Here is a 115,343-nt window from a genome sequence, read left to right as displayed (position 1 = left end):
CTGCGCGAGAGCCGAACAAAACGTCCGGAACAGATAGCGGTAACCACGGCCGGATTTGTGGAGATGTGCCTGAGCTGTCACAAAGATGAAAAGCTGGATCCTGCCCATGATGGCATGGTGGTTGGTTGCTCTCCCTGCCACCTGGGAGACCCCTTGGCCATTGACAAGGAAAAGGCCCACCAGGGGATGGCGCTCAACCCTGGAGACCTGAGGGTTGCAGAAAAAACCTGCGGTACCGAAGGGTGTCATCCGGCAGACATCCAAAAGGTAAAAAATTCGCTCATGGCCACCAACCGTGGCATCCTGGCCACCCTTCTCTACTACTGGGGCGAGGCCGAGACCCAGGATGGTGACTTTTCAGTGGAGAAACTTCTTGAGAGCGGGGAAACGTCACTGGCACTTGATTATTTTCGTAAGCTCTGCGCCACGTGCCATCTCTGGAAACAGAAGAACGACCTGCCCGGGGCGCCGCAGTTTTTCAACGACAAGGGTGGGGGATGCTCGGCCTGCCACTATATTTCACCTGAAGGGGTCAGGCGATTGACAGTGACAGATTTCGAACCTGAAGAAAATGAGGACTTGAGCGGCGAAGACGGGGAAAAGAAAAAGAAGCCCCATCCCTTTATCGTCAAGCAGGTCCCCGAGGAAAACTGTATCCGCTGCCATAACCGGTCGGGTCGCATTGGCCTGTCCTATACCGGTATATTTGAGGCAGAAGGGTATGGTACGCCCTATGAAAAGGGGCACCTGTCGTCCAGGCGGCTTCCCGGTGACCGGTTCTATCTGGAGATTGCCGAGGATATCCACCACAAAAAGGGCATGGCCTGTATAGACTGCCACACCCGTGACGAGATCATGGGCGATGGCACCAGTTACGCCCATTATGAAGATCAGCTCGAGATCAGCTGCGAGGGGTGTCATTCCCGGCAACCGGGTAAGACCCGGAAAGGCAAGGACATAACCAATATCAGGCAGGAGGGGGACCACTTTGTCCTTATCGGCAAGAATGACGGAGTAAAACGACCGCTTGATCCGCCGAAAAATGAGGCCTGCGGGTACCCTCCCCACAAGCGTTTGACCTGCGAGGCCTGTCACTCCACCTGGGTGCCGCAATGTTACGGTTGTCATGCCAAGCGCGATGCACGGGAAACCCATCTCGACAAGTTGACCCTTAAGGAAACCCCGGGCTGGTGGGAAGAGGGGCGTTCCTATATCCGTTATGAACAACCCATGCTCGGGGTTTGGGGGGATGAAATTGTCATTGTCACCCCCGGCTGCCAGGATGTGGTGACACTGGTCGATGATAAAGGAGAGATCGAAGGCGGTTTCAACCGGTTCACCATGGCGGCCATCAACCCCCATACTACCCAGCGTGAGGGCAGGACATGCAGAGACTGTCATGCCACTCCCAAGACGGTCGGCCTCGGAACCGGCACGGTTTGGAAGGAAGACGGCCAGTGGCGTTTCAGCCCCGTGGACCAGGGGGTGGAAACCCTGGTCGGCCGTACAGTGGGATTCGACGCCTTTGTCACCATCGACGGCGAGCCCCTGCAGCACGGATCACGCTCGAACCTTAGACCATTCAACGGCGAGGAACTCCGGCGTATTCTGCGGGTAGGACTCTGTCTGGAGTGCCATACCAGCTACGATGATCCGGTGTTCAAGTCCTATGATCCGGAAAAGAAGTGTTCTGTTTATAAGGAGCCATGAAGATGGTGTCTTGAAAGTACGGCACTGGCAGATGCTGTTCCCGACGATGTTCTATTTTTTCTTCTCGTCCAGAGCCTCCCGTACCAGACGAACCAGTGTGTTGCCAACCACCGGCTTGATGATATAGCGACTGATGCCGATGGCCAGGGCCTGCTCTCTTGACACGGTCGAACTGTGACCGGTACAGAGGAGGACCGGCATGTTTGGGTTTATCCGGAGGACGGCCCGGGCCAGTTCGGCGCCGGTCAGCCCGGGCATGGTCTGATCTGTAACAAGACAGTCGAAACGTTTGGGGCTTTCACTGATCCAGACAAGAGCTTCCCGGCTGTCCGTGGTGGTGGCAACTCTGTAGCCGTATGGGGCGAGAGTCTTTTCTGCAACCCTGGTAAGCTGGGGTTCGTCATCCACGATCAGAATATTTTCGTTCCCGTAGAGATTACGGACAGGGGCGATATCCGGAGGACTGTTTTCAGGGATCGTCTCCTGTGCCCTGTCCAGGGCCGGAAGATAAACGTTGAATGTGGTTCCTTGCCCCAATGTGGATTGCACCCTGATAAAACCGTTGTAGGACTGAACAATACCATGGACAACCGCCAGGCCAAGCCCTGTTCCCTTGTCCGGAGTCCGGGTTGTGAAGTAGGGCTCGAAGATCTGGTTTATGGTCTCTGGTTTCATGCCACAGCCGGTATCGCTGACCGAGAGAACAATATACTGTCCCCTGGTGGGCTGGCTGTGCATATCGAGTTCATGGGGAGAGATGGTTTCGCGCTGCAGGCTGATCCGGACGGTGCCCTTTTCGTTTTCCATTGCCTGGAGGGCGTTGGTGCAGAGATTTATGATGATCTGGTGGATGTGTGTCGGGTCTGCCTTGATCATGCCGCAGTCTGGATCGATTTTTTCTTCGATGACAATGGATGCGGGCAGGGAGGATCGTACCAGGACCAGGGCTTCCTGGATGACAATGGCAGGTCGGAGAGGCTCTGGTTCAGATCTGGTTGTACGGCTGAATGTCAGGATTTGCCGTACAAGATCTGAAGCCCTCTGGCCGGCGGCGATGATGTTGTCCAGGTCTGCTGTTATTGCCGAGCCTGGATCGGCTTTTTGTCGGGCCAGGGTTGCAAATCCAAGGATGGCCGAGAGGATGTTGTTGAAGTCATGAGCAATCCCGCCAGCCAGGGTGCCAATGGCTTTCATCTTCTGGGCCTGTGCAAGTTTTTCTTTGAGTTGCCTGAGCTCTGTAATGTCTTTTGCAACATGGGCGACGAATTCCAGGCGTCCCTGGTCGTCGAAGACCGTCCCGGTCGAGATCATGAAGGTCCGCTGCAGGGATTCAATATACATTTCCTTGGTGCAGGGCTGCAGGTCCTCTATTGTCTGCTGGACCGGACAGGACGGGCAGGGCGTGCTTCTGCCGTGCAGCAGGTTGTAGCAGTGGTGGCCGATAATATCTTCGTCCTTCCGGCTGCCAAGCATGACGCGGGCAGCCCTGTTGGCCTTGCGGATACGCAGTTCGAGATCGGTCAGGATGACCATATCCGTAAAGGAGTTGAAGGTGCGGTCCCATTCGTCTTTGCTTTTGCGTAAAGCGGCTTCAGCTTTTTTCCGTTCGGTAATATCATGGATTATTGAATAGAGAAGTTGTTTTTTGTCTATCGTGATCGGGCCGCTGTAGACTTCAACATCTCTTGTTTCGCCGCTGGCAAGTCGGTGACGGAAAAGAAAGTGATTTCTCTTTTCCGACTTCGCCTTGGACATTTCTTCAAAGACCTCCTCTTCTGCAAGCGTGTTTATGTCCGATATCGACATGCTTGTGAGTTCTTTGTGGCTGTAACCGTAGTAGCGGCAGGCGGCAGGATTTGCGTCGATGATACGACCGGAGCCGGGATCTATGATCAGCATTATGGAATGGTTGTTGGCAAACAGGTTGAAGTAACGCTGTTCACTTTCGCGGAGCTGTTGTTCCTGAATTTTCCTGGTTTGTATCTCCGTAAGGAGATTCTGCCTGGTTTTTTCGAGCTCCTGGTTTTGTCGTTGCAGCTCTCTGGTTTGCCTGCGAAAGATCCGGTAGAGGATGAGGGCCAGGGCAAGGGTGAAAAGTCCTGGAAGCAAGAGCTGCAAAAGAGGGTGGGGCAGAGGTTGTGCGGCCGGAAGCCATGATCCGGTTGTGCCGACAGAGGCCGCACATTCTTTGGTTAAGGCGAGAAATGCAGCGGCGGCCATGCTCCATGCCGCAGTGCGCGGTCTGTCTGCTGACCGCCGGCGGGTATTGCTGGATTTGATGCAGTTCCGGGCCAGGGGTCGATCATCCACTGCACCGGGAAAACGGCATCCGGGCCAGCCTGGATACAGGCGAACGGCCCGGATACGGAATTGGTGACAGCGGACAATCGGATGCTGCATCATGCCTTGAAGCGGGACATCATGTCCTGCAGCTGACGCGCAAGCCCGGTCAGCTTGACGGCAGCCTCCTTCATGCGGGCAGAGCCTTCCGAGGTAGCGACCGAAGCCTGGCTCACCTCGTTGATATCCTGGGCTACTTCGCCGGAGACCGCGGAAACCTGGGCGACGTTTTCCGTCACTTCCTGGATCCCTATGGACGCCTGGCTGATATTTTCGGCTATTTCGTTGGTGGTGGCGGACTGCTCTTCCACTGCGGTGACAATGGTGGCGACAATCTCGTCCACCTCGTTGATAACAGCAGTGATCTGCTGGATTTGCCGGACAGTGGCGTCGGTCGAGTTCTGGATGGAGTCGATCCGGTTTTTGATCTCGCCGGTAGCCTCTGCTGTCTGCTTGGCCAGCTCTTTGATTTCGTTGGCCACCACTGCAAAGCCTTTTCCGGCTTCTCCGGCCCGGGCTGCCTCGATAGTGGCGTTGAGGGCCAGGAGATTGGTCTGCTCCGAAATCTCAGTGATGGTTTCGGTAACCTTGCCGATTTCCATGGCCGCCCGACCCAGTTCGTCTACTTTTTCGGAGGCGGAGCCAGCTTCTTCCACCGCGCTCTTGGTGATGGCCTGGGCTTTTTCCGTCGATGTGACGATTCCGTTGATATTTGAGGACATCTCGTCGGTGGCTGTGGCAACCAGGGTGATGTTGGTCGATGCTTCTTCGGTGGCCGCCGCGACCGTGGCCATGTTGGCGCTCATTTCTTCTGCCGCATCTGCCACAGCCCTGGTTCTTTCGGCGGTTTTCTCCGCACCTGAGACAAAGTCATCGGCCAGCGAACCAAGATCACCGGACGATTCGAGGAGGGTCGCGCCGGTGGAAGATATCTCCCGGATAACCTGGCGCAGATGTGTAACCATTTTGTTCAGGTTCTGCACCATTGAGCCAATTTCGTCATTGCTTTTTGCGGTGATGGACGAGGTCATGTCGCCGGCAGCGACTTTGTCGACAAATTCCGTTGCCTCGGAAAGAGGTTTGATGATGGACGTACGGAGCACCAGCCAGACAACCGCCGTGATCGCGGACAGAATTGTTATGGTGCTCAGGAACACCGCCCATTTTGCCTTGGTAACTGCCTTGTTGGCATCCTCAAGGGAGCTGATGATCTCGAAAGCGCCGTGGATGTCTCCCACTCTCCAGCCTTCCTTCGCCCTGCCGGTCGCGTCAAGTTCACCTTTCGGGTCACCGTGGCAGAAGAGGCATTCCTGGGTCAGGCGGATCGGTTTGAAATAACGGACCTGGTTGTCTTCGACTATGATTTTGTGATCCAGGTTTTTGTTTTTGATCTCTTCAAGCACCTTGCGTTCGAATTCCGTCGGACTGTTATCCGGGTTGCGCGGCTCCATGGTCGGCACCCGGAAGATGTATCCTGCTTCTGCCGCCTTGTCCCCGGCAACCTGGAGAGCCGTTATGATCGGCACCGCTTCCACCACCAGCGAGGGATCAAGCTGGTCGAGCGGGGTGATGACGCCAAGCTGAAGTTTGTTGGCCATCCGGTCCCTGGTGGCCTCGGCCATCAGTACGATTCCAGCACTTTTGGAAATAATGGCGTCCACTGCTCCCTGGCGGATGTCGGAAATTCGCTGCCAGGCCAGCACCAGGGAGATGATGATGGGGCCAAACAGAGCTATCGTCAGGATTTTCCACTGGATACTCAGATTGCGGAACATGGTTTTTTCTCCTGCAGACAAGTAGGTAAGGGTTTATAACGTGTTATGGATTGAGCTGTTTCAATGGTTCCCGTGATGCCGCCAGGGGCGGTCCTCTGCCCCTGGTAGAGCGCTTTTTTATACCTCTCCGTACACGGCAAGTGTACCACCGGCGAATGAACTTGTACAGGCGGGGACTGATTTTTTCTACTGCTGCAGGGGCGCCGCATTGATCACAGTGTTTCATGCCCATGAGCCATGCGGCTTTCGTACAGATGTTTCGAAGATGTGATCTGCTGTCTGCAGCCGGTGTTTGAGGGGTGGTTGTACGTATGATGGAATGTTTTGTGGGGTCCTGTTTTGGTTTTTGCTTGAATAAACGTCCTGAAAGCGCTACAGCATCTGCACTGCGGTATTGTGATCCAAACTATATTTTTCTGGAGGGAAGAAGATAATGGCACAGGATGTTGTTGCTCTTGCAGACAGGGTTTTGCAGATACCTCCATCGCCGACCCTGGCGGTGAACGCCAAGGCCAAGGCCTTGAAAGAGGCTGGGGCCGATATTCTTAATTTCAGCGTGGGAGAGCCGGATTTCGATACTCCGGCTCATGTCTGCGAGGCTGGTAAAAAAGCCATTGACGAGGGGCACACCCGTTATACGGCGGTGCCCGGCATTCCCGAACTGCGAGAGGCCATCTGCAACAGGTTCAGGGAAGATCATGGCTGGGACTACACCATTGACGAAATACAGGTTTCCTGCGGCGGGAAACACGGTCTGTACAATATTTTTCAGGCCGTGCTCAATCCCGGCGACGAGGTTCTGGTTCCGACTCCATACTGGGTGTCCTATCCACCCATGGTTCAGTTGGCGGGCGGAGTCCCGGTGACTGTGGATCTGGATGAGAAGGCGGACTTTGATCTCAATCCCGATGTGGTGGCGGCAAAGGCTACCGACAGGACCAGGGCCATTTTTCTGAACAGCCCTTCCAATCCCACTGGTTCGGTATTCTCCAGAGAGGCCCTTGAGGCCGTTGGTAAAATGGCCCTGGAGCGGGGCTGGCTTATTGTCAGTGATGACATTTACGAGACCATGACCTATATGGATGAGCCGCTGCCCCACATTCTCGATGTTCTCCCCGAGCTCAAGGAGCAGGCCATCATATTGAACGGTGTCTCCAAGTCTTTTGCCATGACCGGCTGGCGTATCGGCTATTCGGCCGGTCCTGCCCATGTGATCAAGGCCATGAACAAGATCCAGAGCCAGTCTACCTCCAATCCGTGTGCACCGGCCCAGTATGCCGCCCTGGCCGCTCTGACCGGGCCTCAGGATTTTCCCAGGACCATGACCGAGGCCTTTCTGCCCCGGCGCGATTTCTTTGTCACCGACCTTGAATCGATCCCTGGAGTGAGTTGCGTCAACCCGAAGGGGGCCTTCTATGTTTTCCCGAATTTTTCAGCTTATTACGGCAAATCCTTCAAGGGAAAGAAAATAGAGGATTCCGTGGCGTTGGCCGATTATTTCCTCGACGAGGCCCAGGTCGCCTCTGTCCCGGGTGCCGCCTTTGGCGCCGATGCCTTTGTCCGCTTTTCCTTTGCTACCTCCATGGATGTCATCAAAGAAGGAATGGAGCGTATAAAAAAGGCTCTGGCCGCACTTGACTGATCTTTCGTGCTGACAGAACCCGTTCTCCTTCCTTTTGCAGAGGCGGTATCCTCGCGGAAGCCGCCTCTTTTTGTTGTTCCGATACGTTTCTTTACCGTTCAGCTTTATTTTTATTCTGCTCCTTTTCCATCGAGTACTCGGTGAGCAGGGCTTGCAGTTTCCAGGGAGAAGACAGGCAGGCCCGGCCGAGACCACATTCGCTCATCACTTCACAGAAGCTCAGGAATTCATCCATCAGCCGGGTTGTGACCTTCTCCCGGTGGTGGATGATCAGCAGCTGACGCTGCATGTCGATTCCCTCTACCGGCAGGCTTTTGAGCCAGCCATGCTCAATTTCACGACACACTGTCAGCGAAGACAGGCAGCCGGCTCCGGCGCCGGATTCCACCGCCTTCTTGATGGCTTCGGTATGACCAAGCTTGGTTTTGACTTTGAGATGAGAAGCGTAGCGGCCGAGCTTTTTCTTGAATATCTCTGCGGTGCCAGACCCCTCTTCCCGCATGACCCAGGTTGTCCGTTCCATGTCGTCTGGAACCTTGAAGGTCTTTTCGCTGGCCAGGGGATGGGTGGAACTGACGATGACTACCAGTTCGTCCTCAAACCAGGGAACGGCCCGAACCATTGCATCACTGACGTGTCCCTCCACAAATCCCAGGTCCATCTCGCCACTGGCGATCCGTTTTTCGGCATTCAGGGTGTTGAGCACCATCATGTTGATGTGCACCGCAGGGTGCATGCGCATGAACGTGCCGATCAGGTATGGCAGGACATAGTTGCCGATGGTCGAACTGGCGACAATCTCCAGGGATCCGGCCACAGTGTCTCTTTTTTCGGTGAGCATGGCCTCGATGTTGCCAACCTGATAGAGAATTTCCTTGGAAAGCGGAAGTAGATAACGACCGCGATCGTTGAGGAGCAGGCTGCGGCCGTGACGGTCAAACAACGGTCCTCCCAGGTTGTTTTCCAGCTCTCCCAGAGCCATGCTGACCGCAGACTGGGTAAGGTATAATTTTTTTGCCGCCCTGGTTACCTGCTGTGTATCCGCAACGGCAATAAAGATTTCAAGCTGGCGCAGTGTGACAGGCATCGTTCCCTCTTGCTTATCAAAATAACTGAACAGGAACTTGACGAATTGCAAATTGTCTTTGATAAAGATAGCAGGAAATGGGCCTGAGTCAAGCTGGAATGCTTACCTGGCCGAAGTTCGAGGCAGTGAAACTGGTAATGAATGAAGGTTCATTTTTTTGCTTGACAGGCTGCTTCAGCCTTACTTATATGTGCCCTATTGAGTTTGCTGCCCGGTGTCGGGCGATGTTGTCATTCACAATTTCTCAGAGGAGCAACATGGATCAACATACCCTGACCAACATCATCTACGTTGCAATCTTCTTCCTCGGGGCACTTGCTTTCGGTATCGGCCCTATCATCATTGTCAAGCTCCTCAGTCCCTCCTCATCTACCCGCAACATAACCAACAAGACCGGTCAGCTCATTGAGTGCGGTATGGTGCCCATTGGAACCGCCTGGGTCAGGTTCGGTATTGTCTATTATCAGTACGCACTTATTTTTCTGGCCTTTGATGTTGATGTCCTGTTTCTTTTTCCGGTGGCTGTGGCCTACAACAGCCCCCAGTTTGTCATCCGTGATTTTGTCGAGGTGCTGATCTTTGTCGGCATCCTCTCGCTTGCTGTGGTTTATGCCTGGGTGAAAGGAGTGTTTACGTGGGAACAGAGAAAATACCGTCATCAGTAGTTCAGTTTGCGGCTCTGGATAAGCTGCTGGCCCTGGGGCGGGCCAACTCGCTCTGGCCGATGACCTTCGGTCTGGCCTGCTGTGCCATCGAGATGATGTGTACCGGTGGCTCGCGCTTCGATATCTCGCGCTTTGGTGCCGAGGTTTTCAGGCCGTCGCCCCGGCAGTCCGATGTCATGATTGTGGCCGGCACTATCACCAAAAAGATGCTTCCCGGCGTCCTTACCCTGTACGATCAGATGCCTGAGCCAAAGTGGGTTATCGCCATGGGAAACTGCGCTATTTCCGGCGGTCCGTTCAAGTTCAAGGGAAATTATAACGTGGTTGAAGGGGCGGATACCTTTTTGCCGGTAGATGTCTACATTCCCGGCTGTCCGCCCAGGCCCGAGGCCCTTCTTGAGGGTATCATGACTCTCGAGGAGAAGATAACCGGCAAGCGTCGCTGGCCGCGTATCCCACCTGATGGGGTAATGTCATGAGTATAATACAAGAGACACGCGTTGCTCTGCTGGAGCTGTTTCCGGAGCTGGCTGCGGCAGAAGCCGCCGCCCTGGCGGAGAAAACAGTTGAGCCTGATGTCGAAACGGAATCCGTGGAACAGGTCGCTTCTCCGGAGGGATCCGGGGAAGGAGAGGTCCCTGCGGAAGAAATTTCGTCTGTAGAGTCCGGGTCAAAGGAGAAGGCCGAGGGAAAAAAGGACGACAAGCAGAAAAAAAAGGAGGAGGGTCCGCGCCAGGTTGGCATCCTGGAACTATCGCACAGTGATCAGGGAGTGCATCTCGATGTACTCCTTGATCCGGACCTGGTGGTCAGGGCCGCCGAAATTCTCGATGGACTCGGTTTTTCCCTTGAGGCTGTTACCGGTGTTGACTGGATAAAGGACAACCGGATGGAGGTCATATACGACTACAACCACACCGGCGGTGAACTGTGCCGGGTGGTGATCCGGACCTTTATCTCCCGGGAGAATCCTGAGGTCGCCACGATTTCGGAAGTCTTTCCTGGGGCCAACTGGCATGAGCGCGAGACCCACGATTTCTTCGGGATAGTCTTTACCGCTCATCCCTGTCTTGAGCCGCTTCTGTTGCCTGAAGATGCTGATTTTCATCCACTCTTAAAGGACTTCAAGCCATGACTGTCCCGATCCAGATCGCACCAGACGAGGTCTTTGTCCTCAATCTCGGGCCCCAGCATCCGGCCACTCACGGTGTCTTGAGGGTCAAGCTGACCATGGATGGTGAGTATATTGTCAAAGCCGAACCGGTGCTTGGCTATATCCACCGCATGCACGAGAAAATGGCCGAGGCCGGCAGCTTTGCCCAGTTCATGCCCAATACCGCCAGGATGGATTACCTGCACGCCCTGGCCTACAATCATGGTTATGTACTGGCTGTGGAACGGGCTGCAGGGATTGAGGTCCCTGAACGGGCCGAGTATATCCGCGTCATCACAGTTGAGCTCAACCGCATATCGAGCCACTTACTCTGGTGGGCCGCCTTTATCCTTGATCTCGGCGGTTTTACACCGCTGCTCTACGCCTTCGATGATCGTGAAAAGATCCTTGATCTGCTCGAACGGATCACCGGCTCGCGCCTGACCTACTGCTACTTCCGGTTCGGCGGTGTATATAACGACATTGACGAGGAGTTCATCGAGGGTACCTATGAGTTCATCAAGCGGCTGCGCTCGCGGATGCAGCGTATGTACCACGATCTGGTCACCGGCAACATCATTTTTCGAAAACGTCTTGAGGGTATCGGTATCATCTCCGCTGAACAGTGCCGCAAATACGGGGCCACCGGCCCGGTCCTGCGCGGTTCCGGGATCAAGTACGATGTGCGTAAAAACGAACCCTATTCAGTGTATCCGGAATTTGATTTCGATATTCCCGTTTATCATGAGTGCGATTCCATGGCCCGCTACCTGGTCCGCATGGACGAGATCGAGCAGTCCATGCGCATCATCGAGCAGGCCCTGGACAAGCTCCCCGAAGGGCCGGTGAAGGCCAAAGTGCCCAAAATTCTCAAGCCACCGGCAGGTGATTACTACGCCTGCGTGGAAGCTGCCCGGGGCAGTTTTGGCTGCCGTCTGATCTGTGACGGAGGCAAGTCGGCATATCGACTCAAGTTGCGTTCTCCGACGTTTTCCAATCTGAGCCTGTTCGGTGAAGTCGCCGAAGGCATGCTGCTGGCTGATGCCCTGGCGTTCATGGGCAGCCTGGACCTGGTCATTCCCGAGATCGACCGTTAAGGGGAAGAGGTAAGAGCAATATGGAAACAAGCATCTGGCGCCCGATTATCTATCTCATAGGATTCATGGCCTTTGCCGGTCTCAATGCCGCCTACCTGGGCTGGTGCGAGCGTAAGGGCGCGGCCCATATCCAGCGTCGTATCGGTCCCAAGGAAGTGGGTCCCTTCGGACTCCTGCAGCCTTTGGCCGATGGTCTCAAGCTGATGAGCAAACAACTGCTGGTTCCTCAGGGCGTGGACGGTATTCTCTTCAGGGTGGCGCCGATCCTGGCCATGATCCCGGCCATTACCTCCATGGTGACCATTCCTTTTTCCGAAAACATCCAGGCCCGCTCTATCGACCTGTCTGTTCTGCTGCTCTTTGCCCTGGCCTCCATAGGAATGTTTGCGATACTGCTTGGAGGCTGGGCCTCGGCCAACAAGTATGCTGTTATTTCCGCCGCCCGGGCCGTGTCACAGAACGTGGCCTACGAGATTCCCATGCTGGTGACCGTGATCACCATCGTGATGATCACCGGTTCCATGAGCCTGCATGAGATCGCAATGGATCAGCAGGGGGGATTCTGGCACTGGAATGTGTTCAGGTTTGATAAGTCGATCCTCATGCCGGTATCCTTCATCATCTTTTTCATCTGCTCCATCGCCGAGACCAACCGGGCCCCGTTCGACATGGGTGAAGCTGAGTCCGAGTTGATCGCCGGCTTTATGACCGAGTATGGGTCAATGGGTTTTGGTCTCTTCATGATGGGTGAGTATCTCAACATCGTTGTCGGCGCCTGTCTGACCACGATTCTCTTCCTTGGCGGCTGGGATTGTCCCTTTGGCCTGTTTCCCGGCGTATGGTGGTTCCTGGTCAAGATATATGTTCTGATTTTTTCCTTTATCTGGATTCGCTGGACCTATCCGCGAACCCAGATTTACAAGCTGCTCAATCTGTCCTGGAAGATAATGATCCCGTTTTCCCTCGTAAACCTGCTTGTAACGGCAGCATTTATCAAGGTGTTCTAACCATGAGCGCATACTGGAATGATATCTTTGGCGGAGCCAGGAGTCTGGTGGTAGGCCTCTCCATCACGGCCCGGGAGTTTTTCAAGCCGGTGGTCACCGAGCAGTACCCGTGGGAGGTACCGGTCATGACCGAGCGGTTCCGCGGTCATATCGAGCTGGTGGCAAATGAGGAAGGCAAGCCCCGTTGCATTGTCTGCGGTATGTGCATGCGTGCCTGCCCGTCCGGATGCATTACCTTGACCGGCAAAAAGGAGGAGGGGGCCAAGAAGAAGTCTCTGACCAAGTATCAACTGGACTTTACCAAGTGCAGCCTCTGCGGTTCATGTATCGAGAGCTGCAACTTCAATGCTATCCGCTTTTCCAGGGAGTACAACCTGGCAGGAACCAGAAAGGAAGATTACATATTCGATCTTCTGAAACGACTGGAGGAAAAGAGCTGATGCAACCTGTTATCTGTCAGCCGGCTGCCAACCCGTCGCTTTTCACCGCAGAAGGGATAGTCGGCCTGATTTTTCTGTTCCTGGTCGCCACGGTTTTCGGCGGCGCGTTCATCGCCATCATGGCCCGGCGGCTTATTCGCGCGGTGGCAGGTCTTGCGGTCTGCTTCACCGGGGTGGCTGGTATCTACTACTTTCTGCTCAGCCCGTTTGTTGCCATGATGCAGATGCTCATTTACGTGGGGGCGGTCTCCATCCTCATCGCTTTTGCCATCATGCTGGCCGAACCGGAGGACAAGGACCCGATTGGCCGCAAGAACCCGCCCCTGGCCGGGCCACTTGGCTTCTCGGTCGGGGCGCTTTTTTTTGCTGCCTTCACCTTGCTTGGACTCAACACCAGCTGGCAGGTTTTCCCCAGGGAGGGAACCGGTGACATGCATCACATGGGTATTACGCTGCTGACCACCCATACCATGGTTTTTGAGCTGATCTCCATTGTACTTCTTGTTGCCATAATCGGCGCCCTGGTCGTGGCGCGCAGAGGAAGGGATTGATCATGCTGAATCTGTATAACTGTCTCAACACCTATCTGATCATTGGTGCCATGCTGTTTGGCTTTGGGATCTACGGTTTTATTGCCCGGAGGACCATTATCGGCATGCTGATCTCCGCGGAGATGATACTGGCCGCCGCCTCTATGAACTTCATGGCCTTTAACCGGTTCCTGGCCCCGGATCCGTCCATAGGAAAGATCTTCACGCTGTTCATCATGGCCATAGCCGCCGCCGAGGCAGCCATCGCCATCGCCATCGTGATTGCCGTGTACCGGAACTACAAGAGCATCGATACTGAAGATCTGGTCGATCTCCACGGGTAAGCCTAAGAGGAATATATCGTTATGGACGCTGTCTCCACAACCGCAAACATTGTCGTAAACTCCAATCTGCTGCTGGCTGTGATGATTCCGCTGTTTGGCAGCCTGGTTGTGATGATGCTCAGAAATCATCCCAATCTCCGTGAGTTCACCTCGTTCTCCTCGGCCGTACTGCTGTTTGTCATCGTATTGTCGTTCATTCCGTCGATCAGGGCGGGCAAAACCCTGGTATACCCGATTTTCCACCTGCTGCCCGGCTTGTCGATCACCCTCAGGGCCGATGCCTTTTCGATGATTTTCGCCATGGTGGCCTCGTCACTGTGGATTATTGCCGTGTTTTACTCCATGGGGTACATGCGCGGGCTCAAGGAACATGCCCAGACCCGCTTTAACGCCTGCTTTGCCCTGGCCATCTTCGGCGCCATCGGTGTGGCTCTGTCGGACAACCTGTTTACCCTTTATCTGTTTTACGAGATTGTTTCGGTCTGCACCTATCCGCTGGTCGCCCATCATCAGGATGAGGAAGGATATGCCGGGGCGCGGAAATATATCGTTTACCTGACCACCACGGCCAAACTCTTCCTTTTGCCAGCCATGATTCTGATCTATGTGCTGACAGGGACCCTGGACTTTCCGCATAATATCTTTACCGGTATCATTCCGGTGGATACCAAGGGCTGGGTTGTGGTCATGCTCTACATCTTCTGCCTGCTCGGGTTTGCCAAAAACGGTATCATGCCGCTGCACCACTGGCTGCCCGGCGCCATGGTTGCCCCGACCCCGGTTTCGGCTCTGCTCCATGCGGTGGCCGTGGTCAAGGTCGGCGTGTTCTGCACCACCCGGACCATGCTCTATGTTTTCGGTGTCGATACCATGAGCGCGCTGAACCTGGGCATACCCACGGCCTATTTTGTCGGCTTCACCATCATCATGGCTTCGGTTATCGCCCTGACCAAGGATAATTTGAAGTCGCGGCTGGCCTACTCCACGGTCAGCCAGCTCTCCTACATCATCCTCGGGGTGGCCATGCTCACCCCGCATGCGGTGAGCGGCGGGCTTATCCACATCGTCAATCACGCCTTTTCCAAGATAACCCTCTTCTTTGTCGCCGGTGCCATCTATGTGGTCACCCACAAGAAGAACATCTCCGAGATGAGTGGCTTGGGGCGCAGCATGCCCTTCACCTTCGGCGCCTTTGCCGTGGCCTCGCTGTCCATGATCGGCGCTCCGCCGGTGGCCGGATTCGTGACCAAGTGGTACCTGCTGGTCGGTTCCATGGAGGCCCACCAGGTCGGTATTCTCCTGATCCTGATCGCTTCCACGGTGCTCAATGTCGGCTATTTCGCCCCGGTGACCTACAAGGCCTTTTTCGGTAAGCGGCCTGCCGGTGAGGAGGCTGTGGGTATCAGAGAGGCTCCGCTCTCCATGTTGATACCGATCCTGATTGCGGCCACCGTGTCCGTGATCATCGGAATCTATCCCAACTTCATGATGCAATTTGTCAAGGCGGTGACAGGATGATTAGACTGATAGACTACCTGCGGGCTCGGCCCCAGGCCATGAAACTGGGCTGCTATATCGTGCTGGGGCTGGTTCTTTGTTACTCCCTCTACGTAGACAAAAGCCATGCCCACACCTGGGTGGAAAAGCATGTGCCCTTTTTGTGGTCCCTGTTCGGTTTCTGCGCCGCCGGGGCAATTATAGGTATCGCGCACTGGTACGGCCGGTCGGGGATCATGACCAGGACAGACTATTACGATCCCGACGACGACTAAAGAGTCTCCGGTCTGGAGCAAGGACCGGCGGATGTTCCCTCTTTCCGCGACCGTGAAAAAACATATCCTGACCTTGAAAGTTTCCTGCGTCACCCCCGGGTGGAGCGGACTTTTACACTACCAAGAATCTGCGAGGATTAACCGACAATGAGTTTTACCCATCCCGCATTCATCCTGATCATCGGAGCATTGATTCTGCCCTTTGTCCGTGGGCCGTTGCGCAAGCCGTACCTGGTGCTGATCCCGTTGCTCAGTTTCAGTGCCGTGGTATCCAACTCGGCCCTTTCCGGTCAGTTCATGACCTTCCAGTTCATGGATTGGCAGCTGGTATTTGGCCGGGTGGACAAGTTGTCCACGGTCTTTGCCTACATCATGGCGCTCATGTGCATTATCGGCACCCTGTACGGACTGCACGTGGAAAAGGCCGAGGAGCACATGGCGGCCTGGTTCTATGTGGCAGGCTCTCTGGGGACGATTTACTGCGGTGATTATCTGACCCTGTTCTTCTTCTGGGAAATGATGGCCTTTGCCTCGGTCTTCCTGGTATGGTTCCGGCGCGGGCCCAACTCGTTGCGTACCGGCTACCGTTACCTGCTCATTCACACCATCGGCGGGGTGATACTGCTCTTTGGTATCATGCTGCGCTACCAGGCCACCGGCGATCTGGCCTTTACCCTGATGGATGTGAAGCACCCTGAGCTCTACACCTGGCTGATCATGATCGGTCTGGGTTTGAACGCGGCCATAGTTCCGCTGCACTCCTGGCTGCCCGACGCCTACTCCGAGGCATCGTTTAACGGTGCGGTTTTCATGTGCGCCTTCACCACCAAGACCGCTGTGTACACATTGGCCAGGGCCTGCGCCGGCATGGATATCCTGGTCCTGCTCGGAGTAGTTATGGCCCTCTACGGCGTGATTTACGCGGTGATGGAGAATGACATCCGCAAGCTGCTCGCCTGGTCCATTGTCTCCCAGGTAGGTTATATGGTGGCTGCGGTAGGCATAGGTACCGAGATGGCTATCAACGGTGCCTCAGCCCATGCCGTGGCCCATATCCTCTACAAAGGGCTGCTCTTCATGGGCACCGGTTCGGTTCTGTACATGACCGGCAAAACCAAATTTACCGAACTGGGCGGGCTTTACCGCAAGATGCCGGCCACCATGATTTTCACCGTTATCGGGTGTCTGTCTATTTCCGCAGCTCCTTTCTTTGCTGCCTACGCCTCCAAGGGCATGATTGTAGGCGCGGCCTTTGAGCAACACCTGTACTGGGTCGGCTGGCTTCTCATGTTCGGTGCCACCGGCACCTTCATGTACAACGGTCTCAAACTGCCGTATTTTCTCTTCTTCGGCAAAGAAAACGGCAGCCCGGAAACCTACGAAAAGGCGGCTGATCCGCCATGGAACATGCAGATGGCCATGACCTTTGGCGCATTCTTCTGCATCCTGGTTGGCTCCTTTCCGGGTATTCTCTATGGCCTGTTGCCCTATCCTGTTGAATACACGCCGTTTACCGCATACCACTTCGCCGAGACCGTTCAGCTGCTCGGCTTTGCAACCCTGGCCTTCTATGCTTTCAAGAAATATCTGGTGCCCGAAGACAAACTCTGCCTGGACGTGGACTGGTTCTATCGCAAGGGCGGCGGCCTCTTTCTCTGGGTTGCCAGAAATCCGATCCAGTGGTTTGACACCGCCTGGGGTGAAGCCTACCGCGCTGTCGGCCTGGTCAGTCTCATGACCACGGCCCGCTTCTGGAGCTGGTTCGACTGGCACGCCATCGACGGGGTGGTGGATGGCATTGCCCGTTGCGTTCGCAGTATCGGCGGAAGGGTGCGGGTTCTCCAGTCCGGACAGATTCAGTATACGATCTTTTATGCCGCAACTTTTGCCGCGATCGTACTGATCACGTACACACTTTTTCAACTCTACTAAATAGGACCTAAGGGAATGGACGTACTGATCATAAAAGAGGGATTTCCCCTGCTCAGTTTCCTGATTTTCTTCCCGCTCGCCGGAGCTGTGGTTATGCTGTTTTTTTCCAGCGAGTCCTTTGCGCGGTTCTGGACCCTGGCCATTACCTCGCTGACCGCCATCTTTTCCATTCCGCTGGTCACCGGGTTTGACACCTCAACAGCCAAATATCAGTTTGCCGAGGCCCATGCCTGGATTCCGCAGCTGGGCATCAATTACATCCTCGGGGTCGATGGCATATCCATCCTGCTTGTCATGCTGACCACCATCATCATGCCTTTTTGCGTGCTGGCTTCGTGGAAGTACATCAAGACTCGGGTGACGCCGTTCATGATCTGCCTTCTGATCATGGAGACCTCCATGCTTGGTGTGTTCATGGCGCTTGATTTCGTGCTCTTCTATATCCTGTGGGAGTTCATGCTCATCCCCATGTACCTGCTGATAGCCATTTGGGGTGGACCGCGCAAGGTGTATGCCTCCATCAAGTTCTTTCTCTACACCCTGGCCGGCTCCATCCTGATGCTGGTGGCCATCATCGCCCTGTACCAGGAAAACGGCAGTTTCTTCATACCGGACATGATGTGGCAGAGTTACTCCATGAACTTTCAGGTCCTGGTGTTCCTGGCCTTTTTTCTTGCCTTTGCCATCAAGGTACCCATGTTCCCGTTCCACACCTGGTTGCCGGCCGCCCATGTGGAGGCGCCTACCGCCGGTTCGGTCATTCTGGCCTCTGTGCTCCTGAAAATGGGCACCTATGGCTTTCTTCGTTTCTGCCTCCCCATAACCCCGGATGCCACCTTTCTGCTGGCACCCTATATCCTTTATCTTTCCATCGCCGGTATCATCTATGGCGGATTCACGGCCCTGGCCCAGCATGACATGAAGAAACTGATCGCCTACTCGTCGGTCGGCCATATGGGATTTGTCACCCTTGGAATCTTTGTCCTCAACACCAAGGGGCTGGAAGGTGCGATTCTGCAGATGATCAATCACGGTGTCACCACCGGTGCTCTGTTCCTCTGCGTGGGAATGATCTACGAGCGTACCCACAGTCGCGAGTTGCGTCTGGCCGCCGGGGTGGGCAAGTACATGCCCTGGTTTGTGACTTTCCTGGCCTTTTTTTCCCTGTCCTCCTTCGGCTTCCCGGGCACAAATTCCTTTATCGGCGAGTTTCTGGTCCTGGCCGGAGCCTTTGAGTTCAACAAGTGGCTGGCCCTGGCCGCCATACCCGGCGCCGTGCTGGCCGCTGCCTACATGTTGCGCATGCTGCAGAAGATCATCTGGGGCGGTACCGACAATCCAGACCAGTCCTATCTCAAGGACCTGGGCATCCGGGAGATTATCACCCTGACTCCGTTCCTGATCTTTGTATTCTGGATCGGACTTGGACCGCAACCCTTCATAGATATGATGCACACATCGGTGGTCAATCTCCTCGACGGACTGCACAACTGGCGGCAGGCTCAGTCGGTGGCTGATATTATCTTGCGGTAGATCGTAGTAAATTTTTACCCAGGTGCAGGAAAAATAATCAACCTGCACAGATGTTAACCGAGGACATACCCAAATGGCAATCCTACCAGAACTTACGCTCCTTGCGGCAGCACTGGCCTTCTTTGCGCTCAGTCTGACGAAGCAGCTCAACGCTGGTCAGATCAAGAACACCGCCGTGTTCTTTGGATTTCTCACTTTTCTGGCCTCCATAGTCTGTTTCGGAACCAGGGCATCTCTTTTTTTCGATTCCTACCAGGTTGATCAGTTCTCGCAGCTCTTCAAGCTGGTCATGGGATTCGCGCTGCTGGTGGTGACGGTCTTCAACCAGACTGACAAGGATATCGACACCGAGGTACGGCCGGAATACTATATGTTTCTTTTCCTCTCGGTACTGGGCTTGATGGCCCTGGTCAGCTCGGTCGAGCTGATCTCCATTTTTGTCTCTCTGGAGCTGTCCTCTTTTGCCCTCTACCTGCTCGTGCCCATGCGTGATGATCAGAAAGGGCTCCGGATCCAGATGGAGGCCGGGATCAAATATATCCTCTTTGGGGTCATGGCCACCGGCTTCATGCTTTATGGCATGAGCTATCTTTTCGGGCTCACAGGATCCACCTACCTGGCCGAGATCGTTCCCGGCCTGCAGAAGGTTGCTTCCCAGCCGGCAGCTGTTTTTGCCGTCCTCATGGTGCTGGGTGGGTTCTTCTACAAGCTGGCCGTATTTCCCATGCATTTCTGGGTTCCTGATATCTACCAGGGGGCGTCCAACGAGACCACCGGATTTATCGCCACCATCCCCAAACTGGGCGCGGTGGCCCTGCTGATCCGCTTTGTCACCATGGCCCAGGGCAACGTGCAGATCATTGTCTATCTGCTCATGACCCTGGCACTGTGCTCCATGTTCTACGGTAACCTTTCCGCCCTGGTTCAGTCCGATGTCAAGCGGATGCTTGGCTTTTCCGGTATCTCTCATGCCGGATTTGTTCTTCTTGGTATCCTGACCATGCAGGTGAGCGGTTACGCCACCTCCATCTATTACATCATCGGCTATGTTCTGATGAACCTGGCTTGCTTTCTGGTGCTGGCCAATGTATCGAGTAAGGGTGAGAATCTTGCCATAGAGGATCTCAACGGATTGCACAAGCGTGAACCGATCCTGGCCTTTGTCCTGGCGGTCGGCCTTTTTGCCCTGGCCGGGATCCCGCCTTTTGTCGGTTTCATGGGTAAGTTCATGCTCTTGACCGGTGCCTTCAAACAGGGATATCTCTGGCTGGTCATCCTCGCGGCTGTCAATACGGCTATTGCCATCTACTACTATTTGTCGGTGGTCAAAGCCGCTTATACCGAAGATCCCGAAGAGCGGCCCGATGTCACGGTGGACTGCTTCACCAAGACCATCGGCGTAGTTCTGGTCCTCCTGATAATCATCATGGGTGTTTTCCCGGCCAAGATCGTTTCCTTTGCCGGAACGGTGGTGCAATCCATTATGTAACCGCTTTTTGCCAAGAGATCACAGGGAAGGCAACAGGCTGTAATTTTAAGGAAAGATTGCTTGCAGCAGGCCCGGCCGGACAGTTTCTTCCGGCCGGGCTTTTTTGTCTGTTTTGTTTACCTGGCGGGAAAGCCGGGCTTTTCTTTCTCATACGATGATTTGTGGTATACTGGTAACATCCACTGGTCTGTTTACCGGTTCGTTTTTCAACGTCCAGGAAAACACGATCCGCTGTCCCTCTATCCAGTCAGGTCGTTGTCATGGATGTGTATATCGCCCGGCAGCCAATTTTCAATGTCCATTTGAAGACCTACGGTTATGAGCTGCTCTTTCGGGAATCCATGGGCGATACCCTGGACAAGGTCAGCGGCAGCCGGGCAACCTGCAGTGTACTGTCCAGTACCTTCCTGACCGAGGGAATCGAGGAGATCGCCGGCAATAAGCTCTCGTTCATTAACTTTACCGAGGAACTTCTCGATAAGAATATCGTCCCCTTTTTCCCCAGGAACAAGATCGTGGTGGAGATACTCGAGGATGTGCCTCCTTCGCCCAGGATCCTGACTGTGTGCAGAAACCTGGTCAAGCTTGGCTACACCCTGGCCCTGGACGATTTTGTTTTTGATAAGCGTCTTGTCCCCCTCATCGAACTGGCCCATATCATAAAGATAGATTTTCGTCAGCTCTCCATGCCCGAGATCGAACGGACCCTGTACCGTCTCTCACGGTTCAACGTCAAGTTGCTGGCCGAGAAGATCGAAACCCACGAAGAGTTCGAGAAAGCGACCAGGCTCGGGTTCAGCTATTTTCAGGGCTATTTTTTCAGCAGGCCCGAGCGGCTGAGGATCAAGGAAGTGCCTTCGGCCAAGATAAGCCTGCTGCGGCTGCTGGTTGAGGTCAACAAGCCGTCGACCACTGTGGACCGCCTGGAGGAGATCGTCAGCTCGGACGTGGCCCTTACCTACAAGCTGCTGCGCTATATCAATTCGGCCTATTACTACCTGCTCAAAGAGGTGGAGTCCATCCGTCACGCCCTTGTCTACCTGGGAGAGAAAGGGGTGCGGAGTTTCGTCTGTCTGGCCATCGTTTCGGAAATGGCTTCGAACAAACCGGCGGAACTGGTACGGCTGGCCCTGATTCGGGCCAGGTTCTGTGAACAGCTGGCCATCGGTAGCAGTCATCACCAGGTGACTTCAAACCAGCTTTTCCTCCTCGGAATATTCTCGCTGATCGACGCCATCCTCGACACGCCGATGAAGAATATCGTCCGCAGGGTTCCCCTGGGAGAGGATATTGTCCTGGCTCTGACAGAGAAAAAAGGGCCATATGCTCCTTATCTTGCGGTTGTTACCAGTTATGAAAAAAAAGATGCCAAAAAATGTCTGGCCGCTCTGAAGAGTATCGGCGTCGAACCCCACCTTGTAGCACCCATGTATGTTCATGCAGTGAAGTTTGTGACCCGGGTCCTGTCGTGACGATCTTGGTCACCGATAGAGGGCAATCGGGCGTGAGACGGATTACCATGGTACTACGATGCAGGATCGTCACATTTGTCCTGAAATGTCGTAAACATCTTTTTGTTCAATGAGTTGCGTCTCGGAAGGAAAGGGAAAAAAGGCCTTGTTTCCTCTTGTTTTGTTTTGACTTCAAATATTGTTTTTCATAAAATTTTATAGATACGAGAAAAAACAAAAGGGGGCACTTCCTGAAAAGTGATCAGGAGATTTGCTGCAACGGTATCCGAAAACAGTGCATATCCCCAGGACAGGGATTGCCCGTTTTAACGGAGTATTCTTTTCAACCAGCAGGCACAAACATGGTTACCATGATCACCGTTTTCCTCTCAACCATGGGGCTTTTTCTCGCCCGGGCAATCCCTGCTTTCGCTGTTCAGACCCATGCTGACTCGGAAGGGCTTTTTTCCCACCAGCTTGGCCATATTCTTTTTCTCGCCGGTATGGCATACATGCTTTTCCGTGTCCATCGCTTCTCCCTTCAGGCTCCTGGCTGGCGCCAGTTTCGAATCTTTCTCTGGCTGATTATCCTCTGGAATATCCAGACGTTTGCAGGGCACTGGCTGCATAGCAGTATCTCCCCGGATCATTTTACAGGGAACGGTGGACACACAGTCACCTTCAGGGCAGACTGTCTTTTGGACTGGTATTTTTATTTCAGTCGTTTTGACCATCTGCTGCTGGTTCCGGCCTTTTTCTTTCTCTTTAGAGCCCTGAAAAGGTGGAGTGTTCAGGTATGATGCTTTCCTGGTGGCCGGTTGTTATCAGTGATATCGTCGGCTCGCTGGCGACTCTTGGTCTGGCGCTCGCCAGCTTCAAGGCCGCCAGGCAATGGGTTGGCCGTCGGGCTGAAGATATATTCAGGCAGTATATCTATCTCCTGACCGTCGCCATAGTTTTTTTCGCTGTTTCCCGCTCTTTTGGTCACCTGGTCAAACAGTTCCTGCTGCTGGGTAACATGCCCGGTGTCTGGCGGTCCATTGCCCCGGTGAGCGGTTCTGTCAACAGCGCTGTTTTTGTGGTGATATTTGCCTTTGGTATCTATTTTCACCGGTTCCGCACGGTGCACGAGGAGCTGGAGCACCACAAGCATCATCTGGAGCAACTGGTGGAGGAGCGCACGCAGGACCTTGAGCAGATCAACTTCAAGCTGGAAGAAGAGATTGCCGAGCGGCGCCATATTGAAATTCAGCTTCTTGAATCCAGGGCTACCCTGGAAAACATCTTCAACTCCTCTGTCCCAACCTGCATCACCGGTCTTGATTACACAATAAAGCATGCTAATGAGGCCTACCGTGAGGTGTGGCCGTTCATGGACGGGGCGGATCAAGTCAAGTGCCATGAGAATCGTCCTGGTTCGACTTGTCATACCAAAAGATGTACCCTGCGTCTGGTGGTGGATGGTCACCAGGAAAGGGTGACCTGCGAGCTTGAGAAAGAATGCCGGGGCAAGGGGGTGCGCTATTACCTTGTCACCGCCAGGCCGTTTTATGATGCCGGGGGTGAGCTTATCGGTATCATCCAGAACTTTCAGGACATAACTGCCCGCAAGATGGCGGAACGGGCCTTGTCCGCAGAGCGGGAACGTCTCGCCATCACCCTGAAGAGCATTGGCGACGGCGTTATCTGTACCGGTACCGACGGGCGGGTGACTCTTCTCAACGCCATGGCGGAAAACTTGACCGGCTGGAGTAGTTCGGAGGCGATTGGTCAGCCCCTGAAAGAAATTTTTCAGCTGGTCAACGACCGCACCGGCATGCCCTGCGAGAACCCTGTGGAAAAGGTGCTGGCCACCGGAAATATCGTCGGGCTTGGTAACCACGGCCTGCTGGTTGGCCGTGATGGAAAGAAACGCCATATCGCCGACAGCGGGGCACCGATCCGGGACCATGACGGAGCGATCATCGGCGTGGTGCTTGTCTTTCGTGATGTCACGAGACAGCTGCAAATGGAAAAAGAACTCCAGAAAGTACAAAAGCTTGAGTCAATAGGAGTGCTTGCCGGTGGTATCGCTCATGATTTCAATAACCTTCTTGCAGCCATCATCGGCAGTCTCAGCCTCTGTGAAAGACTGGCCGCTGCAGATTCGAAGATCATGGAGCTGGTCTGCAATGCCAAGACTGCCTCGCTGCGCGCCAAGGAACTTACCGGCCAGCTGCTGACCTTTGCCAAGGGCGGCGTGCCGGTGAAAAAGACCAGTTCTCTTGGCGGGGTTATCAGGGAATCGGTGGATTTTGTGCTCCATGGAGAAAAGGTGAGCTGTCTATTCCAGATTCCTGATGACCTCTGGCTCGTGGATATTGATCCGGGACAGATCAGTCAGGTTCTGCAGAACCTGGTCCTCAACGCCAGGGATGCCATGCCCGATGGCGGGACGGTCACCATCAGCTGTGCCAATCTGCAGAGCATTACCGGGGAAAACATCCCCGGCCTTGACAACGGGCCATATGTCAGAATCACGGTCAGTGATACTGGTTGCGGTATCGATCAGGACCGGCTGGAGCGCATTTTCGAGCCCTATTACACCACCAGGGAAACAGGGAGCGGGTTGGGACTGGCAATCTGCCACTCGATCATAAAACGACATAATGGCCATATCGCGGTGGAGTCCTGCAAGGGCGCCGGGAGTTCGTTCAAGATATATCTGCCGGCGGATCCGGACGCCCGGATGGCGACAACCGAGTCTGGTGACGAGGGCCGTATGGTTTCTGGTGGTGGAAGAGTCCTGGTCATGGACGATGAAGAACTGGTCCGTGCTGTGACAAAGTCCATGCTGGAAGGCCTGGGGTACTCCACGGTAACAGTGAACGATGGCCGGGAGGCCGTCCAGGCTTTTCGCCGGTACCAGGAGGATGGTACTCCCTTTGATATGGTGATTATGGATCTCACCGTTCCTGGTGGAATGGGAGGGCGGGAAGCCGCTGAGGAAATCCTGGCCCTTGATCCACGGGCCACGCTCATTGTCTCCAGCGGCTATTCCAACGATCCAGTGATGGCCGATTGCCACAGGTATGGTTTCGCCGCCGCCCTGGTCAAGCCGTTTTTGTTAAAGGACCTTGAACAGGTACTGGCTGAACTGTCCTGAGGGCTCTGTCTGACTTGCCAGGGGGGACTCGGGTTTTTCAAGTCGAGTTCTTTTCCGGGCCAGGTTCCGGGAATCCATAGCCACCTCCTCCTGGAGTCTCGATGCGGATGCGGTCGCCGGGGGCGGCCTGGATTTCGTTCTTGCCGCCCAGGTTGACGGTGGTACCGTCGGCGCGGATGAAGAGGTTGCGGCCGCTTTTGCCCGGTTTCCCTCCCTGGAGGCCGTAGGGGGCAAAGACCCTGCGTTCGGAAAGGATGCTCACCTGCAGGGGCTCCAGGAATTCGATCTCCCGCACCAGTCCATCACCTCCACGGAATCTGCCCTGTCCACCCGAGCCGTGGCGGATAGTGAATTCGCGCAGCAGGACCGGAAAGCACCGCTCAAGGATTTCCGGGTCTGTAATCCTGGTATTGGTCATGTGGGTGTGGACTCCGGACTGGCCGTGCCAGCCAGGTCCGGCTCCGGCCCCGCCACCGATGGTTTCATAATAGCCGAACTCGGAGTTGCCAAAGGTGAGGTTGTTCATGCAGCCCTGGGAGGCGGCAGCCATCTCAAAGGCTCTTAAAATAACGTCGACAATCCGCTGGGAGGTCTGGACGTTGCCGCCCACCACTGCCGCATCCGGCGAGGGATCGAGCAGACAGCCTTTGGGGATGCGGATATCCACCGGTGCCAGACAGCCGTCGTTCAGGGGCAGATCTTTTTTTATCAGGCAGCGCAGGCTGTAGAGGATGGCTGATTTGGTCACCGCCCGGGGTGCGTTGCAGTTGCCCCAGATCTGCGGATCCGTACCGCCAAAGTCGAGTACCGCGCTGCCCTGGTTCCGGTCGATGGTCAGGTGCAGACAGATTCTGCTGCCATCATCGAGAAAATCCTCTGCCTCCACTGTACCCCTGTCGGCAAGGCCGTGATGGCGGGAGAATTCCTGCAGACTCTCTCGTACCGCCTCTTCAGCAGCTTCCTGCACATACCCCATGTAGGCCCGGACCACATCCAGGCCAAAATGATCCACCATTTCGAGGATCAGGTCGATCCCTTTCTGGTTGGCGGCGACCTGGGCCTTGAGGTCCGAGAGGTTGTCGGACAGACGCCGGGTGGGATGGGGCCTGGCCAGCAGCAATCTCCTGATGCCCTCTTCCTGGAAGACAGAGTCCTGCACCAGCTTGAAGGAGAGGATGGCAGCCCCTTCTTCGCTGAGCCGGCGGGAATTGGGGGGCATGGAACCCGGTGAGATGCCGCCGATATCGGCATGATGGCCCCGGCTGGCCACCCAGAAGATAATTTCCAGGTGACTGGCGTCCTCCCGGCGATGGAAGACCGGAGTCATGACCGTGATGTCTGGCAGGTGGCTGCCGCCGGCGGTCGGGTGGTTGGAGACCAGCACGTCACCGGGAAAGATGTCGCACTGCCGGCGGCGGATCTGTTCTCTGACCGCCTCGCTCATGGCGCCGAGGTGGACAGGGACGTGCGGCGCATTGGCTACCAGCTCGCCCCGGGCATTAAACAGGGCGCAGGAAAAGTCCTGCCGTTCCCTGATGTTGGTGGAGATTGCCGTCTTCTGCAGCATGCGGCCCATCTGCTCGGCAATGGACATGAACAGGTTGCTGAAGATGGCCAGGTTGACCGGGTCGATCCGGGTATCCACCCGGCGGGAGTTCATCTCCTGCCCCACTTCGATCTCCACGTCGCCATACGGCGTGATCCTCGCATGGCAGCCCGGTTCGATCAGGATGGTGGTGGTGTCGTGGATCAGGATGGCCGGCCCCTGGATTTCTGTTCCCGGTCCCAGCGATTCCAGGGCAAAGATGTCGGTGTCGTGCCAGGAACCGGCAAAGTAGCACGGGTGGGTGCCCAGCCGGGTAAGGGGACAAACCTTTTTTTCCAGTTTTCTGCGGTGCAGTTGTTTTGACTTGCCCAGGGCCCGGACCCGCACGTCATCGACCAGGATATCCCGGTCGCCAAGTGTGAAACCGAATTCGCGCTGGTATTCCCTGATAAAGGCGGCCCTGAAATCACCGTTTTCGGGTTCCTGGATCATCAGCGGAGTGTCCGTGCCCTGGTAGCGCAGGTGCAGGTAGCGCTGCACCTCGATGGTGTCCCGGGTGAATTTCTGGTCAAGCAGCTCCTTTACAGCCTGCTCACACAGTTCGTCGAGTTCCTGCTTGAGTTTTTGCTGGGTTTCCCGGTTCCAGGTCAGGGCAGATGGTCGCTGCCGCTGACTGACCACGTCAGCCATGCCGATGCCAAATGCAGAGAGGATGCCGGAAAACCGGTGGATGAATATTTTTTTTATGCCCAGCTTGCGGGCAATGGCGCAGCCATGTTGAGGTCCGGCCCCGCCAAAGGTGGCCAGGATGTGTTCCTTGATGTCAAAACCGCGCAGAACGGATATCTCCCGTATCGGCCGGACCATGACCTCGTTGGCCACGTCGAGGAAACCCAGGGCCACCTCTTCCACGCCAAGCGGCTCCAGTCCTTTTTTTCGGTAGGTGCGGTTGATTTCTTCGGTCAGTTCGGCCATAGCCCGGTAGGCGCCGTCTCTGTCCAGGGGCTGGTTTTCTTCCGGCCCGAAGATATGGGGGAAGTACTGAGGCTGAATCCTCCCCAGGACCAGGTTGGCGTCGGTGATGGAAAGAAAGCCGTTTTTCCGGTAGCAGACCGGGCCGGGATGGGCGCCTGAGGATTCCGGCCCCACCTTGAACATGTTGTTTTCAAAAAAGAGCCTGCTGCCGCCCCCGGCTGCCACGGTTTTGATGTGCAGCTGCGGGGCCTGGATGCGGACTCCGGCGGTCCGTGCTTCAAAGGTCAGCTCGTACTCGCCGCCGTAGCGGGAAACATCGGTGGAGGTTCCGCCCATGTCAAAACCGATCACCGGCTTTCCTGTTTCACGGTGAAAGGTCGTCATGGCATAGCCCACAACGCCTCCGGCCGGGCCGGAGAGAATGGCCCGCGAGCCGCTGAACTTTTGCGCGTCAACCAGGCCGCCGTCTGACTGCATGAACAGAACATTGACATCCTTGAGCCGGTTATCGAAGCCGCGGCGGAAACTGGCCAGGTAGCTGCGGATGTGCGGGTTGAGATAGGCATCCACCATGGTGGTATCGCCCCGGGCCACCAGCTTGACCCTGGGCATGACCTCGCCAGAGAGCGAGATCTGGGTAAAGCCAAGCTCTCTGGCTACCCGGGCTGCGGCCCGCTCGTGTCCGGCCCAGGCATAGCCGTGCATGAAGACAATGGCTACCGAGGTGATGCCACGGGCCCTGATCTGCGCCAGCTCCTTTTTAAGGGGTTCCAGCAAAATGGGCTGGAGGATGATGAACCGTTCCCCGGTCACAGCCTCCACCACTTCGTGTTTGCCGGGATCGGTGTCCGGCCGCAGGATCTGCAGCCGTTCATCCACCTCCACCACTTCTTCGTAGAGGAGCTCGGGTTTGCGGATTTCCAGGTCGAAGAGATCAGGCCGGTCCTGGTAGCCGATCTGGAGGATGTCGCGAAAGCCTCTGGTCACCAGCAGGGCACAGCGGGCACCTTTTCGCTCCAGCAGGGCATTGGTGGCCACCGTGGTGCCCATTCTTATCCAGTCGATCCGGTCGGTAGGGATATTGTCGGGATCAATGGGGTATTCCAGCACTTCCTGCAGGATGCGGCGGATCCCTTCCCGCGGGGCATCATCGTAGTTGGCCGGGTCCTCGGAAAGCAGCTTGACCACCCTGTAACCAGGAACACCCGGCACCTCTGCGTAAACATCGGTGAAGGTGCCTCCGCGATCGATGGAAAAACGAAACTTGCGATCTGGAGCTTCAGGATTGCTGTCTGTGCTCATGGAACCGTAGAAGGTGTCAGCGGGGAAGGGTGATGCGCTGTTTTTCCGGCAGGTCGTCGTTTGGCTGATAGAGAAGGATGGTCTTGCCGATGAGCTGGACCAGGACCGCACCGGTGCGGGCGGCGACCTCTCCTGAGGCTTTCTTTTTGTCAACCGGGCAGTTCTGGCCCAGTTTGACCTTGAGCAGTTCGCGGGTCTTCAGGGCATCGCGTACCGACTGGATGACGCTGTCGCTGATGCCTTCCCGGCCGATCAGGACCACCGGATCCAGGTGGTGGCCGAGGCTGCGCAGGTAACGGATCTGTCTGGAGTTGAGGGCCGGTATTCTTTTTTCCTTGTTTTTCTTTTTGTCAGCCATGGTCAAGTTGCTATCTGGATTGATTATTTGAGCACTGTGGTGAAGGATGGTGTCCGCTGCCGGGATTTTTTGCCGATGTCGGTCGGTTTCGGGCTCAGGTGAACAGATTGGTGAAGATCCGGTAGCCACCGACCCAGGTGCCGATGGAGGAGCCAAAACCGGTCATGAAAAAGACCAGGAAGACCCGCAGCAGCCTGTTGCGCCACCATCCCCTGACTGAGCCGATATCCTGGCCCACAGCCTCAAACTCCCGTACTACCGGCGGGTTGGTCATTACCTGGACAAAGGCGCACACATAGCCGGCGCCGATGATCGGGGTGAGGCTGGTGATGGGAGCGGCGGCAAAAGCGGAGAAGATGGTGGCCGGATGGGCCCAGGCGATCATGGCGCCAATGGCCGAGGGGATACCGTTGGCCAGGATCCAGTACAGGGCATTGGCCCCGGCCTCGCTTACTCCCTGGCGCAGGCCGATGGCGCCGATGGAGAGAATGATGGCCACAGGAATGGACCAGCCCAGGATTTTCCAGGTTTTCGAGACCGGAGGGATGGTATCGATCTCGGCCATCCGGTGGCTGTTATCTTCATGGATGGCTCGCTCGATGCCGGCCATGTGCCCGGCTCCTACCACGGCGACGATCCGTTTGCCCCTGGCATTCTTGATTTTTTCCGCCATGTAGATGTCCCTTTCGTCGATGAGCGCCTCCTTGGCCTGGGGCATGACCTCGCCGATCTCTTTCATCAGCTCGGAGAGTACGTCTTTTTTGCGCAGCTCGGCCAGCTTTTCTTCGTCCAGCTCGGTCTTGTCAAAGAGCGAACCGATGAGAGTGGCCAGCAGGTAGCCTTTTTTGAGAAAGGGGGTGGCCTTCCAGGCCCGGCGCAGGGTCACCCGCACGTCCCGGTCGCAGAGCTCCACCGGGATGCCGAGCTCAGAGGCCACATTGGCGGCCGTGAGCAGTTCGGTGCCCGGCACGATGCCCAGCTGGCCGCCTAGTTTTTTCTGGTACGAGGCCAGGATCAGGTTGACCATCAGGGTGGCCAGCTGCTTGTTGCGGATTACCTGCTTCAGGTCCAGGTTTTCCCACCGTTCCCGCCTGGACAGGGCCTGGAATCGTTTCTCGTCCAGTTCGATGCACACAGTGTCGGGCTGCTCCTCCTTGATGATCTGTTCGACAATCTCGGCTGAATGTCTGGAAATATGGGCCGTGCCCACCAGAAGGATGGTTTTGTCGCCACTCCTGATGACCGTGGCGTCCTGTGGATATTCACGGGCAGGGAAGAGAGGGTCTGAAGGTGTTTTGTCTGTTGTCTGGTCAGTCATGTATCTGCTCGATATGTATTCGCATCCGGCCCGGGCCGGAAATTTTTTTCTTTTTTATGTCTGTTCGGCGCTCGGTCGCTGCCATGAGCATATCCCATTCCACCGGGACGATGATGATGGTCAGGAAGGTTGCGGTGCACAGACCGGTGACAAAGGTCATGGCCATGGTGCCCCAGACCAGGGAGTATTCCGGTATGCCAAGCGCCATGGGCAGAAGCCCGAGCGTTGTGGTCAGGGTGGTCAGGATGATCGGCCGTAATCGGATGTTGGTGCCGACGACAATGGCCTGGTGTCTGGTCAACCCCTTTTGGTAGGCCTTGTTGATGAAATCGACCAGGACCAGGGAATCGTTGACCACAACCCCTGTTACTCCGACAATAGCGATGAATGAGTTAATAGTAAAGAGGGAACGGGAAAGAAAGGTGCCGTAGATCACTCCGATCAGGGCGAAAATCACCGCCGAAATGATGATCAGTGGTTGGGTATAGGAGCTGAACTGGGCCGCCAGGATAAGGTATATCAGCGTCAGGGCTATGAAAAAGGCATAGGTCAGCGAGGTGTACGAGCGCCGGGTGGATTCATATTCTCCGGCAAAGTTGAGGCTGACGCCGGGATACTGGTCCTGGACCGATTTGAACCAGGCCTTGACCTTCTCGACCACGGACTGGGAGGACACGGCACTCTCCGGACGCAGGTCCGCTATAAGGGTCACGGCGGACAGTCCCTGGAATCGGTTGAGAAAACCGGGCTCGATGGAAAATTGCGGCTCGACCAGGTCACCCAGGAGTATCGGCCCGTCTGGATGGGCGATGGCCACGGCCGCAAGGGCTTCTTTCAGGCCATGTTCCGGAGTAGTGGCCAGCTTGAGCTTGATGTCGATTTCTTCGTCCTCGAGCCGGTATTTACCCACGATCCGGCCATTGAGAAGCGAGGCGGCCAGCAGGGCTACCTGGTCCGGAGTGAGATTGTATTCCATGGTTCGTTCCGGCCGGATTGCAAAGCGCAGGACCCGGCCCGGCTGACCCTGGTCGTCCTGGAGATCGATGAGCCAGGGGGAGATGTCGGGATCATGGCGCAGGAAATCCATGGTCCGGGCTGCCACCTCCTGGACCTGATCCCGTTGCCGGCCCAGGATACGGATGTTGATATCCTTGCCTGTCGGCGGCCCGTCTTTTTCCGGACGGATGTGGAGCCTGAAGCCGGTCTCCCGGCTGAAGTGGGCCAGTTTGCGGCGCATGGAGTCGAGGTGGAGGAGGATATCGCCGGAACCGTCCTCGAACCTCCGGTCGCGGCTGGCCGGCAGGGTGACCACAACATGGCCCACCTGGCTGCCCCAGACCGGATAGTAGTCCTCGTTGAGGTAGAACCCGGCAATACCGGCCGCAGAGGTCGCCATGCCCGGGCCGTCGGCCATGATCTCGGCGGCGATTCTTTTTATCAGTTCATGGGTGGTGTTGATGGATGTTCCGGCCGGCCCGGTGACTTCCACATAGTAGAGGGAGTAGTCGTCCGGGAAGAACGAGACCCTGATGAGGTTCATCCGCCCGGTGAGAGAGACCAGGGCGATGAACAGGGCAAGTGAGAAGAAGAGTAGCAGGAGCAAAAGCGACCTTTTGCGATAGATCAGCACCCGCTCGAGCAGGTAGTTGAACAGGGCTCGGTTGAATGCCATGAACCGGGTATCCTCGATCTCCAGACTGTGGCCGTCGCCGCTGATGCGAAAGCGGCGCTCCCGGTTTTTTGTCGAGACTGCCCGCTGGCCGAAGTCCAGGTAATGGACCGGGAGAATGAAAAGACATTCCAGCAGCGAGGCGATAAGGGCGTAGGTGACCGCCTTGGGGATGACGGCAAAGAATTCGCCGGTGGAACCGGTCATGATCAGCATGGGCAGAAAGGCTGCGACCGTGGTCAGGGTCGCCGAGACCACCGGTAAAAAAACCTCGGCTGTGCCGTCTTTCACCGCGTCGTGCAGTTTCTTGCCCTGCTGGACATGGCGGTAAATATTCTCCACCACCACGATGGCGTCGTCGACAATGATTCCTGAGACCAGGACAAAGGCGAACAGGGAGATTTCGTTGATCGAGTTGCCGGTCAGGTACATGATGGCCATGGTGACCATGAAGGAAAAAGGAATACCCACCGTGGTCAGGGCCGCGTTGCGCAGTCCCATTACAGACCAGATGAGGATGCAGACCAGGGTGATGCCGAGAAGCAGGTTGGTACCCAGTACCCGCATGGAATCCTTGATCCTGACCGTGGAATCCTGGGTGACGATCAGTTCGACCCCCTCTTCCCGGTACCGGTTACGGTTTTCTTCCACCACCTTCCTGGTCTCGGCAGCGATATGAATGGCATTGCCCTTGCGGGTTTTGATGAGCTGGAGCGAAACACAGTCCTGGCCGTTGATCGAGGACATGACAAAGGGCTGGCGGTAAGAGAGGGTCTCGGGCAGGGGGGCTTCGGGATGGGCGACAATGTCGCGGATGCGGACAAAGGAACCGTCCCCGTCTTTCCGGATAATGGTGTCCATGACCTGGGTCCGGCTGTGGAACCGTTCGTCCACCCGGAGCATGAATTCCCCGCCCGGGGTGTCGTATGTGCCGGCCGGGACGGTGATGTTGGCTTGGGAGAGGGCCCGTGCCGCCTGGTCAAAGGTGACACCAAGGCTTTGCATGCGCTCCTGGTCGAGCAGGACGTGGAATTCGCGGACGAATTCGCCGATCATCTTGATTTCCTTCAGGTCCGGGACGCGGGCCAGGAGCCTGGTTTTCAGGTCGCTGGCCATCAGGTTCAGAGCCCGGTTGGAGCGTGCCCCGACAATGTTGACCGAAATGGCGGGAAACCAGTCGTTGACATCGAGTTCGTTGAACCTGGGTGGCTCCACAGTGTCCGGCAGGTCGGAAAGAATGGTCTGGACCCGAAACCGGACTTCGTCGTAGCCGCGCTGGTAGTCAGTGTCATCGATGAACTTGATGAGGATGGATGAACGCTCCCGGTAGGAGTGGGAGAGGATATACTCGACGTTATCCATGTTTTCCAGCGCGTCTTCGATCACTCTGGTGACCAGGGCCTCCACGTCTCCGGGAGATGCGCCGGGGAAATAGGTGTCGATCATCACCTTGCCGAAATGGATATTTGGATAGCGCTCAACAGATGAGCGCAACATGGCATAGGCTCCGATCACCATCAGGAGCATAAAGAGGAGGTTGCAGAAGACTTTCTGCTTGAGGGTGAAATGAACAAGTCCGGTCATGAAAAAATTGTCAGTTGGTTCCCTGTATCTCCCGGAAAAACAAAATTTCGGGACCGGGCTGGAGCCAGATTTCCGGCCCTTCAGGCAGAGTTTGGGAATTACCGGTCACGGGGCTTTTGTTCTGCAGGTTCGGGACAGATAATCCAGTCACCGGCCTGGAGTCCGGACGAGGAAATTCGCAGCATGGGTACACCGCTGTGGTCATCCGGGGCCGGGCCAAGGACGATGACCCGGATTCTGGAGTGATCGGAACGGGTGATCCAGTATTCCTCGTACCGTTCTTCCACGGCCGGGGCTGGAACCAGAAGACCGCCCAGGGGATCGGGGAGGCGCAGTGTGAGTTCGACCCGCAAGCCCCCGCGGTGCACCGGCAGCCGGGCCATGGTCTCCCTGTCCAGGGCCAGCTCAATTCTGGTTTTGCGCGTGACTGGGTCAAAACCAGGGGAGATGCGATATAAAGAGGCGGTCCCGGAAATGTTCAGTTCCGGCAGAGAGACCGGGATCTTTTTCATCTGTTCCAGGGCCTTAAGCTCGATATAGGTTACTGCCAGGGGCACGGTCAGGGTGCGAAAATCTCCGGCCCGGGCCAGGGACTGGCCGGATGTGACCCACTGGCCCGGTTCCACGTGCCGGGCCATGACCAGAAAGCCGGGAGGACCTGGGACCCGGTGGCGGGCAAGCAGCTCTTCCAGCCGCTGTTTTTCGGTTTCCAGGCCTTTCAGGACGAGCCGGACCTTGTCGCGCCGCAACACGGCTGCGTCCAGCAGGGAACGGGCCGAGACCTGGCTGGCTACCAGGGATGTATAGCGGTCCACTTCCTGTTGTTCGTAGAGCAGTTGGCGTTGGTTCTGCTGTATCTTGTTGAGGGTGGCGCTGAGTTCCAGCCGGGTGAACAGGGAATCAATGGTGGCAAAAATACCATTGTCGGGCAGGGGTTGCCCGATATCCGCCTCCACACTCAGGCAACGGCCGGATACTTCGCTGATGATGTCAAGTTCAGATCGGGGGCGGGTGAAACCGCTGAAGCTGGTTTCCACGAAGGAGGGCTGGACAGTACAGGTGGTGACAACACCATTCACGGAGGCCGGAAAGATCCAGCCGGGCATCAGAAAAAAAAAGAGGATTCGTGACAGCATGCGTGGGCCGAGGTCGGGCTGCGCTTTACCCTTTCTTGATGACCAGCCGCTTGCCCGGGTGGATCATGCTGGAGCGCAGATTGTTCCAGCGCTTGATATCCCCGGCCGATACCCTGAACCGGCGGGCGATGGTCCACAGCGAGTCACCGCTGCGCACCCGGTAATAGGTAACGACTGTGTCACTTCCGACCCGGATGGCCGGTTTCCGTTTCTTGGTCTCGGCAAGCACCGGGTAGTCGCTGGCCGGGGACCTGGTGGTCGTGGCCGTCGCATGCACAGTTCCGTAGCTCCCCCCACGGTCCAGGTAGAGGGCCAGGTGCTCTCCGGCCCGGATCTTGCGCGCGTCGGTGATGTCGTTCCACTGCATGATGATGTTCACCGGCACGTTGTAGAGCCGGGAAATCCTGCCCAGGGTATCGCCACGGCGGATCTTGTGGAGGACCAGTTCGCCATCCCGGCCGGCGGCGGCAAAGCGGCTTTTCGGGGTTTCGCCTTCCTTGAGCAGGATATACTTGGTGGTCCGGTAGGGGATTCGCAGTCGCTGTCCGGGTCGCAGGGTGGCGCTGTGCAGGTTGTTGGCCTTGAGGAGCGTGGTCTTGTTGAGCCCGTATTTGCGGCAGATCCGGGTCAGGGTGTCGCCCTTGCGAACCTTGTGGGTCTTGAAGCCGGTGGTGATCACCGGGTGGAGACGTTTGAGGTTTACGGCCACCATCTCGCCACTCCCCTCGGGTAACCGCAGGGTATAGGAGGTGAGGTCCGGGGGCGTCTGGTTGCGCAGAAGCTCGGTGTTGAGGTCTTTGAGGGCCTTGACGCTGATGTTGCCGGCCGTGGCCACTGCGGCCAGGTCGGTGCGCGGCGGGACTTTGACCAGATCATAGCGTTCCGGCTCTTGGTACTTGATATCGGTGAATCCGTATTTTTCCGGCTCACGGGCTATAAGGATGGCGGCGATCAGTTTGGGTACATATCTTTTGGTTTCCAGCCGCAGGTAGCGATACCTGGCCAGCTGCCAGAAGTCGCGGGTCTTGTAGCGACGGATGGCCCGGCCGATTTTGCCTTCTCCTGCATTGTACGCCGCCACGGCCAGGTACCAGTCACCAAATTCATCATACAGGGCTGAGAGATAGGCAATTGCCGCTTTGGTGGCTTTTTCCGGGTTGCGCCGTTCATCCACCCAGCGGTCGATACGCAGGCCATAGTTCCTCCCGGTGCTGCGGATGAACTGCCACATTCCCGAGGCATGGGCCCGGGAGTAGGCCCGGGGGTTGAAACCTGACTCTATCATGGCCAGGTAGACAAGATCCCGGGGCAGGCCTGCTTTTTCCAGTTCTTTCTCGATGGCGGGCAGGTACTTGGTGGAGCGGGCCAGCCACCGCTTGAAGTAGTGGCGCTGCCGGTTCTGGAACAGGTCGAGATAGAATTCCACCTGTTTGTTGATGGTGATGGGAAAGTCAAAGGAAACCTGTGCTTCTTCGGGCGGGATTTCTCTGGCCGGTTGTTCCCATGGACCAAGCTGGTTGAGAGCGGAAAGTTCTTCTTCAAGCAGCTGCTGAGGTTCGGCCACCTCGTACTGGGCAACAGTGTCCGGAGGGGTGTCGATGGTGTCAGGATCTGCCTGGCTGTCGACCAGGTATGTGATGGGGGTACAGGCTGAAATCGCTGCCAGGAGAGCAAAGAGCAGGCAGCAGGGAGTAAATGAGTGTGTCTTCATGCACCACTTCCAGGGGGTGGACCGTACGAAGATCCTGAAATCATGTTGCGATAGCGGGACCTTTTTTAGGTCGGATGATTGTTATCACGGTTTTTTACCATTATAATCATGTGGTTTTCAACAAAAAAAACAGACCCTGGCAATTGCTGGACTCGAACAGGAGATGGTTGACAGTCTCAGAGAAGATGGTGTCGTCGCAAAAAGTCCCCTCTGCCGCGTTGTCGCAGGTACGGCCAATACTCGACGTGTCATGTATACGCATCTGCCTGGCCGACATTGCTGCGCCTCGGAGTCTTGCCCCGTTCGCGAGTTCGTCAGAAGCTGAAATATGAAAAAAAGTTTTGTAAATGACCTTGATGATGAATAGTGTTGAGAGTACGTTTCTGATCGTCCGGCCGGACGATCAGAAACGTAGGTGTAGCGTTTAGACTCTCCTCTCCAGGACAATAAAAAATCTGACCCGACGTGATACGACGTTTTTTCAAATATCTCTTTGTTACGCTTATGGTGCTGGGGCTGCTGGCCATGGCTGCTGCCGGCGGTGGACTCTATTATCTCATTGTCATCGATCCCGGGCCCAAGATCGAACAATCCTATATTCAGTCTGTGCTCGGGCGGGAAAGCCCGGTTTACTATCGGGACGGTGAGGAAAAGATCGGTGTCCTTTTCCAGGGGACCCATCGGCAGTATCTCACTTACGAGCAGATCCCGAAAAATTTTATCAACGCCCTGGTGGCGGCCGAGGATGACCAGTTTTTCCACCACTTCGGGGTGGATATTCCCGGCATTGTCCGGGCCATGATTGTCAACATCAAGGCAGGTCGGGTTGTGCAGGGGGGAAGTACTCTCACCCAGCAGACCGCCAAGAACCTGTTCAAGCGCGAATCCCGCTCCTTCAAGGCTAAGTTGCGTGAACTCCTCTACGCCTTTCGCCTGGAATACCATTATCCCAAGGAAAAGATCCTCGAGTTCTATATCAACCAGTTCTTTGTCTCGGGCAACGGACACGGCTTGGGGGTGGCGGCCAGGTATTATTTCGACAAGCAACCCGATGAACTCACTTTGCTGGAGTGCGCCTTCATCGCCGGCAGTGTCAAGCGTCCCAACTATTATAACCCCTTCACAAAGAAGACCGAAGCTGCTGCGGAACGGGCAAGGAAGCGTGCCGAGGCCCGGGCCGCCTATGTGCTTGGCAAGATGCGTAAGCTGGGGATGATTTCCGAGCTCCAGTATGGCCAGGCCATGGCCGCGGATATCGTCTTCAACCGGGGCAAGCTGTCCTACGCCCTCAACACGGTTATGGACCTGGTCAAGGACGGGCTCGCCGACCCGGCCATCACTGCGGCTCTGGAGGAAAACGGCATCTCCAATGTCTCAACTTCCGGTATCCGCATCATCACCTCCGTGGAACGGGACCTGCAGGAAAAGACACTCTATGCCTTGCGCCGCCATCTCTCGGTGCTGGATGTGCAGTTGCGTGGCTACGAGCGGGAACAGGTACAGAAAGAGTATGCCCGGATCGATTTTGCCGGGGAACTGGAGCCCCGGGCCGGGTCTTTTCTCTTTGGCACCATCGTTTCGGTGCAGACCGGTGACGGGGACGGGGTGCGTATCCAGGTGGATCTCGGGTCCAAGAAACCCCGGGGTACCATCGATCGCAAGGGTCTTTCCCGGGTGTTGACCGCATATGTCCGGTACAACGGCCAGCGCTGGTCCGAGGTTCAGGATGGTGATCTGGCCCTGCTCCTTGATCAGCTCCACGAGGGAGACAGGGTGTTTGTTTCGGTCAGGAACATCGACGAAGGCGAGGGGACACTGGCTCTGGATCTGGAAAAATATCCCAGGCTGCAGGGGGCAGCGCTGGTTCTTCAGGATGGGGCTATCCGCGCCATGGCCGGGGGCATGGAAAACCGCTATTTCAACCGGGCGGTCAAGGCTCGACGGCTCATGGGATCGACATTCAAACCGTTCCTCTTTTCGGCAGCCCTGCAACTGGGCTGGAATGCAACCGACCTCCTGGATAACCGGCGCAGCGTCTTTGTTTTCATGGATCGGCCTTACTTCCCCCGTCCGGACCACCACAGTCCCTACGACTTTGTTTCCATGAGCTGGGCCGGGGTAACTTCCGAGAACGTGGCCGCGGTCTGGCTCCTGTATCATCTTCTGGATCACCTCACCGAGCCGCAGATACGGGAGGTGGCGGCAAAGCTGGATATGGCCCCCCGTATCGGCAGCAGTGGCAAAGAGAGCTACAGCAGGTTCAAACAGCGTATCCGGGATCAGTTCGGGATCCGGATCAATCGCGATGTTCTGGCCCAGGCTGCTTACGAACTGACGGTACGGTCGCTGGAAGCTGATTTTCTGTTTGAAAACCGTGAGGAAGAATACCGGAAGTTGCTGGATCTTCCCTATGGCCTGAACTATGACCGGTACAGCGAAGAGATAGAGCGGCAGCTCGAGAATCCCGAGCTCAGGAACCGGGAACGGGCCGAGTTGAAACTGCGGCGGAAAATTCTGGCTCACAGCTTTGTCTCCCTCAGCGCGGTTCTGCCGGCCTTTGACCGCTATAAAAGTTATATCAGTGATCAGCTCCGGCGCCAGGACGATTTCGACCTTTTCTCCATCTTCAGCGGGCCTGAGCCGCTGATCCCGCCTGAAGGCCGGATATACAGTGATGGACAGGGTCGGTTTATTTTCAGTCTCACCGACGAGTCTAAACCCCGGTGGCAGCTTGTGGAGGCCCGGGAGCTGGTGCAGCGGCTCGGAAGTATGGATGCGGAAGAGCGGGCCAGATTCTGGGAAGAAATTCAGCTCGAAGGCAGGGTAACAGCCCGGGCCCTGCGTCAGGTTGCCGTTCAGGCGGAAAGAGAGTTGGCCTTTCTTGTTACCCGCAAGCCCTATTCCATGGACGTCCTGGCCAAAATCCGGGACTACCGGGTCATGCTCGGGCTCCAGTATCTGCGCAGTCTTGGCCGGGCCGTCGGCCTTACCTCAAGGCTGGAGCCGGTACTCTCCTTTCCCCTGGGTTCCAACGTGATCACTCTGCTGGAAGCTGTGCGGATGTACGAGACCATGGTCCAGGGCGACTTGTTTGAGCCGGTACGGCCGTTGGTGGAGGAATCTGAAGAGGATGCCGATGAAATTTCCTTAGAGGGGCTGGCAATTATCGAGCGGATCGAAACCGCGGACGGCAGGGTGATTTACCGCCAGGAGATGACCCGGGGCCGGGTTTATGACAACCGGGTCAGCGCAGCGGTGGACCACATCATGCAGAATACCGTGACCTACGGTACCGGCCGTCAGGCCAGGAACACGGTACGGCTGCACAGCCGGGATCCGCAACAGGAAGAGGAACTCAAGGCGTTGGATATACCGGTACCCATGCTTGGCAAGACCGGAACCTCCAATCAGTTCCGCAACGCAGCCTTTCTCGGCTTTGTGCCGGTTCTGGCCGAAGATGGACAGTCGGTGATGCAGTTCGATGGTGGCTATACCGTCGGAGTATATGTGGGCTATGATGAAAACATGCCCATGGTCCGCGGCACGACCCATGTCACGGGATCGTTCGGAGCCCTGCCCATCTGGAGCCGAATGGCTTCGTCGATCCTCGACCTGGAACGGGTCGGTGACCTGGTCGATCCGGTGGATCTCACCTTCAACGGCCTGGGGCTCCGCTATCCGGCCACAGGGCAGCTGTTTGTCCCGGTGGATCCAGACAAGGGGGGGGCAGTGATTCCCGGCCGCGGGGCCCGGGACGGGCTGATACCGCCCTCGTCCCCGGTCATCCTTACCTATGGCCGGATCATGGGCCGCGGTCATTTTGAGCCGGACCGGTTTTTCAGACCGTTTTGGAAAAACGGAGTCCAGAGCCGTTAGCTTACTTGAAGCCAGGGAATATTTCAGTTCCCGTAGAAACCGATTGTCCGAGGGCGTGTTTTCTGCTATTTATTTTTCTGTTCCCTGGACTTAAGTGTTCCGTTCATTTGTAACACTTTAGAAATACATAAATTGTACTTATCTATCTTGTTGCAGGGATAACCGATGCAGCGCCCGTTCAAGCAGTGGAGTGCGTAGAGGCTGTCCGGCATCCTGCCGTACTTTTCGCAGGATTTTCAGCAGGTCACGGTCGCCTTTGTTCGCACGGAAGGGGTGCCGGACTCTCCAGCCTCTTGTCTGAAGCCGGGCGGGTATCCATACTTTCGGGCTCCCGGGGGAACGGAACAGTCTCCATCTCCGGCCGGTAAGATTCCGGCGGGAAAACAGCTGTAACCTGGAAAAAAACATGGTCAAATCGTGTGTCTCCCATCGTCATCTTGGCATGTTGCTCTGGTGTCTGATTCCCGCGGTGCTGGTTGGCGGCTGTGTGACCGGCCAGCAGGTTATCGATCCCTACCAGGCCCGAACTGAGCGGGAAGCGGCCATGGAGGCGGCACGACAGCAGGAAGTGCGGGAGCCAATGCCCCTGTCTCCCTCCACAACCACCCGGTTTCCTGCATCAACCCGGACCGATACCGCCACTCCGGCAGCCGGGGATGACCTCCTTATGCCTGTGCTGGCGCTTATCAACGATCGCATATACGCCTATGAACAGAAACTGGAGAAATGGAAGGAGTTCAGCGCCCAGGTCGAGAAACTCGGTCTTGATTCCGAGCGGGAAAAAATCACCTCCTGTCAGGAGCAACTGCAGGGTATCTATGTGGGTTATAACGGCCTCCATGAAGTCCTGCTCCAGGAGGACAGGGTCGATGCCGCCCGGCTGCTGGCGGCCAGGTCCCTGGTGGAGCTGGAAAAAAAGGATATCGAGTTCCTGGAAGGGGATTGCCCCGCTCTGATCAGCGGTTCCGGCCGTGCGACTTTGAAAGCCACCACCCTCTCCCGCACCTTGAAGGAAGTAAGGGATGCCATTGACCAGGCCATGAGCGGGGATGAGTATGACGAGGTGATCAGGCTTTACCGGGAATTCACTGCCGGCTCCGAACAGCAGCCGCCCTATGATATGACCTACCGCTATGGCATGGCTCTGCTGAAGTCGCGGGAAGATGAAGCGGCCAGGGATGTCTTTCTGGGGCTGCTTGAAGAGTTGAAGCGTCAGGACGTGGTCGGCAGGCAGTTCGAGCTGATGCAGCTTGTCGGAGACCTGCAGTTCGGGATGGAAGAGTACGGTCCGGCGAAAAGACAGTACAACGATATCATTGACACCTATGGCAGGCTGGAGGAAAAGAATGAGTGGGCCCTCCAGCAGCTGGCTTCCCTGGACGTGGCCGACCAGCAGGCCGACGAGGTTCGTGCCTATGCTGATCTTTTGCGGGCCTACCTGGAATACACCCCGGAGCGCGATGGGTACCTGGTGGTGGAAAAGGCTCGTTCCTTCATCGATTCCTATCCTTATTCACCGGTGACCTCGGCAGTGGATCGTCTGCTCAAAACGGTGATGGATCAGGCGGATACCTGGTTCAATTCCAGTATCATGGCCAGGATCGAAACCCTGGCCGGAGAAAAGAAATACCAGGATGCACTGGAGCTGCTCCAGGACGTGGATCGCGGGATTCTGCCGCCGGAAAAACAGCAGCTGCTCAAGGAAAAAGTAAGGGAATTGACCACTCTCCAGGCCATCGAGGCGGAAACACAGCGTCTGAAGCGGGAGCAGGAGCTCCAGGAGCAGTGGAATATGGCCATGGCGCATCTCGAGGCCAAGGAGTATGACCAGGCCATCGAGATCTTTTCCAGCTTTCTGGACAATCCATCCTATGCCGGCAAGGCCCGGCAGCGGATAGACGAAGCGGCCCGTCTTGCCGCCCAGGAAGACAGGCGCCGGGCCGCTGAACTTTTTGTGCGTGCCAACCGGACCCATGATCTGGAGAGTCGCAAGAAACTGCTGTTTGCTTCCCGGCGCCTGCTGCAGGATATTCTGGTAAAATATCCGCAGACAGGCCTGACCGACAAGGTGAAGCGGAACCTGCAGCGGATCGAGGAAGAGATCGCGGCCATTGACCCGGCTCTGCTCGACAATCCGACCACGGTGGATGGCACACCGGTGGAACCGGGGCCTCAGCCTTCCATCACCGTACCCATTCCCGGCGATAAGGCGACAGGACAAGAGCAATAAAACTGACTGAAGAGGAGTATGTGGCGATGAACAGAAACCTGATCATAGGTGCGTTGGCTGTCCTGATGGTCCTTGGCTCGATCTGGGGCCAGATCAACAACAGGAGCAGGATCTATCTGAAAGAGGAGCTGAAAAAGGTCGAGGCCCAGCTTGAGGAGGAGCGGAACCGGAGTTCCGAGGAGCAGAGCCAGGTTCTGAGCAAGACCGCCGAACTGCAGAAAGAAGTCCAGGAACTTCAGGCCCAGCTGAGCAGGGCCCGGGAGGAACTGGTAGCCCTGCGCAAGGCCAACAAGGGGCTTGAGGCCCAACTCTCTGAGCGGGATGCGGTCAACCAGAAGCTTGCCAGGGAGAAGGATGACCTGACGGCTCGCCTGGCCTCTCTCCAGGAGGCGATCGCGGCTCAGGAGGCGGCCGGCCAGCAGCTCAAGGCCCTGCAGAAGCAGGTGGCCGAGTGCAACGGTGCCCTGCAGCGGACCCGGGAGCAGGCGGCTTTGCTTCAGAAGGAGCTGGGGTCCAAAGACGCTGCCCTCAAGGACCTGGAGCAGCAATTGGCCCGGGTGAGCGCTCAAGAGCAGGTTGACGAGCAGACCAGGGACGAGGTGGCCGAGGTTACGAGAGATCTGCAGCGGCAGCTGCAGGAGGCCCGTCAGACCATTGAGGAGCTGCGGGATCAGCTGGTTGCCGCTGAGCATGACAGCAAGGTAGCCATGGCCAGGATCGAGCGGGAGCTTGAAGCGGCCCGGGCCCAGATTCTCGGTATGGAGAAGATTATTGACGAGAAGAACGCGGCTCTGGATGAGACCAGCCAGGAACTCGACAGGTTGAAGATCAACATGGATGTCCTTCTGGCCAAGGTTGCCGAACAGCGTGATGCCCTCCAGGAACTGCAGCAGGAGAATCAGGACCTGGCCAAGGAGCTGGCAATCAGAGACGAGGAGATCGATTCCCTGCGGGACAGGCTCATGCAGAGCCCGGTGCAGGAGTAGCTGTTTTTCCTGCCCTGCATCCATCGGTGATGGGGTCATGAAGGCGCAGATCCTTGACAAAACGGTTGAAGACATCCGGAAATCTCCCGATCCCCTGGAGCTCGTCCAGCGGGAGGTCCCGGATCCGCAGCCCGGACAGATCCTGGTCCGGGTTGCGGCCTGTGGTGTCTGTCACACCGAGCTTGACGAGATCGAAGGTCGTACACCGCCCCCTCAGCTGCCTGTTGTTCCCGGTCACCAGGTGGTGGGTACCGTGGTGGCGCTGGGTGAGGGTGTCAGCCGGTTCCCGGTCGGTGAGCGGGTTGGGATAGCCTGGATCTATTCCACCTGCGGCCGATGTGAATACTGTAGGGATGGGCGGGAAAATCTCTGCCCGGAGTTCCGGGCCACCGGCCGGGATGTTGACGGAGGGTATGCCGAATTCATGGTCGTGGGCGAGGATTTTGCCACCGGGATCCCTGATTCCCTCTCAGACATTCAGGCCGCACCGTTGCTCTGCGCCGGGGCCATAGGTTATCGTTCCCTCAAGCTGACCGGCCTTGAAAACGGCCAGCGGCTCGGTCTTACCGGCTTTGGCGGCTCGGGGCACCTGGTCCTCAAGATGGTGCGGTTTCTCTATCCTGAGACCGAAGTGTTTGTCTTTGCCCGCAATCCTTTGGAACGTGAGTTCAGCCTGGAGCTTGGTGCAGTATGGGCCGGGGATACCGGCGACACCCCGCCGGCACTGATGCACGCCATTATCGACACCACCCCGGCCTGGACGCCGGTGGTGTCCGCCCTGGCCAGCCTGGTCCCGGGCGGCCGGCTTGTGATCAACGCCATCCGCAAGGAAGACCGGGACAGGGACGCCCTGCAGGCCCTGGACTACGCGCGTCATCTGTGGCTGGAAAAGGAGATCAAGAGTGTGGCCAATGTCTGCCGTAATGATATATCGGGATTTCTGGACCTGGCCGATCGGCTGTCCATTGTACCACAGGTTCAGGTTTATCCTCTGGAAGAGGCCAACCGCGCCCTTTATGACCTGAAGACCGGCGCTGTTCGTGGTGCGAGGGTACTGAGCATTGGTTGATTCCATTCTTGCCTTTTTTCATTCTACCTTGGGCAATTCCCATCTCTGGGGATTTCTCGCTGCCACTCCCTTTATCGTTGCCGGGTTTGTCGGTGTGCTGTTGCCGGTCCTGCCAGGCACGGTGATGATTTTCTGTGGCTTTCTCCTCTACGGGTTTATCACCGGGTTTGATGGGTTGCAGTTGAGTTTTTTTATCGGCCAGCTGGCCCTGGTGGGGCTTTCCTACCTGGTTGATTTTCTGGCCACGGCTCTGGGAGTACGGATGTACGGAGGCTCGAAGGCCGCGGCCTGGGGAGCGGTTCTTGGCTCGCTTTTGGTCTTTGTCATTGGTCCGCTCGGCATCCTGGTTGGCCCCCTGCTGGGTGCTGTTGCCGGTGAGCTGCTCATGGGGGAGGAAATCCGCCAGGCCCTGCAGTCCGGCCTTGGCTCTTTTCTCGGTTTTGTCGGCGGTACCTTGGCCAAGCTGCTTCTCTGCACCATCATGGTGGCCTGGTTTGTTGTCAGTATCGCCTGAGACTTTTCCTGAGGGCCGGAGTCCCCTGCCAGCGTCCGTACTCCTCTGCCTGCGAAAAATTCCCTCTCCATTCACCACAGGTTCGTCACCCTGTAGAGTCCCGGGCCGGTGGGGCCTTATTGCTAATGGCAGTTGACAAAGGGGTGTATCTCGCTTACTTCTTGTTGCCATCATCTTCCTGCAACAAAAGAATAATACCATAGTACTTTGAGGAAAAATGACTGATATTGCAACAAAAGAGATGACTGTTTCCGGGTGTGAGCTCCATGCTCTTGAAGCTGGCAGCGGTCAGGATGTCCTGCTGCTGCACGGGATGAAGTTTCAGGCCGCCACCTGGAAAGAACTGGGAACCCTGGAAAAACTGGCCAAAGCTGGATATCACGCCGTGGCTCTTGATATGCCCGGCTTCGGCGGCTCTTTGACCTGTGATCAGGACCAGGACACGGTCCTGGCCGAATTTATCAGGTGCACTGGCCTGAACAGGCCGGTCCTGGTGGGGCCCTCCATGGGGGGACGGATCGCCCTGGAGTTTGCCATCAATCATCCGGACATGGTGAGCAGCCTGGTGCTGATTGGCCCGGTCGGGGTCGAAGAAAACCAGGAGCACCTCGCCCGGATCAGGATTCCGACTCTGGTTATCCGCGGCTCTGAGGATCAGATTTCGCCGGCCTCCAGTGCCCAGATGCTGGTCTCGACCGTCCCTGGCTGTCGGCTGGTGGTTTTTGACGGCGCACCGCATCCCTGCTACCTGGATCAGCCCGAACAGTGGCACTCCACCCTGCTTGATTTTCTCGGTGAACCGGCGTCCTAACCCTGACCTCCACGCAAATTCATGGGAAAAACACTTATAATTGCCGAGAAACCAAGCGTTGCCGGCGATATTGTCAAGGCGCTGCCCGGACGGTTTAAGAAAACCAAGACCCACTGGGAAAGTGAAAACTATATTGTCTCCTATGCTATTGGCCACCTGGTATCCATAGCCTATCCTGAAGAGGTCGATCCCAAGTACCAGAAATGGAGCCTGGAGAACCTGCCTATCCTTCCGGAAGAGTTCCCTCTCACAGTGTTGCCCGGCACCAGGTCCCAGTACAATGCCCTGGCCAAGCTGATCCGGCGCCGGGATGTGGAGGTGATCGTCAATGGCTGTGATGCCGGGCGCGAGGGTGAGCTGATCTTCAAATACATCATGAAGATGGCGGCCACCAGGTCCACGGCCGGTAAAAAGATCCGCCGGCTCTGGCTCCAGTCCATGACGCAAAGCGCCATCCGTGAAGGACTGGCCAGCCTGCGGGACAACGAGGAGATGCTGCCCCTGGAGGATACGGCCCTGTGTCGTTCCGAGGCCGACTGGTTGATCGGCATCAATGCCACCCGGGCTCTTACCTGTTACAATTCCCGCCATGGCGGTTTTCGTAAAACCCCTTGCGGTCGGGTGCAGACGCCGACTCTTTCCATGCTGGTCAAGCGCGAGGCCGAGCGGCGCAGTTTCAGGCCCACCCCATATTGGGAGCTGCACGGCTGTTTCGTTGCCGATAAGGTAACGTACAACGGGGTGTGGATCGAGCCGGAGTTCCGCAAGGATCCGGGCAATCCCCATGCCCGGCAGAACCGGATCTGGGACCGGGAAAAGGCCGCGGCCATCCGGGAAAAATGTGAAGGAAAAGAGGCCCTGGTTTCCGAGACCTCGAAGAAAACAACCCAGCGTTCGCCCGGGCTTTATGATCTGACGTCGCTGCAGAGGGAGGCCAACTCCAGGTTCGGTTTTTCGGCCAAGAATACCCTGGCTATAGCCCAGGCCCTCTATGAACGCCATAAGGTGATCACCTACCCCCGGACCGACAGTCGCCATCTGCCCGAGGATTACCTGCCCACGGTGCGCAAGGTGGTGACCTGTCAGAAGGGATGGCAGTTCGGCCGCTTCGCCGAGGAGGCTCTGGCCAGGAAATATCTGAAAAAGGACAAGCGGATCTTCGATAACAAGAAGGTCAGTGACCATTTTGCCATCATTCCCACCGAGGTTCTGCCCGGGTCCCTGTCCGAGCCGGAACAAAAGATTTACCAGATGATCGTCCAGCGGTTTCTGGCCGTGTTTTTCCCGCCTGCAGTGTTTCGCAACACCAGGAGGTTGTCTGTGGTCGAGGGCGAGACCTTTCTCACCGAGGGCAAGATCCTGGTGGAGCCAGGCTGGAAAGCCATCTACGGCAATCTGGAGAGTGGCAGCGATCTCCAGCCCCTGCCTCCTGATACGCCGGTTGTCTGCAAGGAGATCGAGCAGGAGGAGCACGAGACCAAGCCGCCGCCAAGGTTTTCCGAGGCCACGTTGCTGTCGGCCATGGAAAACTCGGGCAAGCTGGTGGATGACGAGGAGCTGGCCGAGGCCATGAAGGAACGCGGGCTGGGCACCCCGGCAACCAGGGCCGCCATCATCGAGAAGCTGCTCAATGAGAAATATATTGTCCGCGAGGGGAGGGAACTTGTGCCCACGGGCAAGGCCTTTGAATTGCTTTCTCTTCTGGAGGTCCGCGATATCGATGTTCTTGCTTCGCCCGAGCTGACCGGAGAGTGGGAGTACAAGCTCAACCAGATTCTCCGGGGCGAAATGACCAGGCCCCAGTTCATGGCCGAAATCCGCGACATGACCCGGACCATTGTCGAAAAGGTCAAGGCCGGTGGCGGTCCGGAACGGAAAGAGGCCTCCTTTTCCCCGGTGAACGGGGTCCGGTTTTACGAGACCGCCACGGCCTGGGAGTCGGAAGACAAGAAACTGGTGATCCGCAAGGTCCTTGGCGGCCGGGTTATGGACGAGAAAGAGGTGGTGGCCCTTATCAGGGGTGAAACTATCGGGCCCTACGGTGATTTTCGCTCCAAGAAGGGCCGGACCTTTTCCGCCTCCATTCATATCAACAACTCCAAGGTGGAGTTTCTCTTTGCCGACTCCACCAGTGAGCTGGATATGGAAGGGATCAAGAAAGGAGAGGTGCTCGGGCTCTCGCCCATTGACCAGACACCGGTTTACGAGACGCCGTCGGCCTTCATGTCGGAATCGGCCCTGGAGAATGATCGGGACAGGGGATTGCGGATCTCCAAGATTATTCTCGGGAGGCGGATCGATCCCGATCATATCCGCCAGTTGCTGGATAAGGGCAAGACAGAGTTGATCACCGGCTTTATGTCCAAGAAGAGAAGGCCCTTTGACGCCTACCTGACCCTGGACTCCAGAGGGAAGCTCGGGTTTGAGTTTCCACCGCGCAACTCTGCGGCCAGAAAGGGAAAAAATGTCAAGTGAGACAGGGACCTGCCGCGGGTTCAGGCGATAATGAAAAAAGTCTGTACCGGAAAGAAGGAAAGAATAAACCGACCCTTGAGAGGTGTCACTTCTTCCGCAAGCAAGATCCGGTTGAACCGGACAGGAAAGAATTCATATTATGCAGAAACTAAAGAAACAGTACAGTGAGCTTGGCGGCCGGGAATTGGCCGCGATTTCATGCCGGATCGCCTCGGATACCAAGGCCGAGGATCTGGTGGTGCTGGACCTGCGCGGTCTGACCACTTTCACCGATTATTTCGTGATCATGAGCGGTCGTTCCACCCGGCATGTTCAGGGTCTTGCCGAGGCTATCGAAGGGGAACTGAGTGCCAAGCGGATCACCACCAAGAACTGCGAGGGCTTGAGCGAGGGGCTCTGGGTCCTGCTTGATTTTGACGACCTGGTGATCCATATATTTTATCACGATACCCGCAAGTTTTATGATCTGGAAGGACTCTGGCATGATGCGCCCCGGATCGATCCCGAAGCCCTGGTGGCCGAGATCATGGAGGATGAGGCCCGACCATGACAGACGCACCCCTGATACTGGCAATCCTTGATGGCTGGGGCATTGGTGAGCCGGTGTCCACCAATGCGGTTTACGCGGCCGAGACCCCGAACATGGATCAGTGGACCAGGGAGTTTCCCTCGACCACTCTCGTGGCCCATAACGGCATGGTGGGGTTGCCTGAGGGCCAGATGGGCAATTCCGAGGTCGGCCATCTCAATATCGGGGCCGGCCGGATCGTCTACCAGGATTACACCCGGATAAACCTGGCCATTGAACAGGGCGAGTTCTTTGACAATCCGGCCCTGGGCGAAGTCATGGACCGGGTGAAGGAGCGGGACAGGGCCCTGCATCTCTTTGGTCTGCTCTCCGATGGCGGGGTCCACTCCCATATTCGCCATCTCTTTGCCCTGCTGGAAATGGCGCGGCGCCGGGGGCTTGAACGTGTCTATATTCATGCCTTCATGGACGGCAGGGATACCCCACCTTCTTCAGGCATCGATTATATGCGCCAGCTGGCCCTGGAACTGGATCGGCTTGGCTGTGGTCAGGTGGCGACCATCAGCGGGCGCTACTATGCCATGGACCGGGATACCCGCTGGGATCGGGTGGAGAAGGCCTGGCAGGCCCTGGTGGAAGGACAGGGTGTCCGGGCTATCGATCCGGTACAGGCCATCCATGATGCCTATGAACGGGGGGAGACCGATGAGTTCATCCTGCCCACGGTACTGGTCGATGACCAGGGAGCACCTGTGGGTTTGGTGCGGGACGGTGATGGTATCATTTTTTACAATTTTCGGGCCGATCGGGCTCGCGAGCTGTGCCGGGCTTTTATCTGGCCCGATTTCCAGGGCTTTCCTGTGGATCACCGGCCCCGGGTGGATCTGGTTACCATGACCGAGTATGACGGCGAGTTCGATTTGCCGGTGGCTTTCCCGCCCCTCACCCTGACCCATATCCTTGGCGAGGAGGTGAGCCTCCACAACATGCGCCAGCTCCGGATCGCTGAAACCGAGAAGTATGCCCATGTGACCTATTTCTTTAATGGCGGCCGGGAGGAGCCCTTTGCCGGCGAGGACCGGGTTTTGGTGGATTCACCCCGGGAGGTGGCCACATATGATCAGAAACCCGAAATGAGCGCGGCCGAGGTGACCGATCGGCTGCTCAGCGCCCTGGACGAGAGCGAGGCGGCCGGAAAGCCGTATGATCTTGTGGTCCTCAACTTTGCCAATGGAGACATGGTCGGTCATACCGGGGTTCTCCCGGCGGCGATCAAGGCCTGCGAAACCGTGGACCGCTGCCTGGGGCGCATCCGGAAGTGGATGAAGGCTCGGGGCGGGGTCATGCTGGTCACTGCCGATCATGGCAATGCCGAGGTCATGGCGGACCCGGAAACCGGGGAAGCCTACACCGCCCATACTCTTAATCCGGTACCGCTTGTTCTGGTCAGTGACGCCCACCGGGGACGAAGTCTTGGCGATGGCGGAGCACTCAAGGATATCGCTCCCACTATCCTGGAGCTTCTTGACCTGCCCAGGCCGGACGAGATGCAAGGGGAGAGTCTCCTTTGCGACTGATCGACTTTCTCTCCAGTCCACGGAGAAGATGATAACATTCAATTTTTTTTACAACCGAGCTGGATAAAAAATATGCGCTACATAAGCACCCGCGGCGGAATCGATCCCATACCGTTCAAACAGGCAGTGATGATGGGCCTTGCCCGGGACGGCGGTCTGCTGCTTCCGGAGAGGCTTCCCTCCATTGACCGGACCAGGCTGGAATCGTGGCGTAATCTACCCTATCAGTATCTGGCCCGCGAGGTTCTGGAACTCTTTATAGACGATATCGACCGGCTGGACCTCGAGGTGCTGGTGGAAAATTCCTATGCCTCCTTCCGGCATCCCCAGGTGACTCCCATACGAAAAGTCGGAGACCTTTTTATCCTGGAACTCTTCCACGGCCCAACCCTGGCTTTCAAGGATGTTGCTCTGCAGCTGCTCGGCAACCTCTTTGAGTATCAGCTCAGGGAGTCGGGCAGTTTCATGAACATCATCGGTGCCACCTCCGGCGATACCGGCAGCGCTGCCATTTACGGCGTCCGGGGTAAAAAGGGGATCAATATTTTTATTCTCCATCCCCATGGCCGCACGAGCCGGATTCAGGCCCTGCAGATGACCACGGTTCTGGACGAGAATGTGTTCAATATCGCCATTCGCGGCACCTTTGACGATGGCCAGGCCATTGTCAAGGAGCTCTTCGGTGACCTGGAATTCAAGGATCAGTACCATCTCGGGGCCATCAACTCCATCAACTGGGCTCGTGTGCTGGCCCAGGTGGTCTACTATGTCTATGCCTGTATCAAGCTGTGGCGAAACGGCATGGACAGTGTGGATTTCTCGGTGCCCACCGGCAATTTCGGTGATATCTTTGCCGGGTACGTGGCAAAGCACCTCCTGCCCGAAGGGTGTATCAACCGTTTGATTCTGGCCACCAATGAAAACGATATTCTCAGTCGGTTCGTTAGTCAGGGTGACTACTCCAAGAGTACGGTCCGGCCGACCAGCAGTCCATCCATGGATATCCAGGTCGCCTCCAATTTCGAACGCTATCTCTACTATCTGCGTGGAGAGGATTCCGCACAGGTGCGCCGGGATATGGAAACCTTTGCCCGGGAGGGCCGGCTGGATTTTTCAGACCTGCGCGACCAGGTGGCCCGGGATTTCGTTTCCCGCCGTGTCAGCGAAGAGGAGACCATCGAGACCATTGCCGATGTCCACAGGGAACAGGGCTATCTCCTGGATCCGCACACGGCTGTGGGGGTTCGGGCGGCCCGTGAACTTGGTGGAGAACGGCCGGTGGTCTGCCTGGCCACGGCCCATCCTGCCAAATTTGGTGATGCGGTGAAAAAGGCCATCGGCACCGAGCCGGAGCTGCCACCGGCTTTGGCCGACCTGGAGAGCCGGGAGAGCCGCTGCGAAATTCTGGACGCTGACACCGAAAAGGTCCGAAACTTTATCAGGGAGCATGCTCTTAAGGGGTAACCAGGGGCGGGAAGACTGGTCATGACCATTTTTGCCATGCAGGAGTATATCGAGCAGGTCGAGGAAACAGTGGCCTGGCTCGGGACTATGCTGGAGGAAACACCCGAGTACCTGATCCAGCTCGGTACTGGTCTGGGCGAGCTGGTCCGGGCCATGGAGGTGGATGTCCGGATCGGTTACGAAGATATTCCCCATTTCCCCTTTTCCACGGTGGAATCCCATCCCGGATACCTGGTCTGTGGTCGGTTGGCCGGCAAACCGGTCGCCATTCTTCAGGGACGGGTCCATTACTACGAGGGATATTCGGCCCGGCGGGTCTCCTTCCCCATCCGGATCCTGTCTCTGCTTGGAGTCCACACCGCGATCATCACCAACGCCAGTGGCGGCCTCGATTCAGCCATGAAACCCGGCACCATCATGATCTTTGCCGATCATCTCAATTTTCTTGGCGACAACCCCTTGCGGGGACCCAATATCGACGCCTGGGGTCCGCGTTTCCCCGACCTTTCCAGGCCCTATGACCCGGAACTGCAGGATCTGGCCCGGCGGGCCGCAGAGGAGCTTGGCATCGACAGGATCTGCGACGGCACCTATGTCTGTATCCCTGGACCGAGCCTGGAAACTCCGGCCGAGACCCGTTATCTGCGCAGTTGCGGGGCCGATGCTGTTGGCATGTCCTCGATTCCCGAGGTTCTGGTCGCAATCCATGGCGGGCTGCGGGTGCTCGGTTTATCTGTGGTGGCCAATGTCAATGATCCTGACAATATGGCACCGATCCTGCTTGATGACATCGTCCGCTCTGCCCGGGAGGCGGAGCCGGATCTGCAGCGGCTCGTCGAAAAAATCCTTCACCTGGACCGTCCGGCTTGAGATCGGAGGATCGGTCGTGAGCTCCATGTTCGATGTGATTATATGCAGGCTGACAAGAGAAGAGGAGTAGACAGGAGCAAGCAGAAACCAACCCTTGTCCGCTCCCTGAAGAAAAGCGCTCTCACGTTTGGCGCCATGGCACCGCTGTTTCTGGGTATCATGGGTCTGGTCGGTCTGTTTCAGGTCCTGGTCTCCCCGGGTGATCTGGCCGCCCTGTTTCGGGGAAATCCCCTGCTTGACACCCTCACCGGTACAATGGCCGGAGCGGTTGCTTCGGGTAATCCGGTCGTCAGCTATCTGCTTGGCGGTGAACTGCAGCAGCAGGGGGTTGCCCTCTATGCGGTGACCGCCTTTATCCTCTCCTGGGTGACCCTTGGTTTTGTCCACCTTCCGATGGAGGCTGCCGTGCTGGGTCGCAGGTTCACCGTGTACCGCAATGTCCTGGCTTTTGTCTTCACCATGCTCATTGCCGTCGCCACCACCCTGACCATGCGGCTTGTGTCATGACCAGGGAAAAGGACGGCTCAGGGACCCGGTTGCGGGGTATTCCTTTTTTTCTTCTGGTGGCGGCCGCCTATGCAATACTCTTTTTTCATGATCGGAATCAGGCCCTGCTGGCACTGTACAGGAGCGGGACGGTCCTGGTTCGGATCCTGCCGGTCCTTGTGGTGGTGATCCTCTTCACCGGGCTGGTCAACTACCTGCTCCGGCCTGGACAGATAGTCAAACACCTTGGGGCGGAAAGTGGGCTGCGGGGCTGGTTCATCGCCCTCATGGCCGGAGTGATCAGCCATGGGCCCATGTATGTCTGGTATCCCATGATCCAGGATCTGCGCAATCAGGGAACCCGGGACGGCCTGTTGGTCGCCTTTTTTTATGCCAGAGCGATCAAGGTTCCCTTTCTGCCGTTGATGATCGATTATTTCGGTCTTGGCTTTACCCTGGTGCTTTCCTGTTACATACTGATTGGGTCCATTGTCCAGGGCTGGATCATGGAGCTGTTGGCGGGGGCCGGGCGGCGGGCAGGATGAAACACGTTTACTGAGAATTTTTTGTTGTTCAGGTCCCCTTTGGAACCAGGGTAGCCCTGACGGTGGCCTGGACAAAGACATCCGGGAGGGATAGAAGATCATGGCGGACCTTCTTGTCACAGGACAATACCTTGTCTGCGTCGACGACGATCACACTGTAATCGACAATGGTGGTTTGGCGATCAGCGGAGATACCATTACGGCCGTCGGTCCGGCCGATGAGCTGCGCAATCGCTATCCCTCGGCCAAGGAATTGCACGAACCCCATGGTCTGATTATGCCGGGGCTGGTCAATGTGCACACCCATGCGGCCATGGCCTGCTTCCGTGGTCTGGCCGATGACCTGGAACTCATGCAGTGGCTGCAGGAGTACATCTTTCCGGCTGAATCCAATTTGACCGGCGAGGTGGTCTACTGGTCCAGCATGCTGTCCATATGCGAGATGATCCGCTCCGGGACCACAAGTTTCTGCGACATGTATCTCTTTGCCGCCGAGGTGGCCCGGGCCGCGGACGATGCAGGTATGCGGGCCTGGATCGGCGAAGTGCTCTATGATTTCCCCTCACCCAGCTACGGGGAGTTGGAAAACGGGTTTGCCTGCTGTGAAAAACTGTTTGCGACCTATGCAACCCATCCGCTCATCACCATCACCGTGGACCCCCATGCAGTCTATACCTGTTCACCGGAACTGCTGGTCCGGCTCGGGGAGATGGCCCGGGAAAAAGAGGCTCTCTATGTGATTCATCTTGCCGAAACAGAGGATGAAGTGGCAACCTGCCTGGAACGCTACGGGGTGAGACCGGTCCAGCATCTGGAACAGCTGGGGGTGCTTGGGGCGGGTGTTGTGGCCGATCACTGCGTCCATTTGACCGGAGAGGAGATTGAACTCATGGCCGAACGGGGGGTTGGGGTGGCTCATTGTCCCGAGTCCAATATGAAACTGGCCTCCGGTATTGCGCCGGTACCGGATATGCTGGCCGCGGGCCTGGCCGTGGGACTGGGCACCGACGGGGCGGCCTCCAACAATGATGTGGATATGTTTGGCGAGATGTCGTCCGCTGCGCTTATCCACAAGGGATCACGGCTTGATCCCACGGTGATGGACGCGCGCACCACCCTGCACATGGCCACCCGTGGCGGGGCCCGGGTTCTCCAGGCCGGGGAGCGGATCGGCAGTCTTGAGCCGGGTAAAAAAGCGGACTGTATAGTCCTTGATCTGCACCAGCCCCATCTCACCCCGCTTTACAATCCCCTTTCCCATCTGGTGTACGCGGCCAGGGGTGGAGATGTGGTCCACTCGATCATAAATGGTCGAATCGTCATGCGGGACCGCCAGCTTACCACGGTGAATGAGGCCGGGGTTTTTGAAGCCATGGACCGGATCAGTCGGGAGACAGGTAAAATCAAAGGTAATCGGAGTTGACAGCGCCGGTGGCAAGGTGATATGGTTTGCACTACAGCGTGATGTGTCCGGACAGAGGATTCCGGGTCTCAGGACTTCCGTCAGATACGTGGTATCAACTGATATTGCCATGGCAGACATATAACAGACAAATAATTTTCGTTACGAGTGCAGGGTGTAACATCGACATGTCTCCTGTTTTCGGACGAAACATAGAGAGGTGACATAATGTTCGGACTTGGAATGCCTGAACTGATCATCATCCTGGTGATTATCGTGATCATATTCGGGGCCGGTAAGTTACCTGAAATCGGGGCTGGTATCGGCAAGGGTATCAAGAATTTCAAGGAAGCCACCAAGGATGAGTCCAAACAGAAGACCATTGAGGACGACAAGGCGGACAAGGAGAGCTGAAACTGTTTTTTTCCGCAGTGCACCGTTGTCAGCCAATGTAACATGAACTGAATCCTGGGATGTGAGACTATGTTTGGACTTGGCACACCGGAACTTATCGTTATCCTGGCCATTGCCTTTCTCTTCTTTGGTGGGAAAAAACTGCCGGAGATCGGCTCAGGGCTCGGAAAAGCCATCGGCAGTTTCAAGAAAGGGCTTGATGACGCGGAGGAGGCGGGCGTTGATCTTAAAAGGAGTCTGCCCGGCGTCAAGGAAGTGACTGCGGTCAAAGAGAAGATGGAAAAAGCCCGTGATATAACCCAGGTCTTGAACAAATAGACGGTTCGCCAACTTCCTGGTCTGACAGCGTGGTAAGGTGTCGCGTCTTTTTGATTGTTTTTCAGTCCGTTTTTCCCCGCTCTTTTTCTTCTTCTGTCTTGACAGAGAGCAACTTTCCTTGTAATCGTCTTTCCTTGCCATCTGCCCAGTGTCCGGGTTGACGGACATGCTGCGGGGCAAGAGACTCTGTTTGCAGGTTTTCGCCTGTCTTTTCTGTTCTGTTTTTCTGATTGCTGCCACCTGAAAGGACAGTGTTCCCCCTGCAGGTAAGCGACCGAAGGGAGACTCCGGGTAAACGACCGAAGGGAGATCCCGGGTCGTGTCCGGAGGCAGGCCCTGCATGGTCGGGTGATGGCCTTGCATATGACCGATGAACTTGATTGATACGATGTCAGGCCAAGGGGTCAGGGTCTGGTGATCAGCATAGAAACGTTTCCAGGGGGAGTGTATGTGTCGTTTAGCTCTGAAAAGTGCTGATGATCCCTTTTCGCCCTATGAAGTGCTTACGGCCATGGAGGCCATGCGCGAGGGCTATGATGGAAGCGGTCTGGGACTGCTTCTGCGGGGGATCAGCTTTGAGGATTTCAATTATAAGCCCAACCGTCCTGTTCTTTCCGGCATAGTTCAGTCGGAAGCAGCTCTGCACCGCTTGAACAAGTTCATGGAAGATCGTGGATTTGAGCTGCGCTACGACCATGAGTTTGACATTGATCGCCGGGTGCTCCAGGTGGGGGATCAGTACAAGTACGTGATTCGCGTCTACCGGTTGCCCGATGACTGGAGTACCAGGAGCGAGGAGGAGGTGGAGAACCTGCTCATGCACACCCGGCTCGATCTTAGGCAGGATGGAGAAGAGCACGGGGGTGACCTGACGGTTTTTTCCTTCTGGCCGGACGTGATGATGATCAAGGAGGTTGGGTGGCCGCTGCAGGTGGGGGACGGATTCTCTCTGCACGATGGCCGGATCAAGGCCCGGGTCGTCATGGCCCAGGGACGGCAGAACACCAACTACGGCATCAATCTCTATGCCTGCCATCCCTTCTTCATTCAGGGTATCTCCACCATGACCAATGGTGAGAACACCGCTTTTGTCCCAATTCGCGACTGGCTGCTCGGGCTGCACAAGCCAGGCTATCAGGGGTATCAGTCCGACTCCGAGGTCTTTACCCATATCCTCCATTACACCTTGAAAGAGCTGAAACTGCCTCTTCAGGCCTACAAACACATCATCACTCCGCTCAAGACCGAAGAGCTGGAGAGACACCCCAGTGGTGATTTTCTCCGCGGCCTGCGCGACAGCTGTCGCCGACTCATCATCGATGGTCCCAACTGTGTGATCGGGACCCTGCCCGACGAAACCTGCCTGATGGTGATGGATCACAAGAAAATGCGTCCCGGTACCGTGGGGGGGCGTCCCGGATGCTGGGCCATGGCATCCGAGATGTGCGGAGTGGAATCCCTGGTACCGGACCGGGACCGCAGTCTTGACTTTCAACCCATGCGCGAACATACAGTCATCATTCCGCCAGATAGAAAGGAGCTTGTCATATGGAGTCAATTCGATCCATATCCGTTGGCCCAGGCAGCCTGACCCATACGGATTTTCCCTGGATCATCGAGCACAACGAGGACCGCTGTGTCCTGTGCGGCAAGTGCGCCGCTGTGTGCCCGATGGAGTCGCTTAAGTTGTCGTATTCGCGCAGCAGGGTTCCGAAACTCGATGTTCTCAGAAAAAAACGCCAGTCTGAGTACAAGGTGGTTGTCGGCATCCGCCAGAAGACCGATACCTCCCACCGTTGCGTGGGCTGCGGAATGTGCTCCATGGTCTGTCCCAATGCGGCCATCGGCCCGCGGTACAACGACAACGAGCACCGCACGGTGTTTTTTGCCGATAAGAAGGGCGATCCCTACAAGCGCGGTGGCCGGAAGAATCAGCCCGGTCCGACCCTGCTTGACCGGATAATCTTTGACCGTATTTCCATGTTGACCGATCCGGCCCTGGATGCCGGCCGGCATGAGTTCTACATGAACACGGTGCTTGGCCGGGTGCTGCCGCCGGAAGAGTTTCTCCGCCGCAAGCTAAACGATGAATGGATTCCGCCCACCCGGGAGATATTTCCTTTTATTATAGGCGGCATGTCCTTTGGCGCCCTGTCGCCCAACATGTGGCTCGGTTTGCTCCAGGGCGTGGCTTACTGCAATGAGGTTCTGGGAATTCCGGTGGTCATGTCCACCGGTGAGGGAGGCTGTCCACCGTGGGTTCTGCGCAGCCCCTATCTCAAGTACCTGATCCTGCAGATCGCTTCAGGCTATTTCGGCTGGGACGAAATTATCCGCGCCATTCCGGAAATGGCCTGCGACCCATGCGCCATCGAGATCAAGTACGGCCAGGGGGCCAAGCCCGGTGACGGCGGGTTGCTCATGGGATTCAAGGTCAGTAAACTGATCGCCCGGCTCCGGGGAGTGCCCCAGGGGGTTGACCTGCCGTCTCCGCCCGTGCATCAGACCCTGTATTCCATCGAGGAGTCGGTGGGTAAGATGATCCAGTCTCTTTCCACCCTCTTTGGTTTCCGGGTTCCGGTCTATCCGAAGATCTCGGCCACGACTTCTGCCAAGGCAGTTCTGAACAACCTGGTCCGCAACCCCTTTGCCAGTGCGCTGTGCATTGACGGTCTGGATGCAGGTACCGGGGCCGCCTACAATGTTTCCATGGATGCCATGGGCCATCCCATTGCCTCGAATATCCGTGAATGCTATCTCGAGCTCTGCAAGCAGGGCCGCCAGAACGAGATCCCGCTCTTTGCCGCCGGTGGTGTGGGCAAGAACGGTAATATCACCCAGAACGGCATGGCCCTGATTATGCTTGGAGCCTCGGGGATCCATGTGGGCCGCTACATCATGCAGGCTGCGGCCGGCTGTCTTGGCAACGAGAAGAATCGCTGCAATATCTGCAATATCGGTCTCTGTCCCAAGGGTATCACCAGTCAGAATCCCAAGCTTTATCGGCGGCTGGATCCGGATCAGGTGGCCGAGCGGGTGGTGGAGGTCTTTCTCTCCATACGGACCGAGATGAAGAAGATCATGGCTCCTCTGGGCCGGTCCCAGAGTCTGCCGGTCGGCATGTCGGACGCCCTTGGTATCGCTGATGCAGAGGTGGCAAAGAGGCTGCAGATCAAATACGTTTGTTAAGAGGTTTCAGGCCCTGTCCGGGATCACGGGATCGGTGTCCCGGCCCGAAACTGGGCTTGCGTAGAAGATAACAGGAGTGACGAACCAGTGAGTACACCACAGGTCATCAAGGGCTTTGACGCTCAGGGACGACGGATTCCGTCCAAGGATCTGGACGAGTTGATCCGTGCTGCGCTCAAGTCCGGCAATTATATCAGGATAGAGTCCTATGGACAGCATAACATAGGTTGTCGGCTCCACGGTGACGAACCGATCACCATCGAGGTGACCGGGCCGGTGGGTCAGCGTCTGGGTGCCATGGGGATGCCGGGTACCACAATTATAAGCGAGGGCCCGGCCTCCGATGATGTCGGCTGGCTCAATATCGGCGCCGATATCATTGTCAAGGGAGATGCCACCAACGGAGTCTGTAACGCCATGGCCGCCGGCCGGGTGATGATCGGCGGCTCCATCGGTTCCCGCGGCCTGACCATGACCAAGTGGAATCCTGAATACGATCGGCCGGAACTGTGGGTGCTTGGTTCTGTGGGTGATACCTTTGCCGAGTTCAACTGTGGCGGGGTGGCCGTGGTTTGTGGGGTTGAACCAAAGCGGCCCGGAACGGTGCTGGGCTACCGTCCCTGTGTGGGCATGGTGGGTGGCTGGATCTATTATCGGGGCGAAACAGATGGCACCTATGCCCGCAACTCGGCCCGGGAGCAGGAACCCGATGATGTCCAGTGGAAGTGGCTTGAGGACCGGATGCCCGAGTTCCTCGACAGGATTGGTCGGCCCGAACTGCTCGAGACCCTGTCCAGGCGCGAGGAGTGGAAGGTTCTCATGGCCATGACCCCCCAGGAGAAGGCGAAACTGCTCAAGGGGCCGATGTCCATGGCCGAGTTCCGCCGGGAACACTGGGACAAGACCTTTAAAAACGGTGATCCTCTGGCGGATCTGGCGCCGGAACTGGACCGCAGTCCCATCCCGGTGATCGTCACCGGTGAGCTGCGTCGCAAGAAACCGGTCTGGACCAGTCCCGGCACTTCGGGCAAACCGTGCCGAGACTGTCATCTTTGTGAAACAGTCTGTCCGACTGCGGCGATCAGTCGGCAGGAGACGGATGACCGGTTTGACTATGTGTCTGATGATGGCAAATGCATAGCGTGTGGCTTTTGCCGCGATGTCTGTCCGGTTTCCATCTGGCGGATGGAGCCCCTGCCATAGGCGGGATCCTTCCTGCAGAGTGATACAGGCAGGGGCGAGGTGATCTGCCTTGCCCCTGCTATTTTTTTATGAACCTCAGGCGGACCTTGTATTTCCTCCGGTCCAGGTCTTTGGGCAGTTTCGTGCCATTGGGCACAAGCAGCGTCAGTACCCGGCCGCTTGCCGGATCCTGGCGAAATTCCTTTCTTCGTTCTTCTTCCTGGGGGCCGCGGATTGATTTTCTTGGCTCCCGCACATCCAGGATCTCCGCTTCCACTGTGGTTGTGCCAGTGGAACCCGGCTTGCCCGATGGTGGACCGGTTGGCTGGATCGCTCCGACAATGATGTCGACCATGATCATTCCTCCCTGAATGAATTCTTCTGTGTGTTTTTATCGGTAAAACAACAGGTTTTCAATAGCTTTTTTTCAGCTCGTCAGGTGAGGAACAGTCGGCCGCGCCGGTATTCGGTCCTCCACCCCTCGAGCTCCAGCAAATATTTTTTCACCGCTATCCCGGCGGCAAAACCGGTCAGGTTCCGATCGGCACCGATGACCCGGTGGCAGGGAATGACCAGAGGAAGCGGGTTTGCACCAGCAGCCCGCCCTACGGCTCTGGCCAGGTTTTTTTTGCCCAGGGCCCGGGCAACCTGTCCGTAAGTCCACACATCTCCCCATGGGATGGCCAGCAGTACATCCCAGGTTTTTTTTTCAAACGCTGTTCCGCTGATGGAAAGAGGGAGGGAGAAGTTTCGGCGGATTCCATTGAAATATTCTGTTATCTGCTGCCGGGCCAGGCCAAGTACATGGTCTGTGGGAGGAGTGGGCTCCGGGGTCAGGTTGGGGGGAGATGCTCCGGACAGCTGAATCCGGCACAACCCCTGCTGGTCGGCAGTTATCCGGATTGGGCCGGTCGGAATGAGGAAGGTGTGGTGGACGGACACGGCAGATTGTGCTCCCGAATGTGCGGATTTTTCTCTGGTGCAGAATGATTTTTGGGCAACTGGTTGTCGGGCAGGATCCAACAAAAAAGAATGGGTCCTTGACTTAGCTTAGCGCTTTTGAGAGAATTTATCCATGCAGTAAGATGCTTTTCAAGACATCATAAAGACGAATCATGGAGGTGAGAGTATGCCAAAAACACGGATATTTTTTACAGTGATAATGTGTTTGTTTTTCGCAACGGTCTGTCAGGCGGGCGAAGTGGTGAAGATCGGGGTGTTGGCAAAAAACGGATCAGCAAAGGCCTTGAAGAAGTGGGCGGCGACAGGGGAGTATCTTACCGCCAAGATCAGCGGCAAGACCTTTGAAATCGTACCTCTTGACTTTGATCAGGTGTTTCCTGCCATTTCTGGTGCTGAGGTGGATTTTTTTCTTGTCAATTCTTCCATGTTTGTCACAGCCAAGGTCAAATATGGCGCCGAGGCGATTCTCACCATGATCAATTCCCGCCAGGGCAAGGCGCTTACCTCCTTTGGCGGGGTTATCTTTACAAATGCCTATAACGACGCGGTCAATACTCTGGCCGATATCAAGGGCAAGAAGTTCATGGCGGTTAAAAAGTCTTCATTCGGTGGCTGGCAGATGGCCTACAAGGAACTGCTTGACGCCGGGATTGATCCTTTGCAGGATTTTGCCTCGGTGGAGTTCGGCAACAAGCATGACAACGTGGTCTTTGCCGTTCAGAACGAGGTCGTGGATGTGGGCACCGTCCGTACCGATACCCTGGAGCGCCTTGCCGCTTCCGGGGCGATCGTCATGGAGGATTTCAAGATCATAGCCCCGAAAAAGTATGCTGATTTTCCCTTTGTTTGTTCAACCAGGCTTTATCCTGAGTGGCCTCTTGCCAAGACAGCGGGTACCGATGCTGCTCTTGTCGCGCAGGTCACGGCTGCGCTCAAGGAAATGAAGCCGGATGACAAGGCGGCAAAGGCCGCGAAAATTGTCGGCTGGACAGATCCGCTGGACTACTCGGGAGTCGAGGAGCTGCAGAAAACCCTGGGCGTTGGTGCCTATGGAAAGTAACAGCTGAGAGGCCTGTCCCGGTCAGGTCCACAGATGCAGTACGGTTTTCTCAGGCCGGTCGGGATATTCCCGACCGGCCTGTTTTTGTTCAGGCGCCCTTCAGTTGGGGCCCATGGTGGCAAGCAGCCGTATCAGTTCACCTTCCAGTTCTGTCTGGCGGGTGAGCAGGCTTCCAGCCCGTCGCTCCAGTTCGGTCATGTCTGCCGTGGAATTGTTTTTTCGGATATGGCTGCAGTTGTAGTTGAGGCAGAACATGGGCTTGATCGGCAGGATGCAGCCTTCCGGGCCGAGAAAACAGCAGTTTGATGCATCCGCCGGCAAGGTGTTGATTTCGATGCCGGCCAGAAGGTTGATCAGCAGAAGGATAGTGTCGGTGTTTTTCGCCATGCAGGCGCTGCAGCAACCGCCATCCGGCCGGGCGCCACAATGGGCGCACTGGCGACCCATGTTCATGGCTGCCATCTGGGAGCGCAGATTGTCAAGGAACCGTTCCAGGTCTACCAGCCCCTCCCGGACAACCGGGACGGCCAGCAGGGAGGAACCATGGGACCTGTACAATGTCTGGGCGCGCTGAAGTTTGTCGGCCACCGAACCGGAGAAGAATAGATCCAGGGGCTGGAAGTGGGGCTTGGGCATCAGGGGTTCCTCTTCTGTTGCATGAATTCTTTCCATACGGGAGCTGCCGCCCGGCCTCCGGTTTCGCTTCGGCCAAGGGAACGCGATCGGTCATGGCCAAGCCAGACCCCGGTGGTGATGTCTTTGGTGTAACCGATGAACCAGGCATCCATATTGCGGTCCGAGGTGCCCGTCTTGCCGGCTGCTCCGGGGATACCCCGGGCCAGGCGTCCGGTTCCCCGGTTGATGACCTCCTGGAGGATGGAGGTCATGGTTCGGGCCGTATCCGGCCTGAGAACTGTGCGTGGGTTCCCCTTTTTCCACGGCACGGTGCGACCGAAGCGATCCTGTATTCTGGTGATGGCAAAGGGCTCACGATAGATTCCCTGGCTGGCGAATACCGTGTAGGCTCCGGTCATTTCCAGCAGCGAGACCGGAGAGGCACCAAGGGCCAGGGGCAGTTCCGGCCGCAGTTCGCTGCTGATACCTGCCTTTTTTGCCAGGGCAATGACCGGTTTCACCCCGACTTTACGCAGTAGCTTGATGGTGACGATGTTGCGTGACTGGATGAGGGCCTCGCGCAGGGTGGTGGGGCCATGCCAGGTGTTGCTGTAGTTTTTCGGTGCCCAGACCGAGCCGTCCCGGTTGCGGATGACAAGGGGGGCGTCATTGAGTTGCAGGTCCGGGGAAATTCCACGCTCAAAGGCCGCGGCATAGACCAGGGGTTTGAAGATCGAGCCTGGCTGGCGGTTGGCGAGCACGGCTCGGTTGTAGGGGCTTTTTTCGTAGTCGGTCCCGCCAACCAGGGCCAGGATGCGGCCGGTCCGGTTATCCAGGGCTACCAGGGCGCCCTGCGGTGGTTGCGGGGTATCTTCCCTTTTCCAGATCGCATCGCAACCGGCGCGGATGGCAAGGATGGCCCGTTCCTGCAGTTCAATATCCAGGGTGGTCCAGACAGTCAGGCCGGCCCGGTAGAGTTGTTCGCGGCCATAAAGTTGCTCCAGTTGGGATCGGACATAGTCGGTGAAATAGCCGTTCGTGGCCCGCTGCAACTTGCCAGAAGGCTGGAAGGTTATTTTCTCGTTAAAGGCCTGGCGTGCCTCCCTGGCACTGATCAGTCCATCCTCGGCCATTCTGTTGAGGACGTAACGCTGTCTGGCCCTGGCCCTGGAAAAATGTTTCAGCGGTGAGTAGCGGCTCGGGGCCTGGGGAAGTCCGGCCAGCAGGGCCATCTCGCCAAGGCGTAAACTGCTGGCTGGTTTTCCGAAATAGGTGCGGCTGGCCGCCTCCACCCCATAGGCCCCTTCACCAAGATAGATTTCGTTGAGGTACAGGGTCAGTATTTCCTGCTTGGAGAGCATCCGGTCCAGCCGATAGGCAAGGATTGCCTCGGTAACCTTGCGGAAATAACTTTTTTCCCGCGAGAGCATGAGCGAGCGGGTTACCTGCTGGGTAATTGTGGAGCCGCCTTGGCTCCGACGACCGGACCTGAGGTTATTGATAAAGGCGCGGGCAATGGACCAGACGTCAAGACCGCCATGCTGCCAGTAGCGGCTGTCTTCGGCCGCGACAAAGGCCTGGGGCAGCAGTGGCGGCATCTGGTCCCAGGTCAGTACTATGCGGTTTTCCCGGTAGATGGTGTCCACCGGCCTGCCGTGGCGGTCGAGCAGGGTGGTGGTGACCAGGGGACGGTAATCATCCACCGTACGGATATCCGGGATGTCCAGGGAAAGAAACCAGGCCAGGCCAAAGCCCACAAGCAGGGTAACCAGACCGCAGGTGCCCATGAGAAAATAGGTGATATGGGTATGGTCTAAGACCGGTCGCCGCGCAGGACGTTTGCTTGTTTTTTTTTGTCTTTTCACCGGGTGTTGCAAGAATTATGGTTGTCAGAGGGAAGATGAAGTCTCATATTGTATATTGGTAAATAACGCAAGCAGTGAATGGAGGAAGAGTTCTTGTCACCGTACCCGGCATCCTGTCCGATGTCCGGGTCAGCAGGCTGGCAGGCCGTTTTATCGACAGGAAATCGCCTTTCTGTTACAGTCCTCTCAAGCCAGGCATCGGGTGCAAGGCGCCCGGCATGACAATATCAACCTGAATCATCAGGAAATCTCTTGTCCCGCATACGTATTCTTTCCGAACAGTTAGCAAATCAGATCGCCGCCGGAGAGGTGGTGGAACGTCCGGCCTCGGTGGTCAAGGAGCTGGTCGAAAACAGTCTGGATGCCGGTGGTTCCAGGATCCAGGTTCAGGTGGAGGGCAGCGGCACCCGCTTGATCCGGGTGGTGGATGACGGAATCGGCATGGACAGTGACGATGTGTTGCTCAGCCTGGAGCGGCATGCCACCTCCAAGCTTTTCAGCGAAGACCAGCTGGCTGCCATCTCCACCCTTGGGTTTCGGGGTGAGGCCCTGCCCAGTATAGGTTCGGTGTCCAGGATGACGATTCTTTCCCGGCCGCGAACGGCAGACATGGGGACCCGGGCAGAGATGCGCTATGGAACCCTGCATGCCATCCATGAGGATGGCTGCCGCCAGGGAACCGTCATCGAGGTTCGCGGTCTGTTTGGCAATGTGCCGGCCCGGCGGAAATTTCTCAAATCGGCTCGGACCGAACTGTATCACATCGAAGAGGTCCTGCGCGACCAGGCCCTGGCCCATCCAGGGGTGGGATTTGTTCTTCAGGTCGAAGGCCGGACGGTCCTTGACCTGCAGCCGGGAGAAGACCTGGAGGCCCGGGTACGACAGATTTACCAGGTGCGGGATCAACTGGTGCCGGTATCCTTCCTGGAAAAGACAGATCCCGGCCTTGAGCTTGAAGGGTATCTGCTGGAGTCGGGTATCAGCCAGTCCCGGGTCCGCAGACTGCGCATCCTGGTGAATAATCGACCGGTGCAGGACCGGATGCTCCATCACGCCGTGCGCGAGGGCATGCGGGAATTCCTCTTGACCGGTCAGCAACCGGCCGGGGTCCTGCTGCTGCACCTGCCTCCGGATCAGGTGGACGTGAATGTCCATCCGGCCAAGCGGGAGATTCGCTTCCGTCGCAGCCAGGAGGTGCACCGGCTGCTGGTCAGGGGTATCAGGGAGTCTGTGGCCCGCTTTCAGGATGAGTTCCGATCCCGTCTCTTTGCTGTTCCTGGGTTCCGGGCACCCGCCGAAAGAGTTCCTGCCACCGATGACCAGCCTGTCCAGCGATCCCTTGATGGAGTAAGACCGCCATCCTCCGCTCCGGCCCTGAACCCGGCGGTCAGCGGGGAGATACCTGTTGAATCGACTCCCGTTGCGTATTCGTCCCCTGGTCCTTCCCTGGTTTCGGTGCACCTGGCCGAGCCGGACCCGGACGCATCGAGGGATGAAGGCGGGCAGACTCTGGAAGGATTGCAGGTCATCGGCCAGCTTTTTGACCTGTACCTGCTCTGCGAGCTGGGGGATGAACTGGTCCTGATCGACCAGCATGCGGCCCATGAGCGGATTATCTATCAGCAGCTACGCCGCGGATTTACAAACCGCTCCATTCCCGCTCAGAGTCTCATGTTTCCGGTTCCGGTGGAACTGCGACCCGAACAGATCGAAACCATGGAGCGGACCGGTGACGCTCTCCAGGCCCTGGGTTTTGTGGTGGAACCCTTCGGCGATGCCACCTGGCTGATCCAGGCTTTGCCAGCCCAGCTCAGCCATCTCGATCCTGCGAAGATGCTCCATGAGGTCCTGGACGAATTGCGTCTTGCCGGGGAGGATACTCCAGGGGTTGTGCTGTCACCGCAGATGGAAAAACTCCTGGCCTCCATGGCCTGCAAGGCCGCGGTCAAGGCGGGTAACCGGCTCCAGGACCGGGAGATGGAAGAGCTGCTTGGCCAGATGCAGAGCGCGGATTTTTTTTCCCACTGTCCGCACGGTCGACCGGTGATCAAGCAGATACCCCGGCGCGAGATAGAAAAATGGTTTCGGCGACTCTGAGATAACAGCCAGACCGGGTGGCCGTGGATCGGTGCCGGTCTGTTTATACTTTTCAGCGTAAGGAGAAGAGGCATGAGCAGCTACATCATCCATCCCATCGTCATGGGAACCAAGATCTTTGACAAGGGCATGATGACCTACCAGCATGACTACGGAACCCCGTATACCATCCCCATCTACTGCTGGTACCTTGAAGGAACGGATCGCACAATCCTCATCGATACCGGAGAGATGCATCCGGTCCAGTCTGAGGACCGGGAAAAGGCCATCGGCGGCAAAATCCATACATTCGAGGAGGGGTTGGCCCGTCACGGTCTCACTCCGGGGGATATCGACATGGTCATCCATACCCATCTCCATTCCGACCACTGTGAAAATGATTATAAATGTGAAAACGCCCGGTTTTTTATCCACGAAAAAGAGCTGGAAACCATAGAAAATCCCCACCCTCTGGATTACCGTTATGTGGAGGATTTTATTTTCGAGATCCGTGACCGGGACCAGATAGAAGTGGTCCGTGCCGACGGGGAACTGGTTCCCGGAATCTCGGTCCTGCACACACCGGCCCATACTCCCGGCGGCATGACGGTTTTTGTGGACACGCCCCGTGGCCGGGTGGCAATCACCGGATTCTGTGTTATCCGGGAAAACTTTGAACCGCCGGTCCAGGTCCGGGCCATGGAAATGGAGGTGATCCCGCCGGGCACCAGCGTCAATACCTATGAGGCCTACGATATCCTGATCAAGGTTCGGGATATGGCCGACTATGTTGTTCCTTTGCATGAACCTGAATTTGCCTCCGGCAAGGCGATTTCCTGACCTGAATCCGTGAGCGTTCGAGATCGGGTCGGATGTGAGAAGGCAATGATGTTGATAATATTGACGACATATCAGCGGGTTGCCGTCGAAGTCGACGGCCCGCTCGAGCGTCCTGCAGGGCGGTGGGGTGAATTTTATGCAGGCGTTTTTATAAAAAACAACGGAAAAAACGAAGCTGTTATACATAAAGCAGCACAAGGCCGTCACGGATTCAGGTTGAAGTGACAGGCAAAGAGGAGAGGGGGAGAAAAGGGAATGATCAGCAGGGATGAGCTGTACGATCTCGTTATCAGCGGACTGCCGGTCGCCCTGTTTGTGGTCGATGGTGATTTTGCAATTATCGAGTTCAACGTGGCGGCGGAAAAACTGACCGGCTGGAACCGTGAGGAAGTTCTGGGACGGCCCTGTTTCGAAATCCTGGGCTCGAATCTCTGTCGGTCCAGCTGTCCCTTGCGGGAAAGCGAGAAAACCGGGAAACCCTGTCTGGGCCGGGAAGCGGTGCTCCATACCCGAAACAGCAAGAAAATGCCGATTTTTTTTTCCAGTTCGGCCATGCTTGATGATCAGGGGCGGATGAAGGCGGGTATCGAGGTGTTCCGGGACGCGACCGAGATAAAAAAGCTCGAAGCGCAGAAAAAGAATCTCATTTCACTCTTTACCCATGACCTCAAGGCACCGGTGGCCATTGTCGGCGGTTTTGTCGATCGTCTTCTGCAGGAAAAGGCCGGGCCGCTGACCGACAAGCAGGAGGAGTATCTGCGGGCCATTCGTAAAGAGATCTCCCGGCTGGAAGAATATATTCATTCGTTTCTGGACATCAGCCGCATTGAGGCCGGCCAGGTTGAACTGCAGCTTTCCGAGCAGTCCATTGGGCCGTTGCTTACGGAGATCGTTGAGGGATTCCGGGTGCCGGCTGCTGATAAAAAGATTCTTATTTCTCTGGAAATACAGGATAACCTTCCACCAGTAGAGGTGGATTCCCTCCAGTTTTCACGGGTCATTTCCAACCTGCTCGATAACGCCATCAAGTACTCGGCCCCGGGTAAGGAGGTCCGGGTCAGCGCCAGGGAAGAGGGCGAAGACCTGGTCGTCGAAATCCAGGACCAGGGCCCGGGTATCGCCCCGGACCAGCAGGAGCATATCTTTGACGCCTTCTACCGTATCCCGGGAACTCGAAAAAAGACCGGCGGCAGTGGCCTTGGACTGGCCGCGGTCCGAGCCATTATGGAGGCCCATGGCGGCCGGGCCTGGGTGGAGAGCAGGGAGGGTGAGGGAAGCCGTTTCAAGGTTTCGGTGCCCAGGCAGCCTCCGCCCTGTGCTCAGTCTTCCAGGTAATAGCCTCGGGCAAGGTCGGTAAACGTTTCCACCTGCTCTTTTTGCCAGTTTGTATCCCGTTCCAGTTCCGCGGCCAGGATGCGGGCCACCTCCGGCGCCATGTCGATGGCGGCCCTGGCATCAAGGAACAGGGCCCTTTGCCGCCTTGCCAGGATGTCTTCTACTGTTCTGGCCATTTCATAGCGGGCCGACCAGGTGACCTCGATGGCGGTGTAGGGTAGCCGGGCATGGAGCTGACGGCCCAGTTCCGGATGTTTTGAGACAATGTCACGCATGTAGTCGGAGTCCGAGCCGTAATAGTAGAGAGGGTCGTCGTAATCCACGTTGGACAGCCAGCCGTGGATGGGCATATTCTCGGTCCGGCATTTCCTGTTTTCCAGGCCGCCGACCAGGGCGGCCTTGTCCACAGTGTCCTGGGCCATCTTGCGATAGGTGGTCCACTTGCCGCCGGTGATGGTCACCAGGCCGGAGGTGGAGACCCGCAGATGGTGATTGCGGGAGATTTCCTTGGTGGCCGTGGTGTCATTGCCGTCCCTGGGGGCGGCCAGTGGACGCAGCCCGGCAAAGACGGAGAGGATATCGTGCCGCTGCGGCTCCCGGGTCAGATATTTCTTGGCCGTGGACAGGATAAAATCCACCTCTTCTTCCAGGGCCCGCGGCTCCAGGGAGCACTCTTCCAGGGGTGTGTCCGTGGTCCCGACCACGACTCTACCGTGCCACGGGACGGCAAAGAGAACCCGGCCGTCTGATGTTTTCGGGATCATGATCGCAGAATCCCCCCTGAGAAATTCCTTGTTCAGGATGATATGGACTCCCTGGCTGGGCCTGACAAGGCGTGGCGCCGCAGGATCGTCCATGTGCATGATTTCATCGACAAACACCCCGGTGGCATTGACCACGCTGCGGCCGTTAAGCCGGTAGGTGTCAGCGTTCTCCTGGTCCACGGCCTCCACTCCGCAGACAAGACCCTCACCGTTTTTCATCAGCCCGGTAACGCGCATGTAGTTGACCACCACTCCACCATGTTCGGCACAAGTCTGGGCAATATTGATGGCCAGCCGCGAGTCGTCGAACTGGCCGTCGTAATAGATAACCCCACCGCGCAGCCCCTCGGTCTTCAGGTTGGGGATGGCACCCAGGACCTCCTCGCGCGACAGGGACTGGGAGGGGCCCAGACCCAGCTTGCCGGCCATCATGTCATAGACCTTCATGCCCACGGTGTAGAAGGGACCGTCCCACCAGTCATAGTTGGGGATGATGAACGACTGGTTCTTGACCAGGTGGGGGGCGTTCTGGCGCATGAGTCCCCGTTCGTGCAGGGCCTCGAGTACCAGGGAGATGTCGCCCTGGGCCAGGTAGCGGACCCCGCCGTGAACCAGCTTGGTGGACCGGCTCGAGGTTCCCTTGGTGAAGTCGGATTGCTCCAGAAGCAGGGTGCGGTACCCCCTCGAAGCGGCGTCGAGGGCCGTGCCGAGACCGGTGGCCCCGCCGCCGATGACGATGATGTCCCAGGGGGTGTCGCCCTGTTCGCGGATGGTTTTCAGCATACGTTCGCGTTTCATGGATATCTCCTGCACACGGTCGTGCCTGTAAGGTGTTGCGGCCAGTCGGTGATGACTCCGACTCCGGCCTGGAGTAATTCTCCGGCCCGGGTCATGTCGTTTACGGTCCAGCTGTTGACCCGCACTCCGACCCGGCGCAGTTCCTGGACCAGCTCCAGGTCCAGGAGTTGTACCGATGGATGATAGGCGGCGGCTGAGAGATCCTTGAGATAGTGGATCAGGTCCGGAGGGTGTTTCTTCTCAACCAGTACTCCAAGGGCCAGGGAGGGGCACAGTCTCTGGGCCCGCCGGAGGTATTCGTGCCGGAAGGAAGACAGCAGTACCAGGTCCATGGTTCCGGTCTCTTCGAGCATGGCCAGGACCCGGTCCACAACTTTGGTATCTCCCGGCGGGGTGCCGAGGTCCTTGAGTTCCAGGTTGACCGGAAAGCGGTGTCTGGCCGTGAGGGACAGTATTTCGCCAAGCAGGGGAATTTTCTGGTTCCTGATCCTGTCTTTTTCTTCTGCTTTCACCTCACCGGATGCCACGGTACCGAATGGGTCGGCCTCCAGGAACCAGGACCCGGCGTCCAGCTCCCGGAGTTCGGCAACAGTGAACCGCTCCGTAGGCCAGGGGTGGTTATCCCTGAAGTGGGAATGCCCGGCCACATCGGTGGTCCGCTCCAGGGTGTCATCGTGAAAGATGATCGGTTCACCTTCCCTGCTGACCCGCACATCGGTCTCCCAGGCGTGGGCACCGAAGTCCCTGGCTTTCTCCAGGGCCAGCAGGGTGTTTTCCGGGGCAATGGACCGGGCTCCACGGTGGCCACAGATAAATCCGGTTGCGGGCAGGTGGTCAAAAAACAAGTCAGACCTCTTTTTTGCTGAAATAGAGGTTGAAAAGAGCCAGGCAGGATGTACCGGTGATAAGCAGCAGCGAGATGGCGTTGATCACCGGGGTGGACCCGTCCCGCACCTGGAGGTACAGGTTGATGGGCAGGGTCGGTTCCGAGCCGATCAGGAAGAGCGTGGTGTTGAAGTTCTCAAAACTCATCAGGAAGGCCACTGCCGCCGCGCCGATGATGGCCGGCCGCAGGTAGCGCAGGGTGATGAGACGGATGGCTCCCAGCCTGGTGGCGCCAAGGATCATGGCCGCCTCTTCCAGGGAGCGGTCGAATTTGCGCAGCCGGGCCGAGACCACCAGGGCCACAAAGGTGGTGATGAACGAGAACTGCCCGAGTACCACCAGCCAGAAACTGGGACGGAACAGGCCTATATCAAGGCCAAGGGTGTTCTCGAAAAAGGTTCCGGCAGTGTTGGCGGCCAGGAGGAGTGAAATGCCCAGGATAACCCCGGGAATGACCAGCGGAGCCAGCATTAGAAAGTACAGCCCGTTTTTGAAGGGGAACTCCTCCTGTTCAAAGAGAAAGGCGGTGCAGGTGCCCACCGTGGTGCTGAACAGGGAGACCCAGAAGGCGGTCTTGAAACTGACCCATATGGAGCGCAGGTTCTGTTCATCATGGAAGATGCCGATCCGTTCCGGCCCGGGCGAGGTGAACCAGTCCAGGGTGAAGCCGTACCAGGGCAGGGACGGAAAATCCGAGTCATTGAAGGCCAGGACGCAGGTTACGGCCAGCGGTGCGAAGAGAAAGATGAAATAGCAGATGACAAAGAGATGAAACGACCAGGTATAGGCCCTGGAATTGGGCAGTGAACGTATCATGTGGTCACCTCCCCGAGTTTTTGCCTGGTCAGCTTGAGGCCGGTCCAGATGATGGCGGAGCTGAGGATCAGAAGCAGGAAACCAAAGGCTGCGCCCTGGTTCCAGTTGAAGCTGGCAATGAACTGGTTGTAGATCTGCTCGGTGAACCAGAGCGAGTTCTTGCCGCCCATCAGGTTGGGTGTCAGGTAGTTGCCGAGTGCCAGCATGAACACCACGATGGCGCCCGAGGTGATGCCTGGTTTGCAGTGGGGAATGATGATGGTGCGGAGTATGGCGAACTTGGATGCCTCCAGGTCATAGGCGGCCTCGATCAGGGAATCGTCCAGGCTCTCCATAACCGAGATGAGTGGCACCACCATGAAGAGCATGGAGGTGTAGACCAGGCCCATGATCATGGTCACGTCGTTGTAGAGCATTTCCACCGGCTGGTCGATGAGTCCCATTTTCACGAGAAAATAGTTGAACACCCCGGATTCCCGCAGCAGGATCATCCAGCCGTACACCCGGACCAGTTCGCTGACCCAGAAGGGCAGGAGCAGGAGCACGGTGAGAAACCCCCGGGTCCGGGGTCGGGCCAGCTTGGCGATGTAGAAGGAGACCGGCAGGGCCAGGACAAAGGTACAGAGCGTGGTGATAATGGCGTAGAGCGCGGTACGGACAAAGGTGCGCCAGTAGATGGGTTCGGTGAAGAAATTGTTGTAGTTCTGCAGGGTCCAGACCGGGTCGCCCAGGTCGCTTTCACCCCTGAAGCTCATCAGGAGAAGATCGATGTGCGGCAAAACGATCAGGAGAAAAAGCCACATGAGGACCGGGGCCAGAAAGAGCCAGAAAGTCAGACGGTATCCGTTACGCATGGCTATGCCTCAAAGCAGAGTCCCGAGTCCGGATGCCAGCCGAGCGTGATGGTGTCGCCGGGCTGAATATAGTCGAACTGCCTGTTTTGCGGCAGGCTGACCAGCAGCTCGTGGCCTCCCGGGGTCACGGTCAGCAGCCTGCTGTTGGCTCCGTCAAAGAGAATGGTCTTGACGGTGACCTGGAAGGTGTTGAGCTCCCCGGTCTGCTCGGGTTCGATGCGCAGGGCCTCGGGCCGGAGAAAGAGATTGACCCGGGTCGAGGCGGGATAGTTCTCGTGGCTCCTGGTCCGGAAGAGAAATCCCTCCTCGGTACGGATGGAGACGTGGTTATTCACCTCGATCACCTCGCCGGACCAGCGGTTGTTGTCGCCGACAAACTGGGCCACAAAAGGGGTGCGCGGATCGCCGTACAGCTCTCGCGGCGGCCCCACCTGTTCAAATTTTCCCTTGTTCATCACCGCGATGGTATCCGACATGACCAGGGCCTCGGACTGGTCGTGGGTGATATAGATAAAGGTCGTTCCCACCTTGGCCTGTAGTTTCTTGAGTTCCACTTTCATTTGTTCCCGGAGCTTGAGGTCCAGGGCGCCCAGGGGCTCGTCCAGCAGCAGAACCGAAGGTTCCATGACCAGGCAGCGGGCAATGGCCACCCGCTGTTTCTGCCCTCCTGAGAGCTGGTTGATCCGCTTGGTTCCAAAACCGGGCAGGCCGACGCTCTCGAGAATGGCCTCGGTCCGCCGGGAGATATCTGCTGTGTTCATGCCGCGGCGCTTGAGGCCAAAACCGATGTTTTCAGCCACGCTCATCATGGGAAAGAGCGCCAGGTGCTGGAAGACCAGGTTGACCGGTCGTTTGTTGGGCGGCACCCCGCGCATGTCATTGCCCCGGATGGCGATGGTCCCCGAGGTGGGCTCGTCAAAGCCGGCCACCATCCGCAGCAGTGTGGTCTTGCCGCAGCCGGACGGCCCGAGGATGGAGAAGAACGAGCCCGGCTCCACGTCAAAGGTGACATCGTCCACCGCGACAAAGTAGCCGAATTTTTTTACAAGGTTACGGACAGAGAGATCGTTGGCCATGGTCTGGAAACCGCTGTCGTCATTATGGGGCGACGGATTTCCCCGGCCCGCATTGGACCGGGGAAATCCGCAGGTCTGGAATGGGGACTATTTGGCTGCCTTGATCTTGTCAAGAATCTTGCCTTCCATGACTTCGAGCTTGGCCGGAACCGGCGGATACCACTTGATGTTGTCGATGGCCTCCTTGGGGAAGCAGCGCTCGAAATTGGCGGCCACATCGGCGGCCACGTAGGAGTTGGCTCCCTGGGAAGCGGTGGCCACCTTCTCCTGGCTGGTGAAGTAGCCGGCGTTTTCAGGCCGCATCATGAAGTTGATCCACTTGTAGGCCGCGTCCACGTTCTTGGCCTTGGCCGGGATGGCAAAGGTGTCGATCCAGCCCAGCGCGCCGCTTTTGGGGGCCCGGAAGTCGATGGCCGGATTTTCGGCGTGCAGTTTCCAGCCACCGTTGTCCCACGCCATGGCCACATAGACCTCGCCCGAGCGCATGGACTCCAGCAGGGCGTCGCCGTTGGCCCAGTAGTTCTTGACCAGCGGCTTGGCCTTGATCAGGGTCTCGGCCACCGTGTCGAGCATGGCCTTGTAGGCCGCTGGATCGGAGTAGAGATCAAAGGGATTGTATCCCAGGGCAAAGCCCATGGCGATCAGGGTCGGCCTTTTGAGCCGGTAGCTGATGCGGCCCTTGTACTTGGGATCGATGAGGGCATTCCAGTCGTCGGCGTCCGGGGCCTTGTCAGAGTTGACGATCAATCCCGAGGTGCCCCAGCAGAAGGGAACCGCGTAGGAGTCGTTCTTGACCCGGGTGTTTTGTTTCACCGCCTCGAGCATGGAGGGGATGAACAGTTCGCTCTTGATTCTGGTATAGTCCAGGGGCTGGTAGATCCTGTACTTGGCCTGGACCGAGGAGATACGGTCCTGGCTCGGCTGGGCCAGGTCAAAGCCGGCGCCCCGGGTGGCCCGGAGCTTGGCGATCATCTCCTCGTTGTTGGAATAGGTTGCCTCGACCTTGATGCCTGTTTCCTTTTCAAATTTTTCCACCAGGGCCTTGGGAGCATACCCTTTCCAGGTGAGAATCTTGAGGGTTTCCGCCTGGACCGCGGTGGCCAGAAAGAAACAGCAAAGGGCCGTGAGCAGGGTGAGTTTTTTCATCGTTCTTCCTCCTGATTGGCAGTTTTTTTATCTGCATCTGAATTCAACCTGAGTCAGGTTATACTTTCACGGTTCGGGTATGTCCGCGTCCCGATCCATACGTAAAGCTCTACACTATTCCCTCTGTGTTAGAAAGAAATTAAGATATCAGCTCATCCTGAAAAAATGGTTTTCTTTGTTTCACTGGTTTTCTGTCCGGGATGTCTGCTGTTTCTCTGGCAGCATTCCCCTTCTTGAAATCATTGGCCGCTCAAGAGGCCAGGGTTCATGTAGGGTGGAGGTCTGATGGGATGGGACCACGGGATACGCGGTTGAACGGAAGCAAAAAGGTGGCAGGCAGCACAATCCAGGACCGGGAAGAACCAGGCCTGTCCTGTGCAATAACGCTGGAGGGAGAAAAAAGCGAAACAGCCGGGCATGCAGGGCTGGAAGGTGAGTGGAAACCTTCTGTGGTTGCTGTGCCGGATTGTGGATCATGCCGCCTGCCAGAGGAAACTGATCATTTGTGTTCAAGGGATTCCCGGAGGATGCGACCGGTATGGCCGGCGCCCGGGGGCGAAGACCGTTCAACGGTCGACCTCTTTCACTTTTGATCTTGTTGCACGGTATACGAAAACAGTTTTGCTTTCAAGTGAAAACTGCAGGGGCTGTTTCAGGAGGTTATTTCTACGTGCACCTCATTTTCCAGACATATCTTTTGTAGAGGTTCAGGAAGGTTACTGTCTGTGACCAGGGTGTTGATCTGGGAGATGTGGGCGATGCGCACCGGGGCGGAACGGGTCATCTTCATGGAGTCGGCCACCAGGATGACGTGGCGGGCATTTCTGATAATGGCCTGGGCTACCTTGACCTCCCGGAAATCGTAATCGAGCAGGGAGCCGTCTTCATCGATGGCTGAGACCCCGATAACAGCGTAATCAACCTTGAATTGATTGATGAAGTCCACCGCCGCGACCCCGACAATACCGCCGTCTGAACGACGCACCAGACCACTGGCCACGATCAGTTCAATACCCAGGGACTGGCGCAGGGTGTTGACCACGTTGATATTGTTGGTGATCACCAGCAGACCGTGATGGTCAAGGAGCGACTTGGCCACCTCTTCAGTGGTGGTGCCCAGGTTAATGAACAGGGAACAGTTGTCGGGAATGAGAGAGGCAGCCCAGCGGCCGATGGCCTTTTTTTGCTCTCTGGCCAGGAGTCGTCGTTCTTCATAGCCCAGGTTTTCGATACCGGAGGAGATTACAGCCCCGCCATGGGTTCGGACCAGGAGCTGGCGGTCGCAGAGGAAGTTCAGATCCTTGCGGATGGTCTGGGGAGAGACTTTGAAGTGGGTGGCCAGTTCGTCGACCAGGACCTCGCCGCGTTCCCGTGCGATGGCAAGAATTTCGTTCTGTCGTGTTTTGAGTAGGCTCATGGAAAATCGACGGGTTGTTTTTTTATCCTTGGGTGGCCGGGTCCGGTTCAGCTTCCGGAAATACGTTTCCCCACCCCTGCCGGAGTCAACCTGAAGGAATCAGCGATTTCGCTCCAGCTCATCTTTTTTTCCCTGTACATGGCGGCCAGGCTGTCCGCCGGGACGCGGGTCAGGTGGTTCAGTACAAGGAGCAGGACGATTTCCCGGTCGGAAAACCCCTGGTCTCGCAGCCGGGTGGTCTCTGCCAGGCTTCGACCCAGGGTGCGGATCAGCATGAAATCGGTGATACGGTGGACCGTGTCCGCGTCAGCGCCTTTTGCCCGGATGGTGTCGAGAATCGGGTCCGTCACCGTGGCCAGATCGGGCGAGGAGACAATTTCTTTCCAGCTGGCGCCGTTTTTCCTGATCCCGAGCAGGAGGTCAAGGTCGGCCGGGGTTGCATGGGCTACATAGAGGCCTATGAGCATATCTTCAGGATTGATCCCGCCGCGCATCTTCATCATCACTATCTGGCGTTTTTCAATCCCGAAGGTGGCGGCGACCAGGGAGTTGAAGGTGGTGGTGACAAGGTAGTCGTCGGCGGCGAACTTTTTCGCCGGATCAAAACTGCGGTTTTTGAAGCAGTGACAGTTCGCTGTGCTGTTGGTCGCCAGAGAGATGGACGGAAGCAGCAAAAGAAGAGAGCATAGAGATAAAATTGAACAACGCATGGACAAATTTCCGTCTTGATGGTAACGAAACTATGCAGTGTCCGCTTAAGGGACACCGCTGACAGGGTGCAATCTACTCTATTCGGGAAAGCTCTGCAAATATACGCTTACAATGTGGTAGATGTTTGCGGTTGACACGCCTGGCGGCCACATGCTACGCCTTCCCGCTTCTACAGAACAAAAAACAATTTGCTTATCTTTGCGAGGGAAAATGACTGTTTTGATTGTTGAGGCCTCGGCTGAGGCAGGTCGTGAACTGATGGTGAAGCTGCGAAACCGTTTTGTCCTGGCCGACTCCGTCTGCCGGGGCACGGTCCGCGATATCCTCGAGCAGGTGCGGCGGGAAGGGGACCGGGCCGTGGTGGCCCTGATCCGGAAATTCGATGCCCCAAACCTGACCCGTGAACAGCTCCGGGTCACCGATAAAGAGTATGAAGAGGCCGAGCGGCTGGTGGATCCGGAGTTCCGGGAAACCCTTTCATTTGCCGCAGCTCGTATCCGGACCTTCCACGAGCGGGAAATGGAAGATTCCTGGCTCCTGACCCGGGATGACGGCACCATCACCGGTCGACTGGTGCGGCCGGTGGATTCCGCCGGTCTGTACGTGCCGGGGGGGCAGGGTGGTTCCACACCCCTGGTCTCATCGGTGCTCATGAACGGTATTCCAGCCGATATCGCTGGAGTGAAGAAGAAAATCATGGTTACTCCGCCGGACAGGGAGGGCCGGATCAACCCGGCCCTGCTGGTCGCGGCCCGGGAGGTGGGTATCACCGAGGTGTACAAGGCTGGTTCGGCCTGGGGCATCGGTGCCCTGGCCTTTGGTACCGAGTCCATTCCGGCGGTGGATGTCATTGTCGGGCCCGGTAATCAGTTTGTCACCGAGGCCAAGCGCCAGGTCATGGGGAGGGTGCGCATCGACATGATCGCCGGACCCAGCGAGGTGCTCATTGTGGCCGATGATTCAGCCAGACCCGAATTCGTTGCCGCCGACATGCTGGCCCAGGCCGAGCACGATCCCCTGGCCCTGGCCCTGGTCCTGACCACCAGCGGTGAGCTGGCCCGGGAGATCGATGCGGCCCTGGAGAAACAGCTTGCCAGACTCAGCCGCCAGGATATCGCCCGCCAGTCCCTGGAAACCCGCGGCGCCATCCTGGTGACCGCTGACCTGGAGGAGGCGGTGGACCTGGCCAACGAGATCGGCATAGAGCACCTGGAACTTCAGGTGCGCGATCCCTGGCACTGGCTGCCGAAAATCCGTCATGCCGGGGCCATCTTTCTTGGCAGCTGGACGCCCGAGGCCGCCGGAGATTACGTGGCCGGACCCAACCATGTGCTGCCCACCATGGGCACGGCCCGGATTTCCTCGGCCCTGGGGGTGGAGACATTTCTCAAGAAGAGTTCCATCATCTCCTATACCCGGGAGGGGCTGCTGGCCGACAGCGAACATATCCAGCGACTGGCAGGCCTGGAAGGGCTCACGGCCCACCGCAATTCAGTGGCCGTCCGGGTGGATGACCACAGGTCTTGAGCCGTGGAAGAGCTTTTCAGGCTCGGCCTGGAAAAACTTGGTCTGGATCTGCCCGGGGAGCGGCTGGCGGATCTGGTGCGTTATGCCACAGCGCTTGAGAAATGGAGCCGCAAGATGAACCTGGTGGCCAGAAACACCAGTCGTCAGGACCTGGTGGAGAAACATTTTCTCGATTCTCTGACCCTGCTGCCCCTGGTTGGCTCCGGTGACATCCCGGTGCATCTGCTGGATGTTGGGACCGGAGCCGGCTTTCCCGGCCTGGTCTTGGCTGCGGCTGACCCTGATCTCCGCATTACCCTGGTGGAACCGCGCCAGAAACGAGTCAGCTTTCTTGGCCACGTTATTCGGGAGCTTGGCTGCGGTAATGTCCGGGTATTGAATCGGCGGCTGGAGGAGTGCGGCTTTGAACAGGGCCGGTTTACCCATGTCACCGGCCGGGCCCTGGCCGCGCCGGAGGCCTTTCTCGATATGGTCGCACCTTTGCTTGGTGCCGAGACCAGGGTGATCCTCATGCAGGGCGGCTCTGGTCTGGCGCACTGGCGGGATCAGGGCCTGGAAACGCGCTTTCGTCTGCTCGGTGTCCATGACCTGTGCCTGCCCTTTTCCGGGGATAAACGGCAATTGTTGGTGGTGGAGAAAAGAAGACCGCAGGAGCGTGGTCAGGTGGATTGAAGAGGACGGACCCGGGAGCTGCATCTCCGATATGGAAAAAAAAGAGGGGTTCTGCTATGGTTGCGGCCGGATGCAGGAAACTCCCAGGTGGTATGTCCCGTTCAGGACGATCGTGTCATCACAGCCCGGGCAGGGAGTTTCCTCAAAAACGTGAACAGTGAAAAGGTAGGATAATGACAAAAAAAATAGCAGTTCTCCCTGGTGACGGGATCGGGCCCGAGGTCATGGCCGAGGCCATCAAGGTCTTGGACGCGGCCCGGAAAAAATTTGGTTTTTTTCTGGAATATGAGTGGGCGGATGTGGGTGGCATCGCCATTGACAACCATGGTCATGCCCTGCCGGAGTCCACCCTCGCGCTCTGCGAGGCCAGTGACGCCATTCTTTTTGGTTCGGTGGGTGGCCCCAGGTGGGAGAGCCTGCCGCCGGAGCAGCAGCCCGAACGAGCTGCGCTCCTGCCGCTGCGTAAACATTTTGATCTGTTCTGTAATCTCCGTCCGGCCAGGGTATTCCCTTCTCTGGCCGCAGCCTGTCCACTGCGCCCCGATATCGTCGGCGATGGCTTTGACATCCTTGTGGTCCGTGAGCTGACCTCGGGGATATATTTCGGCCAGCCCAAGGGCCGGGAGGGAAGCGGCCCTGATGAGAAGGCCTTTGATACCATGGTCTACAAACGGTCCGAGATCGAACGTATTGCCAGGATGGCCTTTGAAGCGGCCCGGGTTCGCGGTAAAAAGGTTACCTCGGTGGACAAGGCCAATGTCCTGACCACCATGGTCCTCTGGCGCGAGGTGGTCACAGAGGTGGCGGCCGAATACCCGGACGTGGAATTGGGGCATATCTACGTGGACAATGCCACCATGCAGCTGGTGCGCTGGCCCCGGCAGTTCGACGTCCTGCTGTGCGGCAACATGTTTGGTGATATCATCTCGGATGAGGCTGCCATGCTCACCGGTTCCATGGGGATGCTTGCTTCGGCCAGTCTCAATGCGGACAAATTCGGCCTGTTCGAACCGGCTGGTGGTTCGGCGCCGGATATCGCCGGGCAGGGGGTGGCCAACCCCATTGCCCAGATCCTCTCGGCGGCCATGATGTTGCGTTACGGCCTGGGCCTGGAGGCGGCGGCAGAGGCCATCGAGTTGGCGGTCTCCGCAACCCTGGAGAAAAATATCATGACCGCCGATATCGCCCCGGACCGGAACAAGAGCGTAGGGACCGCGGCCATGGGTGATGCCATTGTCGCTGCCCTGGAAGAGGCGTAGGCCATGACCTACCGGGACAACACAGTACTGCTTGCCAATCAGGACTCCATTCCGCTGGCCCGCAAGGTGGCGGTGGAGCTGCAGATGGCCCTGACCGAGATGGAACGCAGGGTGTTTGCCGACGGCGAGATCTACCACGCCTTTCCCTGTGATATCTCTGGCAGGGATGTGATCATCATCGCCGTGACCCATACCGACACTGCCCACCAGGAGCTCCTGGACCTGATCGCAGGCTGTCGGTTCTGGAATGCCGGCACGGTGAACGTGGTCATACCCTATCTTGGATACTCGACCATGGAGCGGGCCAAGCCGGAATCGGGAGAGATCCCCAAGGGCATCACCCGGACCCGGCAGATTTTTCGGGTTCGGCCCAATTACGTGGCCTTTGTCGATCTTCATTCCGAGGCCGTTCTCCATGCCCATGCCGGTGATATCCGGACCCGTCATATCTGGACCGAGAGCCTGGCCCTGGAGAAGATACGCAGGCTTGGAGTGGAGGATTATGTCCTGGTCTCACCCGATTACGGGTTCAGTAAACGGGTCGCCCGACTGGCCGGAAAACTGGGCTGTCCCCATACGGCCGCCAACAAGGACCGATATGACACAGACAAGACCATTGTCAGTCAGCTCTCCAGCACGGTGAAGGGACGGACGGCCATCATCTGCGACGATATGATACGGACCGGCGGGTCCATGCTCCAGACCGTAGATCGGTGCTACGAGGCCGGGGCGGTGGATGTGATGGTCATGGCTACCCATCTGGTTATGGCGGGGGATGCGCGGGAAAAATTCAAATCCCGGGCAATCCGGGTGATCGGTTCGGATACCTATCCCGGCCGGACCAGCGACGATCTCCTGGATGTCTTTTCCGTGGCGCCCTTGATTGCCCAGGAACTGACCCATTACCTGCGGATCGAGTCGTGGTAGAGGGGGTGGCGAAATAGTAACGATGCCCGGCGGTTCCTGCTGGTGGCAGGGCCCGCAAGGCTTTATTTTTCAGGCAGGTTCCCGCTGTCTGTATTTTTTTTTGTTTCTGAGGAAAGCGATGTTGAAGATAGGAATTGTAGGCTGGCGCGGCATGGTGGGCTCGGTGCTTATGGGCCGCATGGCCGAGGAAAACGATTTTGACGGGGCCGAGTTTGTCTTTTTTTCCACCTCCCAGGCCGGCCAGGCCGGGCCGGAGATAAACGGAACCACCTATGAACTCCAGGATGCCCATGATACCGGACTGCTCCGGGAACTCGATATCATCTTGTCCTGTCAGGGCGGTGGGTATACTTCCAGGGTCTATCCCGAGCTGCGTCAGGCGGGCTGGGATGGCTACTGGATTGATGCCGCCTCCACCCTGCGGATGGAAAAGGATGCCATCATTGTCCTGGATCCGGTTAACCGGGAGGTGATCGATCGGGGCCTGGCGGGTGGCATCAAAAACTATATCGGCGGTAACTGCACGGTGTCCCTGATGCTCATGGGGCTGGGCGGACTGTTTGCCCGGGGCTGGGTGGAATGGATTACCTCCATGACGTACCAGGCCGCGTCAGGGGCCGGGGCCAGGAACATGCGTGAACTGGTGAGCCAGATGCGGGTCATTGGCGAAAACAGTGCCGGCCTGCTCGATGATCCGGCCACCGCCATTCTGGATATTGATCGCAATGTGATCGCTACCCTGCGCAGCGATCTCTTTCCCACCGAGAATTTCGGCGCTCCCCTGGCCGCAAGTCTCATACCCTGGATCGACCGGGCCATGGAAAACGGCCAGACCCGCGAGGAGTGGAAAGGGGTCAGCGAGACCAACAAGATACTTGGCCGGGAGGACAACCCCATCCCCATCGATGGCTGCTGTGTGCGGATCGGGGCCATGCGCTGTCACAGCCAGGCCTTTACCATCAAGCTGAACCGGGACGTGTCCCTGGCTGACATCGAAGAGGCCATCGAGAATCATAACGACTGGGTGTCCCTGGTTGAAAATACCAAGGAGGCCACGCTCAGGGAACTGACCCCGGCCCGGGTCACCGGGACGCTGGATATTCCGGTGGGCCGTGTACGCAAGATGAACCTGGGGCCGCAGTATCTGACCGCATTCAGCGTGGGCGACCAGCTGCTCTGGGGCGCCGCTGAACCGGTTCGCAGGATACTTGGCATCATCCGGGAGCACCTGGAATAGCAGGTTGACCCGGAGCGGATATTCGTAGCGAGTTGGTCCGCGTGCATATCAGGGATGGAGCCCTGGTCGGGGATTAGTTTGTTGTCGAGGTGAAGGGCAGGTCAGGCTGGGTTATCAGTTCTCCGGGCGTGATTACACAGTATTTGTTTTTTCCCTTTTTCTTGGCCGTGTACATGGCCTGGTCGGCCAATCGGATCAGCCTGTCCGGAATCGTGCCGTGGTCAGGGTAGAGAGAGATACCGATGCTGGCACTTATGTTGGTGTCGTCGTAAAGCTTGTTCAAATGATAGCAGGTGGTCCGGCAGATTTTATCCGCCACCAGTCGTGCGTCATCCATGGACTCCAGTTCCGGCAGGGCAATGATGAATTCGTCACCGCCCCAGCGGCATATCATGTCTGAATCCCTCAGGCAACCGCGCAGGATTTTTGCCAGTTCCACCAGCAGGTTGTCGCCGGCCTTGTGACCAAGCCGGTCATTGATCAGCTTGAAGTTGTCCAGGTCAAGGAAGAGAATGCCCATTCTGGTTTTGTTGCGCTGTTCACGCCGCAGGCATTGCTCGAGCAGATCCTGGAACAGGTGCCGGTTGGGAAGTCCCGTGAGCGGGTCGTGGTAAGCCATGTGGCGTAACTGTTCCTGGATCCGGTTGATGTCGGTGATGTCATGAAGCGAGATCACCGATCCGAGCAGGGATCCTTTGTCATCGTGCATGGCCTGGCCACTGATGCGTACATCCCGTCGCTGGCCGTTACCGGCAACAATGACCACCTCTTTGTTGTGGAGAATTTCTCCCTGCATGGTTCTCAGCAGGGGGGTTTTGTCCATGGGGATGGGGGTGCTTCCGTCGGCTTCGAAGAGACGATAGTGTCTGGTCCATTCCGAGGGATGGAGCATGTAGTTGTCTTCCAGTTTCAGAAGGCGGCCCGATGCCTTGTTAAACAGGGAGAGACGTCCTTTGGCATCGCAGGCGATGACGCCGTCGTGGATATGTTCCAGCACGGTCTCCAGGAACTTCTGCTGGTGCATGATCTTGCGCTCCGCCTGTTTCAGCGCAGTTGTGTCATGAAAATACCAGACCCGGCCAAGGTTCTTGCCGCTGCTGGAGACCGGAAAGGTGAGGCAATAGTATATCCTGCTGCTTCTGAGTTCGAGCTCTTCGGCGCTCTCTTCTTCCCACTGCCTGGAAAGATGCTTGACCGTTTCCAGAAACCTGGCCGGTTCCTTGAGTTGTTTCAGTACGTGCTTAAGGCATGCTTTTCCATTCCTGGAATGCTGGATTTGTTCTGGAACGTTCCACATGGAGAGAAAGGCCCGGTTGAACGAGATCATATCCATGTGCTCGTTGACCAGCAGGATGCCTGCCGGGTTGTTTTCATACTGAGCTTCCAGTATCCGGTGTTTCCGGCTGGGTGTCGTATGGTTTTGCCGGTGGAGAGGTACGGGATCAAACAGGGTCAGCAGCCTGTTGTCCGCCATCCGGGAAGCCTTGATGTTGTACAGGGTGATTGTTCGGCCGGTGTCGATGTGACCCTGCCACGAGGCTTGTGTTTCTTCGCGGACCGTTTCCAGGAATTCAAGAAAATCGTTTTTGTCTTCGGCCTGGAAATAATCCTGCAGCCGACAGCCATGCAGTTCAGACTCCTGCCGGCCAAGAAGGGTTTGGGCCTGCTTGTTGGCCTTGAGTATGCTGCTGTCGGTTTCAAGGAGAAAGCCGGCGCTGGGCAGATGGTAGAAAAGGTCCACGTCTCGGATTTTCCGGTGAATATGAACTTGGGAAGAGTTGGGAAAATCAGTCAGTTGAGTTAAGGATATCAGGGGAATGGAGCGGTGTCAAACGATGAAAAAGACATTTGTTTTCATTCTCTGGAAAGCGTTGTTCTGCAACAATTTATTTTTTCAGGCCAGGAGAATCCTGGCCTGCGGTGTATGGACACTTGCTTGATCAGGTCGAGAGAATTCCGTCCTGGAGGGTGAGGGTGCGGTCCATGGCAGCGGCAAGTTTCATGTTATGCGTCACCATGAGAACGGCCAGGCCCATGCTCCGGGAAAGATGGTCAAGGAGTTCGAAGACCCGGTTGCCACTTCGCGAATCCAGGTTGCCGGTGGGTTCGTCGGCCAGCAGGATGTCCGGTTCCATGACCAGGGCTCTGGCCAGGGCGACCCGCTGTTGCTCGCCGCCGGAAAGTTCGCCGCTGCGATGATAAAGACGCTGGCCAAGTCCCACCTGTTCGAGGAGACCGGTAGCCCTGGCCCGGAGCCCTTTCTTTTCCTGTCTGGCGATCAGTCCGGGCATCATGACATTTTCCAGGGCAGAGAACTCCGGCAGCAGGTGATGGAACTGGAAGATAAAACCGATGTGGCGGTTGCGGTGACGGCTGAGATCGGTTTTTTCACCACTGAGGATATCACTGCCCATGAAGAGAAGTTGGCCTGAGTCAGGGATGTCGAGGGTGCCGAGAATCTGCAGCAGCGTGGTTTTACCGGAGCCCGAAGCCCCGACAATGGCCGTCATCTCTCCCCGCTTCACACTGATATCCACCCCCTTGAGCACTTCGATCCGCGTCGGACCGCTACCGTGGGACTTATGGAGCTTTCTGCCCTCCAGGAGGAGGGGGTCGTTTCTTTCCACCATGGTGCTACTCATAGGTCAGGGCCTCGGCCGGTCGCACTCTGGATGCCTTCCAGGATGGATAGATAGTGGCGAGCAGGGTGATCACCACAGCCGACAGGGCAATAATCGAGACATCGGTGGCCACCACCTTGATGGGCAGGGTGGTCATGGGATAGACATTGGAGGGCAGTTCGATGAACTTGTATCGTTTGAGGATGGCGCACAAGCCCAGTCCTCCACCGACTCCAAGGGTGGTGCCGATCACCCCGATGACCGATCCCTGATAGAAAAAAATCCGCATAATGGCACCGGTAGTGGCGCCCATGGACATAAGAATGGCGATGTCGCGGGTTTTTTCCATGACCAGCATGACAAGGGTGGAGATGATGTTCAGCGCCGCCACCAGGATTATCAGGTCCAGGGCGATGAAAATCCCCAGTTTTTCCAGCTTGAGGGCGGCAAAGAGGTTCTGGTTGAGGCGCATCCAGTCCCGCACCGACCAGCCCTGTCCCAGACGGCTGGCTATAGCGGCCGCCACCCGGTCGGCCCGGTCCACATCCGTAATCTTGACCTCGATGCCATGCACGCCTCGTTCCATGCCTGTCAGGGTGCGTGCGGTATCGAGGTTGATAAAGCCCATGGTGGCGTCGTATTCATACATGCCGGTCTGGAAAACGCCTGTTACCTGGCAGGTTCGCACCTTGGGCAGGATGCCCATGGGAGTGAGCGGACCGTTGGGCGAGATCAGCCGGATCTTGTCGCCCCGGACCACCCCGAGCTGGTTGGCAAGTTCCTGGCCAAGAATGATGGCCGGCAGGCCTTTGTTTGCCCGCAGGCCCTCCAGGGAGCCGTTCTTTATCTTCCTATCCAGTGAGATGACCCGGGAGGCAGATTCCGGATCGATGCCTCGCAAGACAATTCCGGTGGACTGCCGGCCCGAGGTGACCAGGGCCTGCCCATGGATGTAGGGGGTGGCTGCCATCACTTCGGGAACCGATTCAATTTCGCGGATTACCCGCTTGGGATATTGGATGTTCCCTCCGTACTTCTGGACTATGATATGGGCATTGATACCGATGATCTGGTCCCGCAATCCCTCGGTGAAACCGGTGTAGACCGACAGAACAACAATGAGAGCCATGACCCCCACTGCCACCCCGAGGACCGAGATCACGGAGATCAGCGAGATGAACTTCTGCTTACGTTTGGCCCGCAGGTACCGGAGGCTGACAAACCACTCAAAGGACATGAGGTCTGTTATTCACCAGATTCCGGTTTCAGGTGCGGAAACAGGATAACGTCGCGAATGGAAGGTGAATCGGTGAGCAGCATGACCAGCCGGTCAACACCGATCCCTTCGCCGGCTGCCGGCGGCATGCCGTATTCCAGGGCCCGGACATAGTCACTGTCCAGGACCGGATGGATCTCCTCGTCCTCTCCCCTTTCGTCGATCTGTTTCTTGAAACGGTTGTATTGGTCCACCGGGTCGTTGAGCTCGCTGAAGGCGTTGGCGATTTCCCGGCCGGTGACAAAGAGTTCGAACCGGTCCGTGACGCTGGGATCTTCCTCGTTGCGGCGGGCCAGAGGTGATACCTCGGTGGGATAGGAGGTGACAAAGGTGGGATTGATCAATTTTTCTTCCACCAGCAGTTCAAACAGTTCGGTCTTGGCCTTTCCAGGACCGGCCTCGGGCTGCAGTTCTATACCTTTCTCTCTGGCCAACCGCATGATGGCTGTGTCGTCCTTGAGGGTTTCCGGATCGATGCCTCCAATTTCGATCAGGGCTTCGTCCATGGTATAGCGTTGCCACGGCGGGGTCAGGTCCACATCCATGCCCTGGTAGGTGATCTGCATGGAGCCGGTCACTTCGGCGGCCAGCCAGGAGATCATCTCTTCGGTGAGGTCCATCAGGTCATGGTAGCTCGCATAGGCCTGATAGAATTCCAGCATGGTGAATTCAGGGTTGTGTCGGGTGGAGAGCCCTTCGTTGCGGAAGTTGCGGTTGATCTCAAACACTTTTTCAAATCCGCCCACCAGGAGCCGCTTCAGGTAGAGTTCAGGTGCGATTCGCAGGTAGAGGTCAATGCCAAGGGCGTTGTGGTGGGTCTTGAACGGCTTGGCCGTGGCTCCACCGGGCACTGGCTGCATCATCGGGGTTTCCACCTCCATGAAGCCGCGGTTGCTCAGGAACTCGCGGATCAGGCGGATAATTTCCACCCGTTTGCGGAAGGTCTCCCGTACTTCGGGGTTGACAATGAGATCAACGTAGCGCTGACGGTAACGGGTTTCCACGTCGGTGAGGCCGTGAAACTTTTCCGGCAGAGGGCGCAGGGACTTGGTGAGCATGTGCAACTTTCTGGCCTCGATGGAAAGCTCTCCGGTTTTGGTCTTGAAGAGCTTGCCTTCGACCCCGACAATATCGCCTATGTCCCACTTTTTGAACAGTTTGAAGTTTTCGTCCCCGAGAAGGTCGCGACGGGCATAGATCTGGATCCGTCCACTCTCGTCCTGGATGTGGAAAAAGGCAGCCCGGCCGAACTTGCGCAGCGACATGATCCTGCCGGCCACCCGGTAGGTAATGCCCGAACCTTCGTGGGATTCGGCTGTCAACTGTTCTCCTCTGGGTAGAATGTCGGCGACAGGCTGTGGTTTTTTGAAATGGTTGGAGTAAAGTTTCAAGCCGCTTTCGGCCAGCTGGGCGGCCTTGTCACGGCGCTGCTTGAGCAGGTTGCTTTGTTGTTTGTCCATGTCGGAAAATGAAGTAAGTAAAAGTTTGTCCGAAAATAGAATTCGGAACACAGGTACAGTTTCCGCCTTTGGCGATTTTAACTGCTGCTGATGCGGCGTCCGCCGACGACCACTCTCTCACGCCAGGAATTTATCGCGCAGGGTCATGGAAACCGAGCGGGTCAGATCCAGAACCCGCCGGGCGAGCTTGGGACTAAGCGATCCCGTGCCGCAACTGGGGGTGATCAGAGTCTGGCGCAGCAGGTCCTTTTTGTCGCGTCCGGGTGCAACCAGGGATTTTGCCTGGTTTTGCCAGAGTGTAACAAGGGACTGCGTGGACTCCGATGTAATGTCTTCCTCGCGTGATGTGGGGATCCCGCCCCAGGCCAGGATTCCGCCCCGGTTCAGGTAATCGTTGATCTCTTTTTTAAGCGGTGCGATGCGGTCAAAGAAACCGTAGGCGTCAAAGCTGAGCACATCGATCCTTGAGCCAAGAAGTATTTCCCAGTCCGTGTTGGCACAGACATGGATTCCGACCAGGCCGCCCTGGTGGTGGACAGCGTCGGCCACCTCGTTGACCATCTCCTGAATCTCTGCTGCACTGACGCTGATAAAGGCCGATGATCCCAGGCCGGCCAGGGCCGGCTCGTCGATGAACATCAGGACCGGCATTCCGCTTTTTCGAGCCAGAAACCGGGTTTGCCAGGCAGCCTTCATGGCGCAGCCCTTGGCCACCATGTCGCGGATGGTGTTGTCAAAATATCCGGCCCTGCCGTCGCGGTCCTTGATGCCGGTGAGCATGGTGAAAGGTCCTGTGACCTGGCCCTTGACTGCGGTGAGATTATTTTTTTTGCCGGCCAGTGACCGGGCAAACAGGTAAAGCCCGCGGGCCCGCTCCTCGCTTGTGGCAAAGCGGGAGTTGTCCAGGGCTGAACCGTCTTCCATGACCGCAAGATAGTCTTCGTAGAAGGCCAGCATTTCTTCCTCAAATCCGGGATGCAGGATATCGTAAAACATCCTGTCACCAGGTTCATCCGCAGGCTCTTCAACGATACATGGCAGTCCTTCGGCGAACTGGGGAAGCATGCGCTCCATGGGGTTGGAGGGCAGCTGGGGCCAGAGCGGCACCTCCGGCGTGGCGCTGAATATCCACTCCAGGGCCTGTTCATGGTTGTCAAGCGGTACGGAACCGATCAGGACGGGAAGGCCGTCGGCTGTGAAGCGACCAGCGGTTTCAGCGGTCATGGTGTTTGTCCTCGGAAAATGTCGGCATCACGGATGACGTGCTTGGAAGCAGTTTCAGGGGCTATGCTCAAGGCAGATGGTCCATGATCAGTATACGGTTCTGTTTTCAGGCCACCTGTGAACAGGAACAGGGCCCCGGTCAGTATCTGTAACCTGGATTCCGGCCGTGGTCCGGTCCAGGTAAGTACTTTAGCGCAAACAATCATAATTAGTGCGAACCGCAATCGATGTCAATTTTTTTCCAGAACCGCCACGGACTCGATATGATGGGTCTGGGGAAACATATCCACCGGCAGGACCCGGGTCAGCTTGAAACGGCCATCTCCGGTCAGGAATCGCAGGTCGCGGGCCAGGGTGGCGGGGTCGCAGGAGACGTAGATGATTTTCTCAGGCTCAAGTTCGGGTAATAGATTGATATCCTTTCCGATCCCCTGTCTTGGCGGATCAAGAACGATGCAGTTGAAGCGCTCTTTGTTCCTGATCAGATCGCGCAGACCGCAAGTGGTGTCCACTGCCAGGAACCGGACCTGGTCAAGGCCTGCCGCGTCCCTGTTTTTTTTCGCCCAGGCAATGCTTGAGAGGTTGTGTTCGATACCGGTGACCCGCGTCCCCTGCATTCCCAGGGGGATGGAGAAGTTGCCGATACCGCAGTAAAGATCGAGAAGCGAGCCGGACCGGGCTTCGCCTGCCAGTCGGCAGACCTCCCTGACCAGCTGCTGGTTCTGTTTCGGGTTGACCTGGGAAAAACATTCCACTGACCAGGAAAGGGTGCAGGGTGCTCCGCTGTCCAGGTGCAGGCGCTGTTGCAGGACGGACGAATCCATATTCGCGGAGATGGGCTGAATCTTTTTTTTCCGGTATAGAAAAACCTGCCCCGGGATCAGCGGCGAGATGGTCTTCCGGATGCTGGCCGGGGAGATGTCGGCCTTCCCGTGCAGAGACAAAACACAGAAAAGGTTGCCATCCAGAGGAGACTCGAGCAGTTCGATTTCCCTGCATGCGGCGGAGATGCAAGCCAGATCTCCATGGTGGAGACCGGCAAGTGCCCGGTTCATGGCCGGGGAGACGAGCAGGCACTGTTTCACCGGGACCAGGCGGTGGCTGCGCGGCTGGAAGAATCCGGGCCTGCCGTCCCGGCCGAGCTGGAGGCGGATTCTGCTGCGGTAGCCTGTCTCTCTGGGTGACGCCATGGGGTGTGCAAGCGGTTCACCGGTGCCCCGGCCGAGGATACGTTCCAGGCAGTCGTGGACAATCTGTTTTTTTATTTCGAGCTGGAGCTCGTAGGCTGCGTGCTGCAGGTCACAGCCACCGCAGAGTCCATGCAGTTGGCAGGGCGGAGTGACCCGGCCGGGAGAGGGCGAGACGATTTGCTCTGCCCGACCTTCACGGTATCCCTTGTGGTGCCCTGTGATCCGGACCTTGACCGTCTCGCCTGGCAGGACATGATCAACCATGACCACCATACCGTCCGGCAGGCGGCCGAGCCCCCGGCCGCCGCTGATCATTTTTTCGATAACTATCTGGTAGAGCATTGGGTATGTTCCCGGCAAGTAAGAAGGGTTATGTTGCGCAGTGTAGCAGTTTGATGATACTATATGCAACAACTGCGCGGTCAGACATTGTTATGGACGGAAAAAAGAAAAAGATCAGGATACTTGTGGTTGACGATGAGCAGGTGCATCGGTATATGCTGACCTCTCTGCTCGGTGAGTGGGGTTGGCAGACGGAGGAGGCCGATGATGGTGCCACTGCAGTGACTGCCGTGGAGGAAGGCCCCTTTGACGCCATTCTCATGGACGTAAGGATGACCACAATGGACGGCATGGAGGCTCTGCAGCAGATACATGCCATCAATCCAGCTATTCCCGTGGTGATCATGACGGCTTATTCCTCGGTGGACTCAGCGGTCGAGGCTATCAAGATGGGGGCCCATGACTATCTGACCAAGCCTCTGGACTTCGATCGGCTGCGCCAGTCCCTGGAAGCGGCCATGCAGCACCGCAAGCCCGGTTTCAGCCCGGATGTTTCCGGCGAGACACCTTTTGGTGATGATTCGGAAATCATTGGCCGCTCCGCGCCCATGCGGGAGCTGTGGGACATGATCCTTCAGGTGGCGCCCACCGAGGCCAATGTCCTGATCACCGGCGAGTCCGGCACCGGTAAGGAGCTGGTTGCCTCTGCTCTGCATTATCGATCCGGTCGGGCTGGAGGAGCCTTTGTCAAGGTCAACTGTGCGGCCCTGGCGGAAAATCTGCTGGAGTCGGAGCTCTTTGGCCATGAGCGCGGTGCTTTCACCGGCGCTGACCGGCGCCGGGAGGGGCGGTTTGTCCAGGCCCAGGGCGGCACCCTTTTTCTCGATGAGATTGGAGAGACGACCCCTGCCATGCAGGCCAAGCTTCTTCGGGTGTTGCAGGAGCATGAGCTGCAGCGGGTGGGCGGTCAGGAAACCATCACCGTGGATGTACGGATAATCGCAGCCACCAATCGGGACCTTGAAGAGGAGGTTCACCGGGGGCGTTTCCGCGAGGACCTGTATTACCGGCTCAACGTGGTGGTGCTTGACGTGCCGCCCCTGCGTGAGCGTGCCGGGGATATTCCGCTGCTGGCAAAATATTTTCTCGACAGGTTTTCCCGCAAGAACAACCGTCATGTGGTGGGTATTACTCCGGAGTGCATGGACGTGCTCAACCGGTATCCCTGGCCTGGCAACGTGCGGGAACTGGAGAATTCCATCGAGCGGGGGGTGATTCTCATGCGCGGTGAATATCTTGATGTCCAGGGGCTGCCTTTGGCCATACAGCGCTGGGCTGGCCAGAATGAGCCGGAAGATCAGCCAGATCGCCCGGCGACCCTCAAGGATGCCGAACGGCTCCTTATAAAAGAGACCCTGAAAGAGACCGGCGGCAACCGCAGCGAAGCCGCGCGGCGTTTACAGATCACCAGGAAAACGCTTTTGAACAAGATCAAAAGTTACAACATCGACACCTGAGCCCAATGTCAAAAGTTACCGCGCAACAGCGCCAGAAGCAGGTTCTCTACGCGGTCATGTCCGTGTATCGTTTTCTGATTGCCGAGAGGGATCTTCCTTCTCTCCTCCAGGGAATCTGTGACCGGCTGGTGGGGACGGGGCTCAATCTGTCGGCCTGGCTGGTCCTTCTCGACGATGACCAGGGTGGAATCATTACCGCCGAGACCGGGCTTGGCGAGAGCTTCTCACCGGTCATGGAGAATCTGCGCCAGGGTGTTCTGCCGGCCTGCGGCCTTCGGGCCCTTGAGCAGCAGGGCGGGGCGGCCAGATTTTGCCCCGGCACTTCCTGTGAGAACTGTTCCCTGCCCCGTTGCCAGGGCGAGGGGCGTGCCATTGCCGTGCCCATTCGCTGCCGCCGTAACCTGTTCGGGTTCCTGGTGATACAGACGCCGGATGGGGTCCAGGTGATCGACAGGGAACTCGATCTCGTTACGGACCTGGCCGAAAGCATTGGCCAGGCCCTGCATAATTTGCTCCGCATGGAGGAATCACGGCTCAGGGAAAAGGAACTGCGGCGTGTCGAGGAACGATTTGAGCTAGCCCTGCACGCCTCGGACGCTGGATTGTGGGACTGGAATATAAAAACCGGAGAGATATTTACCAGCCCCTGCCGCAAAGGGGTTCTTGATTACCGGGAAAATGGCGGCGCACCGGGAACAGCCGACTGGGAAGGGTTGATTCACCCCGATGACAAGTCAAGGGTTCTTCAGGTTCTCAACGATCACCTGGCTGGAAAGACCGATGAGTACCGGATTGAATACCGGATCAAAAAAGAGGATGGTTCCTGGCGCTGGTTCCTGGACAGCGGCCGGGTGGTGGAAAGGGACGAGCAGGGGATGCCGGTACGGATGACCGGTACGCATCAGGATATTACCGTGCAGAAGGAGCAGGCCGAGATTCTGGTCCGGGTCCAGCGGCAGCTCCACGATGCGGTGGAAAGGGAACGGACTTTTCTGCAGACTGTCATTGACGGAGCCGCAGATTCGGTGATGGTTATAGACATGGAATATACCGTGTTGTTGATAAACGCCACCGCGGCCCGGATTATGAACGTTGGATCCAGCGAGGCCCGGGGCGGGAAATGCCATAAATTGTTTCATGGCAGCGAAACTCCCTGCACTGACAGGCGCTATCCCTGCCCCATTCAGGCGGTGCAGAAATCCGGCAAGCGGGTGACCCTGATTCATAATCCGCTCCATGGTAACAACATCAACAATACCTTTGAGATCGAGGTTACCCCGCTCAAAGATGCCAGTGGCAGAATCCGCGGGATTATTGAGGTCGCCCGCGATATCACCGACCGGCTGCGGATAGAAAAGGAGCTGCGGGAGAGCCAGTCCAGGCTCTACCACCTGGCCCACCATGATATCCTCACCGGGCTGCCCAACCGGCTGCTGTTTCGGGACCGGATGAAACAGGCGGTGGGCAAGGCCCAGCGTCATAACAGCCGGGTGGCCATATTGTTTCTTGATCTGGATAAATTCAAGGATATCAATGATACCCTGGGCCATGACGTGGGAGATCAGTTGCTGGTCGAGGTCGCCGGGCGTCTGCAGCGCCAGTGCCGCAAGACCGATACCGTGGCCCGATTCGGTGGTGATGAGTTTGTGTTCATTCTCGACGAGATCAAGGATAGTAACGGGGCTGCGGTGGTGGCCGAAAAGATTCTCAAGGCCATGAGTGAACCGGTAAGGGTAGGCTGTCACACCCTGCATATCACAACCAGTATCGGTATTGCCCTTTATCCGGACCATTCCGAGGATATGGATCAGGTCATGAAATACGCCGACATGGCATTGTACCAGGCCAAGTCCGAAGGGCGAAACAACTACCGGTTCTATGATCCGACCATGAGAGCGCCAGGCTGTTCTGAGCGTCCGGACGCGGACTGAGCAGGTATTGCCTCCCCGCCATCCTGTCACGTCCCGCTCCGGAGACCTTGCCAGGTGGGCAATGTTCCGGTCCAGGTGCATTGACGTCGACGCGAGGCTGTGGTAAGAGCCAGTATTTTAACCGCTCCAGGATGTCTTCTGTCGTATCCCCCTTGTCCAACGCGAGAAATCAGACGAGAGTCCAGCTGGCCGGATCGACAGTGGGAGATCCGGAGTTTTTTTTAGTAATACAAATCTTACACTCCGGCACAAGCCGGTTAAGGAGAATGAGGAATGCGTACGGATATCCTCCATATCGGCGCAGGTGAACTGACTTACGAAATCCGCAATATTGTCAATGTCGGGAACAAACTTCAGTCTCTTGGCGTCCATGTCAACTGGGAGAATATTGGCGATCCAGTGGCCAAGGGTGAGGAAATTCCCGAGTGGATGAAAGATATCGTGGCGGCGGCGGTACAGGAGGATGCCAGCTACGGTTACTGTCCCACCAAGGGTATTCTGGCCACGAGGGAGTATATTGCCGCTGAAACCAATGCCAAGGGAGGAGCTCAGATCGACCCGGAGGATATTATCTTCTTCAATGGGCTGGGCGATGCTATTTCCAAGGTTTTTGGTTTTCTCAAACGCACTGCCCGGGTGATCGTGCCCACGCCCAGCTATACTACACATTCGTCGGCCGAGGCCGCCCATGCCGGTGACCGTCCGGTGACCTATATCCTGGATCCCAATCACCTCTGGTATCCGGACCTGGAGGATATTGAGAATCACGTCAAGTACAATCCTGCGGTGGCTGGCATTCTGGTGATCAACCCCGACAATCCCACCGGGGCGGTGTATCCGGCCGATGTACTGCGGGCTATTGTCGACATCTGCGAGACCAATGATCTCTTTATCATCTGTGATGAAGTATACCAGAACATGACCTACAACGGCACCGAGGCGGTTCCCCTGTGCACGGTGATCGGGGACCGGGTCCCTGCTATCTGCATGCGCGGGATCTCAAAGGAGATGCCCTGGCCCGGTGGCCGGTGCGGCTGGATCGAAGTGTACAACGGGCATCGGGATCCCATGTTCGAGAAGTATATCAACTCCATCCTCAATGCCAAAATGGTGGAAGTCTGCTCGACCACTCTGCCGCAGATGGTTCTGCCACGGATCAAACAGCATCCGCTCTACCAGGAGTATTTGAATGAACGGATCCGCCGCTACGAAAAGTACTCCAATATCGCCTATGATATACTGAAAGGTGTTAAGGGCGTTCTTGTCAACCGCACCAACGGTGCCTTCTACATGAGCGTGGTCTTCGAAGACGGGCAGCTCAACCATGAACAGACCCTGCCCATTGAAAACGACGAGGTTCGCCACACAGTGGAGCAGATGGTCAATGGGCCTGATGTGTCGCCGGACAAGCGTTTCGTCTATTACCTGCTGGGTTCCACCGGAGTGTGCGTCGTGCCGCTGTCTTCGTTTGCCACCGACCTGCAGGGCTTTCGGGTGACCTTGCTGGAACGTGATGAGCAGGAGTTCATAAAGGTCTTCACCACCATTGCCGATGGTATCAAGTCGTACCTGGCTTCCGCCTGAGATGACTTGACGCCATCACTGACCCTCCCCGGGTCTGGAACGTTTTTGAATCCTTGTTCGGAAGCGGAGTTTGCCGATATTACAATATGGAGCCGCTGCCCTTGCCGGCAGCGGCTTTTTCTTTGTTTTTTCCATACTTCTCGGTCTTGACACCGGTTTGGCCTATACTTATTGTTGCGTCAGGTTTGGATCCCCTGCCTGTGCGACCAGCGGGAACCCAACCCTTTCCGGATCTGTTACCAACCTTTGCGGATGTTTTTCCGGAGTGCACAGGGATATCCTAATCAGCGGCTTGCTCTGCTGGTCTCCTGGATGGTGACAGATGGTTGCCCAATTGCCGCTGATTGAGGAAAAGACCTTGTTCGGAAAAGATAACCACTGAGGGAGATACGATAACGTGAGTGAGCATAATAAGAAATACCAGGATCAGGAAACTCAACAGGAAGACAGAGAAATGCCCGAAGGTCACTCCTCTGGCGAGGAAGCCGCAGACCGGTTAGAGGAAGCGACGGCCTCTGAAGCCGAAGCCTTGCGCCAGGAACTGGAGGAAACCAAGGATCGAATGCTCCGTATCGCTGCCGACGCTGACAACTTCAAGAAGCGGATGGAGCGGGAAAAGGAAAACCTGGTCAAGTACGCCGGAGAAAATATCCTTCGCGAGTTGCTCAGCACCGTGGACAACCTGGAGCGGGCCCTTGAGCAGGCTGCCGTCGAGACCGTGGATGTCGAGAAGAAGCTTGAGGCCCTGATCGAGGGTCTGGAGTTGACCCACAAGGGGTTGGTATCCACTTTGGAGAAGTTTGATGTCGAGCCTATTGAGTCGGTGGGCAAGGAGTTTAATCCCAACGAGCACGAGGCACTGACCATGGAGCAAAGTGATGATGTGCCCCAGGGCCACGTGGCCCGTGAATTTGTCAAAGGGTATCGATTCAAGGACCGGCTGCTGAGAGATGCCAAGGTGGCAGTATCCAGTGGCCCTGCTGTCAAAGAGGAAAATTAACTGGAATTCCGACCACCATCTTGACAAGGCGTAATTGATGCGCATTGTAAAGATGGCAGCTGGTAAGCAAGCAAAGATTCCGGGTAAGATGTACTCCAGGTAGGTGAAGATTCCGAATGGCAGAGGATCTGATGGAGTAAAGATTTCGGGCTTTGAGGTTACAGGCTGACTACTGAATATAAGGAGACAAGGAGACTTATCATGGGAAAAATAATAGGAATTGACCTGGGGACAACCAACTCGTGTGTCGCCGTCATGGAGGGCGGAGAGCCCAAGGTTATAGAGAACACTGAAGGAAATCGCACAACACCGTCGGTGGTTGCCTTTGCAGATAACGGTGAACGGCTGGTGGGGCAGGTGGCCAAACGCCAGGCTGTTACCAATCCAAACCGGACCCTGTTTGCCATCAAGCGGCTCATCGGCCGGAAGTACAGTGATCCTGAGGTGCAGAAATCCATCGAGATCAGTCCGTTCAAGATCGTGGAAGCTTCCAACGGCGACGCCGCGGTCGAGGTGGACGGAAAGGTGTACAGCCCGGCCGAGATTTCAGCCATGATTCTTGGCAAGTTGAAAAAGGATGCCGAGGAGTATTTCGGTGAACCGGTAACCGATGCGGTTATCACGGTTCCTGCCTACTTCAATGACTCCCAGCGTCAGGCCACCAAGGATGCGGGCAAGATTGCAGGCCTTGACGTAAAAAGGATCATCAACGAGCCCACTGCCGCATCCCTAGCGTACGGTCTTGACAAGAAAGGTGAAGAAAAGATTGCGGTCTTCGATCTGGGTGGTGGAACGTTCGACGTGTCCATCCTCGAGATCGGTGATGGCGTGTTCGAGGTAAAATCCACCAACGGCGACACTTTTCTTGGCGGTGAAGACTTTGACATGCGTATTGTCAACTGGCTGGCTGACGAATTCAAACGGGATCAGGGAGTTGATCTGCGCAACGACAACATGGCCCTGCAGCGACTCAAGGAAGAGGCGGAAAAGGCCAAGAAAGAGTTGTCCACCGCCATGGAGACTGACATCAATCTGCCCTTTATCACCGCGGACGCCACCGGGCCAAAACATCTGAACATGAAGCTGACCCGGGCCAAGCTGGAGAGTCTGGTCGAGGATTTGATTGAGCGGACCGAAGGCCCTTGCCGGACAGCGTTGCAGGATGCCGGGCTGAGCGCATCCGACATTGATGAGGTTATCCTGGTCGGTGGTATGACCCGGATGCCGAAAGTGCAGGAAAAGGTCAAGGAAATTTTTGGCAAGGAGCCGCATAAGGGTGTTAACCCGGATGAAGTGGTTGCCATTGGCGCAGCCATCCAGGCGGGTGTACTCAAGGGCGATGTCAAGGACGTCCTTCTGCTCGACGTGACCCCGCTGTCGCTGGGTATTGAGACCATGGGTGGTGTTATGACCAAGCTCATCGAGAAGAACACCACCGTACCGACCAAGAAGAGTCAGATCTTCTCCACCGCGGCCGACAACCAGCCGGCCGTATCTATCCATGTGCTCCAGGGTGAGCGCGAGATGGCGGCAGACAATAAGACCATCGGCCGCTTCGAGCTGACCGATATCCCTCCGGCACCGCGTGGCGTACCGCAGATCGAGGTCACCTTTGACCTGGATGCCAACGGTATCCTCCACGTGTCGGCCAAGGATCTTGGTACAGGCAAGGAACAGTCGATCCGGATTACGGCCTCTTCCGGTCTGACCGAGGAGGAAATCGAGCGGATGAAAAAGGACGCCGAACTCCATGCCGAAGAGGACAAGAAGCGCCGGGCCCTGGTCGAGGCCAAGAACAATGGCGACTCTCTGATCCACATGACTCAGAAGAGCCTGGGTGAGCTTGGTGACAAGGTGGATGCGGAGACCAAGGCCAATGTTGAGCGTGAGATTGAGAACCTGAAGAAAGCTCTTGAGGGTGATGACATCGATGCCATCAAGAAGGGCACCGATGCCCTGACCCAGGCCTCCCACAAACTGGCCGAGCTGATGTACGCTCAGGCCTCCCAGAATCAGGGAGCAGCCGGTGGCGGTGCAGCCGGTGCGGCAGGTGCGGGCGCAGCTGGAGGGGCCACGGGTACCGCCGGCAAGAAATCCGGAGGCAGCAGCGATGACGATGATGTTGTGGACGCTGACTTCGAAGAAGTGAAGTAAGTCATATTACTGTTTGTTCCAACAGGGAGTGCGGAGAAAATCTGCACTCCCTTTTTTTTTTATTTTAGGGTATAGGAGCAGGGCAGGTGGCGCACTGGTTACGGGCATCTTCTACCTGTACCGGCTGTGCGCGGTTTCTGCTTTCTCCGTGCACAGTGTCAGCCAACACTTCGTGGTGATACATGTCGCACCATGGTGCTGGTTTTTATCCCGTGGGTATATCTCTTTGCTCTTGAGGAGTGGACGTCATGTCCCATGCGCACCTGTGTTTTCCGGGAACAAGTATTTGTTGTCTGTGGTAACTAAATGAATTTATAGATATACATTGACAAGTAATCGGTATGGTGAGAGCAATGAAACGAATTCTTTCAGGTATTCAGCCTTCGGGCCAGCTGCACATCGGTAACTATTTCGGCATGATGAAGACCATGATCTCCAATATGGAGAACGCGGATCTCTATGTCTTTATCGTCGATCTCCACGCCCTTACCTCGGTGCATGACCGGGAGCGGTTGCGCCAGGGCACTCTGGAGGCGGCGGCGGATTTTCTGGCCCTGGGCCTGGATCCGGACCGGTGTACTTTCTGGGTTCAGTCAGATGTGCCTGAGGTTTGCGAACTGATGTGGGTGCTCTCCACCATGACCCCCATGGGGCTGCTGGAGCGGTGTCATTCCTACAAGGACAAGGTGGCCAAGGGCATTTCTCCCAGCCACGGCTTGTTCAGCTATCCGGTGCTGATGGCGGCCGACATCCTGCTCTACCAGGCGGAAATTGTGCCCGTTGGCAAGGATCAGAAGCAGCACCTGGAGGTGACCCGCGATATTGCCATCAAGTTCAACAACACCTATGGCGAAACCTTTGTCCTGCCCGAACCTGCCATCTCCGAATCCACCGCCATAGTTCCTGGTATTGACGGCCAGAAAATGTCCAAGTCCTATGGGAACACGATCCCGATCTTTCTGGATGACAAGGCGCTCAGAAAACGGGTCATGGCCATCCAGACCGATTCCACCCCGGTGGAGGATCCCAAGGATCCGGAGACGTGCAACCTGTTTGCCCTGTTCAAGCTTTTTGCCCCGGAAGACCGGTTGAAAGAGGTTTATGATCTTTATGTGAATGGCGGCGCCGCTTATGGCTATATCAAGCAGGAGTTGTTTGAGTTAATCCGCGATTATTTCGGCGATGCCCGGGCAAAAAAGAAAGAACTGCTTGAAAATCAGGATTACCTTCGCGAGGTGCTTGCTAAAGGAGCGGAAAAGGCCAGGGCCCATGCAGAACAAACATTGGCCCTGGTGCGCGACAGAGTCGGGCTCACCTATTGATTATAAGCGGGCTGTTCATGTACCAGGCTGCGGCCTTATCCAGGCCGGTACGAACTGAATATTCCGGTTCGTAGCCGATATTTTTTCTCGCCTTGCTGATATCGGCAAGAGAGTGGCGTACGTCGCCTGGACGGAAATCCCGGTATACTGGCTCTGCCTGTGCGGCATGGGGGAACTTCTCAGCGATCCTGTCTCGGATCATGTAAAAGAGTTCGTTTAAGCTGGTGCGCTCGCCAAAAGCGACGTTGTAGACCTGATCAGCTGCCTCGTCCCCGGCGGTGGCTGCCATCAGGTTGGCCTGCACACAGTTGTCGATGAAGCAGAAGTCCCTGCTGGTCTCTCCGTCCCCGTTGATGTACACGGGCTCATTCTTCATCAATCCGGCAAACCATTTGGGGATGACCGCGGCGTAGGAACCGGCCGGGTCCTGGCGCTGGCCGAAAATGTTGAAATAACGGAGCCCGATGGTCCTGAAACCATAGGTCCGGGCGAAAACCGAACTGTACAGTTCGTTGACCAGCTTGGTTACCGCGTATGGTGAAAGGGGATTGCCGATTTTGTTCTCCACCTTGGGCAGGTCAGGATGATCGCCATAGGTGGAGCTCGAGGCGGCGTAGACAAACCGCTTTACCTGGTTGTCCCGTGCTGCCACCAGCATGTTGAGGAAGCCGGAGATGTTGTTCTCGTTGGTGGTTACCGGATCTTCGATGGAGCGTGGTACCGAGCCCAGCGCGGCCTGGTGCAGGACATAATCCACTCCCCGGCAGGCCTGCTGGCAGGTGCCCAAGTCGCGGATGTCTCCTTCGATAAACCGGAACCGGTTCCACTGCTTTGCGGTGACCAGGCCCTGGACTTCGTCGAGATTATGCTGGAAACCGGTGGCAAAGTTGTCCAGCCCGACAACCTCCTGGTCCAGGCGGAGAAGGGTTTCGAGCAGGTTGGAGCCGATAAAGCCGGCCACGCCGGTGATCAGCCAGGTACAGGGCTTCTTTTTCAGGGTAGTTAGCCGCTGACTGTAAAGTGACATGTCCTTCCTTTGTGGTTGCGGAACTGGCGAATTCTGTATGTCAGAGTAGTCCTGGTCGGGATGTAATGTGGCATGGGCACGTGCTGTCTTTTACAGACCATGTCTCTCGATGTTTTTCCCTCTTATTTTTGTTTGTGCTGTTTTCCGGATGTTTTCCACTTGTTGTCGTCCAGAAGCAAAAAAATGGTCGGGACTATGTTTGGAACATCAATGGTGCTGCTGCCTGTGGGCATGTCGAGAAACGGGGTGTTTTCCGCAAAATATTCATGGCTGTCTGCATTGTTTATGGCCAGGTTAGGCAGGTTGTCCGCCAGGCGGCGGCAACCGTTCTGCCCATATATAAAATCGTTGGTTCCTGCCACAACCGTGAAGTGCGAGGTTTCGTGGACAATGGTTCCTGCCTGGGAATCCGTGCCGGTTACCTCGACCTCCCAGAAAACGTTACAGGGATGGATTTCGTATGGGATACTGGGATACACATATGCAAAATAGTTTTCGGTACAGTCACAGACAAAGGTGATCTGCTGGTTGCTCAGTGCGTCATCTATCTTGTTGAAATGTTCTTGAACGGTATCGTAACGGGAGGGCTCATACTCGCCAAACCATTCGAGATAGCGTTCTGCCAGGGCGCGCTTGTCGACCGGAGTGTCGGCAAGGTCCTGCCTGGCGATTCGGGCTATCTCCTGGCTTGCTGCCAGGGCGCTTTCAAGTATATATTGTTCGGTGACTGTACATCCGGAGTAGGCAGGGAGCTTGCTTTTTCTGGAGACAGGGCGGGGCGCAGTTACGAGATCTTCGAGGATATTGGACAGTATAAAGGATTTCAATGGCCCGTCTGTTTCAGGTATGGCTGTGGGATTCAGCCTGAATCGGATGGTATACCTTCCTGTTTTTCCGAAATCATAAAGTTTGGCAAGGTCAATGTCAGCTTCTATGCTTTTGCCCGGGCCCAGAATAAGGTAATCCTCCGCTTTCGGTGTTGTTCTCTTTATGAGTTTTCCAAAATATTGGACTTCCCGCCCGTCTCTCTGTACCGAAAACATATTGGTGCCGATTTCTTTTGCGAGAGGTGTGTGCCATTTCAGTATCCGAATTGTTCTGTCGGAAATGTTTTGTATGGAGACGTGAATCCGGTAACCCTTCCCTCGGTCGGTCTTGGATTTGCTTATCGTTATTTTCAGTCTTTCCTGCAAGGGAGATGCCCCCATGCTGCTGGCATGGGAGAAGGTTGCAAACAGAAACGGGATAATGGCGCAGATGATAAGCAGTGCTGTCTTCTGGATGAAATACATGGTGTTTCCTGATGTTGATTCTCGGGACCCGGTATGGATCGAAAGAGCGTAATTCGTTACCTGTCGGCCTTCCTTCCGGCCTGCAGTATTGTAAATGATCTGCGATCGGTTTCCTTTTGGTTTGAGGAGGCGGTGCGTTGTGTGAGATATGACTCTAAACTCTTTTGGTTCATGACGTAATAAATATTATCACTGATTAGTGGGTCAGTGCAAGAAAGGGTTCAGGTTTTTGGGATCGTTCCTGTCTTTTTGTGCAATTTTTTTGATAGAGGAAGGGGTGGGCGCAGGTTCACACCGGCTGCCTATTGGTCAGGTAGAGTCCGCAGAAGACCAGCAGGCCGCCGATATAAAGTGAGCTGTCCGGCCGTTCCCCAAGCAGAAGGATGCCCAGGCTGACCCCGGCCACCGGGACCAGGTTTACAAACAATGAGGCCCGTCCGGCGCCAAGTTCCTGCACTCCCTGGTAAAACCAGATAAAACCTATGGTGGTGCCGAAAATCGCCATATAGACCAGGCTGGCCAGAGCCCGGGGGCTGGCACCGGTGACCACGGGCGGGTGACCGGCCAGGAGCGCGGCAATAGTGAGAAATATTGCTCCGGCCACGCAGGAATAGGTCACTGCCACCAGCGGCGATATACGGAGGAGTTGTTTTTTGCCGATGATCGAATAGGCGGCCCAGCTTAATACGCAGCCCATCAGGGAAAGTTCTCCCGGACCGACATTTCCCTGAAGGATCTTCATGGGATGGCCGTGGGAGATGACGGTGACGGCCCCGGCCAGCGCCAGTGTTGCACCGATGCTGCGCTGGGTGCTGAACCGTTCGCCGAGAAGCGGGATAGCCAGCAGGGCCGTGACCACAGGGTTGGCGGCGATGATCATGGCGCCGCGACCGGCTTCCACGGTCTGCAGGCCGGTGAAAAAGAGGATGTTGTAGGCAAAGATTCCGGTCAGGCCAAGCAGAGCCATGGCCACCATCTGGCGCATGTCCAGGCGTGGCAGTTTCTTTTCCCTCAGCCAGGTGACCAGGAGGAGCATGGTGGAGGCAAGCAGGAAGCGTCCGGAAGCGGCTGCCAGGGGATGCATCTCCTCCGAGACCCAGCGGCCGGCAACAAAGGTGCCGCCCCAGAAGATCATGGTCAGGATCAGGCGGATGTACGTGGTGTTGATTGGCAACATCTGGGCTCCTGTTGTCCGGTGATTGAGTGCTTTCCGGTTGGTGGCAGGGGAGACGGCAGAAAGTGGAATAAAACAGAATAAAAAACGGCGGACCGTCAGGCCCGCCGTCAGTGTTCATGGCTGGTGAGCCGGTCCCGGGTTAGAAATCAACCAGTTCAACGTCAAAGACCAGCCAGGCACCGGGCGGGATCACGCCACCGGCGCCGCGGTCGCCGTAGGCCAGGTCCGGCGGAATGATCAGGATTCGCTTCTCGCCCCGTTTCATCTGGCTCAGAGCCTCGTCCCAGCCGCGGATCACCCGGCCGACACCCACTGGGAAGCTGATGGGTTCGCCGCGGTCATAGGAGGAGTCGAACGTGCGTCCGTTGGCCAGGAGCCGGCCGGTGTAATGGGCCTTCACTGTTGCGCCGGGTCTGGGAGTGTCCCCTTCGCCTTCCTTGACAACAACATAATAGAGGCCGGAGGCGGTTTTCCTGGCCTCGGGCCATTTCTCCTTGATCATCTCCCGGACCGCATCGGCTTCCTTCTGCCGGGCCTCTTCTTCTTTCTGTTTCAGGGCGGCAAGTGTTGCTTCAAAGGCCTTGTGATCGGTCTGGAACTCTTTGGCCTCTTTGCCAACCCGGATTATCTCGACCTTTTCTATTTTGTCGCCCTGTTTAATATTGTTTACTACGTTCTGGCCTTCCACAACCTCGCCGAAAATGGTGTGCTTGCCATTCAGGTGCGGTGTGGGGACATGGGTGATGAAAAACTGGCTGCCATTGGTGCCCGGGCCGGCATTGGCCATGGCCAGCAGTCCTGGCCGATTGAATTTGAGCTCTGGAACGATTTCATCAGGGAAGGTGTAATCCGGCCCTCCGGTTCCAGTACCCAGCGGGCAGCCGCCCTGGATCATGAAATCTTTGATCACACGGTGAAAGGTGAGGCCGTCATAGAAGTGAACGCCGGTGGGTTTCGCAGCCCCACCCAGGATCTGCGTGCCTTCGGCGAGGCCGACAAAGTTGATGACTGTGAGCGGGGTCTTGTCGTAATAGAGTTTGAGGAGAATGTCGCCTTTGGTGGTTATGAGTTTTGCATAGAGTCCGTCTTTCATGGTTTGTTCCTTTGCCTGTATGGCCTGGCCGGACAGGCAGAGCAGTCCTGTCAGGAGAAGTAAGAAAATGTTTCTGCGCATAATATGCTTGTGTCGCCGGTTCGGATTTTCCTGGTGAAAAACTATTGATTTCTTGCTGCCGGAGGATCCTGCTGCAACAGGTCTGCTTAACTATCCAGCTGATTCTTGTCAAGTAAAACTCTCTCCTGTTGCCCAGGTTGCATTGCCGGCAGACGGTGATTTGGCCTGGAAAAATTTGTCCGGGCCTGCTTTTCACGGTCAGGGGTTCGTTCCCTATTGACTCGGCATGGCAATCCTGTTTAAATAGGCTGATTTGTGTGCTGAGTTGCGAAATATGTGGTGGCAGGGCAGGAGGCGGATTGCTGTACAAGGTATACCGCATGGCGGGCAGGGTTGTCTGGTTGGCTCTCCTGCTGTCCTCTCCCCTGGTTAAAAAAATTGCTTCCAATGGCCTTGGATTCGGCCTGGCACAGCGCCTGGGCCGGTATCCTGAATTTGCTGACAAGCGACCCGGGGTGCCCAGGATATGGATTCATGCGGCTTCGGTCGGTGAGGTGAAGGCCGCCAGGGCTCTCATTGGCGGGTTGCGGGCCTGGTCTCGGGAACTGGAGATTGTTCTGACGACCATGACCCGGCAGGGGCAGCGGGTTGCCGCCAGGCAGCTGGCCGGTCAGGCCACCTGCCTGGTGGCGCCACTGGATGCGGCTCCTGCTGTACGCCTGGCGCAGTCGCACATACGACCTGACTGTTACATCTGTCTTGAAACCGAACTCTGGCCCGTGATGCTCTCGGACCTGTCCCATGCCGGAATTCCCATGCTGCTCCTCAATGGCAGAATGTCGGAGCGATCCAGCAGGCGGTACCGGCATCTTGGCTCACTTGTTCCACACGTTCTGGCCGGTTTTGTGCGTATCGGCGTGATAAGCGAAGCCGACCGGGCTCGTTTTCAGGCTCTGGGTGTGCCAGACGAAAAAATCGAGGTCACCGGTAACGTCAAGTACGACCCTGGAGACAAGGCAGACCCTGCAGATCGGGAGCGCTTCCGGAGGTTGCTGGGCGTGCGGGACGAGATCGTGTTTGTTTGCGGATCTACGCGCAGCGGTGAAGAATTATTGCTGGCTGATGTGGTACAGAACCTGCGCCAGACAAGCGGTCGGGGCATTGTCTGGGTCGTGGCGCCCCGGCATCTGGAACGGCTTGAGACAGTACGGCGGGAACTCTCGCTGCGGAGCCTGGAAAGTGATTTTTTTTCTGCCCTCCGGGGCGGCGCGGCCAGGCGTCACGGGGTGGTTCTGGTGGACACCCTGGGAGACCTGGCCGATCTGTATGCGGCCGGAGATTATCTGTTCTGCGGAGGCAGCCTGGTGGACAAGGGCGGCCACAACATCATGGAGGCGGTCCGCTGGGGCCGGCCGGTCTACTTCGGCCCGAGCATGAAGGATTTCCGGGATGCCGTGGAACTGGTAGTTCAGGGTGGCTGTGGATTCCAGGTAAGAGACACCCGGGAGTTGACCAGAACTCTGCGTGCCCACATGGCTGACCGGAAAAAATACAGTGCCATCTGTGCGGCCGCCCGCAGGGTATCAAGTGCCCAGAAAGGAGCTGCTCGACGCCAGGCGGCCATGGTAATGGATGTAATACAGCGTGCCGAATAAGTTGTTTTGCCAAGGTAAACCCGAAAGTCGCGCTTTCCTGGTTGAAGCGGGGCAGGACTTTCAACCCTAACGTAACAAAATATATGAAAGCAATGATTGCGCTTGAGGACGGAACAGTCCTCACCGGCAGGTCGTTCACCGGCCCTGGAGAAGCAGTGGGCGAGATCGTCTTCAACACCTCCATGAGCGGCTACCAGGAAATACTGACCGATCCATCGTATACCGGTCAGCTGGTGACTATGACCTATCCCCTGATCGGCAATTATGGTGTCAACGATGAGGATATGGAGTCGGCCGGAGTCCATCCCCGCGCCTTTTTGATGAAAGAATATCAGCGATTTCCGTCGAACTATCGGGCTACGGCCACCCTGGCGGAATTTCTTGAGAAGTACGGTATTCTCGGTATAGAAGGGGTGGATACCAGGATGTTGACCCGATTGATCCGTAACACCGGAGCCATGAAGGCCGTTATTTCCACCGAGGATCTTGACAGGGATTCGCTGGTCCGGAGGGCCAGGGAGTGGCCGGGCCTGGTGGGCAGGGACATGGTCGCCCGGGTGACCTGCGCCAGGCCATATGGCTGGACAGAGGCCGGACCGGTGGAAGGGGCCGGGTATCCGGAGGCGGACCAGAAGAGGTTCAAGGTTGTAGCCTATGATTTTGGCATCAAGTTCAATCAGTTGCGTATCCTGACCGAGCTTGGTTGTGCGGTCCAGGTTGTCCCGGCGACAACCTCGGCCGACGAGGTTTTGGCCCTGGAGCCCGACGGAATTTTCCTTTCCAACGGGCCCGGCGATCCGGCCGGGGTGGAGGGCGTGGTCGATAATGTCCGGCAGCTACTTGGCAAAAAGCCCATCTTCGGTATCTGTCTTGGCCACCAGATTTTGGGACTTGCTTTCGGTGGGTCGACATACAAGCTGAAATTTGGTCATCGAGGGGGTAATCAGCCGGTCAAGGATCTGGCCACCGGTAAGGTCGAGATCACCTCCCAGAACCATGGTTTTTGCGTAGACCCTGACAGTCTGCCCGCTGAGGTGGAAGTGACCCACATAAATCTCAACGATGGCAGCCTTGAGGGAATGCGGCATTCAAAGTATCCGGTGTTCTCCGTTCAGTATCACCCGGAGCATGCCCCGGGGCCGCATGATGCCCAGTATCTTTTTGATCGGTTTGTCGAACTTTTGGCCGATAACAACTGATATTGAATTATCCTTTTTCTGCAACCTGACATTTAAAACGATGCCTAAGCGTACAGATATACATAAGATTCTCATTATCGGCTCCGGGCCAATCATTATCAGCCAGGCCTGTGAGTTTGACTACTCCGGCACCCAGGCGGTCAAGGCCTTGAAAGAGGAGGGGTACGAGGTTGTCCTGATCAACTCCAATCCCGCCACCATCATGACCGATCCGGAATTGGCCGATCGAACCTATATCGAACCCATCACCCCGGAATGCGTGATTCGGGTGATAGAGCGCGAGCGTCCCGACGCCCTGTTGCCGACGCTGGGAGGGCAGACCGGGCTTAACACAGCCATCAAGGTCGCGGAAACCGGAACGCTGGACAAGTACGGGGTTGAACTGCTGGCCGCCAATATCGATGTTATCCGCAAGGCCGAGGGACGGGAGGAGTTTCGAGCCGCCATGCGCAAGATCGGTCTTAATGTGCCTGAATCGGCCATTGTCCATACCCTGGACGATGCCATGACCGCAGGTGAGACCATCGGTTTTCCGCTTATTGTCCGGCCCAGTTTCACCCTGGGTGGCACCGGTGGCGGAGTGGCCTATAACCGAAAGGAACTCAGGGATCTGGCCACTGCCGGGCTCGATTTGTCAATGACAACCGAGATCATGATTGAACGGAGCCTGCTCGGCTGGAAGGAGTATGAGCTCGAGGTCATGCGGGACCGCAATGACAATGTTGTCATTATCTGTGCCATCGAAAATATGGATGCCATGGGGGTCCACACAGGTGATTCCATCACCGTGGCTCCGGCTCAGACGCTTACCGACCGGGAGTACCAGGACATGCGCGATGCCGCCATTGCCATCATTCGGGAAATCGGGGTGGAAACGGGTGGCTCAAATGTGCAGTTTGCCGTCAATCCCGAAGATGGAGAGCTCATGGTCATCGAGATGAATCCGCGGGTCTCGCGTTCCTCTGCCCTGGCCTCAAAAGCAACCGGATTTCCCATCGCCAAGATAGCGGCCAAACTGGCGGTTGGTTATACTCTTGATGAAATTCCTAATGATATTACAAAAGAAACCTATGCCGCCTTCGAGCCGACCATTGATTACTGTGTGGTCAAAATTCCACGTTGGACTTTTGAAAAATTTCCTGAAGCCGAAGACACCCTGACCACGGCCATGAAGTCTGTCGGTGAGACCATGGCCATCGGACGGACTTTCAAAGAAGCGTTCCAAAAGGGGATTCGTTCCCTGGAAATCGGACGGATGGGCTTTGGCTTTGACGGTAAGGAAGAGCTGGCAGATATGCACTGGCGGGATCTGGAACAGGGATTGACCCGACCCAATTCCAGGCGGATTGCCTACCTGTTCGAGGCCCTGCGCAGGGATATGGATCTTGAACGGATCCACGAGCTGACCCATATCGATCCCTGGTTTCTGACCAACCTGCGAGATATAGTGGATACTGGAAAGAAGTTGTCGGACAAAGGATTTTCCGGACTTGACCAGGAGGTCCTGTATCAGGCCAAGCAGATTGGTTTTTCGGATGTGCAACTGGCGCAGATCACAGGTACCTCGGAGGATGATATCCGACAGCTCCGCAAAAAGGAAGGAATCGAGCCGGTATACAAGTTGGTCGATACCTGTGCGGCCGAGTTTGAATCCTACACACCCTACTATTATTCCACCTACGAACAGGAAGACGAGGCCAGGATAACCGACAGGAAGAAAATCATGATTCTTGGTGGCGGCCCTAACCGGATCGGCCAGGGCATCGAGTTTGACTACTGTTGTGTTCACGCTTCGTTTGCTCTCCGTGAAATCGGGGTCGAGTCGATCATGGTCAATTCCAATCCCGAAACGGTCTCCACGGACTACGACACTTCGGACAAGCTCTATTTCGAGCCCTTGACCCGGGAAGATGTGCTCAATATTATCGAACGGGAACAGCCAGACGGTGTTATTGTCCAGTTTGGCGGGCAGACACCGCTCAATCTCGCGGTACCTCTTGATCAGGCAGGAGTGAAGATTATCGGCACTCCCCCGGATGCCATTGACCGGGCCGAGGACCGCAAGCGTTTCCAGCAGTTCCTTCAGAAACTCGGATTACGCCAGCCGGAAAACGGTACAGTCCATACACTTGACGAGGCCCTGGCAGAAGCCGAGCGTATCGGGTACCCCGTGGTCGTGCGACCGTCCTATGTGCTCGGGGGCCGTGATATGCGTATTGTCTATAACGAGCAGGGAATCCGTGACTTTATGGCTATCCCCGGTATTGCCGGCGGCGAGCATCCTGTACTGCTGGACAAGTTTCTCAAGGATGCCATAGAAGTGGATGTGGATGCAGTATCCGATGGAAAGTTGACCGTGATCGGTGGAATCATGGAGCATATTGAAGAGGCCGGAATCCATTCCGGTGACTCGGCCTGTGTCCTGCCGCCCCATACCCTGTCCAGGGAAATGATTGCCGAGATTACCCGGGCCACCAAGGCCATGGCCGAAGAACTTGGGGTGGTCGGCCTTATGAATGTCCAGTACGCGGTTAAGGATGAGAATCTCTATGTGCTGGAGGTCAATCCCCGGGCGTCCCGGACCGTGCCCTTTGTCTCCAAGGCCACTGGAGTGCCGCTGGCCAAGATCGCCACCAAGGTGATGATGGGATTTAGTCTTCAACAACTCGGTTTCACAGAGGAAAAGCAGATTAGCCACTGGGCGGTGAAAGAGGCAGTGTTTCCCTTTGACCGGTTCGAAAACGTGGATACTCTGCTGGGTCCTGAAATGAAGTCCACCGGTGAAGTCATGGGTATCGATGATTCCCTGGGACTTGCGGTGGCTAAATCCCAGCAGGCCGCTGGCCAGGATCTGCCGCTGTCGGGCACGGTTTTTATCAGTGTGCGCAAGGGAGACAAGGAGGGCGTCCTTCCGGTGGCAGCCAAACTGAGGGAGATCGGTTTTTCTCTGGTGGCGACACGTGGTACGGCCCTGTTTCTCCAGGAGAACGGGGTCTTGTGCGAAAGGGTCAACAAGATTTCCCAGGGACGGCCCCATATTCTGGACAAGATCCAGGACGGTGCCATCCAGTGGATCATCAATACATCCTCAGGGTCACGGACCACCGAGGATTCCTACACCATTCGCCGGGCAGCACTTGATTTTCATATTCCCTATACAACAACTATTTCAGGAGCTTCATCCATTGTTCAGGCTATTGCCACCATCGGCAATCAGGAAATTGCTGTCAAGACGGTCCAGGAGTTTTCCGCCGACAATGAATAACGCATCCGGACGGGATGTCGGAAAACGACGGGGAGTGACCGGGGCCTCTTCTCCGGGTATTCCTGACCCTGGTATCTTCCCCCGGCACGGTTGCCGATTCTGAATCGCCTCTGGAAAAAAATAACAGTACACCACTTCTGACTTTGAAATCCTTAGTGCTCTTCCTGTATTTGATGATTATGTTATTGTGGAGTGCACACGTCGGGGGTCGGAGACGCCTGACCCCGTAAGGACTCTTACATTATATATTTTGGAGATTCTGTTTGAACACTTTCTATAAAAACCTGAGTATGTGGCTGGTGATTGGTCTGACCATGATCCTGCTTTTCAACCTGTTCAATAAACCGCAGGGTCAGCAGACCGCCATGACCTACTCCGAGTTCTGGTCCAGCGTGGAAAACGGGGTTATCAACAAGGTCACCATCCAGGGGGACAAAATCTATGGTATCAATGGCAATGGGCGACCCTTTGTCACCGTGGTGCCACCGGACCTCGAACTGATTCCCATGCTGCGGAAATCCGGGGTGGATATTACGGTCAAGGAACCGGAGCGGGAATCGCTGTGGATGTCCATCTTCATTTCCTGGTTTCCCATGCTGCTGCTTATTGGTGTGTGGATATTTTTCATGCGCCAGATGCAGATGGGGGGCAAGGGTGGAGCCTTGTCTTTTGGCAAGACCCGGGCCAAACTGCAGGGTGAAGGTGAGGTCAATATTACTTTCAAGGATGTGGCAGGCATCGATGAGGCCAAGGAAGAACTTGAAGAAATTGTCGATTTCCTGATGGATCCGCAGAAGTTCACCAGGCTTGGCGGGCGTATTCCAAAAGGTGTCTTGCTTGCCGGACCTCCAGGAACCGGCAAGACGCTTCTGGCCAAGGCCATTGCCGGCGAGGCCGGGGTGCCGTTTTTTACCATTTCAGGTTCTGACTTTGTCGAGATGTTCGTGGGGGTCGGCGCTTCACGGGTTCGTGACCTGTTCAATCAGGGCAAGAAACACGCTCCCTGTATTATTTTTATCGATGAGATAGACGCGGTTGGTCGTCACCGGGGAGCCGGACTGGGTGGTGGTCATGATGAACGCGAGCAGACTTTGAACCAGCTGCTGGTTGAAATGGATGGCTTCGAGGCCAACGAGGGGGTCATTATCATCGCGGCCACCAACAGGCCTGACGTCCTTGATCCTGCCCTTTTGCGGCCTGGTCGATTTGACCGGCAGGTGGTTGTGCCGATTCCTGATATCAAGGGCCGGGAAAAGATTCTCGAGATATACGGTCGAAAAACCAAAATGGCCGCTGATGTCGACTTTGCTGTCATTGCCCGAGGTACGCCCGGATTTTCCGGCGCTGATCTGGAAAATTTGATCAACGAGGCAGCACTCATGGCCGCCCGTGCCGGCGAGGAAGAGATCACTCTGGAGCGGCTCGAGCAGGCCAAGGACAAGATCATGATGGGTGCTGAACGCAAGTCCATGATCATAAGTGAAAAGGAAAAAGAGGTCACAGCCTACCACGAAGCCGGGCATGCACTGGTTGCCCGGTTGTTGCCGGATACCGATCCCATTCACAAGGTGACCATTATTCCGCGCGGCAGGGCGCTCGGCCTGACCATGCAGCTTCCTCTGGATGAGAAATATACCCATTCGAAAAAATATCTGCTTAACTCCATAGCTATCCTTTTTGGTGGCCGGATGGCTGAAAAATTGGTGTTTGATGAAGTTACCACCGGAGCCGGCAATGATCTCGAACGAGCTACCGAGCTGGCGAGAAAGATGGTCTGCGAGTGGGGCATGAGCGATGAGCTTGGCCCGTTGACGTATGGCAAGAAGGAGGAGCAGATCTTCCTTGGGCGGGAGATAGCCCAGCATCGGGATTATTCTGAATCCACCGCCCGGAAGATCGACGAGGCGGTCAAGAAGATTATCCTTGATGCCAGTTCCAAGGTTGAACTGCTGCTCGAGGAAAATCTCGATATCCTCAAGGCGGTGGCGAGGGAGCTTTTGGAGAAAGAGACGATCATGCTTGAGGACATCGACCGGATTATCAACGAGATGCGTCCGCCGGACGGGCAAGCGGAGGAATCCGTGCCAAAAGAACCGGCTCCGCAGCCAACCCAGCCTGCCGGTGAATCATCCGATCCTGTGCAGTCCGCCGAGGTGCGTGAGGATAAGAAATCGGAAGACAGCGGCCAGGACAACTCCCGTGAAGAGGAACCGAAGATCACCGGGGACGCTACGGTCTGAGCGGTCAGCGACAGTCTGGTTAAAACAGGTACATAAAAAGGCACAGGTTTTCCCTGTGCCTTTTGCGTGTTTCACTTTAAACCCACAAGTGAATGTCTCTTGGCATGGTAGCTGAAAAACCTGCAGTTCAGATTATGGGGATTCTCAACGTGACCCCGGATTCCTTTTCCGATGGCGGTCGTTTTACCTCCATGGATGATGTTGCAATCCAGGTTGAGGAGATGCTCTCCCAGGGGGTGGATATTATCGATGTTGGCGGGGAGTCCACCCGGCCCTTTGCCGATCCGGTTTCAGAGGACCAGGAGCTTGAGCGGGTCCTTCCCGCCATCGAGACCATCCGGCAACAGACCGATATCCCCATTTCCATTGATACTACCAAAGCCTCTGTGGCCCGAGCCGCGCTGGCTGCCGGGGCCAGCATGGTCAACGATATCTCTGCCCTGCGCCATGACCCGGAAATGATCGAGGTGGTGCGTTCGTATGACGGTCCGGTCATCATTATGCATATGCAGGGCACGCCCCGGACCATGCAACTCGATCCGCACTATGATGATGTGGTGGAAGATATCATCACCTTTTTTCAGGAGCGGATTGCCTGGATGAGCGAAGAACAGGGTATTGATCCACGGAGGATCATAATTGATCCCGGCATAGGCTTTGGCAAGACCCTGGAGCATAATCTTGAAATCCTGCGCAACGTGGCCCGGTTCCGGGCAACCGGTCACCGGGTGCTGATCGGTCATTCCCGCAAGTCCTTTTTTGACAAACTGTTCGGAATTCCCGTGACCGAACGGGACTGTCCCACCGCTGTGGTCTCGGCTCTCTGCTTCCTGCAGGGGGCGGATATCATCCGGGTCCATGATGTCAAGACCACCCGGCAGGCCCTGGAACTGGCGAGGCGGATCGGTTTGCCGACTTTGCCGGCCTGACCCCCTGTCACTTCGTCCGCAGCCGGTGGTGGTTCCTGGCCGGTTTATGGCTGTTGTTCCTGTTTTTCCCCGCCGGGCCCTGTTTTCTGTTTTGATGAATTTTTCTTGTTTTTTCTAAGATGGTTGTGCCACAGCCAACTTCGCTGAAGTTGGCCTGCCCTGGCGGACAACGGGACGATTTTTTAAGTGACGTAACCTCTGGCTCACGGTACTTCTATCCCAGAGTTTCCCGGAAATGCTTATCCGAAAATCGCCCATGGGCGTGGTGAGGTAGGTTGAAAAAAATGGACACCAATGTTTTTGTTATCTGACAAAACGGAGGTGTCAGCAATGGTAAAAGTTCCATACGGTCGGTATACCAAGGAGTTTCGTGAAGAGGCCACCTGTCTGGTC

At 56.7% G+C, this 115,343-nt stretch carries 88 protein-coding genes (1 of these 88 running past the window's edge); 57 read left to right on the top strand and 31 right to left on the bottom strand.

The annotated features are described in order from the left end of the window. A protein-coding gene (locus ACXJJY_RS06770; protein WP_456386241.1) for a hypothetical protein crosses the window boundary here: on the top strand, positions 1 to 1,710 show its 3' portion. Its footprint begins 21 nt before the window's first position; 1,710 of the gene's 1,731 nt are visible here — the last part of the coding sequence; its start codon lies off the left edge, out of view; its stop codon occupies positions 1,708 to 1,710. 51 nt (positions 1,711 to 1,761) lie between these two features. On the opposite strand, the gene ACXJJY_RS06765 is transcribed toward ACXJJY_RS06770, so the two are convergent. Together ACXJJY_RS06765 and ACXJJY_RS06760 are read right to left on the bottom strand one after the other, a co-directional pair. Next, on the bottom strand, positions 1,762 to 4,113 hold the full coding sequence (locus tag ACXJJY_RS06765; RefSeq protein ID WP_456386239.1) for a PAS domain-containing hybrid sensor histidine kinase/response regulator: 2,352 nt from the start codon (positions 4,111 to 4,113) through the stop codon (positions 1,762 to 1,764). After that, positions 4,110 to 5,825, bottom strand: coding sequence for a methyl-accepting chemotaxis protein (locus ACXJJY_RS06760; protein ID WP_456386237.1), 1,716 nt, complete (start codon positions 5,823 to 5,825; stop codon positions 4,110 to 4,112). Before ACXJJY_RS06760 ends, ACXJJY_RS06765 begins: the two co-directional genes overlap by 4 nt. 433 nt (positions 5,826 to 6,258) lie before the next feature. On the opposite strand from ACXJJY_RS06760, the gene ACXJJY_RS06755 reads away from it, so the two are divergent. Further along, entirely contained in the window at positions 6,259 to 7,467 is a 1,209-nt protein-coding gene (locus tag ACXJJY_RS06755) for a pyridoxal phosphate-dependent aminotransferase (protein ID WP_456386235.1), read from the top strand. 91 nt (positions 7,468 to 7,558) lie between these two features. Here the strand turns inward: ACXJJY_RS06755 and ACXJJY_RS06750 are convergent, their stop codons facing one another. Next, the gene (locus ACXJJY_RS06750; protein WP_456386233.1) at positions 7,559 to 8,554 is read right to left on the bottom strand and encodes a LysR substrate-binding domain-containing protein; all 996 of its coding nucleotides are present in this window, start codon (positions 8,552 to 8,554) and stop codon (positions 7,559 to 7,561) included. A 257-nt stretch (positions 8,555 to 8,811) separates the two neighbouring features. Here ACXJJY_RS06750 and ACXJJY_RS06745 point away from each other — a divergent pair, with 257 nt between their 5' ends. The 16 genes from ACXJJY_RS06745 (at position 8,812) to ACXJJY_RS06670 (ending at position 25,112) form a co-directional block, all read left to right on the top strand. Then, the gene (locus ACXJJY_RS06745) at positions 8,812 to 9,219 is read left to right on the top strand and encodes an NADH-quinone oxidoreductase subunit A (protein WP_456386231.1); all 408 of its coding nucleotides are present in this window, start codon (positions 8,812 to 8,814) and stop codon (positions 9,217 to 9,219) included. Next, a complete protein-coding gene (locus ACXJJY_RS06740) occupies positions 9,204 to 9,698 on the top strand; it encodes an NADH-quinone oxidoreductase subunit B (RefSeq protein WP_353740442.1) in 495 nt (164 codons plus the stop codon). Before ACXJJY_RS06745 ends, ACXJJY_RS06740 begins: the two co-directional genes overlap by 16 nt. After that, positions 9,695 to 10,354, top strand: a complete 660-nt coding sequence (locus tag ACXJJY_RS06735) for an NADH-quinone oxidoreductase subunit C (RefSeq protein ID WP_456386229.1) — start codon at positions 9,695 to 9,697, stop codon at positions 10,352 to 10,354. Before ACXJJY_RS06740 ends, ACXJJY_RS06735 begins: the two co-directional genes overlap by 4 nt. Beyond that, the gene (locus ACXJJY_RS06730; RefSeq protein ID WP_456386227.1) at positions 10,351 to 11,469 is read left to right on the top strand and encodes an NADH-quinone oxidoreductase subunit D; all 1,119 of its coding nucleotides are present in this window, start codon (positions 10,351 to 10,353) and stop codon (positions 11,467 to 11,469) included. Before ACXJJY_RS06735 ends, ACXJJY_RS06730 begins: the two co-directional genes overlap by 4 nt. Before the next feature lie 20 nt (positions 11,470 to 11,489). Next, positions 11,490 to 12,476 (top strand): NADH-quinone oxidoreductase subunit NuoH, encoded by a 987-nt coding sequence (nuoH, locus tag ACXJJY_RS06725; protein ID WP_456386225.1) that lies wholly within the window; start codon positions 11,490 to 11,492, stop codon positions 12,474 to 12,476. A 2-nt stretch (positions 12,477 to 12,478) separates the two neighbouring features. Continuing rightward, a complete protein-coding gene (locus ACXJJY_RS06720) occupies positions 12,479 to 12,916 on the top strand; it encodes a 4Fe-4S dicluster domain-containing protein (RefSeq protein WP_456386223.1) in 438 nt (145 codons plus the stop codon). Beyond that, the gene (locus ACXJJY_RS06715) at positions 12,916 to 13,467 is read left to right on the top strand and encodes an NADH-quinone oxidoreductase subunit J family protein (protein WP_456386221.1); all 552 of its coding nucleotides are present in this window, start codon (positions 12,916 to 12,918) and stop codon (positions 13,465 to 13,467) included. The genes ACXJJY_RS06720 and ACXJJY_RS06715 overlap by 1 nt, the downstream gene beginning before the upstream one ends. Further along, positions 13,464 to 13,790, top strand: a complete 327-nt coding sequence (nuoK, locus tag ACXJJY_RS06710; RefSeq protein ID WP_456386219.1) for an NADH-quinone oxidoreductase subunit NuoK — start codon at positions 13,464 to 13,466, stop codon at positions 13,788 to 13,790. Before ACXJJY_RS06715 ends, nuoK begins: the two co-directional genes overlap by 4 nt. Positions 13,791 to 13,811: 21 nt before the next feature. Then, positions 13,812 to 15,308 carry a monovalent cation/H+ antiporter subunit D family protein gene (locus ACXJJY_RS06705; protein ID WP_456386217.1) on the top strand — a complete coding sequence of 499 codons (1,497 nt, stop codon included), beginning with the start codon at positions 13,812 to 13,814 and terminating at the stop codon, positions 15,306 to 15,308. Beyond that, positions 15,305 to 15,562 carry a hypothetical protein gene (locus ACXJJY_RS06700; RefSeq protein ID WP_456386215.1) on the top strand — a complete coding sequence of 86 codons (258 nt, stop codon included), beginning with the start codon at positions 15,305 to 15,307 and terminating at the stop codon, positions 15,560 to 15,562. Before ACXJJY_RS06705 ends, ACXJJY_RS06700 begins: the two co-directional genes overlap by 4 nt. A gap of 147 nt (positions 15,563 to 15,709) precedes the next feature. Further along, the gene (locus ACXJJY_RS06695; protein ID WP_456386213.1) at positions 15,710 to 17,494 is read left to right on the top strand and encodes a Na(+)/H(+) antiporter subunit D; all 1,785 of its coding nucleotides are present in this window, start codon (positions 15,710 to 15,712) and stop codon (positions 17,492 to 17,494) included. Positions 17,495 to 17,509: 15 nt separating this feature from the next. After that, positions 17,510 to 19,027, top strand: coding sequence for an NADH-quinone oxidoreductase subunit M (locus ACXJJY_RS06690; protein ID WP_456386211.1), 1,518 nt, complete (start codon positions 17,510 to 17,512; stop codon positions 19,025 to 19,027). 73 nt (positions 19,028 to 19,100) lie between these two features. Continuing rightward, a complete protein-coding gene (locus ACXJJY_RS06685) occupies positions 19,101 to 20,516 on the top strand; it encodes an NADH-quinone oxidoreductase subunit N (RefSeq protein WP_456386209.1) in 1,416 nt (471 codons plus the stop codon). A 260-nt stretch (positions 20,517 to 20,776) separates the two neighbouring features. Next, positions 20,777 to 21,988, top strand: a complete 1,212-nt coding sequence (locus ACXJJY_RS06680; protein ID WP_456386207.1) for an EAL and HDOD domain-containing protein — start codon at positions 20,777 to 20,779, stop codon at positions 21,986 to 21,988. Between the two features lie 341 nt (positions 21,989 to 22,329). Beyond that, positions 22,330 to 22,767 (top strand): hypothetical protein, encoded by a 438-nt coding sequence (locus ACXJJY_RS06675; RefSeq protein WP_456386205.1) that lies wholly within the window; start codon positions 22,330 to 22,332, stop codon positions 22,765 to 22,767. After that, on the top strand, positions 22,764 to 25,112 hold the full coding sequence (locus tag ACXJJY_RS06670) for a hybrid sensor histidine kinase/response regulator (protein WP_456386203.1): 2,349 nt from the start codon (positions 22,764 to 22,766) through the stop codon (positions 25,110 to 25,112). The genes ACXJJY_RS06675 and ACXJJY_RS06670 overlap by 4 nt, the downstream gene beginning before the upstream one ends. 37 nt (positions 25,113 to 25,149) lie before the next feature. On the opposite strand, the gene ACXJJY_RS06665 is transcribed toward ACXJJY_RS06670, so the two are convergent. The 6 genes from ACXJJY_RS06665 to ACXJJY_RS06640 form a co-directional block, all read right to left on the bottom strand. Further along, complete coding sequence (locus tag ACXJJY_RS06665) at positions 25,150 to 28,935, bottom strand: hydantoinase B/oxoprolinase family protein (protein WP_456386200.1); 3,786 nt, start codon at positions 28,933 to 28,935, stop codon at positions 25,150 to 25,152. 16 nt (positions 28,936 to 28,951) lie between these two features. Next, positions 28,952 to 29,293 carry a ribosome assembly RNA-binding protein YhbY gene (gene yhbY, locus ACXJJY_RS06660; protein WP_456386198.1) on the bottom strand — a complete coding sequence of 114 codons (342 nt, stop codon included), beginning with the start codon at positions 29,291 to 29,293 and terminating at the stop codon, positions 28,952 to 28,954. Positions 29,294 to 29,387: 94 nt separating this feature from the next. Then, positions 29,388 to 30,611: a TraB/GumN family protein gene (locus ACXJJY_RS06655; protein ID WP_456386196.1), complete on the bottom strand. Its 1,224-nt coding sequence runs from the start codon at positions 30,609 to 30,611 to the stop codon at positions 29,388 to 29,390. After that, on the bottom strand, positions 30,604 to 33,864 hold the full coding sequence (locus ACXJJY_RS06650) for an efflux RND transporter permease subunit (protein WP_456386194.1): 3,261 nt from the start codon (positions 33,862 to 33,864) through the stop codon (positions 30,604 to 30,606). Before ACXJJY_RS06650 ends, ACXJJY_RS06655 begins: the two co-directional genes overlap by 8 nt. 98 nt (positions 33,865 to 33,962) lie before the next feature. Beyond that, entirely contained in the window at positions 33,963 to 34,943 is a 981-nt protein-coding gene (locus tag ACXJJY_RS06645; protein ID WP_456386192.1) for an efflux RND transporter periplasmic adaptor subunit, read from the bottom strand. Positions 34,944 to 35,025: 82 nt separating this feature from the next. Further along, the gene (locus ACXJJY_RS06640) at positions 35,026 to 36,711 is read right to left on the bottom strand and encodes a LysM peptidoglycan-binding domain-containing protein (RefSeq protein ID WP_456386190.1); all 1,686 of its coding nucleotides are present in this window, start codon (positions 36,709 to 36,711) and stop codon (positions 35,026 to 35,028) included. A 465-nt stretch (positions 36,712 to 37,176) separates the two neighbouring features. Here ACXJJY_RS06640 and ACXJJY_RS06635 point away from each other — a divergent pair, with 465 nt between their 5' ends. The 19 genes from ACXJJY_RS06635 (at position 37,177) to ACXJJY_RS06545 (ending at position 60,669) form a co-directional block, all read left to right on the top strand. Further along, complete coding sequence (locus tag ACXJJY_RS06635; protein ID WP_456386188.1) at positions 37,177 to 40,587, top strand: transglycosylase domain-containing protein; 3,411 nt, start codon at positions 37,177 to 37,179, stop codon at positions 40,585 to 40,587. A gap of 406 nt (positions 40,588 to 40,993) precedes the next feature. Beyond that, a complete protein-coding gene (locus ACXJJY_RS06630; protein ID WP_456386186.1) occupies positions 40,994 to 42,817 on the top strand; it encodes a hypothetical protein in 1,824 nt (607 codons plus the stop codon). Between the two features lie 26 nt (positions 42,818 to 42,843). After that, positions 42,844 to 43,803, top strand: coding sequence for a coiled-coil domain-containing protein (locus tag ACXJJY_RS06625; protein WP_456386184.1), 960 nt, complete (start codon positions 42,844 to 42,846; stop codon positions 43,801 to 43,803). 37 nt (positions 43,804 to 43,840) lie between these two features. Further along, positions 43,841 to 44,872 (top strand): zinc-dependent alcohol dehydrogenase family protein, encoded by a 1,032-nt coding sequence (locus tag ACXJJY_RS06620; protein WP_456386182.1) that lies wholly within the window; start codon positions 43,841 to 43,843, stop codon positions 44,870 to 44,872. Next, positions 44,865 to 45,386 carry a DUF456 domain-containing protein gene (locus ACXJJY_RS06615; RefSeq protein WP_456386180.1) on the top strand — a complete coding sequence of 174 codons (522 nt, stop codon included), beginning with the start codon at positions 44,865 to 44,867 and terminating at the stop codon, positions 45,384 to 45,386. Before ACXJJY_RS06620 ends, ACXJJY_RS06615 begins: the two co-directional genes overlap by 8 nt. 217 nt (positions 45,387 to 45,603) lie before the next feature. Further along, the gene (locus ACXJJY_RS06610) at positions 45,604 to 46,197 is read left to right on the top strand and encodes an alpha/beta fold hydrolase (RefSeq protein WP_456386178.1); all 594 of its coding nucleotides are present in this window, start codon (positions 45,604 to 45,606) and stop codon (positions 46,195 to 46,197) included. 21 nt (positions 46,198 to 46,218) lie between these two features. Beyond that, positions 46,219 to 48,672: a DNA topoisomerase III gene (locus ACXJJY_RS06605; RefSeq protein WP_456386176.1), complete on the top strand. Its 2,454-nt coding sequence runs from the start codon at positions 46,219 to 46,221 to the stop codon at positions 48,670 to 48,672. Positions 48,673 to 48,811: 139 nt separating this feature from the next. Beyond that, positions 48,812 to 49,222 (top strand): ribosome silencing factor, encoded by a 411-nt coding sequence (gene rsfS, locus ACXJJY_RS06600; RefSeq protein WP_456386174.1) that lies wholly within the window; start codon positions 48,812 to 48,814, stop codon positions 49,220 to 49,222. After that, positions 49,219 to 50,778, top strand: coding sequence for a 2,3-bisphosphoglycerate-independent phosphoglycerate mutase (gpmI, locus tag ACXJJY_RS06595; RefSeq protein ID WP_456386172.1), 1,560 nt, complete (start codon positions 49,219 to 49,221; stop codon positions 50,776 to 50,778). Before rsfS ends, gpmI begins: the two co-directional genes overlap by 4 nt. A gap of 72 nt (positions 50,779 to 50,850) precedes the next feature. Further along, positions 50,851 to 52,242 carry a threonine synthase gene (thrC, locus tag ACXJJY_RS06590; RefSeq protein WP_456386171.1) on the top strand — a complete coding sequence of 464 codons (1,392 nt, stop codon included), beginning with the start codon at positions 50,851 to 50,853 and terminating at the stop codon, positions 52,240 to 52,242. A 21-nt stretch (positions 52,243 to 52,263) separates the two neighbouring features. Next, complete coding sequence (locus ACXJJY_RS06585) at positions 52,264 to 53,112, top strand: purine-nucleoside phosphorylase (RefSeq protein ID WP_456386170.1); 849 nt, start codon at positions 52,264 to 52,266, stop codon at positions 53,110 to 53,112. Between the two features lie 42 nt (positions 53,113 to 53,154). Beyond that, complete coding sequence (locus ACXJJY_RS06580) at positions 53,155 to 53,619, top strand: permease (RefSeq protein WP_456386169.1); 465 nt, start codon at positions 53,155 to 53,157, stop codon at positions 53,617 to 53,619. Next, positions 53,616 to 54,143, top strand: coding sequence for a permease (locus ACXJJY_RS06575; RefSeq protein ID WP_456386168.1), 528 nt, complete (start codon positions 53,616 to 53,618; stop codon positions 54,141 to 54,143). The genes ACXJJY_RS06580 and ACXJJY_RS06575 overlap by 4 nt, the downstream gene beginning before the upstream one ends. 100 nt (positions 54,144 to 54,243) lie before the next feature. Further along, positions 54,244 to 55,566, top strand: coding sequence for an amidohydrolase family protein (locus tag ACXJJY_RS06570; protein WP_456386167.1), 1,323 nt, complete (start codon positions 54,244 to 54,246; stop codon positions 55,564 to 55,566). A gap of 207 nt (positions 55,567 to 55,773) precedes the next feature. Next, positions 55,774 to 55,959 carry a twin-arginine translocase TatA/TatE family subunit gene (tatA, locus tag ACXJJY_RS06565; RefSeq protein ID WP_456386166.1) on the top strand — a complete coding sequence of 62 codons (186 nt, stop codon included), beginning with the start codon at positions 55,774 to 55,776 and terminating at the stop codon, positions 55,957 to 55,959. 69 nt (positions 55,960 to 56,028) lie between these two features. Beyond that, positions 56,029 to 56,277, top strand: coding sequence for a twin-arginine translocase TatA/TatE family subunit (locus tag ACXJJY_RS06560; protein WP_456386165.1), 249 nt, complete (start codon positions 56,029 to 56,031; stop codon positions 56,275 to 56,277). A 448-nt stretch (positions 56,278 to 56,725) separates the two neighbouring features. Then, positions 56,726 to 57,868: a class II glutamine amidotransferase domain-containing protein gene (locus ACXJJY_RS06555; RefSeq protein WP_456386164.1), complete on the top strand. Its 1,143-nt coding sequence runs from the start codon at positions 56,726 to 56,728 to the stop codon at positions 57,866 to 57,868. Continuing rightward, complete coding sequence (locus tag ACXJJY_RS06550) at positions 57,826 to 59,466, top strand: glutamate synthase-related protein (protein ID WP_456386162.1); 1,641 nt, start codon at positions 57,826 to 57,828, stop codon at positions 59,464 to 59,466. The genes ACXJJY_RS06555 and ACXJJY_RS06550 overlap by 43 nt, the downstream gene beginning before the upstream one ends. Before the next feature lie 87 nt (positions 59,467 to 59,553). Continuing rightward, positions 59,554 to 60,669: a GltB/FmdC/FwdC-like GXGXG domain-containing protein gene (locus tag ACXJJY_RS06545; protein ID WP_456386161.1), complete on the top strand. Its 1,116-nt coding sequence runs from the start codon at positions 59,554 to 59,556 to the stop codon at positions 60,667 to 60,669. 58 nt (positions 60,670 to 60,727) lie between these two features. Here the strand turns inward: ACXJJY_RS06545 and ACXJJY_RS06540 are convergent, their stop codons facing one another. Then, the gene (locus ACXJJY_RS06540) at positions 60,728 to 61,003 is read right to left on the bottom strand and encodes a hypothetical protein (protein WP_456386160.1); all 276 of its coding nucleotides are present in this window, start codon (positions 61,001 to 61,003) and stop codon (positions 60,728 to 60,730) included. Between the two features lie 80 nt (positions 61,004 to 61,083). Then, positions 61,084 to 61,590 (bottom strand): methylated-DNA--[protein]-cysteine S-methyltransferase, encoded by a 507-nt coding sequence (locus tag ACXJJY_RS06535; protein ID WP_456386159.1) that lies wholly within the window; start codon positions 61,588 to 61,590, stop codon positions 61,084 to 61,086. A 187-nt stretch (positions 61,591 to 61,777) separates the two neighbouring features. On the opposite strand from ACXJJY_RS06535, the gene ACXJJY_RS06530 reads away from it, so the two are divergent. Next, positions 61,778 to 62,671 (top strand): phosphate/phosphite/phosphonate ABC transporter substrate-binding protein, encoded by an 894-nt coding sequence (locus tag ACXJJY_RS06530; protein WP_456386158.1) that lies wholly within the window; start codon positions 61,778 to 61,780, stop codon positions 62,669 to 62,671. 99 nt (positions 62,672 to 62,770) lie between these two features. Here the strand turns inward: ACXJJY_RS06530 and ACXJJY_RS06525 are convergent, their stop codons facing one another. Together ACXJJY_RS06525 and ACXJJY_RS06520 are read right to left on the bottom strand one after the other, a co-directional pair. After that, on the bottom strand, positions 62,771 to 63,343 hold the full coding sequence (locus ACXJJY_RS06525; RefSeq protein WP_456386157.1) for a hypothetical protein: 573 nt from the start codon (positions 63,341 to 63,343) through the stop codon (positions 62,771 to 62,773). After that, on the bottom strand, positions 63,307 to 65,151 hold the full coding sequence (locus ACXJJY_RS06520) for a penicillin-binding protein 1A (protein ID WP_456386156.1): 1,845 nt from the start codon (positions 65,149 to 65,151) through the stop codon (positions 63,307 to 63,309). Before ACXJJY_RS06520 ends, ACXJJY_RS06525 begins: the two co-directional genes overlap by 37 nt. Before the next feature lie 252 nt (positions 65,152 to 65,403). Here ACXJJY_RS06520 and mutL point away from each other — a divergent pair, with 252 nt between their 5' ends. The 3 genes from mutL to ACXJJY_RS06505 all read left to right on the top strand — a co-directional run bounded on the left by mutL (position 65,404) and on the right by ACXJJY_RS06505 (position 69,402). Continuing rightward, positions 65,404 to 67,248: a DNA mismatch repair endonuclease MutL gene (gene mutL / locus ACXJJY_RS06515; RefSeq protein WP_456386155.1), complete on the top strand. Its 1,845-nt coding sequence runs from the start codon at positions 65,404 to 65,406 to the stop codon at positions 67,246 to 67,248. A gap of 72 nt (positions 67,249 to 67,320) precedes the next feature. Then, complete coding sequence (locus ACXJJY_RS06510) at positions 67,321 to 68,067, top strand: N-acyl homoserine lactonase family protein (protein ID WP_456386154.1); 747 nt, start codon at positions 67,321 to 67,323, stop codon at positions 68,065 to 68,067. Positions 68,068 to 68,322: 255 nt separating this feature from the next. Continuing rightward, positions 68,323 to 69,402, top strand: coding sequence for a sensor histidine kinase (locus ACXJJY_RS06505; protein WP_456386153.1), 1,080 nt, complete (start codon positions 68,323 to 68,325; stop codon positions 69,400 to 69,402). On the opposite strand, the gene ACXJJY_RS06500 is transcribed toward ACXJJY_RS06505, so the two are convergent. The 8 genes from ACXJJY_RS06500 to ACXJJY_RS06465 all read right to left on the bottom strand — a co-directional run bounded on the left by ACXJJY_RS06500 (position 69,387) and on the right by ACXJJY_RS06465 (position 77,868). Then, positions 69,387 to 70,964, bottom strand: coding sequence for a glycerol-3-phosphate dehydrogenase/oxidase (locus tag ACXJJY_RS06500; RefSeq protein WP_456386152.1), 1,578 nt, complete (start codon positions 70,962 to 70,964; stop codon positions 69,387 to 69,389). The two genes, ACXJJY_RS06505 and ACXJJY_RS06500, sit on opposite strands and share 16 nt — an antisense overlap. Beyond that, positions 70,961 to 71,809 (bottom strand): glycerophosphodiester phosphodiesterase, encoded by an 849-nt coding sequence (locus ACXJJY_RS06495; protein WP_456386151.1) that lies wholly within the window; start codon positions 71,807 to 71,809, stop codon positions 70,961 to 70,963. Before ACXJJY_RS06495 ends, ACXJJY_RS06500 begins: the two co-directional genes overlap by 4 nt. 1 nt (position 71,810) lies before the next feature. Further along, positions 71,811 to 72,665 (bottom strand): ABC transporter permease, encoded by an 855-nt coding sequence (locus ACXJJY_RS06490; RefSeq protein WP_456386150.1) that lies wholly within the window; start codon positions 72,663 to 72,665, stop codon positions 71,811 to 71,813. Further along, entirely contained in the window at positions 72,662 to 73,519 is an 858-nt protein-coding gene (locus ACXJJY_RS06485) for an ABC transporter permease (RefSeq protein WP_456386149.1), read from the bottom strand. The genes ACXJJY_RS06490 and ACXJJY_RS06485 overlap by 4 nt, the downstream gene beginning before the upstream one ends. 2 nt (positions 73,520 to 73,521) lie before the next feature. Continuing rightward, positions 73,522 to 74,595 (bottom strand): ABC transporter ATP-binding protein, encoded by a 1,074-nt coding sequence (locus tag ACXJJY_RS06480; RefSeq protein ID WP_456386148.1) that lies wholly within the window; start codon positions 74,593 to 74,595, stop codon positions 73,522 to 73,524. A gap of 87 nt (positions 74,596 to 74,682) precedes the next feature. After that, positions 74,683 to 75,741, bottom strand: a complete 1,059-nt coding sequence (locus ACXJJY_RS06475; RefSeq protein WP_456386147.1) for an extracellular solute-binding protein — start codon at positions 75,739 to 75,741, stop codon at positions 74,683 to 74,685. Positions 75,742 to 76,393: 652 nt separating this feature from the next. Then, on the bottom strand, positions 76,394 to 77,158 hold the full coding sequence (locus tag ACXJJY_RS06470) for a DeoR/GlpR family DNA-binding transcription regulator (RefSeq protein WP_456386146.1): 765 nt from the start codon (positions 77,156 to 77,158) through the stop codon (positions 76,394 to 76,396). A 47-nt stretch (positions 77,159 to 77,205) separates the two neighbouring features. Continuing rightward, positions 77,206 to 77,868, bottom strand: coding sequence for a hypothetical protein (locus ACXJJY_RS06465; protein ID WP_456386145.1), 663 nt, complete (start codon positions 77,866 to 77,868; stop codon positions 77,206 to 77,208). A 211-nt stretch (positions 77,869 to 78,079) separates the two neighbouring features. Between ACXJJY_RS06465 and hisD the strand changes: the two genes are divergently transcribed. The 5 genes from hisD to asd all read left to right on the top strand — a co-directional run bounded on the left by hisD (position 78,080) and on the right by asd (position 83,491). Beyond that, a complete protein-coding gene (gene hisD, locus ACXJJY_RS06460) occupies positions 78,080 to 79,396 on the top strand; it encodes a histidinol dehydrogenase (RefSeq protein WP_456386144.1) in 1,317 nt (438 codons plus the stop codon). 3 nt (positions 79,397 to 79,399) lie between these two features. Continuing rightward, entirely contained in the window at positions 79,400 to 80,068 is a 669-nt protein-coding gene (rsmG, locus tag ACXJJY_RS06455; protein ID WP_456386143.1) for a 16S rRNA (guanine(527)-N(7))-methyltransferase RsmG, read from the top strand. A gap of 173 nt (positions 80,069 to 80,241) precedes the next feature. Beyond that, positions 80,242 to 81,327, top strand: a complete 1,086-nt coding sequence (leuB, locus tag ACXJJY_RS06450) for a 3-isopropylmalate dehydrogenase (RefSeq protein ID WP_456386142.1) — start codon at positions 80,242 to 80,244, stop codon at positions 81,325 to 81,327. Between the two features lie 3 nt (positions 81,328 to 81,330). After that, positions 81,331 to 82,254, top strand: a complete 924-nt coding sequence (prs, locus tag ACXJJY_RS06445) for a ribose-phosphate diphosphokinase (protein WP_456386141.1) — start codon at positions 81,331 to 81,333, stop codon at positions 82,252 to 82,254. Positions 82,255 to 82,372: 118 nt separating this feature from the next. Next, the gene (gene asd, locus ACXJJY_RS06440; RefSeq protein WP_456386140.1) at positions 82,373 to 83,491 is read left to right on the top strand and encodes an aspartate-semialdehyde dehydrogenase; all 1,119 of its coding nucleotides are present in this window, start codon (positions 82,373 to 82,375) and stop codon (positions 83,489 to 83,491) included. Between the two features lie 73 nt (positions 83,492 to 83,564). On the opposite strand, the gene ACXJJY_RS06435 is transcribed toward asd, so the two are convergent. The 6 genes from ACXJJY_RS06435 to ACXJJY_RS06410 form a co-directional block, all read right to left on the bottom strand. Then, positions 83,565 to 85,232: a diguanylate cyclase domain-containing protein gene (locus tag ACXJJY_RS06435; RefSeq protein WP_456386138.1), complete on the bottom strand. Its 1,668-nt coding sequence runs from the start codon at positions 85,230 to 85,232 to the stop codon at positions 83,565 to 83,567. Positions 85,233 to 85,431: 199 nt separating this feature from the next. Further along, entirely contained in the window at positions 85,432 to 86,121 is a 690-nt protein-coding gene (locus ACXJJY_RS06430) for an ABC transporter ATP-binding protein (RefSeq protein WP_456386133.1), read from the bottom strand. A 4-nt stretch (positions 86,122 to 86,125) separates the two neighbouring features. After that, positions 86,126 to 87,349, bottom strand: coding sequence for a lipoprotein-releasing ABC transporter permease subunit (locus tag ACXJJY_RS06425; RefSeq protein WP_456386131.1), 1,224 nt, complete (start codon positions 87,347 to 87,349; stop codon positions 86,126 to 86,128). An 8-nt stretch (positions 87,350 to 87,357) separates the two neighbouring features. Continuing rightward, on the bottom strand, positions 87,358 to 88,848 hold the full coding sequence (gene lysS / locus ACXJJY_RS06420) for a lysine--tRNA ligase (RefSeq protein WP_456386129.1): 1,491 nt from the start codon (positions 88,846 to 88,848) through the stop codon (positions 87,358 to 87,360). Between the two features lie 117 nt (positions 88,849 to 88,965). Next, a complete protein-coding gene (locus ACXJJY_RS06415) occupies positions 88,966 to 90,072 on the bottom strand; it encodes a uroporphyrinogen decarboxylase/cobalamine-independent methonine synthase family protein (protein WP_456386127.1) in 1,107 nt (368 codons plus the stop codon). Positions 90,073 to 90,302: 230 nt separating this feature from the next. Beyond that, on the bottom strand, positions 90,303 to 91,604 hold the full coding sequence (locus ACXJJY_RS06410) for a class I SAM-dependent RNA methyltransferase (protein WP_456386125.1): 1,302 nt from the start codon (positions 91,602 to 91,604) through the stop codon (positions 90,303 to 90,305). Between the two features lie 92 nt (positions 91,605 to 91,696). Here ACXJJY_RS06410 and ACXJJY_RS06405 point away from each other — a divergent pair, with 92 nt between their 5' ends. From ACXJJY_RS06405 to trpS, 6 genes are all read left to right on the top strand, one after another. Next, the gene (locus ACXJJY_RS06405) at positions 91,697 to 93,061 is read left to right on the top strand and encodes a sigma-54-dependent transcriptional regulator (RefSeq protein WP_456386123.1); all 1,365 of its coding nucleotides are present in this window, start codon (positions 91,697 to 91,699) and stop codon (positions 93,059 to 93,061) included. Between the two features lie 5 nt (positions 93,062 to 93,066). After that, positions 93,067 to 94,992 carry a diguanylate cyclase domain-containing protein gene (locus tag ACXJJY_RS06400; RefSeq protein WP_456386121.1) on the top strand — a complete coding sequence of 642 codons (1,926 nt, stop codon included), beginning with the start codon at positions 93,067 to 93,069 and terminating at the stop codon, positions 94,990 to 94,992. A gap of 273 nt (positions 94,993 to 95,265) precedes the next feature. Further along, on the top strand, positions 95,266 to 96,576 hold the full coding sequence (locus ACXJJY_RS06395) for a pyridoxal phosphate-dependent aminotransferase (protein ID WP_456386119.1): 1,311 nt from the start codon (positions 95,266 to 95,268) through the stop codon (positions 96,574 to 96,576). 397 nt (positions 96,577 to 96,973) lie between these two features. Further along, positions 96,974 to 97,576 (top strand): nucleotide exchange factor GrpE, encoded by a 603-nt coding sequence (gene grpE, locus ACXJJY_RS06390; protein WP_456386117.1) that lies wholly within the window; start codon positions 96,974 to 96,976, stop codon positions 97,574 to 97,576. 201 nt (positions 97,577 to 97,777) lie between these two features. Beyond that, the gene (dnaK, locus tag ACXJJY_RS06385; RefSeq protein ID WP_456386115.1) at positions 97,778 to 99,730 is read left to right on the top strand and encodes a molecular chaperone DnaK; all 1,953 of its coding nucleotides are present in this window, start codon (positions 97,778 to 97,780) and stop codon (positions 99,728 to 99,730) included. A 353-nt stretch (positions 99,731 to 100,083) separates the two neighbouring features. Next, positions 100,084 to 101,052, top strand: a complete 969-nt coding sequence (gene trpS, locus ACXJJY_RS06380) for a tryptophan--tRNA ligase (protein ID WP_456386113.1) — start codon at positions 100,084 to 100,086, stop codon at positions 101,050 to 101,052. Here the strand turns inward: trpS and ACXJJY_RS06375 are convergent. The 4 genes from ACXJJY_RS06375 to ACXJJY_RS06360 form a co-directional block, all read right to left on the bottom strand. Beyond that, complete coding sequence (locus tag ACXJJY_RS06375; protein ID WP_456386111.1) at positions 101,042 to 102,079, bottom strand: NAD-dependent epimerase/dehydratase family protein; 1,038 nt, start codon at positions 102,077 to 102,079, stop codon at positions 101,042 to 101,044. The two genes, trpS and ACXJJY_RS06375, sit on opposite strands and share 11 nt — an antisense overlap. A gap of 122 nt (positions 102,080 to 102,201) precedes the next feature. Then, the gene (locus tag ACXJJY_RS06370) at positions 102,202 to 103,122 is read right to left on the bottom strand and encodes a M35 family metallo-endopeptidase (RefSeq protein WP_456386265.1); all 921 of its coding nucleotides are present in this window, start codon (positions 103,120 to 103,122) and stop codon (positions 102,202 to 102,204) included. Between the two features lie 538 nt (positions 103,123 to 103,660). Then, entirely contained in the window at positions 103,661 to 104,548 is an 888-nt protein-coding gene (locus tag ACXJJY_RS06365; protein WP_456386109.1) for a DMT family transporter, read from the bottom strand. 139 nt (positions 104,549 to 104,687) lie between these two features. Then, the gene (locus ACXJJY_RS06360; protein ID WP_456386107.1) at positions 104,688 to 105,722 is read right to left on the bottom strand and encodes a peptidylprolyl isomerase; all 1,035 of its coding nucleotides are present in this window, start codon (positions 105,720 to 105,722) and stop codon (positions 104,688 to 104,690) included. A 299-nt stretch (positions 105,723 to 106,021) separates the two neighbouring features. On the opposite strand from ACXJJY_RS06360, the gene ACXJJY_RS06355 reads away from it, so the two are divergent. The 5 genes from ACXJJY_RS06355 to folP all read left to right on the top strand — a co-directional run bounded on the left by ACXJJY_RS06355 (position 106,022) and on the right by folP (position 114,950). After that, positions 106,022 to 107,317 (top strand): 3-deoxy-D-manno-octulosonic acid transferase, encoded by a 1,296-nt coding sequence (locus ACXJJY_RS06355; RefSeq protein WP_456386105.1) that lies wholly within the window; start codon positions 106,022 to 106,024, stop codon positions 107,315 to 107,317. A gap of 83 nt (positions 107,318 to 107,400) precedes the next feature. Continuing rightward, a complete protein-coding gene (carA, locus tag ACXJJY_RS06350; RefSeq protein ID WP_456386103.1) occupies positions 107,401 to 108,516 on the top strand; it encodes a glutamine-hydrolyzing carbamoyl-phosphate synthase small subunit in 1,116 nt (371 codons plus the stop codon). 40 nt (positions 108,517 to 108,556) lie between these two features. Beyond that, a complete protein-coding gene (gene carB / locus ACXJJY_RS06345) occupies positions 108,557 to 111,781 on the top strand; it encodes a carbamoyl-phosphate synthase large subunit (RefSeq protein WP_456386101.1) in 3,225 nt (1,074 codons plus the stop codon). A gap of 263 nt (positions 111,782 to 112,044) precedes the next feature. Continuing rightward, positions 112,045 to 114,021, top strand: coding sequence for an ATP-dependent zinc metalloprotease FtsH (gene ftsH / locus ACXJJY_RS06340; RefSeq protein ID WP_456386099.1), 1,977 nt, complete (start codon positions 112,045 to 112,047; stop codon positions 114,019 to 114,021). Positions 114,022 to 114,155: 134 nt separating this feature from the next. Continuing rightward, a complete protein-coding gene (folP, locus tag ACXJJY_RS06335) occupies positions 114,156 to 114,950 on the top strand; it encodes a dihydropteroate synthase (RefSeq protein WP_456386097.1) in 795 nt (264 codons plus the stop codon). Positions 114,951 to 115,343: the final 393 nt, after the last annotated feature.

Source organism: Desulfolithobacter sp., assembly GCF_054025815.1.
The sequence above is the reverse complement of the archived record's forward strand: the minus strand, read 5'-3'. Positions and strand labels throughout refer to the sequence as shown.

What these genes read in the sequence shown, in the direction of transcription:
- ACXJJY_RS06540 (WP_456386160.1), bottom strand. Translation starts at nt 61,003, where the DNA reads ATGGTCGACATCATTGTCGGAGCGATCCAGCCAACCGGTCCACCATCG.
- ACXJJY_RS06650 (WP_456386194.1), bottom strand. Translation starts at nt 33,864, where the DNA reads ATGACCGGACTTGTTCATTTCACCCTCAAGCAGAAAGTCTTCTGCAAC.
- folP (WP_456386097.1), top strand. Translation starts at nt 114,156, where the DNA reads ATGGGGATTCTCAACGTGACCCCGGATTCCTTTTCCGATGGCGGTCGT.
- ACXJJY_RS06675 (WP_456386205.1), top strand. Translation starts at nt 22,330, where the DNA reads ATGGTTACCATGATCACCGTTTTCCTCTCAACCATGGGGCTTTTTCTC.
- ACXJJY_RS06685 (WP_456386209.1), top strand. Translation starts at nt 19,101, where the DNA reads ATGGCAATCCTACCAGAACTTACGCTCCTTGCGGCAGCACTGGCCTTC.
- ACXJJY_RS06735 (WP_456386229.1), top strand. Translation starts at nt 9,695, where the DNA reads ATGAGTATAATACAAGAGACACGCGTTGCTCTGCTGGAGCTGTTTCCG.
- ACXJJY_RS06575 (WP_456386168.1), top strand. Translation starts at nt 53,616, where the DNA reads ATGACCAGGGAAAAGGACGGCTCAGGGACCCGGTTGCGGGGTATTCCT.
- ACXJJY_RS06465 (WP_456386145.1), bottom strand. Translation starts at nt 77,868, where the DNA reads ATGCGTTGTTCAATTTTATCTCTATGCTCTCTTCTTTTGCTGCTTCCG.
- ACXJJY_RS06750 (WP_456386233.1), bottom strand. Translation starts at nt 8,554, where the DNA reads ATGCCTGTCACACTGCGCCAGCTTGAAATCTTTATTGCCGTTGCGGAT.
- ACXJJY_RS06670 (WP_456386203.1), top strand. Translation starts at nt 22,764, where the DNA reads ATGATGCTTTCCTGGTGGCCGGTTGTTATCAGTGATATCGTCGGCTCG.
- hisD (WP_456386144.1), top strand. Translation starts at nt 78,080, where the DNA reads ATGACTGTTTTGATTGTTGAGGCCTCGGCTGAGGCAGGTCGTGAACTG.
- ACXJJY_RS06630 (WP_456386186.1), top strand. Translation starts at nt 40,994, where the DNA reads ATGGTCAAATCGTGTGTCTCCCATCGTCATCTTGGCATGTTGCTCTGG.
- ACXJJY_RS06505 (WP_456386153.1), top strand. Translation starts at nt 68,323, where the DNA reads ATGATCAGCAGGGATGAGCTGTACGATCTCGTTATCAGCGGACTGCCG.
- ACXJJY_RS06470 (WP_456386146.1), bottom strand. Translation starts at nt 77,158, where the DNA reads ATGAGCCTACTCAAAACACGACAGAACGAAATTCTTGCCATCGCACGG.
- ACXJJY_RS06500 (WP_456386152.1), bottom strand. Translation starts at nt 70,964, where the DNA reads ATGAAACGCGAACGTATGCTGAAAACCATCCGCGAACAGGGCGACACC.
- ACXJJY_RS06485 (WP_456386149.1), bottom strand. Translation starts at nt 73,519, where the DNA reads ATGCGTAACGGATACCGTCTGACTTTCTGGCTCTTTCTGGCCCCGGTC.
- ACXJJY_RS06745 (WP_456386231.1), top strand. Translation starts at nt 8,812, where the DNA reads ATGGATCAACATACCCTGACCAACATCATCTACGTTGCAATCTTCTTC.
- ACXJJY_RS06415 (WP_456386127.1), bottom strand. Translation starts at nt 90,072, where the DNA reads ATGACCGCTGAAACCGCTGGTCGCTTCACAGCCGACGGCCTTCCCGTC.
- lysS (WP_456386129.1), bottom strand. Translation starts at nt 88,848, where the DNA reads ATGGACAAACAACAAAGCAACCTGCTCAAGCAGCGCCGTGACAAGGCC.
- ACXJJY_RS06580 (WP_456386169.1), top strand. Translation starts at nt 53,155, where the DNA reads ATGCAGGCTGACAAGAGAAGAGGAGTAGACAGGAGCAAGCAGAAACCA.
- ACXJJY_RS06475 (WP_456386147.1), bottom strand. Translation starts at nt 75,741, where the DNA reads ATGAAAAAACTCACCCTGCTCACGGCCCTTTGCTGTTTCTTTCTGGCC.
- ACXJJY_RS06705 (WP_456386217.1), top strand. Translation starts at nt 13,812, where the DNA reads ATGGACGCTGTCTCCACAACCGCAAACATTGTCGTAAACTCCAATCTG.
- ACXJJY_RS06720 (WP_456386223.1), top strand. Translation starts at nt 12,479, where the DNA reads ATGAGCGCATACTGGAATGATATCTTTGGCGGAGCCAGGAGTCTGGTG.
- ACXJJY_RS06610 (WP_456386178.1), top strand. Translation starts at nt 45,604, where the DNA reads ATGACTGATATTGCAACAAAAGAGATGACTGTTTCCGGGTGTGAGCTC.
- prs (WP_456386141.1), top strand. Translation starts at nt 81,331, where the DNA reads ATGACCTACCGGGACAACACAGTACTGCTTGCCAATCAGGACTCCATT.
- ACXJJY_RS06640 (WP_456386190.1), bottom strand. Translation starts at nt 36,711, where the DNA reads ATGAAGACACACTCATTTACTCCCTGCTGCCTGCTCTTTGCTCTCCTG.
- carB (WP_456386101.1), top strand. Translation starts at nt 108,557, where the DNA reads ATGCCTAAGCGTACAGATATACATAAGATTCTCATTATCGGCTCCGGG.
- ACXJJY_RS06585 (WP_456386170.1), top strand. Translation starts at nt 52,264, where the DNA reads ATGACCATTTTTGCCATGCAGGAGTATATCGAGCAGGTCGAGGAAACA.
- ACXJJY_RS06425 (WP_456386131.1), bottom strand. Translation starts at nt 87,349, where the DNA reads ATGTCCTTTGAGTGGTTTGTCAGCCTCCGGTACCTGCGGGCCAAACGT.
- ACXJJY_RS06700 (WP_456386215.1), top strand. Translation starts at nt 15,305, where the DNA reads ATGATTAGACTGATAGACTACCTGCGGGCTCGGCCCCAGGCCATGAAA.
- ACXJJY_RS06365 (WP_456386109.1), bottom strand. Translation starts at nt 104,548, where the DNA reads ATGTTGCCAATCAACACCACGTACATCCGCCTGATCCTGACCATGATC.
- tatA (WP_456386166.1), top strand. Translation starts at nt 55,774, where the DNA reads ATGTTCGGACTTGGAATGCCTGAACTGATCATCATCCTGGTGATTATC.
- ACXJJY_RS06490 (WP_456386150.1), bottom strand. Translation starts at nt 72,665, where the DNA reads ATGATACGTTCACTGCCCAATTCCAGGGCCTATACCTGGTCGTTTCAT.
- ACXJJY_RS06525 (WP_456386157.1), bottom strand. Translation starts at nt 63,343, where the DNA reads ATGGAAAGAATTCATGCAACAGAAGAGGAACCCCTGATGCCCAAGCCC.
- ACXJJY_RS06625 (WP_456386184.1), top strand. Translation starts at nt 42,844, where the DNA reads ATGAACAGAAACCTGATCATAGGTGCGTTGGCTGTCCTGATGGTCCTT.
- ACXJJY_RS06405 (WP_456386123.1), top strand. Translation starts at nt 91,697, where the DNA reads ATGGACGGAAAAAAGAAAAAGATCAGGATACTTGTGGTTGACGATGAG.
- trpS (WP_456386113.1), top strand. Translation starts at nt 100,084, where the DNA reads ATGAAACGAATTCTTTCAGGTATTCAGCCTTCGGGCCAGCTGCACATC.
- ACXJJY_RS06765 (WP_456386239.1), bottom strand. Translation starts at nt 4,113, where the DNA reads ATGATGCAGCATCCGATTGTCCGCTGTCACCAATTCCGTATCCGGGCC.
- ACXJJY_RS06695 (WP_456386213.1), top strand. Translation starts at nt 15,710, where the DNA reads ATGAGTTTTACCCATCCCGCATTCATCCTGATCATCGGAGCATTGATT.
- ACXJJY_RS06655 (WP_456386196.1), bottom strand. Translation starts at nt 30,611, where the DNA reads ATGACTGACCAGACAACAGACAAAACACCTTCAGACCCTCTCTTCCCT.
- ACXJJY_RS06480 (WP_456386148.1), bottom strand. Translation starts at nt 74,595, where the DNA reads ATGGCCAACGATCTCTCTGTCCGTAACCTTGTAAAAAAATTCGGCTAC.
- ACXJJY_RS06715 (WP_456386221.1), top strand. Translation starts at nt 12,916, where the DNA reads ATGCAACCTGTTATCTGTCAGCCGGCTGCCAACCCGTCGCTTTTCACC.
- ACXJJY_RS06690 (WP_456386211.1), top strand. Translation starts at nt 17,510, where the DNA reads ATGGACGTACTGATCATAAAAGAGGGATTTCCCCTGCTCAGTTTCCTG.
- ACXJJY_RS06755 (WP_456386235.1), top strand. Translation starts at nt 6,259, where the DNA reads ATGGCACAGGATGTTGTTGCTCTTGCAGACAGGGTTTTGCAGATACCT.
- leuB (WP_456386142.1), top strand. Translation starts at nt 80,242, where the DNA reads ATGACAAAAAAAATAGCAGTTCTCCCTGGTGACGGGATCGGGCCCGAG.
- dnaK (WP_456386115.1), top strand. Translation starts at nt 97,778, where the DNA reads ATGGGAAAAATAATAGGAATTGACCTGGGGACAACCAACTCGTGTGTC.
- ACXJJY_RS06510 (WP_456386154.1), top strand. Translation starts at nt 67,321, where the DNA reads ATGAGCAGCTACATCATCCATCCCATCGTCATGGGAACCAAGATCTTT.
- ACXJJY_RS06680 (WP_456386207.1), top strand. Translation starts at nt 20,777, where the DNA reads ATGGATGTGTATATCGCCCGGCAGCCAATTTTCAATGTCCATTTGAAG.
- ACXJJY_RS06665 (WP_456386200.1), bottom strand. Translation starts at nt 28,935, where the DNA reads ATGAGCACAGACAGCAATCCTGAAGCTCCAGATCGCAAGTTTCGTTTT.
- ACXJJY_RS06530 (WP_456386158.1), top strand. Translation starts at nt 61,778, where the DNA reads ATGCCAAAAACACGGATATTTTTTACAGTGATAATGTGTTTGTTTTTC.
- ACXJJY_RS06620 (WP_456386182.1), top strand. Translation starts at nt 43,841, where the DNA reads ATGAAGGCGCAGATCCTTGACAAAACGGTTGAAGACATCCGGAAATCT.
- carA (WP_456386103.1), top strand. Translation starts at nt 107,401, where the DNA reads ATGAAAGCAATGATTGCGCTTGAGGACGGAACAGTCCTCACCGGCAGG.
- ACXJJY_RS06730 (WP_456386227.1), top strand. Translation starts at nt 10,351, where the DNA reads ATGACTGTCCCGATCCAGATCGCACCAGACGAGGTCTTTGTCCTCAAT.
- ACXJJY_RS06760 (WP_456386237.1), bottom strand. Translation starts at nt 5,825, where the DNA reads ATGTTCCGCAATCTGAGTATCCAGTGGAAAATCCTGACGATAGCTCTG.
- nuoH (WP_456386225.1), top strand. Translation starts at nt 11,490, where the DNA reads ATGGAAACAAGCATCTGGCGCCCGATTATCTATCTCATAGGATTCATG.
- ACXJJY_RS06550 (WP_456386162.1), top strand. Translation starts at nt 57,826, where the DNA reads ATGGAGTCAATTCGATCCATATCCGTTGGCCCAGGCAGCCTGACCCAT.
- ACXJJY_RS06410 (WP_456386125.1), bottom strand. Translation starts at nt 91,604, where the DNA reads ATGCTCTACCAGATAGTTATCGAAAAAATGATCAGCGGCGGCCGGGGG.
- ACXJJY_RS06400 (WP_456386121.1), top strand. Translation starts at nt 93,067, where the DNA reads ATGTCAAAAGTTACCGCGCAACAGCGCCAGAAGCAGGTTCTCTACGCG.
- gpmI (WP_456386172.1), top strand. Translation starts at nt 49,219, where the DNA reads ATGACAGACGCACCCCTGATACTGGCAATCCTTGATGGCTGGGGCATT.
- ACXJJY_RS06570 (WP_456386167.1), top strand. Translation starts at nt 54,244, where the DNA reads ATGGCGGACCTTCTTGTCACAGGACAATACCTTGTCTGCGTCGACGAC.
- ACXJJY_RS06395 (WP_456386119.1), top strand. Translation starts at nt 95,266, where the DNA reads ATGCGTACGGATATCCTCCATATCGGCGCAGGTGAACTGACTTACGAA.
- ACXJJY_RS06375 (WP_456386111.1), bottom strand. Translation starts at nt 102,079, where the DNA reads ATGTCACTTTACAGTCAGCGGCTAACTACCCTGAAAAAGAAGCCCTGT.
- asd (WP_456386140.1), top strand. Translation starts at nt 82,373, where the DNA reads ATGTTGAAGATAGGAATTGTAGGCTGGCGCGGCATGGTGGGCTCGGTG.
- ACXJJY_RS06370 (WP_456386265.1), bottom strand. Translation starts at nt 103,122, where the DNA reads ATGTTTTCGGTACAGAGAGACGGGCGGGAAGTCCAATATTTTGGAAAA.
- yhbY (WP_456386198.1), bottom strand. Translation starts at nt 29,293, where the DNA reads ATGGCTGACAAAAAGAAAAACAAGGAAAAAAGAATACCGGCCCTCAAC.
- ACXJJY_RS06560 (WP_456386165.1), top strand. Translation starts at nt 56,029, where the DNA reads ATGTTTGGACTTGGCACACCGGAACTTATCGTTATCCTGGCCATTGCC.
- ACXJJY_RS06360 (WP_456386107.1), bottom strand. Translation starts at nt 105,722, where the DNA reads ATGCGCAGAAACATTTTCTTACTTCTCCTGACAGGACTGCTCTGCCTG.
- thrC (WP_456386171.1), top strand. Translation starts at nt 50,851, where the DNA reads ATGCGCTACATAAGCACCCGCGGCGGAATCGATCCCATACCGTTCAAA.
- ACXJJY_RS06430 (WP_456386133.1), bottom strand. Translation starts at nt 86,121, where the DNA reads ATGGTGGAAAGAAACGACCCCCTCCTCCTGGAGGGCAGAAAGCTCCAT.
- ACXJJY_RS06555 (WP_456386164.1), top strand. Translation starts at nt 56,726, where the DNA reads ATGTGTCGTTTAGCTCTGAAAAGTGCTGATGATCCCTTTTCGCCCTAT.
- rsfS (WP_456386174.1), top strand. Translation starts at nt 48,812, where the DNA reads ATGCAGAAACTAAAGAAACAGTACAGTGAGCTTGGCGGCCGGGAATTG.
- ACXJJY_RS06605 (WP_456386176.1), top strand. Translation starts at nt 46,219, where the DNA reads ATGGGAAAAACACTTATAATTGCCGAGAAACCAAGCGTTGCCGGCGAT.